Raw genomic sequence first — 115343 nt, 5'->3', positions numbered from 1 at the left:
TTTGGCAATCGCTTGATGGTTATCGGCATCCAGACGTTCCACCTCGTCGCCAAGGGATTTGACCGTCACAAAGTCACATTCCTTCAGCATCGAGTTGATCATGCCTTGCAGCCCGTGTTCGCGACCATCTTCCGGCGAAAAAATACGTGCGATCCCGTATGCATGCAGTTCTTTTATCTCACTAGGAATGATAACCCCGCCGCCACCTCCGTAAATTCGGATATGAGAGGCACCTTTCTCCTTCAATAAGTCATACATATATTTAAAATACTCGACATGTCCGCCCTGATAGGAGGAAATCGCGATCCCCTGCACATCCTCCTGGATGGCCGCGTTCACGATTTCCTCAACGGAGCGGTTGTGGCCAAGGTGAATGACCTCTGCACCGCTCGCCTGAATGATGCGGCGCATGATGTTGATCGAGGCGTCATGCCCGTCAAAAAGACTTGAAGCTGTTACAAAACGAATATGGTTAATTGGACGATAAACTTCCATGTTTCACATTCTCCCCCTTTGTAAGTCCATGCACTAATAGTTCAATCTGGCCCTCGATATAGGCATCCAGCTCAAAGTGCCTGTGCAGCACCCAGCGCCGAAATCCCCACATCTGACCCTGTACGAAAATATTATGGGCAACCAATTGAATCTGCTGTTCTCTCATTTCGATGTCCTCAGCGGTCATGCAGTTACGGATGACCTGTTCAAACATGGCCACCATCGCAAGCTCCTTGTTCAATACGTAAGGAAGCGCATCTTTTGATAAAGATTTCGCCTCCTGATACATAACAAGCACCTCATCCTGCATTTCATCCATCACCCGAAAATAGTAACGGATGGCGGATTTTAAGCTCTCCAGGTTCCCCCGCTTCATGTCGAGTTCCTCCTGCAGTCGCTCGCCTACCTGGTCATAAATACGGTCACACACGAGGTAGAGTACATCTTCCTTCGTTCTGATATATTCATAGAGCGTGCCAATGCTGAAACCGGCCTCTTTCGCAATTTCCCTTGTTGTCGTGCGGTGGAAGCCCTTTTCTTTAAAAAGGCTCACCGCCCCCTTGATCATCTGGTCACGGCGCTTTTCAATCAGCCGCTCGTCTTTTACGGATGCATGTACTTGACGTTTTTTCATCATCCTGTCTGCCACCTACTTACTTAGTAAGCATTCTGGAGATTACGAGACGTTGGATTTCTTGTGTTCCTTCATAGATTTGCGTAATTTTCGCATCCCTCATATAGCGCTCCACCGGATAGTCCTTTGTGTAGCCGTAGCCACCGAATACCTGTACAGCTTCGGTTGTCACCTTCATCGCCGTGTCGCCAGCGAATAGTTTGGACATTGCAGACTCTAAACCATAGCTCAAGCCCTCCGACTCTCTCCACGCCGCCTGATACGTTAATAGTCTGGAAGCTTCCACTGTTGTCGCCATGTCTGCCAGTTTAAAAGAAACACCCTGCTGTGCCGCGATTGGTTTCCCGAACTGAACCCGCTCTTTTGCATAAGCAACGGCCGCGTCTAGTGCACCTTGCGCAATCCCAACAGCCTGTGCAGCAATCCCGTTACGCCCGCCATCAAGCGTCGTCATCGCGACTTTGAAGCCTTCCCCTTCTGCTCCAAGCATATTTTCTACCGGCACGCGGCAATCTTCGAAAATGATTTCCGTCGTTGGTGAAGAACGAATGCCTAGCTTTTGTTCTTTTTTCCCAACGCTGAATCCTGGGAAGTCCGCTTCTACGATAAATGCGCTCGTGCCTTTATGCTTGCTGGACGGATCTCTCACGGCAAACACCACATAGATGTCCGCAATACCACCGTTTGTAATGAAAATTTTCGACCCGTTCAAGACATAATGGTCTCCATCCAATTTCGCAGTTGTTCTCATGCCGCCTGCATCAGATCCGGATCCTGGCTCAGTAAGGCCGTAGCCTCCAATGCTTGTTCCTTGCGCTAATGGCACCAAGTATTTCTGCTTCTGCTCTTCTGTTCCGTACTTGTAGATCGGCCAGCTCGCAAGCGATGTGTGTGCGGAAAGGGTTACCCCTGTTGAAGCACATACACGTGAAAGCTCCTCTACCGCGATGCAATATGCTAGATAATCACTACCGATCCCGCCGTACTCTTCAGGAAACGGGATTCCCGTTAATCCAAGGTCCGCCATCTTTTTGAAAATTTCCATATCAAAGCGCTCTTCCTCGTCACGCTCCGCTGCAGTCGGTTCCACTTCGTTCTTGGCAAAATCGCGTACCATTTTACGAATCATTTCATGTTCTTCAGATAGTAAAAAGTTCATATTTTTCATCCCCCGATGAGTAAATTTTTTAGGACTACTCCCCACACACCAGGCTTCGCTTGTCGCGGAGCTGGAAGTTGTGGTTTTGTCTTCCATTTCACGAATTTTTATCGTATTTTCGCTATTTTAGTGCCTTAGAAAACCATTCGGTCATATCAGAAGGGCTTTTGGACACTTTTATTGTTCTTTTAGGTATGGTTCGGTCAACTTATGGACGTGTTCAGACAACTTTGCTGGTAGGTTCGGCCATTTGAAAAATTGGTTCGGACACTTTCGGGAAATTTTTGGACAACTTTGCTAAATCTTCGGTCAACTTCCGAGAAACTTCGGCCAACTTTCGCAAATCTTCGGTCAATTGGCCGCGAGCACCTTGTGAAAAAGCAAAAATCCCTCACTTCTTGCAGGAGCAGCTTCTTCCTTCACTGCGTCTCACCGTTTTCCAGCCGTCCCCCATCAGTTCATCAAATGCTTCCCAATCACCAATCTCTGAATCTCGCTCGTTCCTTCGTAAATCTCACACACCTTCGCGTCACGGAAGTAGCGCTCAACTGGATAGTCCTTCGTATAGCCGTAGCCGCCGAATACCTGAACTGCCTCTATCGCAACGTTCATCGCAGTCTGTGAGGCAAAAAGCTTCGCCATCGATGCTTCTTTTCCGCATGGCTTGCCCAAAGCACGCAAGTTGGCCGCACGGTACGTCAACAACCTCGCACCTTCCACAGCCGTCGCCATGTCTGCCAGTTTAAAAGAAACACCCTGCTGTGCCGCAATCGGCTTTCCGAACTGGACGCGCTCTTTCGCATAGGCTGTTGCTGCCTGTACTGCCGCTTCTGCGATACCAAGGGACTGCGCCGCAATACCGATTCGGCCGACATCCAGATTTGCCATTGCTATTTTAAAGCCTTCCCCTTCTGCACCAAGCAGGTTTTCCACAGGAACTTTCGCGTCTTCAAACGTTAACTGGACCGTTTTTGAACCGTGCAAGCCCATCTTGTGCTCATCTTTTCCAATCACAAATCCTGGAGTATCCTTTTCCACGATGAATGCGGAAACCCCTTTGGATCCAAGCTCCGGATTAGTCGAAGCAAACACAATGTACGTGTCCGCTTCCCCGCCGTTTGTGATGAACACCTTCGCTCCGTTCAACACATAATGGTCCCCTTGCTTAACAGCACGCGTTTTCAAACTCCCTGCATCCGACCCTGCACTCGGCTCCGTTAAACAGAATGCTCCGAGAAACTCGCCGGACGCAAGTTTTGTCACATATTTTTGCTTCTGCTCTTCTGTGCCAAAATAAAGAATCGGATTCGTCCCAACGGAGGTGTGTACGGACAGGATAACTCCGACCGTTGCGCTCACACGGGAAAGTTCATTGATGGCGATGATGTAGGAAGGAAAGTCCATGCCCGCTCCGCCGTACTCTTCCGGAATGGTCATCCCCATCAGCCCAAGGTCCGCCATTTTCCTCAATATCTCACGAGGGAACTCGCCCTCTTCCATTTTTTCCACGAAAGGTGCAATTTCGGTTTCTGCGAAATCGCGCACCATTTTCCGAACCATTTCCTGCTCTTCTGTAAAACGTAAATTCATGCTATTCGTCCCCTCTCCTGCTGTCTTAAAAAATATCCATCATGTCACTCTTATGTTTCGTAAGTATAAAACCCTCTGCCAGTCTTGCGGCCCAGCCAACCAGCTTTCACATATTTTCTCAGCAACGGACACGGACGATATTTGTCATCGCCAAAGCCTTCATGCAACGTTTCCATAATGTACAGGCATGTATCAAGCCCAATAAAATCCGCAAGCGTCAACGGCCCCATCGGATGGTTCATGCCGAGCTTCATGACTTCATCAATTGCTTCCGGTGTTGCCACGCCTTCATACACCGTGAAAATTGCTTCATTGATCATTGGCATCAACACACGGTTAGAAACGAATCCTGGAAAATCGTTCACTTCCACCGGTACCTTGGATAGCTTTTTCGTCATATCTTCAATTGCGCCGTACACTTCGTCCGCTGTCTGCAAACCGCGAATAATTTCTACAAGTTTCATAACAGGTACAGGATTCATAAAGTGCATCCCGATTACCTTTTCCGGTCTGCCTGTCGCTGCAGCAATTTCCGTGATCGGAAGCGAAGATGTATTTGTCGCTAAAATGGTGTGAGCCGGAGCGTGCTCATCAAGTTCTGCGAAAATCTTCTTTTTGATGTCCATGTTTTCCACTGCCGCTTCAATGACGATGTCGACATGTTTGGCATCTTCAAGGGTGGTGGTTGTTTGCAGGCGACCAAGTACAGCTGCTTTCTCATCCTCTGTCATGCGGCCTTTGTCCACGGATCTGCTCAAATTCTTCGAAATGCCCGCAAGTCCGCGCTCCAAGAATTCCTGTTTTAAATCGTTCATATATACGTCATACCCGGCCATCGCACAAACCTGCGCGATGCCTGAGCCCATCTGTCCTGCCCCAATTACCATTACTTTTTGAATTGTCATGTTCTGATTCCTCCTAAAAAGTTTCTCTCGCTTATACCTGAATCAAAATTGCATCGCCCTGTCCACCGCCTGAGCAGATAGAGGCAATTCCAAGACCGCCGCCGCGGCGCTTCAGCTCATGGATCAATGAAACGATGATGCGTGCTCCACTTGCCCCGATTGGATGTCCAAGCGCTACCGCACCGCCGTTTACATTCACCTTTTCCAGATCCAGACCTGCTAGATTTGCAGATGCGAGGGCTACCGCTGCAAACGCCTCATTTATTTCAAAAAGATCAATCTCTTCCAGCTTTGTTCCTGTTTTCTTTAAAAGTTCGGTGATGACAAGTCCTGGAGTTTTCGGGAAATCCTTTGCTTCCACTGCAATGGAGACATGCCCAAGGATGGTTGCCAGTACTTCTTTCCCTTCTTTTGCCGCTCGGTCCTCACTCATTAACACAAGCGCACTAGCTCCGTCATTCACGCCTGGCGCGTTTCCTGCCGTAATCGTTCCGTCATGGTCAAACGCCGGTCTTAATGACGCAAGTTTCTCGATGGATGTATCTTTTCGAGGAGACTCATCTTTGCTAACAACAATCGGGTCCCCTTTTCGCTGCGGTACGGGAACTGGAACGATTTCAGCATCAAATATGCCTTTTTCCGTTGCTTCAATGGCGCGCTGGTGACTTCTGAATGCCCATGCATCTTGGTCTTCACGGCTGATCTCCATTTCCTTTGCGACACTGTTTCCGTAGGTACCCATGTGAACGCCTGTGAATGTGCAAGTAAGCCCGTCATGAACCATTAAGTCTTGGACAGTGCTGTCGCCCATACGAAGTCCCCATCTTGCTTTTGGAAGCATGTATGGTGCGTTGCTCATGGATTCCATTCCGCCTGCGACGATGACTTCTTCTTCACCGGAACGGATGAGGATGTCGCCTAGTGTGACGCTGCGCATGCCGGATGCGCATACTTTGTTGATGGTTTCGGTGCGTACTTCCCATGGCAGGCCTGCTTTTTGGGAGGCTTGGCGGGATGGAAGTTGGCCTTGGCCGCCTTGAAGGACGGTGCCCATGATGACTTCGCCTACTTGGTCGCCGGATAGGTTTGCTCTGTTTAGTGCTTCTTTGATGGCGACTGCTCCTAGGTCTGAGGCTGATAGGGCGCTTAATCCTCCTGCGAAACGGCCGATTGGTGTGCGGACTCCACTAACGATTACTGTTTTTCCCATGGTTGATTTCCTCCTTTTTATTTGAAAAAAATAATGTTTGCGTATACTCCCAATTGCTCTTCGTTCCAGGTGTTCGCTTTCCGCGGGACGGTGGTTGAGCCTCCTCGGCTTCGCCTGTGGGGTCTCAACCAACCGTTATCCCCCGCAGGAGTCTCACACCTTGCACTCCAATCAATTGGGGAAACTGCTCAGCACTTTTTGTTACCGCTTACAATTTGTATTCTTTATAAACTGAACGGGCGCTCAGTTTTGGTGAAAAGCATATGGTGCACGCAGTAGACTACGTACACCTTGAGACGTGAATCTATTATTCTATTAGGATACTAATTCTTGTTTTTCGCCGATGACGGAGCGCTCTAGTAGTTCTGCTACGTCGTATGTGCCGACGTTTTCTTCTACTTCTTTTGCTTTCGTTCCATCAGAAAGCATTGTTAAGCAGTAAGGACAGCCGGAGCTGATGACGCTTGGTGCAACTTCGAGTGCTTGTTCGGTACGGGCGACGTTGACGCGTGTGCCTGTGTCTTCTTCCATCCACATGAGTCCTCCGCCGGCTCCACAGCACATTCCCGTTTCGCGGCTGCGGTTCATTTCGACCACTTTGACGCCTGGGATGGCTTTCAAGATGTCACGAGGCGGCTCGTATACTTCGTTGTATCTTCCGAGGTAGCAGGAATCGTGATATGTGATGGTTTCTCTTACCTCGTGTACTGGTGTCAGCTTGCCTTCTTTTACAAGCTCTGCCAACACTTCAGTATGGTGGTAGACTTCCGCCTCCAGTCCGAAATCTGGGTACTCGTTTTTGAAAATGTTATAAGCATGCGGGTCGATCGTGACGATTTTTTTGACTTCGTTTTTCTCGAATTCCGCAATATTGCTTGTTGCAAGCTCTTGGAATAAGAATTCGTTTCCTAGACGGCGCGGTGTGTCTCCGGAGTTTTTCTCCTTGTTGCCGAGGATTGCGAATTTTACGCCAGCTTCGTTCATTAACTTTGCAAAAGAGATGGCGATTTTCTGGGAACGATTATCGAAGGAGCCCATGGATCCTACCCAGAACAGATATTCAAACTCTTCGCCTGCTTTTTTCATTTCTTTTACCGTCGGAATGCTTACTTCTGGTGCTGCATCGCGCCAGTTTTCACGTTCTTTACGGTTTAGACCCCAAGGATTTCCTTGGCGCTCGATGTTGGTCATCGCGCGCTGTGCATCGGCATCCATTTTTCCTTCTGTAAGCACCAGGTAACGGCGAAGGTCGATGATTTTATCGACATGTTCGTTCATTACCGGACATTGGTCCTCACAGTTACGACAGGTCGTACATGCCCAGATCTCTTCTTCGGTGATGACATCGCCGATCAGGCTCGGGCTGTATTCGATCGTTGCCGCGCTTTCTTGTGCACCTTTTCCGGCAGCGGACATCATGGCAAGCTGATTACCATGCGTGTTATTGAACGCATATGTTGGTACCCAAGGGGATTTAGACGTGATGGCCGCTCCCTTGTCTGTTAAGTGATCACGGATTTTGACGATCAAATCCATTGGTGACAACATTTTTCCTGTTCCTGTTGCCGGACACATGTTGGTACAGCGTCCACATTCCACACAGGCGTACATATCGATCAATTGGTATTGGGTGAAGTCTTCCACTTTTCCAACACCGAATGTTTCTTGTGTTTCGTCTTCAAAATTAATTTTCTCAAGCTTTCCTGGGTTCGTTGTACGGTGGAAAAATACATTAGCAGGTCCAGCAATTAAATGTGCGTGCTTGGATTGCGGTACGTACACCAAGAAGGTTAATAGGAATAACAGGTGAATCCACCAGCCGACATAGAATAATGCAATAGCTGCCGTTTCATTGATCCAGCTGAACATGAGTGCAAATAAGGATGCTACCGGCTCGCTCCATGTTAAGCCGTGATCATGCCAGATAAGCCCCATTCCGTTTGAAAATAAAACAGAAAGCATCAATCCGCCGATAAATAGTAACACTAGGCCAGATTTAAAGCCTCTTTTTAAACGAACTAACTTTTCCACATAGCGGCGGTGGAAAGCCCAAACAACCGCAACTAGAATCATTAGCGTTACTAGCTCTTGGAAAAACGTAAAGGCTGGATATAATCGTCCAAGCGGCAAATGCGCGTTTGGAGCAAGCCCTTTGATGATTAAGTCCAGCGCCCCAAGCTGAACCATCAGAAATCCATAGAAGAACATGACGTGGATAATCCCACTTTTCTTATCCTTCAATAATTTTTTCTGGCCAAAAACATTGACCCAAACTTTGTCTAATCGTTCTTTCATTTTGTTGTCGAATTCAACTTTTTTCCCAAGTTTGATGAATTGAATCCTTGTTCTGATTAAGTAAACAAATAGCGATACTGCGTAAGCGGTTACAATTATCGTTAAAATCCAATTGGCAATTAACAAACCGTTACTCACATCTCCCACTCCTTTCGTGTCCCCTTTTACTGTCGGCCGTTTACGTGTTTTTTTCTACGAAAGAGCCTCAATGTTTGGAAAGAATATAATTTTCAGAACTTTAGTAATTTACCTATATCTTATTACTGAATGAGCATTCAGTCAACACATTTAGCTTAAATATCGGCTTTATTTTTCGACGAATTAGGGTATGGGTAATTAGTTATAGGATAAGAACGCAGTAATACGTAAAAACTATATGGACGTGTTTTCGGGAGGGAAAAGGATGGAAATTGCATTTTACATTATCGGGGCGATTGCACTTGTGGTTGCATGGTTGGCGCTTGATTTACATCTGGGGAGAAAAAAGCATTTAAAAGAAATCAAAAGGTTGAAGTTTCCGAAAAGGCAGAGTGAAATTTTGCTCTATGCCGATGGCAACTTGCTGTATAAGGATTTATTTCACGATATGCGTCATGCCACCAATCACATTCATTCCCTCTTTTACATGGTACGCAACGATCATGCGAGCAAAGAATTTCTGTCTATTTTAAAAGATAAAGCAGATCAAGGCCTGGAGGTTCGTCTCCTTCTTGATTATTTTGGATCCTTTGATATAAAAAAAGAAACCATTAAAGACCTCGAAAAGCACGGTATCGAAGTAGAGGTTTATCACAAGCCCGCATTCCCATTCTTTTTTTTCAGTATTAATCAGCGAAATCACCGAAAAATTACGGTGATTGACGGAAAAATCGGATATGTTGGTGGGTTCAATATTGGAAAAGAATATTTGGGTCAAGATCCGGAGTTTGGCGTTTGGCGCGACTACCACCTTAAACTGGAGGGGGAAGGTGTTCAGGACCTTCAGTCACAGTTTATCCAGAACTGGGAGCAAGCCGGCGATTTTCCATCCAGCGAGTGGGGCAAAAGGTATTATCCAGAGCTTCCGAAAGGACCCATTACGCACAAACTGGTACCAACGAATGGCGGCCATTTGACGGAAACGTTTTATAAACTAATTCAAAAAGCGGAGACATCCATCATCATTTGTACCCCCTACTTTATTCCGAGTGAATCCTTGTTGGATGAGTTACTAGACGCTCTAGGCCGCGGCGTGAAGGTGACGATTCTTGTTCCTGCTAAAGCGGACCATGCGCTGGTGATGGATGCAGCGTTCCCATATTTCGCAACGCTGATAGAAGCAGGTGCTGATGTTTATCGCTTCTATCTTGGATTTTATCATGCCAAAGTTGTGGTGATCGACGACCATACTTGTGATATTGGGACTGCCAACTTTGATAAGCGGAGCCTGTTTTTGAACAATGAAATAAATTGTTTAATTTTTGATAAAGAATTTGTACACAAGACCGTTCAGGAGATTCATAAGGACATTCATAATTCGGAGAAATTGACGCTTGAGTTTATCCGAAACAGAACTTGGATGGATAAAGGAAAAGAAAAGCTTTCGAAGATTATTGCGCCATTGTTGTAGAAAAGGAATGGTAAGCTGTCAAAAAGGAGTCTGGTGTTATGCGTATTCGCTTTGGTTTTGTCTCACAATCTTGGACATTGTGGGAGGCATCCCCTGCCCGCGCTTTAACCTATACCCGGTATAAGCAGCTGGATGATGCTGAAAAGAAGGATAAATTATTGGCCGTCACACGTGAAAATTTACGGAACACTTTGCGAACGATCTATTTTTGTATTGCACATGAAATTCAAGTCTTTCGCTTCTCCTCTTCCATCGTTCCGCTTGCCACCCACCCTGATGTGAAGTGGGACTTTGTACGTGAGTTCGGGGATGAATTCAAGGAGATTGGCGACTTGGTAAAGCGGTATGGCATGCGTTCCAGTTTCCACCCCAACCAATTCACGTTGTTTACGAGTGATAAACCGCATATTACCGAGAATGCGGTGATTGATATGGTGTACCACTATGAGATGTTGAAAGCGATGGGGTTAGAAGATGAGGGTACAATCAATATTCATGTCGGTGGTGCTTATGGGAACAAGGAGCTTGCGGTGGAGAGATTTCGTGAGAATATTTTGTCGCTACCAGATGAAGTCAGGGCACGGATGACGTTGGAGAACGATGATAAGACTTACACAACGGAGGAAACGTTGGTGTTGTGCGAGGAACTTGGGATCCCGCTTGCATTTGATTACCATCATGAGTACGCTAACCCAAGTTCTGTGTCATGGGAGGAGTTGTTGCCACGTGTATATGGAACGTGGAAGGATATTGGCATCATTCCCAAGATACATATCTCCTCCCCTATTTCGGAAAAGAAATTGCGACACCATGCGGACTTTGTGGATTTGCAATTTATCATGGAATTCTTGAAAGCAGCAGTCGACTTGGGGCAGGATGTAGACTTTATGATAGAAGCAAAACGAAAAGATGAAGCGGCACTCCAACTATGCGAAGACATTTCAAAAATCCGTGGAGTGAAAAGACTGAGTGGCGGCGCGGTGGAGTGGTGAAGGGGTAAAGAGGTAAAGAGATAAAGAGGGGTCTGACCCTCACCGCTCTAAAGCGGTGAAGAGTCAGACCCCTCTCTCTTTTAGTTGCTTGATTGAAAAATTGGTGCTATCCAGGTGAATAGGCGGTAGCCGAGGTAGATACCGACGATTCCTACGATGCCTGAGAATACGGGTGGTGCTGGGATTGGCAGGCGGAATAGTGCGAAGAGAAATCCTACTACCATGCCTGTTGCAAGTGCTAATAAACTTTCTTTCATTGTTGAAAAACTCCCTTGTTGTTTTATCTTATGTTGTTATTTTGGCCAAAAGAAAGCTCTCTACTCTTATTTCTAGTAGAGAGCTTTTGGGTCTTACATTTTCTCTGGTGCTGAAACTCCGATCAACTTAAGTGCATCTTGCAGTGTGATTTGAACGGCTTTCATCAAACCAAGACGTGCTTTGGATTTTTCTTGGTTGTCAGGATCTAAAACTTTCTCCGCATTATAGAAACTGTGAAGCGCGGAAGCAAGTTCAAATGTATAGTTCGTAATACGGTGAGGGATGCGTTTTTCTGCCGCTTCCGCTACCGCAAGTGGGTATTCACCAAGCTTTTTCAAAAGGTCGATCTCTTTTTCAGAAGAGATGTGTTCTAGCGCAAAGTCCCCTTCTAAGCTTAGACCTTGCTCTTCCCCTTGACGTAGCATGCTGCAAATACGAGCGTGCGCGTATTGTGCGTAGAATACAGGGTTTTCGTTAGACTGGGAAACTGCTAAGTCCATATCGAAATCTAAATGAGTATCTCCTGAACGCATCGCAAAGAAATAACGTACCGCATCCAAGCCCACTTCTTCCATCAAGTCGCGCATCGTTACTGCTTTACCGGTACGCTTACTCATTTTCATCTTTTCACCGTTTTGGAAAAGGTGGACAAGCTGGATGATTTCCACTTCCAGTGCGTTTTTCCCGTAACCTAATGCTTCAATGGCTGCCTTCATACGAGGAATGTAACCATGGTGGTCTGCTCCCCAGATGTTGATAAGCTTGTCGTGGCCGCGTTTTAGTTTATCCTGATGGTACGCAATGTCAGGAGTTAAATACGTGTAAGATCCGTCATTTTTAATCAATACACGGTTTTTGTCATCTCCGAATTCTGTAGAACGGAACCAAGTCGCTCCTTCTTCTTCGTAGATGTGACCCTGTTCGCGAAGCGTTGCCATTGCATCGTCAATTTTCCCGTTGTTATAAAGGGAAGTCTCGGAGTACCAAACGTCAAAGCGGACACGGAACTCTTCTAAGTCCTGTTGCAATTTTTTCATTTCGTATTTTAAGCCGTATTCACGGAAAAAGCTGCGGCGGTCTTCTTCAGATTCATGAACGAAACGGTCGCCGAACTCCTCTGCGATTGCCCGGCCGATTCCAATGATGTCTTTTCCATGATAGCCGTCTTCCGGCATTTCTTTGTCTTGGCCCAGTGCTTGGAAATAGCGTGCCTCAACAGAAAGTGCCAAGTTGTTGATTTGGTTACCAGCGTCGTTGATGTAATACTCGCGTGTTACATCGTAGCCTGCTTTGTCGAGTACATTACATAGAGAATCCCCCACCGCTGCACCACGGGCATGTCCAAGGTGAAGGTCGCCTGTAGGGTTTGCTGAAACAAACTCGACATTTATTTTCTCGCCATTACCGACGTTTGACCGACCATACTCGGAGCCAGCTGTAAGGATAGTCGGAATTAAGTCCGTAAGATATGCATTGTCCATGTAAAAGTTGATGAATCCAGGACCTGCGATATCGATTTTCTCGATAGATGCCTTTGATTGATCAAAATTTTTCACGATATCTTCTGCAATCATGCGAGGTGCTTTTTTCGCGACGCGTGCAAGTTGCATGGCCATGTTCGTGGAGTAATCTCCGTTTGCTTTGTCCTTCGGTGTTTCGAGCACAACAGCTGGAATTTGCTCCTCTGTTGCCAAGCCTGCTTTAAGAACGGAAGCCTTAATTTCTTCTTTCAGGCGTTCTTGTACTTGTTCTACTATATTCATCTTGCCTGTTCCTCCTCGTAGTTGATTGTTATCAAGTATTGACCGGTTATTTGATCTTGAACCTTCAATTTATAGTCAAGCTGCAAACAGCCTCGTTTCTTATCTGGATCCTTCATCATGACCACTTTTTCGGTTTCGGTTTCAAACTGAAACCTTGCGCCAGCACCCTGGTAGCTTCCATCTGTCGTTTCACCGGCACGGAAGGATTGCAACATATTGATGTCCCCTGAGCGTTTCAGACGCACTTCGTTGTCTGTAATTTTATAAAAACAATCGACCTTCTCTTTGCCTTCAAGCTCTTCTGAAAAGACGATGTATTCTGATTCACCTTTTATGTAGTATTGACCATCTGCTCCAAACACAACAAACTCCCTGTCATTATCCGCATTAATTATTTCCGATTGGAACGTCACCTTTATCGGCATCTTTAAGTGATTTTGATTGTCTGCCATCTGGCCCCACATCCTTTTATCTTTAACGCTTACTGGTTCGCGTCGATTTTTCTATAACCTTCATAGTATAAAACAAGTAGGGTGTGGAGTTCAATAGAGGATGTTGGTGGCCGGTGGAAAATTGGTGGATTTTCGTGTTGGGTGGGGGTGGGATTGGGACTTCTATTGGACACTTGGGTGTTTTTTACGCACATCTCGGGTGAAAAGAAGCATTATATTGGACAGTTTGCTTGAGTTTCTTTGGCTTCGGGCGTATAGAAGCGTTCTATTGGACAGTTTCCCTGAATTTCCTTGGCCTTCGGGCGTATAGAAGCGTTCTATTGGACAGTTCCCTGAATTTCCTTGGCCTTCGGGCGTATAGAAGCGTTCTATTGGACAGCTTCCCTGGATTTCCTCATGCTTCGGGCATATAGAAGCGTTCTATTGGACAGTTTCCCTGGATTTCCTCAAGCTTCGGGCATATAGAAGCGTTCTATTGGACAGTTTCCCTGAATTTCCTTGGCCTTCGGGCGTATAGAAGCGTTCTATTGGACAGTTTCCCTGGATTTCCTTGGACTTCGGGCGTATAGAAGCGTTCTATTGGACAGCTTCCCTGGATTTCCTCATGCTTCGGGCATATAGAAGCGTTCTTTTGGACAGTTTCCCTCGTTTTCCTCATGCTTCGGGCGTATAGAAGCGTTCTATTAGACAGTTTGCCTCGATTTCCTCATGCTTCGGGCGTATAGAAGCGTTCTATTGGACAGTTTCCCTCGATTTCCTCATGCTTCGGGCGTATAGAAGCGTTCTATTGGACAGTTTCCCTCGATTTCCTCATGCTTCGGGCAAATAGAGCCTTCCTATTAGTCCGTTCATCTATAACCCCACCGCCCTCGGTCATATAGAACCTGCCATCACTTAAAAAGCCCTGTCGCCCAAGCACTCTTGCAAGTACTTAAAAAACAGAGCCAACTATAAAATGCTTATTTTACCCAACCTAAAATCATTTCACGGATGAGCTTACTTGCTGTGTTGGCAGTTTGCTCGGAAGCATCATAAATAGGTGCAACCTCAACCAAATCCGCTCCAACCACGTTCACATCGGAACCTGCAATCGCATGGATCGATGCAAGCAACTCGCGGGATGTGATGCCGCCGCAATCCACTGTTCCTGTGCCTGGTGCGTGCGCAGGGTCAAGCACGTCGATGTCGATCGTTACATAAACCGGACGGCCAGCAAGTGTTGGAAGAATTTCTTTTAATGGCTCAAGTACCTCGAACTTGGAGATGTGCATGCCCACTTCTTTGGCCCATTGGAATTCTTCTTTCATACCGGAACGGATTCCGAATGAGTACACATTCGTCGGGCCGATTAGGTTTGCTGCTTTCTTGATCGGTGTGGAGTGAGAAAGCGGCTCGCCTTCATAGTCGTCACGTAGGTCAGTGTGTGCGTCCATGTGGATGATAGCAAGGTCAGGATATTTTTTGTACATTGCCTTGATAACAGGCCATGATACAAGATGCTCTCCGCCCATACCAAGTGGGAACTTATCTTTCTCTAAAAGGCTGTCGATGTATTCTTCTATCATTTCGATGCTTTTTTGCGGGTTACCGAACGGCAATGGGATGTCGCCGGCATCAAAGTATTTTACTTCTTCTAGTTCGCGGTCTAGGTACGGGCTGTACTCTTCTAGTCCGATGGATACTTCGCGGATACGGGACGGGCCGAAGCGTGATCCTGGTCGATAGCTTACTGTCCAATCCATCGGCATGCCGTAGATTACTGCTTGGCTATCTTCAAAGCTTGGGTGGCTTTTAATAAATACGTTGCCTGAATATGCTTCATCAAAACGCATGGGTGGTTTCCTCCTTTAATGAAGGGGTCTGACCCTTAGCGCTTTAATGCGCTGAGGGTCAGACCCCTCTTTAGTTCTTTATAACTTCAACGCTGTAACGGAGCGCGGGTCAGACCCCTCTTCACCCCTTTATCACTCTACCTTATTACTTAACTAAATCCGCTACAAATTTTGGTAGGGCGAATGCTGCTTTGTGCAGGTCTTTTGTGTAGTATTTTGTGTCGATTTCGTGGAAGCGGTCTTCGCTTACTTCCAGTGGGTCGTGCTTTTTGGATCCGATGGTGAATGTCCACATGCCGCTTGGGTATGTTGGGATGTTTGCGATGTATAGGCGTGTAATCGGGAAGATTTCACGTACGTCGCGTTGAACGTTTGTGATTAGTTCTGGTGTGAACCAAGGGTTGTCTGTTTGGGCTACGAATACGCCGTCTTCTTTTAACGCTTTGGAGATTCCTGCATAGAAGCCTTTTGTAAATAGGTTAACAGCTGGTCCAACTGGCTCTGTGGAGTCAACCATAATTACGTCATACTCGTTTTCGCTTTCGGCGATATGCATGAAGCCGTCGCCAACTTTCACTTCCACACGCTCGTTTTCAAGCTCTCCTGCTATTTCAGGGAGATACTTTTTAGAGTACTCGATTACTTTTCCGTCGATTTCAACAAGTGTCGCTTTTTTCACGCTTGGGTGCTTCAGGACTTCGCGGATAACGCCGCCGTCTCCTCCGCCTACTACTAATACATTTTCAGGATTCGGATGCGTGAACAATGGCACGTGTGCCACCATTTCGTGATAAACGAACTCGTCCTTTTGTGTTGTCATAACCATGCCGTCCAAGATAAGCATGTTGCCGAACTCTTCTGTTTCTACCATATCAAGCTTTTGGAATTCCGTCTGCTCTGTATGTAAAGTGCGTTTGATTTTCGCTGTAATTCCGAAGTTTTTTGTTTGATATTCTGTGTACCATAATTCCATTTTGTACAACATTCCCTTCCAACATTAAATGTACTATCTATCTTGCGGCCATAAGCGTTAGTTTCTATCGTTAAATGCTCGTTTTTATCGTTCCCTATCGATAAAAAATGAAACATTGATTTGTCGGGATTTCTTGCTTCCTCAGCTAAAAAACAACCGCCTCCACTTTTCTAATCACCAAGAAAAAAGTATAGATGAATCTAGCAAAAATTCAAGTAAAAAATTTATTTTTCTGCAAATGTTTAAAAAGGTTCAAAGAATTTAATACTAGGAAATAAAATCTTTTTTTATTAATGAAGATATATGTTCGTTTAAACGGTTGATTTCCGTTCCAGGCGCTTCGCTTTTCTGCGGGTGGTCCGGGAGCCTCCTCGGCAAGCTTGCGGGGTCTCCCCTGTCCCTTCCTCCCGCGGAAGTCTACGCACCTTCCACTGAAATCGACTTGAAAAATTTCATTAGATAGAGGTCATAGATAAAGGGGGTTTGAGAAAAATGGAATTAATCACAAACGACCGGTTTCAGCAGGTTATTAAATATATTCGTGCGATGTTTTTTATTGGAATTATCCTATCAATCTCTTTCTTTCTTTTAGTTGGCGGAGTTTGGATTTATGCGAAATCCAAGGGTGCCCCTCCCCTTTCTGTTACGCAGTCGTCGATTTTCTACAGCAAGGACGGATCCATTATCGGAGAGGCTCATAGTGGCGAAAAGCGTTACTGGGTCGGGCTTGAAGACATTTCCCCTTACTTAGTTGATGCGACGGTGGCGGTGGAGGATAGGCGTTTTTTTACCCATCACGGGTTTGATCCTAAGCGAATTGGTGGTGCCATCCTTGCTGATATTAAGGCCGGTGCAAAGGTTCAAGGTGCTAGTACCATTTCGCAGCAATATGCCCGTAATCTTTTTCTAGTTCACGATAAGACGTGGAAGCGAAAATGGGATGAAGCCCTTTATACGATTAGGATTGAGGCGAATTACTCGAAAGAAGAGATTCTTGAAGGCTATTTGAATACGATCTACTATGGTCATGGCGCTTATGGAATTGAATCGGCGTCTTATTACTATTTTAACAAGCCTGCGAAAGAGCTGACAGTAGCGGAAGCCAGCATGCTTGCAGGTATTCCGAAAGGTCCAAGTGTCTTTTCACCTTATGCAGATAGCGAACGGGCACGACAAAGGCAGGAAATTGTCTTAAATTCCATGGTGGAAAACGGCTCTCTTACAAAAAAAGGAGCGGAAGACGCGCTCGCACAGCCGCTAACATACGGAAATCGTGAGCATCTGCCGAAAGAGTTTATGGCACCTTATTTTCAAGATGCTGTTCGAGCGGAGATTAGAAATGTGTTGGGTCTGCAGAAAGAATTAGAAATGGGCGGGCTTCACATTTACACTACTTTGGATCCTACTCTCCAGGCTATTGCCGAAGAGGAAGTGGAGAAAACGTTCGATCCGGAGTCTGATATGCAGGTCGGGTTCGTTTCCATGGATCCGAAAACAGGGAGAGTGCTTGCGCTTGTAGGCGGAAGAGATTACGAAGAAAGCCCCTACAACCGGGTGACACAGGCAGAAAGGCAGCCGGGTTCGACGTTCAAGCCACTTCTTTATTACCGAGCGCTTGAGCAAGGATTCACGCCATCTACCGGCTTTAGAAGTGAAGTGACAACCTTTGAAGTCGATAACGGCCGCTCGCAATACACACCGCATAATTTTAACAATTATTATGCAAATGATGTGTTGACGATGATGCAGGCGTTGCCATTATCCGATAACGTTTATGCGGTAAAAACACACTTGCTGCTTGGCGAAAAGGAATTGACCAAACAGGCAAAAGAACTTGGAATCCGTTCTAAAATAAAGGATGTCCCTTCTCTTGCATTAGGTACTTCCCCTGTCCGGGTACTCGACATGGCCAATGCCTACAGTGTTTTTGCGAATGGTGGAAAAGAAGTAAAGCCTGTTTTTATTGAGAAAGTAGTGAATTACAAGGGAGAAATCCTTTTTGAGCGCGAAAAAGAAACGAAGCAATTACTGGATCCTGATGTAACATTTGTCCTGAATCATATGATGACCGGAATGTTCGATCCGTCCTTGAACGGCTATATGGCCGTAACCGGAAATGCGATTCTCGACAAGCTGACAAGGCCTTATGCTGGAAAATCAGGGTCCACCGAAACGGACAGCTGGATGATTGGGTACACCCCGCAGCTGGTCAGTGCTGTCTGGACAGGCTATGACAGGGATCAATCGATTACGCTTTGGGCGGAAAAACACTATGCGAAAAATTTATGGGCAGGATTCATGGAGCGCGCGCTCGACAATAAATCTGTTGTGGCATTTGCACCAACAGAAGGAGTTGTCGGGGTGCAGGTCAATCCAGAGAGCGGCCTTCTTGCCACAAGCGACTGTCCGGTTTCAAGGCTAAGCTATTATATAAAAGGAACCGAACCAACAGAATACTGTATGGCTCATCTAGAAGATGTAAAAGAGGAAGAAGCAATCCCTGAAGAACAGCCAAAAGAAGAAAATGAAAAATGGTGGAAACGATTTGTTCCTTGGATGTGATTTTTAAGGAACACCGCTGTTGATTTCCGCAAATGGCTTCGCTTTCCTAGGGGCGGTGCTTGAGCCTCCTCGCTCCGCTGCGGGGTCTCAAGCTACCGCTATCTCCCTCAGGAGTCTTCGCCTTTTGCTCCAATTAACAGCTATGTGCCTCAAAGAACAAATAGTATCCTAAAAAAGTTAAAACCCCCGGGATGTCTCCCGGGGGTTTTAGGTGTCCTAGCTTTCCATGTGTTCTACACATGTGAGTTTAATTTTACTTTTTTTGTCGTAATAACTCAAGTGGGTAGAGTCGAACATTCAAAAAAATGTCACATCTTTATTTTTGATATCCTCTTGACAAACTAGTTTGTTGCTAATTGTTTTTTGAGGTCATCGGAAGCTCGTTCCCACATTCCGCTGTCATGAGACTCCAAATAGTTTTGCAAAATAGCTTTGGAACGGTCATCCATATGCTCCACCATGATATGGCGTTTCATGGACTTATCCATTTTATTCACGTGCTCCGGCAGCGATTTGTAGCCTCTGCGAATTTCACGATCCACCGTCATTTCACATGCTGTCACTCCTGCATAATATGGCCCTTCCTGCTTGCGGTCGATGGTTACCCACACAAGCCAGTAAGGTTTTCCGTTCGGCACATCCTCTTTGTTAGGAAGGAACTTAATCCCACGTTCTACCGTACTGCGGGCATGCATGGCGCCAATATCGACAAAAGCTTCCCCACCCTCCACATCTACAAACACAGGGGAAACATTATCAAGGCTGAGCGCCCCGATCCCAAATCCTCCGTGCCCGTCTGTCGGGTCATTTTTTATAATATTAAAGCCAATCGGTTTCTTCTTTTTTTCCTGGTCCATATTCTAGCCCCCTTGCCAATTCACTAGCTGCGGCGACAAAAACGATCCTGCCGCTTGCGCTTTTCTTTTCATTATACAATAATTTACGGGAGAGTTAAAAACATTCAAAGGAGCGATTTCAATATGCCATATGTAACCGTAAAAATGCTTGAAGGCCGCAATGAAGAACAGAAAAAAGCGTTGGTGGAAAAAGTGACCGCTGCTGTCAGCGAGACAACTGGTGCCCCAGAAGAGAAAATCGTCGTCTTTATTGAAGAGATGACAAAGGGCCACTATGCGGTTGGCGGCAAGCGATTAAGTGATCAATAATAATTGAGAGGGATTCGGACAGGCTTTCGAATCCCTTTTTTAGTTTAGTAATTCACTTAATTTTTTCTTCTTTTCCTCTACCATTTTTATATCAAGCGGCTCGAAATATTCCTCTTTAATGCTTTCCACTAAAAACTCCCACATGTTCTTAACTTTGTTCTTAATCTCCTGATTGCTTCCCTCTGCTATAAGAATCAGGCACTCCAAGATTGTAAGTACAACCGAAATATCCCGTTCTCCGTATATTCGAATCTGATAAAAACCAGTGTATAGAATTTCTTCAAAGGTCCGTTGCGGAATCGCCACTCGTTTCTCTTTCTCTTCATCCAGGTATGTAATAGCGTCTGAGTCAACCTCCCCAAAATCAATCAGCAGCCTGCTCATATACCGAATGCAGTTATTGGCTGTATTAGGGTCGTTTATACCTGGAGATATTGCTCGCAGGGCCACTTCCGCGAGTTTTTGCAAGGCAAATTCCCCGTCCTGAAGCGGTGTACGCTCTTCTCCCACCTCGATGAAAGAGGTCAAGTCCATGTCTTCTGGTCTATCTTTTGTAAAATAAACAATGGCGATCACGCTTCGTTCCGTTACAAAGTCACCGATGCGTTTATTAAAAACAACCTGAAAACCTTGCTCCTTCGCCTTGGCTGCCAACCCTTCTGCATCGATGACTTGAACGTAGCCTGTGGCTTTTGGGGTGAGTTCCATTTTTTCTTGGAAAGAGGACGCTGAAACTTCCATCTTTTCAAAAAGAATTTTTTCAGCCTTATAGAGAAGCTTTTTCTTTTTTACTGTAGCAAGCCCTTCTTTCATAAGTCTCTCAATAAGCTTGCTGACCTGGATGGAGCGTGCGACATGGTGGATGAAAAAGACAAAGTATCCAACGCAAATCACAGCGAGAATGACACTCACACCGGACGCTAACACCCGCTTCTCATCTAACCAATCTTTCATGAATAATAAAGAAAGCACCGTATAAATAAAGGAACCGACAAACACACCAAGTACTCGCAACGTTGTCTTCTCTGTCATGAAATCTTGCAGGGTCCTCGGCGAAAACTGACTCGAATAGGTGGTCAGCACCACCATGATAGTGGAAAATGATATGGTCGTCATTGTGAGAATAGCAGTCGCAATCGAGCTCAAAATGGTGGTGCTCAGGTCGACGTTCGTGAAAAATATTTTCGGAAGGTAGTTCTGTACCGAATCCGCAAAAACGGTGTCTACCGTTATCACAATCGCTGTTAGAATAAGGCTTGCCAATGCATAAAGGCTTGGCACAAACCATATTTCCTTTCTTGCTCTTAAGGTCCACTTTTCCATATATATGTTGCTCCCCTTTTTATCGGCTTTTTATGGTAGCATTCCCTTTTTGGGGCGGCGGTAAGCCTTTTGTCTAGCTATTGGTGCGTCTATCCGAAGAAATTTTGCCATTTTAGAGGACCATTTCTGGTTATTGTGACTTTTTCCGCCGTTATTGTGACTTTTTTGAGGGGGATTGTAACTTTTCTGATGATGATTGTAACTTTTTCAGAGGTTATTGTAACTTTTTCAATTTTCACGTATACAAAAAGCCCAAAAGGATCCAACCATCCACTTGGGCTTTTCTAATCTATTGTGTAATGCATGCACGAAGGCTTTCAATATAGTCATAGGCCTCGTTCACTTCATCCTCTGTATATCGCTGCTTGCTTTTTAACGTAAAGACTTTCTCCTTAACCTCTTCCCGCGGCAGGTTTTCAAAGAATAGAACCGTGGAAACAAGCTCTAAAAAGCGGGAGCTCTGTTCATTCATCTTGGTCATGCACTCGTTCAGGTGCGGCATTTCCAGGTCGTAGTGTGTAAGAAACTCCTCCCCGTTTTCCGTCAGCGAATAGCGATATTGCGAGTAGCCACCCTTGTTCTCTTTTAGCTCGCTTAAAAAGCCGAGATTACAGAGCTCCTCTACTCTTAATGTCACTTCTTCCGAGTATGGTCCGTAAAAATGGAAATTGTACTTTTCATAAAATGGGTAGTTTAGCTTTTTGGCTATATACACCATTTTCTGCAGCTTTTTTCTCCCAATGACTTCACCTGCAGATGCAAACACCTTCATTAATTTTGCGTGATCTGTCAACAAACCCTTTCATCTCCTAACCTTATCCGTTGCCTATATTCCTAGTATCTCTCTGATTTTTTTCTTTGCCGCTTTTTTAGTCGTTAGATCTTCTAGCATGTCTTGTGGAAAATAAAGCTTGTGATCGGTTCTTCTTTTGCCGGATATGGCATCCACAATCTCAGATTCCCTCGATAGCTCACGCACATCCCCGTTTGGCATAAGCAGGTGAATCGGAAGGCGCTCCTCTTCTTCTCCCGGACGGTAAAAGTCATACGGCAGGTCGGACGAGGAGTCCACCACTAGATAGTATGCAGGATCGATGCCCGCTTTCTTAAAGAGACTTGTCAGTTCCATCAAGTCCATCATTTGCTTATTAGGATTAAATTCGACGTATTTAAACAAATTCCTGTTCATAAATCGTCGACATAAGTCACTTAATATCGAATCTTCTTCTTCCTGCCAGGATTGGAAGTAATACATAATCACTGCTTCATCAAGCTTTATGTAGTCCTCAACTGAAATTTCTTCCTCAAAAAGTGAGTAAAAATGAACAGGATGATATTTAAATGTGTAATATTCTTGGTGTAATTGTTTGGCACGGTGCAAAATCTTCGTCAAAATCACTTCTGCACTTCTCGTTACAGGGTGAAAATAAACCTGCCAATACATTTGGTAACGGCTCATAATATAATCTTCCACCGCATGCATCCCGCTAGACTTGATGACAACCTGATCTTCTCTCGGGCGCATGACGCGCAGGATCCGCTCCATATCGAAATGCCCGTAACTGACTCCAGTAAAATAAGCGTCACGCTGCAGGTAGTCCATACGATCGGCATCAATCTGACTGGAAATCATGCTGACTACCAATTTATTTTTATACGTTTTCGCGATGACTTCGGCCACATCCTTTGGAAAATCCTTTTGGACTTTTTTCAGGACGGCGTTTACTTCCGTATCTCCGAGAATGATAGCTTGGGTAAAATCTTCATGATCTAAGTGGAACACCTTTTCAAAGGAATGGGAAAAAGGACCATGTCCCAAGTCGTGCAGCAAGGCAGCGCACAGACATAAAAGGCGATCATCCGGATTCCAGTCCTGTCTTCCCTCAAATCCGTCATCAATGATGCGGCGGACAATCTCGTATACACCCAATGAATGGTTCAGTCGGCTATGCTCTGCACCATGGAACGTTAAATAGGTGGTACCAAGCTGGCGAATCCTGCGCAATCGCTGAAATTCCCTTGTCCCAATCAAATCCCAAACGACCCTGTCACGCACATGGACGTAACGGTGCACAGGATCCTTAAATACCTTTTCTTCACTCAGTTTTTCGGTTGCATAACTCATTTCGTTGACCTCTTTATTTTCGGCATAATATTTATCTAACTCTATTATATCGTAAATATTTTACAAGAAAAGGATGGATTAATGGGTGATTGATATAACTCTTGGTAGTCTTCGTTCCGGGTGTTCGCTTATCCTTAGGGCGATGCTTGAGCCTCTTCGGCTTCGCCTGTGGAGTCTCAACCTACCGCTACCTCCCGCCGGAGTCGAACTCTCTGCACTCCGACAACCAGGGGAGACTCCCTTAAGGTTTACCCTACCTTAATGCCTCTTAGTCTTGTTTTTTCTAGAAAAGGCGAATAAAAAATCACCTATGCAGGATACAGAGGCGATTTTTTATTTCTTGAGCTTTTTTAATATTTTTTCAATTAGTTCATCTTCTGATGGGGCGGAGACAGGACGGTTGTTTACGAATGCAAACGACTTCTTCCTTCCCGGCCCGCAATAGGATTGACAGCCCACTTCCACACATGCTCCCTCGTCCACTTTTTTCAGTTTCGGAATGAGGGTTTTCACATTGGTTGCGTCGCAGTCATCACAAATGCGAAACTCATTTGCCATGGTTCTACACAGCCCTTTCTTATAAAAAAGTGATGGAAATCACTTTATCGTTCGTTAACTAAAAGGTATTTTACAGGGAATCCATGGACAATGCAAGTTCATTTCTAGGAGATTCTGGGCGAAATACTGACAGATAACAATCTAGTAATTTTTTCTATGAATATGTATAAATATTTTTTTCTCCGTCAAAAATATAGACAGAACGATGATTAAATAAGGGAGTTGGATTATATATGAAAGATCGTCAAGATGCTTGGTCCGAAGAGAATGATTTATTGCTAGCAGAAACCGTTCTGCGCCATGTCCGTGAAGGAAGCACACAGTTGAATGCATTTGAAGAAGTAGGCGACAAGCTGAACCGTACGTCCGCTGCATGTGGATTCCGCTGGAACGCGGTTGTGAGACATGATTATGAAAAGGCACTGCAGCTTGCGAAAAAACAACGAAAACAACGTCAGCGTGCGCTAGGGCAGCCTACGAAGAAGCTATTGTACACGCCGCCTGAGACTGTGGTGAATGAAGAACTGCCATTTGTGTTAGAGCAGATGGAGGAAAAAGCGTTTGAGGCAGCAGATACCCAGCAGTCTTTTACCACTCCACAGACAAGAGTGGAAAGAAGAGCCGCCGAACTGAAAGCACAACCATCTTTTGCAGGCTACGGAAGTGGCAGCATGGGAATGAGCATGGGATCCTCTTTATCGATGGAGCAAGTAATAAGTTTCTTACAAACCATGAAACACTCAAACGTTCATACTAGTGCTCTACAACAAGAAAATGAGAGATTAGTAAAAGAAAACGCAGAACTTGCTCGTGCCAACAACGAACTCGAAAAACGCGTCCAAAAACTGCAAGACGAGCAAGTCACCGTCCAAGAAGACTACGAAACACTCATGAAAATCATGAACCGTGCACGCAAACTAGTCCTCTTCGACGAAGAAGAACACGTCCCATCCAAATTCATGATGGACCGCAACGGCAATCTGGAGAAACTGGCGGAATAGAGATAAAAAGATAAAAGGGGTCTGACCCCACTTACGTTAATGCGTTAAAGTGGGGTCAGACCCCTTTTTATTTTTCTCCCAGAACTTTTTCGTTCCGTTCCACAATTCTTGCGTAGTATTGCTCGTACAAGTCAAGCTCATGGCCCTGTAAGGTGTTAGCAAAGATGGTGCCGCTAATTTCTTTCAGTGAGGTCAGAAGGCGCAGCATCACGTCTTGCACTGTTAGGTTCTTACCAGTAAGCTCTGTTAGGGATGCCATCACGTTTGGCACAATGGTCGGAAATGCGAACTTGGTCGTTTCACCTTGAAGGGAGCGTTTGTAGAACTCTCCGATCATCTTTGCCCGCTCCGATCCACTTCCGTCAATGCATAAATATATTTGAACAGCCACTCCTCCGCGAATACGACGCTGAGAGATGCCTGCAAACTTCTTATCTTCAATACTGAGGTCATAACTACCAGGGCAATAGGAACCGACAATTTCCTTCGCCTCCATGTTGTAAGGCATATCGCGAAACATATGCTTGGTGAGCTCCCACATTGCATCATACCCACGATTGATATCGATTGCCTTCTCGCCTTCCGGAAAAACAAGGGAAATGTTCAGGACGCCTTGGTCTAGGACGACTGCAAGTCCCCCCGAGTTCCTCACGATTACCTTATAGCCTTGACTGTTCAGATAATCAATTCCTGCTTGTAAGTGCGGAAGACGGGTATCCTGAATCCCTAACACGACCGTGTTATGGTGTACCCACGTCCGACATGTCGCTCCGCTATCTCCTTTGCCAACAGCGGTGCATAAGGTGTCATCCATCGCAAAAGATTGCAACGCATGAAAATTTGTCCCTAAAGATGACTGATCTATAATTCGCCAACTCGGCTGCTTCAACAACTGCAACGCAGGCGTGTAAGTTGATTCTGTTGGTTCTGTTGGTTCTACCATAATTATTAATGCTCCTCTTAAATTCCGTACTAAAAAGCTTCATTAGCATTATAATACATGCTTTGGGAGAAAAAAATACCCTTTGGGGGTCAGACCCCCAAAGGGTTTTGCTTCTTTCCGTCGAATACTTAAAAAAGGTATGTGCTTTTGCGGCACATACCTCTTTTTTTGCTATTTTTTACGAGCATGTATTGAGCATGCAATTTTGTTGTTAGTTTAAGGCTTGTCCTGCTGTAATTAGTGCTAGTTTGTAGACGTCTTCTACGCTGCAGCCGCGGGATAGGTCGTTTACTGGTTTGTTGAGGCCTTGTAGGATTGGGCCTACTGCTTCGAAGTTTCCTAGGCGTTGAGCAATTTTGTAGCCGATGTTTCCTGCTTCAAGGCTTGGGAATACGAATACGTTTGCGTCACCTTGGATTTTCGAACCTGGTGCTTTCTTTTCGGCAACAGATGGTACGAATGCTGCGTCAAATTGGAATTCACCGTCCACCACAAGTTCTGGTGCGCGCTCGGAAGCGATACGCGCCGCTTCTACTACACGTTCTGTTTCAGAAGATTTTGCAGATCCTTTTGTAGAAAAGCTCAACATTGCCACTTTCGGCTCGATTCCGAACATGTTTGCTGTTGCCGCACTTTCCACTGCGATTTCTGCAAGATCATTGCTGTCTGGAGAAATGTTGATTGCGCAGTCTGCGAATACATATTTCTCTTCGTTACGAACCATGATGAAGACACCAGAAGTCTTGCGTACGCCTTCTTTTGTTTTAATGATTTGAAGTGCCGGACGCACAGTATCAGCTGTTGAGTGTGCTGCTCCACTTACAAGTCCTTGCGCACGGTCCACGTGTACAAGCATTGTGCCGAAGTAGTTCGGGTTCAACAAAATTTTACGTGCATCCTCTTCTGTTGATTTTCCTTTACGACGCTCCACAAATGACGCTACAAGCTCGTCCATGTTTTCATATGTTTTAGGATCATAAATTTCCACGCCGTCCAATGTCAACTTCAACTCGGAAGCAAGTCCGTTAATTTCGTCTAAATCTCCAACCACAATCGGCTTGACCATGTTTTCCGCAGCCAACCTTGCAACCGCCGTTAAAACGCGCTCGTCATTGCCTTCCGGGAATACAATTTTGATATCTTTGCCTGCTACTTTGTCTTTTAATGTTTGAAATAAATCGCTCACAAAGGTCACTCCTTAATCCGCTTTATTTATGCTTCTATTGTTTAGGATACTCCTTCAACATGGAAAAGCAACCGGTACCCTCTATTGTTATCGCTTACAGAAAAAAGTCTTTATTTTCTAAAAAAACTGCTCCATCTATGCCCTACTATTGTATCTGTGCTGATCTTTCCTATTCATGAAGCTTTCACAATTTCGGAGTTTTACTTACAGGAAGTCATGGGGAAACTGTGATATAGTAAGGAAGGATACATACACAATCTTTTTAAGGAGTGATTGTAATGAGTGAAGCAGCTCAAACATTGGACGGCTGGTATTGCCTCCATGATTTTCGTACGGTAGATTGGGCCCTTTGGAAGACGCTTTCTAGCGAAGAACGCCAAACGGCTATTAATGAATTCCTTGGACTTGTGGAGAAATGGAACACTGTTCAATTAGAAAAGAACGGTAGTCACGCGTTGTACTCCATCGTGGGTCAAAAAGCAGACTTCATGATGATGCTTCTGCGTCCTACGTTAGAAGAATTGAATGCGATCGAAAACGAATTTAATAAAACAACCCTAGCTCAATATACAGTCCCTGTGCACTCTTATGTGTCGATTGTAGAGCTTAGCAACTACTTACCTGAAGGCGAGGATCCGTATCAGAACCCGCAAATCCTTGCTAGACTATACCCAGAATTGCCAAAAGCAAAGCATGTATGCTTCTACCCAATGGACAAGCGCCGTAACGGAGAAGACAACTGGTACATGCTGCCGATGGAAGATCGTCGCCGCATGATGCGCAGCCACGGCATGATTGGCCGTCAGTATGCAGGAAAAGTGAAGCAGGTCATCACTGGTTCTGTCGGTTTTGACGACTACGAGTGGGGCGTAACATTGTTTGCGGACGAAGCACTTCAGTTCAAGAAGCTTGTATATGAAATGCGCTTTGACGAAGTAAGTGCACGTTTCGGTGAGTTTGGTGCATTCTATGTAGGTAACCTGTTGGAAGAAGATCGCGTTTACTCTTTCTTACACGTGTAAAATAAAGATTGATTGGCTGACGTCAAGTCGCCCGGCTGGATTCCCAGTTTGGTGGCTTGGCGTTTTTTGTTAAGTATCGGATTTGTGGCGACTTGTCCGCTTTTCGATTATCGAATACTATTTTTTAGGGAGCTTCGGGAGTTGAGGCGCCCTCTCTGTTACCGAACGCCTTTGGTTGTCGGGGCTTCGGGCCTTGAGTGGTCCTCTCTGTTACCAAACGCCTTTGAGTTTTCGGGCTTCGGGCTTTGAGACGTCCTCTCTGTTACCAAACGCCTTTGAGTTTTCGGGCTTTGGGCTTTGAGACGTACTCTCTGTTCCCGAACGCCTTTAATTTTTGAAGCTTCAGACCTTGATACGCCTTCCTGGTTACATTTATTGCAACAATTTCGAACTTAAACATCTTATCCCTCCTCTCCTTCCCCATGTCATATTCCTTCTTCTATTTTCATACAATCAAGTAGTGCGACTTAATCTTTTGAACCATAGCACCCTTTTCAGCCCAAGCGCTGTGGGTTTGGGCATGGAGATGGGAGTTATTTCTCACAACGAAGCAGATAAAAGTTTTTGAGGAGGGAATGACAGATGAATCAACAGTTTTCTCAGGCAGCAGGTACCCCTTTTTCTGCGGGGTACGGAGCAGATCCTTACTCTTCCTATTACAGAAACTATGGGCAGCAGTGGTATGGCGGCGGTGGAGGTGGAGGTTTTCCGATGCAGCAAGTGCAACAGATGCAGCAGCAACAACCTCAACAGCAGCAAGTTGCAGGGCAGCAAACAGGAATACCATCTTATCCTGGTCAAGATGTTCCAGGTATGCTTCCGCTAGAGCAATCCTATATTGAAAATATTCTTCGCTTAAATCGCGGCAAGCTTGCAACGGTGTACATGACATTTGAGAACAACCGTGAATGGAATGCAAAAATCTTTAAAGGGATCATCGAAGCAGCAGGGCGGGATCACATCATCCTGAGTGACCCGCAAACCGGCAAACGCTACCTACTCCTGATGGTTTACCTAGACTACATCACATTTGATGAAGAACTTGATTACGAATACCCATTCAACAGCGGCGGCCAAGGTCTAACCCAATACCAACCAAGATAAAAAGCAAGTTAAAGAAAAGCCTTAGAACAAATGAAAAAGAGGGGCTGACGATGTTGTGTGTTAACGCATTAACGCACAGCGGGTCAGACCCCTCTTTATCTCTTTACAACTTCAATGCAATAAACAAAACTATCTAAAATCCGTTTACCTCTGTTACCCCTTCACCGCGGCTACGATGATTAGCACCCAGCCAATGAGGAAGGCTACGCCGCCTAGTGGGGTGATGGCTCCGAGTATTTTAATGCCGGAGAGGGTGAGGATATACAGGCTTCCGGAGAAGAGGACGATTCCGATGAGGAAGGACCAGCCTGCTCCGTTTAATAGGCCTGTGCTATTGAAGCGTTCCATTAGAAGTGCCACGACAAAAAGTCCGCCGGCATGGAACATTTGGTATGTGACACCTGTTTTCCAGATCTCAATCATTCTTTCGGATACTTTTCCTTCAAGTCCGTGGGCTCCAAATGCCCCGAGAGCCACTGCCAAAAATCCGTTTATTGCTGCAAGGTTGATAAATAAATTCATGTCCGTTTTCCACCTTTCAAAAGGTCTGTTATATTTCTTCAATATAATGAATTATATAGTATTAACTGCCCCTGACCAAGCGGGACACTAAAACCTAACCAGCAAAATGACATCTAAATACACATAATGTTCACTTCTTGCCACACCAAATAAAAAAACACCCCACCGCTCCAACAAGCAAAGCGATAAGGGCATTTATGAATTATCTAGAATGAAGATAAATCTGCAGAGCCTGTTTGAGCTCCCTTTCTTTCTTTTCCGTTTGTATATGATAATGATCACCATCTATGTTAGACAAAAAGTCATTATATCCATGTGAATGTAAGAATTCATTGACACTTGTGACGTCTTCTCTTGCGGAGAGCAAGTTCTTCTGCCCAACAAAGTCACCATTTACATAAACTTCGTAACGATCGTGAGCAAGCTTTGTCGATGAATCAAAATTGCTGTTCACATACGCCGCCAAACCCAACATCGTTCCCTCTGTACCACCAGGCATGTAAAACACCTCCATTACTTACGAGGCCACTGAAAAAGTCTTTAATTTTTAAGTTGTTTAGACTCCGCTGTTGATTTCCGCAAATGGCTTCGCTTTCCTAGGGGTGCTGCTGGATCCTCCTCGGCTGCGCCTGCGGGGTCTCCACCTAGCACTATCTCCCTCAGGAGTCTTCGCCTTTTGCTACAATCCACAGCTATGAATTATAAAAAAATTTACGTTATCAGTTTTTCAGTGGCCCTTTACTTACTGGGGTGTTTATAGTTTAAGTTACAACGCCGTTTTTAGTATGGTAAGTTGTGGGGAGAGAGTAACCCTAAAAGAACAACAAAACCCCTCTTTAACCCTTTAAATAGTTAAAGAGGGGTCTGACCCCTTTTCTTAAAAATCAAACAGTGAGTCGCCGTTTGCATCGTCTTCTTTGATTGGTTTGGACGGTGCGTTTGTGATGGTTGGTGGTTGGGTTGGCGGCGTGTAGATAGGTGCCGCTTGTTCGAAAGGTACGGGCGCCCTTTGGATGGAGCGGGTAGTGGCGGCTGGTTGTGTTGCAACCGTCGTTCGAGTAAGTTCATCCCCTTCCACTTCCTCCTCCAAAGCAAGCTCACAAAGAGACTTTATCGCAGCAAGGTGTTCCCTCTTTTTTTGCACATTTCCGGTGTCTATGGCCCGTTCCAGTTCCGATTCCAAGCGTGCCAGAACCTTATCCAGCGTAATGCTCATCCTTCTTCCCTCCTTTTCCTCCAATAATCCAATAATGTTTAATAATAAGGCGATATCATCAAGTACACAATAACACCTGTCAGGCTGACATATAACCATAATGGCATGGTCCAGCGCGCAATCTTCCGGTGCCGTTCTTTATGCATGCTTAGCCCTGTAGCCAAGGAGTACAGCGCCAATGGCACGATTACGACAGCCAACACGATGTGAGTCAGTAAAATAAAGAAGTAGATGGAACGGATGATTCCTTCCCCGCCAAATGGAGTGGACTCTGTTAAGGAATGATAGGTAACATAGGTAACTAAAAACAAGGTGGTAGATGAAAAAGCCGCCAAGATGAAGCGGCGATGAACCGTTATATTTTTCTTTTTGATAGCAATTAAGGCACATACCAAAAAGACAAAAGTAAAGCTGTTAAAAATTGCGTTCATCATCGGCAAAAATGTTAAATCGACGTGCGCTAACCCTTCGTATTGAGGAAGGAAAAACAGCACGACAACCAGTGCATTTACCGCGATGGAAATGCCGATAATCCATGGAAGATAATTTATTTTTTTCATTTTCGGACTCCTTTTACACATAATACCCGTTCTGTCTGGGTTTTATTGGTGAATCTTTTGCATCAAACTTCAAACAAGGACTGCCGGAAGAGCGAAACACGGCCACTGAAGGCAACTGGTTTGTCTTAAAACCGAATGCCCGACAGCCTTTTGGGAACTTGGCATCCCACGTGACATAGTAATGCTTGCATTTCAAGCAATTAATCCGTTTGGCCATGCTCCCCATCCTTTCCTCTCGAATCCTTCTTGTCCAATCTTCATTCTACCATCTTCCTTCTTCCCATAACATATAAAACCTGCGGAGAATTCCCTCCACAGGCTTCATGTTCACGATTTATTCATGTTTATGGATGCAATGTTGGCTGCCAAATCTTCGGCGGTTTCTTTCACCGTATCGACTGTGCGTCGCATATTGTTCGATAGGTCGACTTGATGATCTGCAGCTTTTACGACCTCTCCCATCTCCTCTGTCAATTCAGATGAGGATGCAACTAAGTCATTAACCGAATGAACAATCTCATTTACTCCCTGACTGATTTCTTCCATGGTCACGGTAATATGAGTTCCTTGCTCTAGCAATACCGCGCTATTTGACGCGATTTCCTGAAACAGCTTGGCGGATGCTTCATTCTTTTCGTTCGTTTGCTCGATCGTTTCTTTGAAAAGTTGAAATTCTTTCAGCATTTCATTGGTATCTTCCTGAATGCGACCTGTGATGCCGTTAATTTGTTTGGAAAAGAGGTCTGTCTGGCCAGATAGCTTTCTAATTTCATCTGCAACGACCGCAAACCCTTTGCCAGCCTCCCCTGCCCGTGCCGCTTCAATGGAAGCATTAAGGGCAAGCAAGTTTGTTTGTGTGGTAATTTCGGTAATTCCTTTGAGGAAACTATTCGCTTCATCAATATCTACTTTTATTTTTGTAAATCGATCTACAATCGTTTCCGTTTCCCTGGAAGATTGATGCATGTCAGCCACCATCTGCTGCAATGATTGCGCCCCTCTTTTAGAAAGGCTCTCCATGCCTTCCAGGTTGCGTTTCATTTCATCGACAATGCTGTAAATCTCCTGCGTACTGGCGGAAGCCTGCTCTGTTACGGCAGATATCGCCGTCGTCCCTTCATACTGCATGGACACTTTTTCGGTTACTTGTTCCGAACGTTGTTTAATCTCAGCTGATTCTTCTAAATTCTGTTCCGCTGCTACCAAGAGCTCTTTCATGACAAGCTGAAGGCGTTGATTTGCACCGAGACTCCCTTGCATGAGTTGCTCTATATTTTGACCCATGGTGGTGAGAGAAGTCTCAATCTGCCCAAACTCATCTTTTCTAAAAGAAGATTGCTCTGCCTCATATAAAAAGTCCCCCTCTTGATAGGCGTTCACACGACCAAGAACTTGGTTGACTCCCTTGTTGAATGCTCTCCTGAACAATAAAAGCGCAAAAATCGGAACCAATACAAGGACACCTAGCGTCACTAAGGTCCATAATTCGGTTGAATTTACTTTGTCCTGAATGACTTTTCTATTTTCATTATTAAAAGCCTGTAGAAACTGCATGCCACTTTCATTGGCACGCTCTATTTGATTTCTTGCTTTCGCAAGGTCCTCCGATGTCGTGATTCGAACGCGATCCATGTTGGCTGCATTTGAAACATCGCTAATGATGTCGAATTGTTTTGACAATGTTTCATGTGAAACAACAAAATACTGCTTCAGCTGACCAAATTCCTCAAATTCCGTAAAATAAGGATCGAAATCCTGCAGCTTCTTTTCAGTTTGCTCTAAGTTTTTCTCAATTTTTTCAACATGTGTTTTGGAGTATCCACTTGATACGACAAAGTACATATCAGCCAATGTGCTTTGATAAGATTGCACCAGTTCAAAATAACTCTCATTGATCTTGGTAATCTCATCTAACTCATTGACCCCCTTTTGCACCTGCATGCTATTCACCCAAATAACAATCGATGCTGCCAGGCCGATACTTCCGATTAATAAAGTTAAAACCAAAAGTCTTTTCCTCATACTCCCCATTTTTCTCCCCCCTACACCCTTTTAATGAAACCGTTTGCACAAATAACCACTTTCGTTTTCTCTCTTTTATATTATTTCGGCATGCAGAGTCTGGGTCTTTAGTATGATTTGAAACTTTTTATAAAGGGCTTTGATAAAGCATACTGTTGATTGGAGCAATAGACGCAGACTCCTGAGAAGATAGCGTTTTAGGGGAGACCCCGCAGGCGCTGTTCCGAGGAGGCTCCCCAAACGCCCCTAGGAAAGCGAAGCCTGGTGCGGAAATCAACAGCGGTGTTTAACAGTGCCTTATAAAAAAAAAGACACGAAGAGAATTTTTATCATCTCTTCGTGTCCATGCCATTACATTTTTTCTTTTTGTTGTAAAAGTTGCTTCAGCTCAGCAATCTCGTTCGTAATTTTCGCCAGTTCTTTTTTACTGACCTCTATTTTCTCTTCTTTTAATTCCTCTTCCTTTGCTTCCTGAATGTTGTTCAGGATCTCTCCGACAATCAGGTTCAAGACGATAAATGTTCCAACCAAGATGAAGGAGACGAAGTACACCCAAGAAAGTGGGCTCTCAGCAAATATGGGACGGAATACGCCGCTTGCCCATGATTCCAATGTAATGACCTGGAACAGTGTTACAAGTGCTAAATGCAGCGATCCGAAATATTCTGGTGAGATATCTCCATAAAGCAAGACTCCCAATACCGCGTAGATGTAAAAGACAAGAGATAAGAGCATCATGATCGTTCCAAGCGAGGGGATTGTTTTTAGAAAAGCTGTCACAAGGCGCTGTAAGGATGGGATGACCGTAATGGCCCGCAGAACCCTTAGTACACGTAAAATCCGGATGGCGGATATGAAATACGTTCCACTAAAAAAGAGGACCCCCGCGACAATGACAAAATCAAATACATTCCATCTGCTTCGAAAGAAATGATGAATTTTCTTCTCTGCCAGCATCCTTAATATGATTTCAATGGTAAAAAACCACAAAAAGAACACTTCAAAGCCATGAATCAGTCCTGCATATTCCGCTCTTAAGTCCGGATAAGTTTCTACCCCGATTAAGATTGCGTTTAAGAGGATAACAAACATGACGGCATTCATAAAACTACGGTGTTGGACTATATGTTGTATCGTTTTTTTCAAAGTTTGCATTCGTGCACTTCCTCAATTATTCTTTTTTAAGGCGTTAACCGCCAATCAATGACATCTTCCCCGATTTCTTGCAGGATGGCATTTACCTTTGAGAATGGCCTGCTGCCAAAAAATCCTTTTCGTGCGGAAAAAGGGCTTGGGTGCGGACTTTTTAAAATGTAATGATGACCATTTGTAATCAATGCTTCCTTTTGCTCCGCATGTTTCCCCCAGAGGATGAAAATGACTGGTTTGTCTCTTTCATTCAAAAACCTTATGACTTCATCGGTAAAAAGTTCCCAGCCCTTTCCTTTATGGGAGTTCGGACTGCTCTCTCTCACCGTCAAAACCGTATTTAATAATAACACACCTTGCTTTGCCCACTCCATCAAAAAGCCATGGTTCACAGGCTCTAAACCTTGATCATCATAGAGTTCCTGATAGATATTTTTTAGGGAAGGCGGGATTCGAAAGCCCTTCTGCACAGAAAAACTCATACCGTGTGCCTGGCCCTTTCCATGGTATGGGTCTTGACCTAAAATGACGACTTTTACGTCTTCATAATTTGTTGCCTCGAAGCTCGAGAAGATGGACTTTTTTTCAGGGTAGACGGTTTGTTTGGCATACTCGTCTTCCAGAAAGTTCATCAATTCTTTAAAATATTTTTGGGACGACTCCTTCTCCCACAAATTTTTCCATGCTCCACTAACATTCTCCACCAGTTTGTCCCTCCGTTCTTTCCTGTCTTTTTTACTTTATCATATAGAAGAATTTATGAGGCCTTGAAGTTTTCTAGATGAATGGTTTTGCCCTTATTTTTTCATACTAACGACGAGGCCTATCATTCTGAGTTCCACTGCAGATGTGATATAGTGGTTGGTAAGTAAATAAGGCTTAATAAAGATTGAAATCCTTCCCAGTAACAGATAAAATAAAATACTTGGGTAGGTTATTTTTTCAATGTTTCATACTTATTTTTGAAATTGTTACATTTTTACATAATTAATCAGCCTAATCAACGGTAATGTTATAACACATATTTTAAAGAATAGTACATAAAGCGAGGTTCTTATGGTGAGTAAAAAAGAAAATCCGACATCTTTAATTGTCATTTTTGGTGCAACAGGAGATTTAGCGAAACGCAAGCTATATCCTTCCATCTACCGTCTTTATAAAAATGGTAGCATCTCTAAAAACTTTGCTGTTGTCGGCGTTGCAAGACGTCCACTCACAAATGAGGAGTTCCGTTCCAACGTGTCTAATTCCGTCAGCAGTGTGGCGAATGGCGACGGAAATGTAGAAGAGTTCAGCTCCCACTTCTATTATCATCCTTTTGATGTAACAAGCAGCGAATCTTACCAGCAGCTAAAAGGATTGTGCGGTGAGCTGGATTCCGATTACGAAACGAATGGAAATAGAATTTTCTACCTTGCCATGGCACCTGAGTTCTTCGGCACAATAGCAACTAACTTAAAGTCAGAAGGCCTGACAGAAACAGATGGCTGGAAGCGCCTTGTCATTGAAAAACCGTTCGGACACAATCTTCCATCTGCAAAAGAATTGAACGCTGAGATCCGTCAGGCGTTTGATGAATCGGAAATTTACCGTATTGACCATTATCTTGGAAAAGAAATGGTTCAAAATATAGAAGTAATACGTTTTGCCAACGCACTTTTTGAGCCTCTTTGGAACAACCGTTACATCTCAAATATCCAAATTACTTCCAGTGAAGTGCTTGGAGTCGAGGATCGCGGACGTTACTATGAAAATTCTGGTGCCCTTAGAGACATGGTGCAAAATCATATGCTTCAAATGGTTGCGCTTCTTGCAATGGAGCCTCCAATCAAATTGAATCCAGAAGAAATCCGCAGTGAAAAAGTAAAAGTTTTGCGTGCAATGAGAAAGATTGAACAAGATGACGTGGAGGATTATTTCGTTCGCGGTCAGTATGGAGCAGGGATTGTCGACGGAAACCAAGTCCAAGGTTACCGTGAGGAAAATTCCGTAGACCCTAACTCCAATACGGAAACGTATGTAGCGGGTAAGCTGCTGATTGACAATTTCCGCTGGGCAGGTGTCCCAATCTATATCCGTACTGGAAAAAGAATGACGGAAAAGTCCACCAAGATAATCGTTCAATTCAAGGATATACCGATGAACTTATACTATAACCGCGGGGAAAAAGTAGATCCTAACCTTCTAGTCATCAACATTCAACCGGAAGAAGGAATCACCTTGCATTTAAATGCAAAAAAATCGGGTAAGGATGTAACAACAACACCTATCAAACTTGATTACACGAACAATTGCATCGACGGGATCAACACTCCAGAAGCCTATGAGCGTTTGATTTATGACGCAATGCGCGGTGATATGACAAACTTCACCCACTGGGATGAAGTGGCCCTGTCTTGGAGCTTTATCGATGAGATCTCCAAAGCGTGGGAAAACACGAAAGCATTCGACTTCCCGAACTACGAATCAGGTTCCATGGGTCCAAAACAGGCCGACGGATTATTGGAAAAAGACGGCTTCCACTGGTGGCCTTTGTAAGAAGGTGAACGCGGTATTTAACAATAGAAGGGAGACTTTAACACATGAAAGTTTATGACGTATCATCCCCTATTTATACGGGAATGCCAGTATATAAAAACAAACCGGAAAAGCAACCTAAGCAAACGACCAACACAAACGGATATGTAACGGAAACCCGCCTGGAGCTGGATGTCCACACAGGAACACATGTGGATGCCCCGCTTCATATGGTAGTGGACGGCGAAACAATCGAAACCTTGCCATTGGACAAGCTTGTCGGTCCTTGTAAAGTGTTTGACTTGACCGGAGTTGAGGACCGCATTACGGTGAAGGATATTGAAGGACTTGATATTGGCAAGGACGATTTCCTGTTATTTAAAACGAAAAACTCTTTTGATGAAGAGTTCAACTTTGACTTTGTGTTTGTAGCAGAAGACGCAGCGGCTTATTTGGCTGAAATCGGCGTAAGTGGCGTTGGCGTCGATGCACTTGGCATCGAGCGCAGCCAAGAAGGCCACCCGACACACAAAACGCTATTCGCAAGTGGCGTAATCATCATTGAAGGCCTGCGTTTGAAGGATATCGCAGAAGGCGAGTACATCATGTGTGCAGCGCCATTGAAGCTGAGCGGTGTGGACGCATCACCGGCACGTATTGTTTTGATGGATATGAAGTAAGAATCGAGTAAAATGACCACTCTACCTTGGGAATTTGGGGGAAGGGTGGTTTTTTTGTGCGGATTGGTAGAATTTTGGGGCTGGTGTACCACAATTATTGAGGGTTATTTCGTTTATCCATTGTAAAATGAATATATCCATTGTAATTGGACATTTATCCATTGTTAATTGCAGATATCCATTGTAAACGGGCATTTATCCATTGTTAATCAAATATATCCATTGTAACCAACTATCCTCCAATTAAAGCCAGAACTCCCCCCACCAAAAAAACCAACCCACGGCCCCCGCATCTTGCGGGAACCATGAATTGGTCCAAATTCACTGATTCATTTAAAGGATAACTTACTTCATCCACTCCGTATGGAAGATCCCTTCCTTGTCCACACGTTGATACGTGTGAGCACCAAAGTAGTCGCGTTGCGCTTGGATCAAGTTTGCAGGCAACGTCTCAGAACGGTAGCTGTCATAGTATGCTAACGCGCTTGAGAAGGATGGTACAGGTACGCCGTGCTGGATTGCAACGCCAAGGATTTCGCGAAGGCCGCCTTGGTAGCTTTCCACGATTTCTTTGAAGTATGGGTCAAGCAATAGGTTTGCAAGACCAGCTTCACGGTCGTATGCTTCTTTAATTTTTTGTAAGAATTGTGCACGGATAATGCAACCGCCGCGGAAGATCATGGCGATCTCGCCGTATTTCAGGTCCCAACCGTACTCTTCAGATGCCGCACGCAATTGTGCAAATCCTTGTGCGTAAGAGCAGATTTTGCTCATGTAAAGTGCTTTACGCACGCTCTCGATGAATGCTTCTTTGTCACCAGTAAAAGCTACTGCTTCTGGTCCGCGAAGGATGCCGCTTGCTTTCACGCGCTCTTCTTTCATGGCAGAAATGAAACGTGCGAATACGGATTCTGTGATGATTGGAAGTGGGACGCCAAGATCTAATGCGCTCTTACTTGTCCATTTTCCAGTACCTTTTTGTCCAGCAGTATCAAGAATAACATCTACAAGTGGCTTGCCTGTTTCGTCGTCCACTTTTGTGAAGATGTCTGCTGTGATTTCAATAAGGTAACTGTCCAGTTCACCTTTATTCCATTCTGCAAATACCTCGTGAAGCTCTTGTGCGGATAAACCAAGAACATTTTTCAATAAGTAGTATGCTTCACTGATTAATTGCATGTCGCCGTACTCAATTCCGTTATGCACCATTTTCACATAATGTCCGGCGCCGTCTGGACCGATGTATGTGCAACAAGCGTCGCCTTCCACTTTTGCGGAAATACTTTTCAAAATATCTTCTACTAGTTCGTACGCTTCTTTTTGTCCGCCAGGCATGATGGAAGGACCTTTCAAAGCTCCCTCTTCCCCACCGGATACGCCTGTACCGATGAAGTTCAAGCCAAGCTCACCGAGTTCCTTGTTACGACGAATGGTATCTGTGTAAAGTGTGTTTCCACCATCAATCAGGATATCACCTTTATCAAGATACGGCTTTAATGAGTCAATCGTTGCATCTGTCGGTCCGCCTGCTTTTACCATAAGTAAAATTTTGCGTGGGGACTCTAGAGATTGAACAAATTCTTCGATGCTGTATGTACCTTTGAAATTTCTTCCTTCTGTTTCTTGAAGAAATTCTTCTGTCTTTTCCGGGGAACGGTTGAATACGGATACGGAGTAACCTCTGCTTTCAATGTTCATTGCCAGATTTTTTCCCATAACCGCTAAACCGATTACGCCGATTTGCTGCTTTGCCATAATATAAAAACTTCCCTTCTTCAAGGTAATTTATTTCGCGATAGTCCGCATTGAAAATACCATACTAAGCCTAGTCAAATCAAGCTTTAAACCTATTATAACCTAACTTCTACAAGTGAAGCGTTTACATGCAATAAACTTATTCTTTTCCGTTTTCCCACATCACATACCGTTGTGCCCAAGCTTTCAAAAAGTTAGTTCGAACAGCAAGCGTTGCCACCATCATGGCATCAAAAATCTTCTCTTTATCTTCTACAGGGAACCCATCATCTGTTTCTAAGAATTGTTCAATTTCACGTTTGATGTTGCTCTCCGTCAGCAGATCTGTCTTTTGCATCAATTGTTCGTACAAACAAGCATATCCTTGATAAAACTTTAAAGGACTGATGATATCGTCTTCCCGCTCCACAGGATTATTGAATATAGAGCCAAGTACCTTTCTGATTGCTTCAAAATCAAGTAGCACTTTAAGGTCTTTGACAATAAAAAGCAATGCGGCCTGCTGGATGGAATATTTCCGACCGACTTGAGGAGGACCTATGTATTCTTTTATTTCACGTTTTACCCAATTTTTTAAAGCCGGCTCTGTATAATGGGCACTTTCCAACTGATTGCCAAGCCATACGATATTGGACATCGTCAAGCCGATTTCCTCTTTTCCCTTTTTAAAAGAAAGATTTTGAAAACTTTTCGGCATGTCCTTCCCTTTTTCAACAGAAAGCGTTCCTTGCTCCATTTTGACTAGAAACTCCGCTAACTCCAACCTGGTCCACTCTTTTCCCATACCCTAACACACCCTCTTCATCCGACATTCCTGCATTTATAGTAAAATGGCCAGCCGGTTTCGTCAAATAATGTCAGACACTTTCGTTGAAAAGTTAGGCAATTCGTTCTATAATATAAACAAGAGAGATAGAGGTTCATAAGACCTCAAAACATTCAGGAGGAGAAACATGGCAAAACGTATATTCTTTTTTATCCTTACGAACGTACTTGTCTTAACGACAATTTCCATCATCTTTATGGTGACTGGTGCTGGAAATTATATTAATGAATCCGGCGGTATTGATTTCGGTGCACTTCTAGTATTTAGTGCCATCGTTGGTTTCACAGGTTCCTTCATTTCCCTATTGATGTCCCGTTGGATGGCAAAGAAAATGATGAACGTGAAAGTCATCGATCCAGACGGTCCGATGAATTCACAAGAGCGTCAAATTGTTGAAATGGTTCACCGTATGTCCCGTGCAGCTGGTATTACGAAAATGCCGGAAGTTGGAATTTACTATTCTCCAGAGGTTAACGCATTTGCTACAGGTCCTTCCAAGAACCGTTCTTTAGTAGCTGTTTCTTCTGGTCTATTAGATGAAATGGACGATGCCGCTGTTGAAGGTGTTATCGCCCATGAGGTTGCCCATATTGCCAATGGTGATATGGTAACGATGACTTTATTGCAAGGTGTTGTGAATACATTCGTTGTATTCTTGGCTCGTATCGCAGCATTCATCGCGTCCCGTTTTGTAAAAGAAGAAATGGCACCAATTGTACATTTTATTGCCATTATCGTATTCCAAATCGTATTCTCCATCCTTGGAAGCATCGTCGTATTCGCCTTCTCCCGTTATCGTGAGTTCCACGCTGACCGCGGAGGCGCTGACCTTGCAGGTAAAGACAAAATGGTGCATGCATTGCGTTCCCTTCAGGCTTACACAAACCGTGTAACGGACGAGAAAGATACTGCGATTGCATCTCTTAAGATCAACGGGAAGAGAAAGAGTTCTTTATTCTCTACTCACCCTGATTTAAATGAGCGTATCCGTCGTTTAGAAGCGAAATAAACAGTAAAAAGAGGCAGCCAGATGGTTGCCTCTTTTTTTCGTTTCCGTATACCGTTGCTAACCGTTCCAGTCACATAGGATCTTGGGCCACTTCAGGCTACGCCAAGACCACTGAAAAAGTTTTTGAATTAGGGAATTGTTCAAACACCGCTGTGGATTTCCTCAAATGGCTTCGCTTTCCTAGGGGCGGTGCTTGAGCCTCCTCGCTCCGCTGTGGGGTCTCAAGCTACCGCTAAATCCCTCAGGAGTCTTCGCCTTTTGCTCCAATCCACAGCTCGAAATTACCAAATATAATATCACATTAGTTTTTCAGTGATTTCAACTACGCATTCCTACGCTTCCATTATGATTAACAAGGTTTTCTGGTATCACCTTTTATTATCCTACTATTATGTTGCACTTCTCAATCCTCTTGAAATCAATGTTAGCAAGAATACGAAGATTGCGGCACCGATGATGGCTGGGACGATAGCAAAGTCAGCGATGACAGGGCCCCAAGTGCCAAATAAGCTGTGGCCAATCCATGCTCCGACAAGACCTGCAAGCATAGCTCCCAAAATTCCTCCTGGCATACCACCCGGTGCGATGGCGCTTCCGATCATACCGATTACGATTGCTATAATAAGGGTGATTAATAATCCTAACATAATAAATTCCTCCTCTATTTTTAAATTGTTCAGCTTGTTACTGTGTATATTTCCGTCTGAAGAACTTTTTAAACTTCTTACTTCAATTTCTAGCTAGACTTTCCTTTTTCTGTGCTATTATTAAATCATTAAATATGGTTTATGAGAGGAGCAATTACCATGCCAGATATCCAAGACTCCGTCATTATTTCAAAGCCTTTAGAAGAGGTATTTTCTTTTGCGGCCAACATGGACAACTCTACAAAAATAATGGAAAACGTTGTAGCAATCGAAAAATTGACAGACGGACCACTACAGGTTGGTACAAAGTTTAAGGAAACTCGTGAAATTCGCGGACGTCAAGCTTCCTCCATAATTGAATTTATTGAATTCATACCGAATGAAAGATACGTGGTTCAGAGCGAAGCAAATGGACTCAAGGTTATCTATTACTATGACTTCAAGCCTACAGTAGATGGAGGTACAAAGGTTAACTTTGAAGGGGACATTCACACTTCCGGCTTCGTCATGAAGCTCACCAAGCCTATCATCCGAAAGATCTTGAAAAAAGAAGACGGTGACCATCTATCCCAATTGAAGAAATTGTTAGAAGGACATGCTGAAGAAGAAGAAACAACAATGAAAGACTAATCGGGCGGCGTAGCCCGATTTTTTCTTATAAGCGAGGTAGCACTTTCTTGAAAAAAATACTGATTCCTTTCCTAACCAGCACTGTAATTTTCATTCTTTTCATTCCTTTAACAAGGACACTGACTACCTATTTGCATCCTGTTGTGTTGGTTGTGCTCTTTTTTTGCTTGTTTGTCGTGATCTTGGCTATTTTTTTATTTTTAACAAGTCAGCAAGTAACCATCGGACGGGGATTTTCACTTGTAGCTTTCGGCCTCTATACCCTTTCCCTGCTGGTTCTTCTATTCATGAGGCCTAGCGAGCCGGCCTATGATAACACCAATCTTGTTCCTATGAAAACTATTTCGATTTATCTTTCCGGTAATGCAGATTGGTTTGTTTCATTCTACAACTTGGCTGCTAATGTAGGGTTGTTTGTGCCATTTGGCGTTTTGCTGGCATTTTGGACAAGACGCTTTCTAATTAGAACGTTCCTTCCTTTTGCCCTAATTTCATGCATCGAAATTACCCAACTACTAACCAATAGAGGCAGCCTAGATGTAGATGACCTGATTTTGAATGTGTTTGGGTTTTATATTGGTTATGCGTTGGTTCCTATAGTGAAGAAAATTGTAAAGGTAAAGTGAATGTAGTAACCTTGTTGATTGAAGTGGAATGCGCGTAGACGCCCGCGGGAGGAAGGTGAGGAGGCTCGCGGACCGCCCGCAGGCAAGCGAAGCGCCTGGAACGGAAATCGACGGTCACTGAGGTCTTCATCACCTTTATGAAGACCTCTCTTTTCCCTTTTTCTCATCATTAAGGTCTTCATCACCCCCATGAAGACCTCTCTTCTCCTTTTTTCTCGTCACTGATGTCTTCATCACCTACATGAGGACCTCTCTTCTCCTTTTTCCCCGTCACTGAGGTCTTCATCACGACGATCAAGAATTACCCTAACGATTATTCCACACTTAAATTACTTAATAAGTTCCAAAAAATAAAAAAGGCGGCCCCGTCACCGGTGACGAGGCTGCCTTCTTTATATGTAACCATTATTTTTTCGCAAATCCCTGTTTCTCCACAAACCCCTTCATATGCATGCGCTTCGGTTCTTTTAGCATACCTGCCATTTGACTGGTCCATGTGTCTGAACGTTTTCCTTGTGTACGCTCGTGATAATAGGCGGAAATCTCTCGGTTGTACTCTTCCAGTTGCTCCTTGAAGACGTTGTCATCCTGCTGATAAACCTCTTCGTGATACACATTCTCCAAAGGTAAACGCGGCTTCACTCCGGTATCCTGAGCGGGATAGCCTACTGCAAGGCCGAATAAGGGAATGGTGTTTGCCGGCAATTTCAAGAGCTCTGCCACTTCTGCAATATTCGTACGAAGTCCACCGATATAGCAGATGCCAAGACCCATGGACTCTGCAGCAACGGAAGCGTTTTGTGCGGCAAGCGATGCATCAATGACTGCCACCATAAATTTTTCCGTGCTCTCAATAGAAGAGGTGACATCTGTCCTTTCCATGTCACCAATTAATGCATGGCGGTGGAAATCCGCGCAGAAGACCAAGAAATGACCATTATCCTCTACATATGATTGATTTCCAGCAAGCTCAGCCAAGCGTTTTTTCTTATCCTTATCTTTTACTCCAATAATGGAATAGGCTTGAACAAAGCTCGACGTGGAAGCTGCCTGCGCACTTTTTACAATCGTGTTGATCTGTTCGTCTGTTAGGAGCTTATCTTCAAATTTCCGCACGGATCGGTGCGATAGTATGGTGTCAATTGTCTGATTCACGATGGTCCCTCCTGTGGTCTTTTTTTTCATTGTACACATGGAGGTTATTTCTTTTCCACTTTAACCTCTCGGACCAGGATTCAAGCCATCCATTAAAAAGGAAATGGCGGCTTCTAGTTCTTCATTAAAATCCTGTGACTGATCAAGGAAACGTTGAGTAAAGATCGTTCCAGCAATAGTTGATATAGTAAAGCGGATGATGGTATCAGGCGGGAGCTTTTTTAACTCCCCTTTCTCTTGGAAATGTACCACGACTTTTGTAAAGTTTGGAAGGATCACTTCCCTGAAAAGGTTAAAATATGGCTTTTGAAACTCTTCATGAAACGCGACTTCCTGAATGAAGATTTTTAGAATCGGGAAATTCTGTTTAATAAATTCATAACGATTGTATGCCAGTTTTCTAAGAAATTCCTCATAGCTGTTATACTCCCCCTCAAATACTTCCTTGGAGAAAGATTTAGCGAGATGCGGGGCGACAAATTTGGCAACCGTTGGAGAAACGATGGAAAGGAGTAATTCTTTTTTCGTTTTGTAATGTCTGAATATGGTCCCTTCTGCCACTCCTGCCTTTTTGGCTATCTCGTTGGTAGAAGTAGCCGCATAGCCCTTTTCTGCAAAAGTTTCAATGGCTGCCTCCAGTATTTTACGATGTTTTTCACTCAATTTCTTTTCTTCTTGATTGTCCATGCCTGCTCCTTTCCGTTATTATCCTTACGTCGGACGATATTTTTTCAAAGCTTTTATGTTTAATAAGATGAATAAAAGAGAGAATCCGAATAACAGTAGTATATTGCTGTAAATCTCTTCTATCCCTTTCCCTCTAATCATAATATCCTTCATCGCATCTCCTGCATAGGTTAAAGGCATCACCAAGCTCACTTTTTGGAGCCAGGAAGGCATCGCTTCTATAGAGAACAGCCCGGAAAAAAATACTTGCGGAACGACCACTAATGGAATGAACTGAATCATTTGTAACTCGTTTCGGGCAAATGCTGATAACAAGGTTCCAAGTGTCAACGCAGTGATGGCAACAGTAAAGGTAACAAAAAGAATGGATAGGATGTTTCCTGCCATTTGGATATCAAGAATGTAGATGGTAAACAAGACAATGATACTGGATTGAATAAGTGTAAATATTCCAAAACCCACCACATACCCTATTACAAGCTCCGATCTCTTAATAGGTGTAGCCATCAACCGCTCCAGCGTTCCACTCGTCCGTTCTCGAAGAAAAGATACGCCAGCTATCAAAAAGACGAAAAAGAATACAAAGAATACAATAAGAAATGGGCCGATATTATCAAACATCTCCATCGACTCCGATCCATATGCATACTCTATTTCGAAAGGGAGTTCTTTGTTTTCGTCAGGTTGGTTCATTTTTTGGAGTTTGAGCAGGATAGCTTTGTTGGTAGATGGGTCGCTTCCCTCTAACACTATTTTTTCCTTAGTAAGAAAAGCATCGATTTCCGACTCTCCTATTCTTTCCCATCCGTCCTCCTCACTATCTATTAATATAAATTCCATATTTTCATCTTCAAGATTAGCTTGTAGAGATTGAACCTCTCCCACCAATCCTACATCCATGGTTGGCTCCTGATCTGTGAAAACCACATTCATCAGAGCCAAGATGAGCATAGGTGCGAAAATCATTAACCCTAATGTTCTTTTATCACGAAGAAATTGGCGTAAAATACGAATCACAACAGCCGCTATTCTCATACTGTCGCACCTCCTAATGATAAAAACGCATCTTCCATGCTAGTTGTACCTGTCACTCTTTGCAGTTCTTCTGTACTTCCTACTGCCAGCAAATTCCCCTCTCTTATCATCGCGAGGCGATCACATCTTTGCGCTTCATCCATTACGTGTGTGGTAACAAGTACGGTGGTGCCTGCTTGGCTAAGTGCCTTTAATTCTTGCCAAATAGATTTCCTAAGCAAAGGATCAATACCTACTGTAGGTTCATCTAATATAAGAATTTCCGGGTTGTGAAGAAGGGAGATTGCAAGAGAGAGTCTACGTTTCATCCCGCCCGAGAATTGTTGCACAGGTTTATGGATATGCTCACTAAGATTCACCAGCTCCATCACTTCGCCAATTCGCTTTTTTCTATCGTTCTTGTTTAATTTATACAGGGATGAAAAAAATTGCAGATTCTCCTGTGCAGTCAAATCTTGATACAGCGCATCTAATTGCGCCATGTATCCGATTTTCTCTGAAAGTGACAAAGTGGGCATTTTACGTGCAAGCACCTCCACCTCCCCGTTGTTAATGGGCTGCAGCCCGGCGATTGCTTTTACAAGCGTTGTTTTCCCTGCTCCCGATGGACCAAGAAAACCGAAGATTTCCCCTTTATTAATGGTTAAGTCAATGCCTTTCAATACTTCTTGCCTGCCAAAAGAAATAGATAGATGCGATACTCTGCAGACTTGAGTTGTCATTGTTTTACCCCTCCTTAATAATGAGTGATTACTCACTTTTTATTACAACATAATAGAAATACAACCTACATGTCAAGAAGATTTGTAAAATGGGCTGCCTCTTAAAAAGAAGGAATATATTTATTGGTAGAGAAATGTAAAAGAAGGATGGGATTGATTTTTGACAAAAAACTTATTGGGGGGATATGCGTGAAAGGTATTATTTCTTTTTTTAATCGTTTAATGCAACGTTATTTACCGGATCCATTCTTGTTCGTTATTATCTTAACACTTGTGGTGTTCGGGCTAGGACTCCTTTTTACTGATAGCAGTCCTGCTGATATGGTACAGCATTGGGGAGGCGGTTTTTGGGCTCTTCTCACATTTTCCATGCAGATGGTCTTGGTTCTGGTTACAGGGTTTGTACTGGCAAGCAGCGCTATTTTTAAAAGATTTCTTGGTGCTTTGGCATCTACCGCCAAAACTCCAGGAAGCGCGATTATTATCGTTACCGTTGTTTCCATCATTGCTAGCTGGATCAACTGGGGCTTCGGGCTTGTTATTGGGGCATTATTTGCAAAGGAGCTGGCAAAGCGCGTTGAAAATGTAGATTACAGACTTTTAATCGCAAGCGCTTACAGTGGTTTCCTTGTATGGCATGGAGGATTCTCCGGCTCCATCCCGCTCACCATCGCAACAGAAGGACATTTTTCAGAAGATTTAATTGGGGTGATCTCAACAGATCAGACTATTTTCTCCCCATTCAACCTAATCATACTGGCTGTACTTTTTGTGACACTGCCATTATTAAACCGATTTATGATGCCAACAAAAGATGAAACAGTCACAGTCGACCCTTCCCTGTTAGATGATGCATCAAGCCTGCAGGCCGCAACAGTCGAGAGATCGAAAATAACACCTGCTGAACGTTTGGAAAACAGTTGGATTTTATCTCTATCTGTATCAGTTATGGGGCTTATATTTCTTTTCTTTTATTTTGCAGATAATGGGTTTAAACTCAATCTTGATATTGTAAACTTTCTATTCTTGTTCCTCGGAATTCTGTTCCACTGGCGTCCGAAGAACTTCCTTGAATCGGTGACAAATGCAGTAAAAGGAGCTAGCGGCATCATCATCCAATTCCCGTTCTATGCCGGGATAATGGGAATGATGACCTTATCAGGTCTTGCTGCTGTCATGTCTGAAGCGTTTGTCAACATTTCGAATGAGCACACCTTCCATTTCTTCACGTTCCTTAGCGCCGGAATTGTGAATTTCTTTGTTCCTTCAGGAGGGGGACAATGGTCCGTTCAGGCGCCAGTTATGTTAGAAGCCGCTCAAACAATGGGGGTTTCCGTTACAAGAACAGCACTTGCCGTTGCATGGGGAGATGCGTGGACAAACATGATCCAGCCTTTCTGGGCATTGCCCGCTCTTGCTATCGCAGGGTTGAAAGCAAAGGACATCATGGGCTTTTGTGTGATTGTTCTGTTTGTCAGCGGAGCCATTATATCCTTAGCTTTCCTTCTTCTATAAAGACCGGGTATATGCCGGGCATAAAAATACCCTCTACACTTCACTGGTGTGGAGGGTATTTTTGTGGGATTTTTGTACTTTTCATAATGTATAAATAAAGGGCTAATGTAATGGATTGAATGTAAAAGTAGAAGGGATATGAAAAGATGAACACATAGCCCTCTTTATAGTGAAATACCCCAAAATATGTAGCAATCGCCTCCATAACCATTGCAATAATCGACCACATGACAATATAGAGCATATTAAAATAGCCCTTTATTTTGAGGTAGCTGTGCAAGTAAAAGAACAGGTAGCCAAAAGGTCCATATTGGATATAAGAGAGAAAATCAAACAACTCAAAATACGAACTGTCATTTACATCGTAAAAGTCAAAGGGCGGGATGCTAATGGTATGATCAAACACAATGCCACTATTGATCCCAATAATGAGAAACAGTAAGCTTAACGGCAACGGAAATCTTTTTGGCAAAAAGAAAATGATCGCATAGCCGGCAAGCAAAGATACTATGATAAACCATTCATTAGAGTTGAAATAGAAGTCATAATTAATAGTTGGTGTTGGTTCCATATCAAGAGCTCACCATCCCTTCTCTTGCTAGTAATCGGCGATAAAATGCCGAAATTCCCAAAGCCAGCACGAGATAGCATGACGCCATCACAAATGAGATGAAAAATGACCACATGTGGTACTCAATGATGGAGAAATGGATAGCCATTGCCTCGGTTAACAAAGTGAAGATGACTGTGAATACCCCTGCTATTACTTTTATCCCCAACGATCTTGTGAACACCCCATTAACGAAAATGAGCAAAATCAACGGGAAAATAATATTTCGCTGTAGCCAAAAACAAATGAACAAATGCGGCTCCTTGCTATATGTGATAAGACTTAAATTCATACTGATCATCGTCAGTATGCACTTATTGATAAAAAGGAAAAACAGAAATAGCATAAGGTTCTCTATAAAGAGAAGACGCTTCTTTTGGAAAAAGAAATAAGTTGCGATAAACCAGGTGAAGATAAGGTAAATTACTAATTCCATTGATTGTTTGCGCCTCCTTTGGGATTTGTTTTACAGGACCTTTTTCCTAGTTGAAAAGCAAAAAAGAGAAGCCAGATTTTGATTTTAGGCTTCTCTTTAGCATTCCACATAGTTTTTATCTAATACATTTCAAGACGGGAAAACACTTTACAGAGAACAAAGGCGTCGGACTAAGAGACAAATTGCTAAAGGGGAGGATGAAGACAATTCCAAGACGTTTATTGGGTTGAGATTGTCATCATCTAACTCGTGAAGACAATCTCAAGCTGTTTTTCCTACCGAAAGTGTCTTCATCCCACTTATGAAGACACTCTCACGTTGTTTTTTCTACTGAAAGTGTCTTCATCCAGCCTTACCTCGTTTAAACCACATGCTTTTAAGCATCGATTCCCCAAACGTTCAACTCAGCAATCGTCCCTGCTCCTGACACCGTTATCCCCGCGGCGTCTGGTCCATCTGGAAAAATCCGCGCAGTAAATACCTCTTCCCCTCCGTTCAAAAACACCTCTAAAGAAGAAGTATCTACATACGCGCGCAATTCTGTTAATGCCTGCAGCCTACAGCTGCGTGTTTCCCATTCCCCCGTTACAAAACTCTTTCGGTACAGGGAAAAGACACTCACAGAAGCGTCAAAAGTAAACCGGACGGTATCACTCATATCCAGCTCAAATGATGCAACATCCCTTTTAAAAGAAAGAACCATCTCAAAAGCAGCACTTCTTTCTTCAAAAAATACTTCCTCTTTTTCGTCAGAAAGTTTGATATCGTTAACAGCAACCAACGCTGTTTTTCTTAAATTTACTAACTCTTCCACAGGAACCTGCAACAACTTCCCATCGACCAAATGTAATTCACGCGGCAAGGTTAAAGCATGAATCCATTTGTGTGCAATGGTAGGATGCTTATCCTCATCCTGCTCAGGCACCCCCATCCAGCCGACCATCAGACGACGGCCTTTTTGATCCAAAGTGGTTTGGGGGGCATAGAATTCAAAGCCCCGGTCGAGCTCCATAAAGTCACCATGTTCAAATGAAGCTCTCCCATAATCTAGCTTTCCAATAAAATAGCCTGCTTGGTAAACGTTTTGATACTTCATACCTTCCGCCTTCAAGCCCTGGGGCGACGCAACCAGTACATCCACACCATCAAGTTCAAAAAGATCCGGGCACTCCCACATATAACCGAAGTCTCCTAATCCGTTCATACCGGACCCAGCAATGGCACCTAAGTGTTGCCATTCTGTCAAATCAACAGACTTTAAAAGGGCCACCTTTCCTGTCAGTTCCTCACTTTGGGCACCGACGACCATATACCATTCCGAATCCTTTTTCCACACCTTTGGATCTCGGAAATGAGCAGTATATCCTTCCGGCAAATTCACCACTGGACCTTTTTTATTGAAAGTTAGGCCATCTTCTGAAACTGCCATACACTGGTAGGTTTCCCGGTTTCCATCGGTATCCTTTACATTCCCGGTGTAAAAAAGGACCAGCTTCCCATCATGCTCGATAGCACTTCCTGAGTAGCATCCGTTCTTTTCAAACCATTCACTTGGAGCCAACGCTATCGGCTTGTGCTTCCAATTTACGAGATCCTCAGAGGAATAATGCCCCCAAAACTTAGCTCCATGGCCTGTTTTAAATGGCATCCATTGATAAAACAGATGGTACGTACCGTTCCACTGTATAAAGCCATTCGGATCATTCAATAAGCCGACAGGTGGCATGAGGTGGTAGTGTAAACGGTAAGGATCGTGCTCGACGACCTCTTTATTTTTCTCCACTTCTTCCTCTGCAAGTTTAATAAGCTCTTGCTCTCTTTCTGTCATAAAAGAAAAACTCCTTTATTTTGCTAAGATTAATTGAACCTGCTCTAATGAAGGTAAGGCTGTCATGGCACCTTTTTCAGAGGCAGCAAGGGATCCGGAAACACTTGCAAAAGTCGCCATTTCCACGGCCTTCTCAAGTGTAATGGTGCCGATATCCCCTTCCCACTCATTTGCCGTATAAAGTATTCCGGAGACAAACGCATCCCCAGCGCCTGTCGTATCCACTGTTGTCACCTTGCGTGCCGGTACATGCTGATGTCCTTCCTGAGTGAAAACATAACTGCCTTCTGATCCAAGCGTCACAAGTAAAAGCGGAATTTCGTATGCTGCTAGTTTCTCCGCACCTTTTTCGATATCCTTTTCACCAGTAATGAACTCCAATTCTTCTTCGGAAATCTTTAAGATATCGGCATATGGAAGCATGGAAATAATCTGTTCTTTTGCCGCTTCCTCGCTGTCCCAAAGGCCAAGGCGTAAATTCGGGTCATAGGAAACGATGAGACCTTTTTCTTTAGCAAACTTCACCGCTTTAATGGTGGCACTTCTTGTCGGCTCGCTTATAAGGGAAATCGAGCCGAAATGCAGGATTTTATTTTCGTCAAAAAGCTTTTCCTCTATCTCTTCTTCTGTTAAAAACCGATCCGCACTTGGATTGATGTAGAAGTCAAAGCTGCGCTCTCCGTTTTCTAGTGTAACGAATACGACACCTGTGCGGGTGTCATCGGTCAACAACATCGAGCTTGTGTTGACTCCATAGTCTGCTAGTGTTTTTTTCAGAAATCTTCCCAGCACGTCGTTTCCGACTTTCCCTATAAAAGTGGATTTCGCTTCTAGTCGGGCGACGCCAACTGCTACGTTTGCCGGGGCTCCACCTGGGCTTTTCTGATAGGTGATATTGTCTGGGTCTAGCGGGATGAAATCTATGAGTGCTTCTCCTAGTGAGATGATTCCTTTTTTCATGGGGTGGCCCCTCCTTTTCCATTACGTTTGGATATACTTCCTGATTCCTTTCGTTCCGGGAGTTTCGCTTTCCGCGGGGCGTGTGCTTGAGCCTCCTCGCAACGCTTCAGGGGGTCACAAGCTACCGCTACATCTCGCCGGAGTCTCACTCCCTACACTTCAGTCATCAGGTGAAAACTTGCTACTTTACGTCTTCTTCCTTAATGCCCATAAACCATGTTGCGATGAAGGCACCTACTACCGCGATGGCGAAACCAATTAGGTAGTTCACGACATTGACAGTGCCAAACTCAACAAGGATGGCAATCATAGGGATTCCTGTCAGGCCGTATGCGTTTGCGACAACATTCGTAAATACCACATAGGCTCCACCTAACGCGCCTCCAATTGCCGCTCCAATAAATGGCTTACGATACCTCAAGTTTACCCCGAAAATAACTGGTTCTGTAATTCCCAGAAAGGCCGATAATGCTGCAGGTAACGCTAGCTCTTTCGTTTTTGTACGCTTTGCTAAGAAGTAAACAGCCAGCCCTGCTCCACCTTGTGCTACATTGGCCATGGACCAGATAGGCAAAAGATAGTTTAAGCCAAGTTCTGCCAAAAGGCCCGCTTCAATCGCATGGAAACTGTGGTGAACCCCTGTGATAACAATCAATGAGTACAATCCACCAAAAATAAGGCCGGCAAAGACACTGCCATAGTCGTAAACAAAATTCAACACAACTGTTATGCCGGAACCGACGGCATTTCCTAATGGTCCGATAGCAAGAAGCGTGATAAATCCAGTCAAAATAACTGTTACAAATGGTGTTACAAGTAAATCTACTGCACTTGGTACGATTTTTCGCAAATTCTTTTCAATTAAGCTCATGACAAAAACCGCAAGCAGAACCGGTACAACTGTCCCTTGGTAACCAATTAATGCGACATCAAGTCCCATGAAATCCATGTATTCCGGCTTTGCTTCGGCAAGTCCCCAAGGATTTAGCAAATCTGGGTGTGTCATGATTCCCCCAATTACTGCTCCAAGGAACGGATTTCCTCCAAATTCTCTTGCGGCACTATAGCCGAGCAAGATTGGGAGAATGATAAAGGCAGCGCTGGAGAACATATTCAGCATTTTCACAAAGGAACTGTCAGCAGCGACCCAGCCGAATGTTGTTACCATTCCAAGTAACCCCATTAATAGACCGCTTGCCACGATGGCAGGGATGATTGGTACGAAAATGTTAGACAGTGTTCTCGCGAAACGCGCGAACGGGTTCATCTTCTTTTTCGCCGCTTCAGCATGATCTTGAGTATCCTTTTCCTTAAGGCCCACTTCTTCTGCAAATTCTGCGTACACTTTGTTCACAATTCCTGTGCCAAAAATAACTTGGAACTGACCGGAACTTGCAAATGCCCCTTTTACTCCGTCCAGCTCTTCTATTTGGTCACGGTTTGCTGTTGCTTTTTCATCTTCTTTTAAAACTAGTCTTAGACGAGTTGCGCAGTGTGTGGCACTGATGACATTGTCTGCACCACCAAGCAGTGGAATCAAGTCTTTCGCTACCTTGTTATAATTCATGATGAGCACCTCTTTTTCCTATTATTTTTTTATATTCCTGTGAATTTTGGTTACTTCTGTTGCTGGAATAGAGAATACTCGTTTGAAATTAGGTCGATTTTTAAATATCCATTATAAATGAGATTTATCCATTGTAAATGGAATTTATCCACGCTACAGACCAACTTATCCATTGTAAAACTGTTTTATCCATCCTAAACGACCATTTATCCATTATTGGAGCTCCAGCCCCGTCAGTAACCTAGCTTCAGAGCAAAAAACAAAAGACCTAAAACCTGCAAGATGGTAGAGTGATCCCTACTTCCTTGCCTGTTTTAGGTCTTGCCTGCTTTACCAGTCACAATCCTGTATATACATGTTGTTAGCGAATACGTTTTCATTTTAATCCAGTTTGATAAAATTCGTCAAAAGCGTAGCACTTTTTATTTTTCTGTCAATCGCTGAATATGAAGGGTGATGTAACCAACCTCTGATAAAGGAAAATGAATGTCATATTCTGTATCCAAAAAGTCAGCAATCTTTTGCGCCGTTCTGAATGCTTTTCCAAATTTCAACTGAAGTAATTCTAGCATTTCAGGGTCCATGGAGTGAAATGGCTCTCCTTCTTCCACACTATTAATCGCGAACCTTAGATGGGTCAATAACCGTTGATAATTGATTGAAGTTTCCTCAATCTTCACTCCAAATTCATTCTCAATGATCTCAATAGCTTCACGGATGATGACTGCCAGCTGCATGGTGTTTGCCATGCTTTTGGATCCCATTTTCGCAGTATGAAGATGCAGGGCAATGTGACCCACTTCATCATCTGGAATGCTAACACCCAAACGTTCTTTGATCAGCCCTTGCGCCCATTGTCCGATTTCATATTCCGGCTTATAAAGGACCCTTATTTCATTGAGCAATTTATTTTGAATGGTATATCCTTTTTCCAACCGTTCAATCGCAAAAGATAGATGGTCAGTCAAAGAGATATGGATGTGGTTGCTTAACGGAACCATCAGCTTCCCTTCTGCATAACTGATAATTTCCTCGGCCACATCTATATGCTCCACAGGAAGGGTGGAAAGCAACTCCTGAAACTTGTCACTTTCCTCCTTCATCACAAAAATCTTTTCAATTTTACTACGGTCCACCAGATCATTTTTACGTTTTTGGAAGCCGACACCAAGGCCCATCACGATTTTCTCTTGATCATCTTCTTTGACGACAACCGAGTTATTGTTTAACACTTTACTTATTCTCAATCTTGTCTCTCCCCAATTTAACCGCCCTATTTTACCTTTATTATAACCAATCTAAGAGGCTATACAAAGCAGTTACTTACTTGTGGAAAAGAAAACAAGGATGCAAAGAGAAAATTACGCTTTAATATTCCAATCCAACAATGCTGTTTCACCTTTTGTTGCCGTTTTGGCAGCATGTTTTGTCACTGTATCAATGATATCTCCATTTGTCAGGATAACAGGTGTTACTATGCTTTTTGCTTTTTCGTTAATAAGGTCGATATCAAATGTTAACAGTGGCGTGCCGACTTTTACTTTGTCACCTACTTCTACAAGTCCTTCAAAGCCTTCCCCTTTCATGCCAACTGTTTCAAGACCTACGTGGATCAGTACTTCCACTCCTGTTTCTGACTTGATCCCAATAGCGTGCTTTGTCGGGAAAAATTGAACGATTTCTCCGTTTACTGGGGAAACAACTGTTCCTTCTGTTGGCTCGATTGCGATACCGTCACCCATCATTTTTTGCGCAAATACAGGGTCTGGAACTTCTTCTAAAGGTACTACTTTACCAGTAATCGGGGCTACTAACATTTCTTCTGTTTTTACTTCTTCTTTGCCACCAAATAGTTTTTTAAAAAATGACATGTGTGTTTCCTCCTATTGTCGGAATTGTGCGGAAATAGAAAAAGACCCAATACGCTACTCTTTATTGGAGTATGCGTATTAGGTCTTGCCTGCTTTACCAGTCACAATCCTGTGTGTATTTTATTATATTTGGCTCTGTTAAACACGCTGTTGTTTTCCGCATTGGGCTTCGCTTTCCGCGGGGCGGTGCTTGAGCCCTATGCTCAAACCAACAACTATATATTCCTCTTTAACGGAGCTATTATGTTATTAAGTTATGACAGATTTGCCTGTTTGTCAATTAATACGTGAGGGTGCCTTTGACTAGCTTTTCCCAGTCCGGGTACAGGTCGTTACGGCGATCTCTCCAGGTGGTGACAGAACCTGCTTCTCTTACTTTGTGTAAAAGAGTTAAGTCTAAGTCGCCTGTGATGATCATATCTGTGTTTAGCTCTCCCTCTGCCACAATACCGCGAGGAGGAAACGGGACATCGTTTGGTGAAATGATCGCTGCTTGTCCAAAGTTACCTCGCATGAAATCGACAGTAGGAAGCGAACCAATCGTTCCTGTTGTCACCACATAGATTTGATTTTCTATTGTGCGCGCGTGGCAAGAATATCTGACACGGTGGAACCCGTGACGGTCATCTGTACAAGAAGGACAGAATACTACATCCGCACCCATGGCCTTCACAAGCCTTACCGCTTCTGGAAATTCAATATCATAGCATGTCAGCATCGAAATGGTGCCAAAATCGGTATGGAAGATTTGCAAGTCTTCACCAGGTGTCAGTCCCCACTCATACACTTCTGTTGGTGTTAAATGCAATTTCGCTTGTGTCGCAATACGGCCGTCCGGGTAAAAGAGGTGGGCTGCATTGTAAAGTTTGCCTTCTTTTTCGATGATGTGTGTGCCGCCGATGATATGCATGCCAGTCTGGATGGCAATTCCGCTGAACAGCTGTTGGTAGTGTTCGGTGTATTTTGGCAGATCATGAATCGTTTGCTCTCTTCCATCCACCGGGAAAGAGATTAGCTGAGTCGTTAAGAACTCTGGAAAAAGAACAAAATCCGCGTCAAATTCAGCGGCGGTTTTCACATAATGAATAACTTGATTTGCAAACTCATCAAAGCTTGAGATTGTGTGCAATGGATATTGCACGGCAGAAGCACGAAACTTCATGACAGCAGCCCCCCTTATATCTATATAAACCATTTATTTTTGAAGTCAAAATTTTTGTTGCAACTAGTCTATTATAAGGGATTGGAAGCAGGAGTCTCAATGTTAGATTTGTGGGATATTATGGTATCTTAATCTGTGAGTTTAGTAGTAGGGGCTTGGGCCAACGGAGAGTCAATTTGTCGCTTTTCGTGTCGACTTCTTGATATAACCTGAAAATTCTTGATATATCCTTAAAAATTCTCGATATAATTTCAAATTTCTTGATATATCTCAAAAATTCTTGATATAACCCTAAATTTCTTGATATCTCCCATAAATAAGGCGGACCGGGCAGCCCACAAGCAGCTACCCGGTCCAATTCCACCGCGTTGTTATCAAACCTCACTCTTCGCCATTGCCTCAATTATCGCTTTAGCCACACCGCTATTTACATTCGTATCTGTCACCATATGCGCTTTTTCCTTCACACCATCCGGGGCATTTTCCATCGCAACTGCCCGACCGACACGCTCAAACATCGACACGTCATTGTAATTGTCCCCAATGGCCATCGTGTCTTCCATTGAAATTCCTCGTTCAGAGGTGAACGTAGTCAGCGCAATTCCTTTCTGAGCGTCTACACTAGTGATCTCCAAGTTGTCTTTACCAGAAGAACTAACGGCAACCGTGCCAAGCTCCAACAATTCAGAACGTGCCGCCTCAAGGTTCTCTTTATCCATGGAGAATGCAAGAAGCTTGTAAATAACTTTTGACTCATCTTGTAAAATGGGTTCAAAACTGTCGACCATTTTCACATTGCCGTCTTCCATTCTTTCTTGTGCCGCCTTTAAGACTTTATCGTAGTCGTTATCGTTACTCGCTGACATGAAAACGTCCATAATGGTGGCAATCGCCTTATCGTAATCTTTAGAGTATGTACCGTTCTGAGTATAGATCTCAAAGTAGATATCATGTTTGTCCAAAATTCGTGCTAGCTCTCTACCAAGGCTAACCGCAATCGGGTTTGTTGATACAACTTCTCCTTCAGGCGTGCGGGCCTCTGCTCCATTTACGCAGATAATCGGAGTGTGTATACCTGCCTCTGCCAAGACATCTTTGGCTTCGGAGTATGCTCTACCTGTGGCAATAACCACTTCCACTCCATTTATTCTAGCAAGCTTAATTGCATCTGCATTCTCTTCACTAACTACATGGTTATTATTTAATAATGTTCCGTCCATATCTATGGCAATACATTTTACCAAGTGAATTCACCCTCTTATATGTAAATGATATATTGTATATACCCTATCCTAGTTAATCTCTCTTCGTATTACAAACATTATACTGCAAAAATATTTTGCTAAAAATTTTGAAAAGTATAATTTATCCTGTCTTATATACGTAAAATCCCTTATAATAAAGGTATTAACGCAATCAGGTGAGGTTGAACTCTATGAAAATTTCCTCCAATCATATTGGTAAAATTCTAAAAAATGATATTTACTCTTTGTCGGGAAATCTTTTGTTAAGAAAAGGGACGGTCCTGAATGCAAATCATGTGGAAAGTCTTCAAAAGCATGCCTACTATTTCGACCAGGCCTTTATTTTGGATGAGCCCCATCATCTATCAAGAGAGTATTTTCAGCATGTCAAAAATATGTATGAAACGAGCATCCATACTTTTCAATCCATATTTGCCAATCTTGAAGGGGAACAACTCCCTCCAATAGATGAAATCCAAGGTATGTTGACTCCACTCATAGATAAACTCGTGGACGATCCGGTTTTCACCCGTTACATAGAGCAAGTAAAAAGCTATGACAATTACACCTATACCCATAGTTTGAATGTCGGAATCTATTCTTCTTTAATTGGAAAGCTGCAAGGGCTGGAAAAAAGCAGTATCAGCTTACTCGGTCAAATGGGGATGTTCCATGATGTCGGAAAGCTGCTTATCGACAAGAATATTTTGCAAAAGCCAGGTCGCCTTACCGAGAAAGAGTGGATGGAAATACAAAAACATACAACATACGGATATGATTTGCTTAAAAAGAACCGGACAATTGATCCACATATCTTGCAAGGTGCCCTGCTCCATCATGAACGTCTCGATGGAAGTGGTTACCCGACAGGAATCAAGCATTCTAAGATTCCTTATTTTGTTCAGATTCTATCTGTTGCAGATATGTATGATGCCCTGTCATCCGAAAGAAGCTATCGACCTAAGCAAAATATTTTCACCACAACTAAAATTCTTATTCAAGAGGCAAATTACAATAGATTGAATCCGGCCATCGTCTATCCGTTCGTCCGGTATATTCTTTCTAATCATCTGCGCGAAGAAGTGGTTCTTAATAATGGGAAGCTTGCGGAAATCATTTTCATTCATTCAGATGAACCTCATCTACCGATCATCAAGGTCGATGATCACTTTATTGATCTTAGGAAAAATAAAGATTTAGAAATACTGGATTTTGCTAATTGATTTGGCTGAAACATGTTTTTATGCAATTGATTTGGGGAAATAAAAAATGAAGGAACGTACATAATTCCAATAACTACCTTTGAAAAGTTCGAAAAATGTATTAAAATAACTAACGTTGCATATTTACGCATAAGGAGATTATTATATTGAAAAACCATTCATCTTTCAGAACAGCAGATAAATTAAAATTCATTATTCCTTCTATTATCGGAATATTATTATTCATGTTTCCTGTCATGTACAATGACGAATTAACGATTCCAATCGCCATTCTTGCTGGGTTATTAGGAGACCTTTTAGGGGATAGCATCCCTGCCATTATGACAGGGGTCATTACCATCACTGCCATCGCAACGGTAGTGACAAAACTTGCAAAACCCGCTTTTACAAAAGAGCAAGGATTTTTTAATACTTTATTAAATGTATCTGTATTTTGGACGGTCGTAAGGGTTCTTGCGATGGTATTGGCCATCATGACCTTATTTGAACTTGGACCTGAGGCTGTATGGAGTGACGTAACAGGTTCTGTTATTTTATATGACCTTTTACCAGTACTATTTACCGTCTTCCTTTTTGCCGGATTATTCTTGCCATTATTATTAAACTTTGGACTATTGGAGTTGTTTGGCGCACTCTTGACGAAAATCATGCGTCCTTTATTCAAACTTCCTGGACGTTCTTCCATCGATGCCTTAGCTTCATGGCTTGGTGATGGAACGATTGGAGTACTATTAACAAGTAAACAGTATGAAGACGGTTATTATACGAAAAGGGAAGCAGCTGTTATTGCCACTACCTTCTCTATCGTTTCCATTACATTTAGTCTTGTCGTTATTACACAGGTTGGACTTGGCAGCATGTTCATCCCATTTTATATAACCATCGCGGTGGCAGGATTTGTTGCTGCCATCATCATGCCACGCATCCCTCCTTTATCCAGAAAAGCGGATACCTATTATAACGGGGAGGAACAAGACGAAAAAGAATTAATACCTTCAGGCTATTCACCGTTAAAATGGGGATACACCCAAGCGGTAGAGCGCGCTTCTAAAAACAAGAGTGCTGGTAAGTTCTTCCGTGACGGCGGAAAAAATGTCCTTGATATGTGGATGGGAGTAGCACCAATTGTTATGGCATTCGGTACTATTGCCTTGATCCTTGCTGAAAACACAGATCTGTTCGTATACCTAGGCATGCCATTCATACCGTTGTTAGAATTGTTACAAATTCCAGATGCAGCGAAAGCGTCCGAATCACTTATTGTTGGTTTTGCGGACATGTTCCTGCCAGCACTTTTAGCCTCAGATATACAGAGTGAATTAACTCGTTTTGTAGTTGCAGCAGTCTCTGTCACACAGCTTATTTATCTATCTGAGGTGGGTGGCGTGATCTTAGGATCTAAAGTACCTGTGTCACTTTGGGAGATGTTTGTGATTTACCTTTTACGTACGTTGATTACGTTACCGGTTATTGCGCTAATGGCGCATGTGTTTTTCTTTTAATAGTGGAATATAAAAAGCTATCCGCAGGGTCCCTTTGTTAGGAGGACTTATGGATAGCTTTTTTCGATTCATGCATTTACTATTGCCGTTCCTTTTCGCTGCAGGCACTCGGCGATGCTTGAGCCTCCTCGGAAAGCCTGCGGGGTCTCAACCTACCGCTACCTCCCGCCGGAGTCGAGTGCCTTCCGCTCCAATCCACTTGTTCTTAAAAACTTAATCATTCCATTTACTTAACAAAAACAACCTAGTAAACTTTGAGTTCTTCTGTTTCACGCTCTAGCTCTTTTCCTAGTAGTTTTGCAAGCTCCAACATGCCGTATTTGCCGGCTGCTTTTTCTGCGTCTGGGTTATAATTGGTGTTGGTGTTGACGTCATAAGTGTAGATTTCACCTTGACTGTTGCGAATAAATTCAATGCCTGCTACCTGGATCTCATTTTCTTGCAGGAACTTTTCATATTTTTGAATGATTGGGTCGGTAAAGCCCTCTACGATACGGAATTTTGGCTTTTCCTCCACTTCTTCGCCTACCGGGCAAAATAGGTCCCCGATTTGGCAGGCATCGGCCGGGCACAACTCAAAGCCTTCTGATGTATCAACCTGAACCGCGTACATGAACTTTCTACCGATAAATTCACAACGTGTAATAAAAGGTTCAGGTGCCTGAATGTATTCTTGGATCAGCGTTATTCCATCTACAGGCTCTTCAAAATCAGGTCCATACAAGTATTCTTCAAGCGAGGCCGTCGAATGGAATAGCTGTACTCCAAGCCCTTTGCCTGCTCGATTATGTTTGGTGATGAAGGAGTCAGATCCTATTCGTTTAGCTGCTTGCAGTATATGTTCTTTCCCTACAGCCGCAATGGTTTTCGGTGTCTTTACTCCAGCTTTTTCAAGGGCAGTATACTGATTGACCTTGCTTAATTCCAGCTGAAGGGCACGACTTCCATTCAGCACTCTTCGACCATGGTATTCCAACCATGAGAGTACAGCCCCTGTTAACTCTGGTGCAAATCGATGATCCCTTGTGTGGGAAGAGGCGCTCATTCTGTTGTAAAATACGCCTTCAGGTGGTTCTTCGGTCAAAGGAACCACTCCTTCGTCTAAGTGCCATTCCTCATATGGCAAATCCAACTCTTCCAATCTGGTAGTCAAATGTGTCGTCCACTCTTTATTTTCATGAATAATATAGATTTTTCCCACGATGTTTGCCTCCATTTTATGCATATATGTTAGTGTATTCTCTGCTAGGTTTTATGATTGGGCAAGCTCTTTTGCCCTCGGATTAACAAGCGGCATCACCTTATTGGCGAAACGCTCCATTTCTTCGAGCTGCGGAGAGAACTGCAATAGCAATAAGTCCACCCCTGCATTCTCGAATTCTTTTATTCTAGTAGCAATCTGATCTGGCGTGCCGACTAGATTTGGCCGCAATCCTCTATTTGATACAGAGTAGTCCTGCAATTGTATTTGTTGCTCAAGCTGTGATTTGCTTGTGAAGTCTTTAAATCCAGCATACGCGTCGGATTCTTTTACAGCGGTAATCCGGGCAAGTTCCGCTTGGGCTTCCTCTTCTGTATCTCTACAAATGACATAGGCAGCCATCCCAAAGGATTGAAAAGGAGGATTGGATGTCTCGCCTCTCTTTTCTTTCATATCGTTGATTTTTGCCGCCACTTCCTCCACTGTACCGCCGTGCATCACATAGGCATCACAATGAGTGGAGATCACTTCCTTTCCCTTCGGACTCTCGCCGCCTGCATAAAGGATGGGATTTGGACGTTGCACCGGTTTTGGGTAGAGGTTTGTTTCTTTTAGCTGATAGTATTTTCCTTCATAGCTAAAAGAGTCTTCTGTCCATAAGCCTTTGAGGACATCAATGAACTCTTTAGTACGTTCATAGCGTTCATCATGCTCGGTGAAAATTCCGCCATACTGACGAGCCTCCTCTTCCCACCACGCCGAGACGACATTGAGCGTGAAGCGGCCGTTGCTGATATGATCGATGTTTGCCGTTGCTTTTGCTGCAATGGCAGGGTTGTGAAAACCAGGCCTGATTGCTGTCATAATTTCTATTTTTTCTGTTACTGCTGCAAGTGCTGCCGCAGTCGACCAGGCTTCTAGTGTGTCCTCTTTCGGTCCTTTAATATCATTTAAAAAAAGCTCCGCAATCAAAGTCGTATCAAAGCCAAGCTGTTCCGCCTGTTGGATTACCTTTTTTGCATATTCAAAAGTAGGAGGCATCTGTTCGTCCTCCACATTTCGCAACCAACCGCCGAAAATCGGCAACCAAAACCCAAACTTCATCTCACACTTCCCCCTTCGATGTTTGTTTATGTAGACAAACAAAAAACTCCTTCGATAAGAAGAAGTTTGAGTACAAGCCCGTCACATCCACTTATCTTCCAAGATCGTTTGTCTTGCTGGAATTGGCACCTGTACAGTTGTCTGTACTGTATGGTTGCCGGGCTTCACAGGGCCAGTCCCTCCACCTCTCTTGATAAGAAAACTAACTATTCAATTAACGTTATCTATACTAATCCTATCATGAAACTTGGGAATGGACAAGTCTTTCGGATGGCTAAATACTCTTGTTGTATTATTAGCTTATTAGATGGTTGGGGATTTAATGATTGGTTGGTTTTTGGGAGGTCTTGCATGGGACGGGCGGAGATGAAGACACTTTTGGGGATAAAGATCGGTCAGAAATGTCTTCATTCACCATATGAAGACATCTTGGAGCATGAAAAACACTCAAGATTGTCTTCATCCACTTTATGAAGACAATCTCGACTCAAAAATCACGTCAAAACTGTCTTCATCGTCTACACACCCACCCACTTCCCAATGGCTCCGCTTATACCAAAAAAACGCCCCCAAAAAACCTGGAAGGCGTCTCGCTCAAAAACTATTATTGTACATCCTTTTCAAAATTAGGAGCGTGCAAGCCTGCTGCTTCAAACGTTTCTCCTATTTTTTGATGGAAACTCTCCAATGCAGCTGTCACTTCTTCACCATCTGAACCTTCTGACATGGCTGCAGCACGTTCTTCGAAATATAAGGCTAATAATTCAATGGAATCCTTCATATCAACCTGAAGATCCTTATCAAGATTTTCTGGTATCTCAATTCCACGAAGTTCGTTCGCAATGAGGTTGCTAGACTCTACAGCCGCCTCAAGATCCCCTGCACCCTCTGACATTTCATAAGATGTTACAGGCTCAAGATGCTTGCGAATGGTCTGAATCATTTCCATTTGTATATTCATAAGGACAGTTACCGTTTCCCCACTTTGATCAGCAGGAACCTTTTCTGAATCGGCTGTGTCCATATTATTTGATTCTTCTGTGCACGCAGATAGCACAATCACTAAAACAAGTATCATAGAGAAAGTCCACTTTTTCATTTCAAATCTCCTTTTCATCTGGCATTACGGGAATAGTGTACCCGTTTTCACTCAAGCTGTATATACTTCCACCAAAAGTTGGATTCTTCTATGTATAATTAATTTTCTTACATTTTAATATACTTTGTTAAAAAACTATTAAAATAATATTTTCTACTTGCATTGTTCCTCATCATGCCATACAATAGGAAAATGCAAACGGTTGCACTACACGTGCACTAATTCGCACTAAAATGAATTCGTTTTCAACAAAAAATAGAAACAATAATGGAAAGAAGGCTGTAAAAATGAAGAACTTTTTGTCTTTTGATTTCTGGCAGAAATTCGGTAAAGCTTTGCTGGTAGTGGTTGCAGTTATGCCTGCTGCTGGTATTATGATTTCTCTTGGTAAGTTGGTTGGCATGACTGGCGGAGACATCGCTCTTGTGCAAACGATTGCAAGAGTGATGGAGGATATCGGTTGGGGAATCATCACCAACCTACATGTATTATTCGCAGTTGCCATTGGTGGATCATGGGCGAAAGAACGTGCAGGCGGTGCTTTTGCAGCATTGATTGCATTCGTTCTAATTAACCGTATCACTGGTGCAATCTTTGGGGTTAACAACGCTATGGTGGCAGACCCTGAAGCTACTTTCACCACTCTTTTTGGACAAGAACTTATTGTAGGTGACTATTTTACAACTGTATTGGGTGCTCCTGCATTAAACATGGGAGTATTCGTTGGTATCATTGCTGGTTTCCTTGGTGCTAACCTTTTCAATAAGTTTTATAACTATAGTAAATTACCTGATTCTTTATCCTTCTTTAACGGAAAGCGTTTCGTACCTTTCGTAGTAATCGGTGGTTCTGTTATCGCAGGTATTGCGCTAAGTGTTGTTTGGCCGTTCATTCAAGGATTGTTAAATGATTTTGGTGTATGGATCGCTTCATCTAGAGACAGCGCACCTATCATTGCTCCTTTCATTTTCGGTGCACTTGAGCGTCTATTGTTGCCGTTCGGCTTGCATCATATGTTAACGGTACCAATGAACTACACCTCACTTGGTGGAACTTATACGATTCTTACTGGCGGCAGCGCTGGTTCCGTTGTGGCAGGTCAAGATCCATTATGGTTGGCTTGGATTGCTGATTTGAACAATTTCCTGGCAGCTGGTGACACAGAATCTTATGAAGCGCTTCTACGTGAAGTGGTACCTGCTCGCTTCAAAGTAGGACAAATGATCCTTTCTTGTGCGGCATTGATCGGTATTGCGTATGCGATGTATCGCAATGTAGATAAAGATAAGCGTAAAAAATATAAGTCTATGTTCTTCTCTGCAGGTCTTGCGGTATTCTTGACTGGTGTTACAGAGCCAATCGAATTCATGTTTATGTTTGCCGCTCCTGTGTTATATGTAATTTATGCAATTATGACAGGACTTGCTTTCGCCATTGTTGATATCATTGATATTCGTGTTCATGCGTTCGGAGTTATTGAGTTGTTGACTCGTACACCAATGATTGTAAAAGCTGGCTTATGGTTGGATCTAGTAAACTTTGTGATTGCATGTCTAGTATTCTTCGGATTGAACTTTGCGGTAGCGAACTTTATGATCAAGAAATTTAACTTCCCTACTCCGGGTCGTAACGGTAACTATATTGAACAAGAAGAAGGCGCTGGTAACGGTGCAGCTGCAAGTGTACAAGCGGATTCCTTGGCACCTGCAATCATCGAATTGCTTGGTGGAGCACAGAATATTGAAGACGTGGATGCATGTATGACTCGTCTTCGTGTGACAGTAAAAGATAGAGAAAAAGTTGCAAATGAAGCTGCATGGAAAGAAAAAGGTGCGCTTGGACTGATTGTGAAAGACCGCGGCGTACAAGCAATCTACGGACCAAAAGCTGATGTAATCAAATCTGATATTCAAGACTTGTTGGGAGCGTAATAAACGATGAATTTACTAACCTTAAACTGCCACTCTTGGCAGGAAGAGAACCAAATGGAAAAGATACAGCATATCGCGAAAGCCATTAAGGAACAAGCATACGATGTCATCGCTCTTCAAGAGGTTAGTCAAAGCATCGATGCCGAAGTGGTAACAGGCAACATCAAACAAAACAACTTCGGCCTTGTTTTACAGCAAGAGCTTGAGAAAATTGGGGTTTCAGACTACGAGTTAGTCTGGGACTTCGCCCACATGGGGTATGACACCTACGAGGAAGGACTTGCCATCTTAACTCGACACCCTATCAAAAAGACACATTCCTTCTTTGTATCAAAAAGTACGGACGCTAACTTTTGGAAAACACGTAAAATTGTCGGTGTGACCGTTGAAGTGCATGGTGAGGAGATGTCCTTTTACACATGCCACCTAGGTTGGTGGGATGATAAAGAGGAGCCGGGTAAGTATCAGATGGAACAATTACTCGCGCAGGTCAAGGGAACAGTGCCTTATTTTCTAATGGGAGACTTTAATAATAGTGCCCATATTGAAGGAGAAGGCTATGATTATTTGACTTTGACTGTTGGTCTGCACGATACGTACCTTCTTGCATCTGAAAAAGATTCAGGTGTGACGGTGGAAGGTAGTATAGCTGGTTGGGATAAGAACAAGCAGGACTTGCGGATTGATTTAATTCTGGCAAGCTCCCCTGTTAAGGTCACATCTTCTAATGTTGTTTTCAACGGAAGAAACAGAGAAGTTGTCTCCGACCACTATGGGGTAGAAGTAACCGTGGAAATATAGTCGAGTTTTGACGTATTTCCTGGGAAAATGTAAAAAGGTGAACAGCATATAGGTGCTGTTCACCTTTTTTAGTACAGTTATTTTGTATCTGCTATGGCTTCTATTTCTGCTTGAATTCGTTTGGTCCACTCATCCACCACACCATAATCCATAGCTTTTACATAGATTTCTTCTAATTTTCCGTGCCAGCTTTTGGCTTCTGCCAATTTCCCAATGGCCTCCTGCATGGATTCTGTATAACGTTCTTTTACAAGAGCTATTTCCCTTTCATACCGTTCATCTGTGCCTGCACGAATGGTAATATCATACATATCCACAATAGAATCTCCTTCGCGTTCCGGAAAATATTCATGTGGAGCAGTGCTGTCAAAAATAGCGAAACCAAGTTCTCTGCAGATAATCATATCTAAACTGTATGGATCAAACCCACAATGATAGACCTCCACATCAAAGCCTTTCTCTTCGGAAGCTTTAGCGAGCTTCTTCAACATAGTGGATTTCCCTGAACCCGGACGTCCTTTTATAAAATAACGATGAGTCAGGCCTTCTGTAAGGTTTGGCACGAAGTCCTTTGCTCCCGCAGGCGTTGCCGCACCGAGGAAGCGATGCCTTACATCAGCTTTTTTATCTAATGTCTTACCTTGGAACAATTGCTCCACAAGATCCTGTGTCAGCTTATTTGCAGCCTCAAAGTTCATATTATGAATATAATATCTTTCCCAATCATCATGTATTTTCAGGGCTCTCGCAAAAGTTTGGTAAGCCGTCTGGAAGGCTTCTTTCTTTTTGGTTGCTAAGTGTTGTATTTCCGCTTTCTGTTCGGCAAGAAGTTTTGAATCCCACGCCTCGCCCAGGTTGACGTATTCCTCCACTGCCCCCGGCGCTTTCGGTTCAATGACATGTGGTGCCGTACCATCAACAATCCCAATGCCAAGCGCTCGGATGACCACCCCGTCCACCGACTTTGTATCGGATGAACAATGAAGCAGTTCAATATCATACCCTTTTTCGTTCCAGACTTTCCCTATCTTTTTGATCAGTGACGATTTCCCTGTCCCTGGTCCGCCTTTGAGGATAAAAATGCGGTCCAACCCTTCTATGTTTGATTCATAAAGACTATAAAATCCACGCGCTGTATTTCCACCAGCATAATAGTTTAAAATTTTCCCCGCCAAGATCTAACACCCTTTCCATGGTAGGTTATCTTACAATTGCGATTCCATTTAGCCTATGCGGCAGGGTTTGTATGGGTGAAAGCCTAGCTGTTGTAGGCTGAGAAGGAGGCTATTTCTTGATATAATTCCATTTTTCTCGATAAAACTTGAAAATTATTGATATATTTTTAGATTTCTTGATATCCTGAAATTTTTCATGATATATTGCAAAAATTCTCGATATCCTCCAAGTTTTCTTGATATATCGGGCAAGTGGAGTTTTAAACTCGTAAAAGAGCCGCACTCCCATGCAGAGAGTGCGGCCCCAACCATTATTTCAACTTCAACTTTGCCAATGCATCCGCAAGTGCGGTATTTACCGGCTCATCATTATTCTGCTTTTTCATGTACTGATTCACGTCACGCTTCGACGCTTTCTGGTTGGCATTGTTCTTACGTCGTTCCTGGAAGGTGCTTAACTTCTCACGGTGCCCGCAAACACATGCGAACATCTGACCTTCCCCTTCCCCACGCAACTCCAACTTCTTACGGCATTTTGGACAACGCGCATTTGTCACTTTAGAAACATTTTTACGATGACCGCATTCTCTGTCCTGACATACGAGCATTTTTCCTTTTTTGCCGTTCACTTCAAGCATTGGTTTGTCGCAGTCCGGGCAACGTTTGCCTGTCAGATTGTCATGCTTAAACTTTTGATCCGTATTTTTTATTTCATGAACAATCTGTTTTGCATAAGCCTTCATTTCATTAATGAATGCTGCCTTCTTCAACTGTCCTTTGGCAATCATGCCAAGCTTCTGCTCCCATTCTCCTGTTAAGGCTGGAGATTTTAAATCCTCCGGTGCAAGGTTCAACAGCTGTTTCCCCTTAGATGTAATGTGCAGGCCTTTGCCGCGTTTCTCCATCAGGAAACTATTAAATAGCTTCTCAATGATATCCGCTCTAGTAGCAACTGTTCCAATCCCACCGGTTTCCCCAAGTGTTTTTACAAGCTTCTGGTCGGTTTGTTCCATGTACTTTGCCGGATTCTCCATCGCGGAAAGCAATGTCCCCTCGTTAAATGGTTCAGGCGGCTTTGTTTTCCCGGAAGTCAGTTCGATCTTCCGGATCGGCAGAACGTCACCTTTATTTAAGCTTGGCAACAACTGATCTGAAAGTCCGTCACTTCCATCCTCCTGTTCCTCCATGGAGCTGAAGACTTCCTTCCAGCCTTGAGAGATGACCGTTTTTCCTTTCGCCACAAACTGTTCTGTTCCAATGGACGCAGTGATATTTGTCTGTTCATATAAGAAAGGCGGTAAAAGTACAGCAAGGAATCGCTTCACGATCAGGTCGTAAATCTTGTATTCCTTGTCTGATAGCTTGCTTAACAACACTGCTTCTTCTGTCGGAATAATCGCATGGTGATCCGTCACTTTTTCATTGTTCACAAACGACTTGTTCGCTTTGATCGGTTTCGTGAGCAACTTGGACGCAATCTGCTTGTAAGAGTGCGCACGAATTGCTTCCACACGCTCTTTTAACGTTTCTACCATGTCAGTGGAAATGTACCTGGAATCCGTTCTTGGATACGTAACGATTTTATGTTGCTCGTATAAACGCTGCAAGATTGATAATGTTTCTTTTGCGGAATAGCCGAAGATGCGGTTGGCATCACGCTGTAATTCGGTTAGATCATAAAGCGCAGGAGCGTAGCTTTTCTTCTCGGTTTTATTTATGTCAGTTACCTTCGCATCCTGGTTCTTCACTTTGGAGTGCAAGCTTTCCATGGACTGCTTGTTGAAGTTTCTTCGTTCTTTCGTCTTAGCGTCCTGCCACACGAGCTGGAAACCATTTTCTGTGATAGCTTTCATGCCATAAAATTCTTTTGGTGTAAAGCTTCTAATCTCTTCTTCCCTTTTTGCAATCATGGCGAGCGTAGGTGTCTGGACTCTCCCGCATGAAAGCTGGGCATTGTGCTTAGTGGTCAAGGCTCTTGTGGCGTTCATCCCCACTACCCAGTCCGCTTCTGCTCGGGCAACGGCAGAGTAATAGAGGTTTTCGTATTCTTTTCCATCACGAAGTTTCGCAAAGCCTTCCTTAATTGCTCGGTCTGTGACAGAGGAAATCCAAAGTCGTTTCACTGGCTTTTGAATGCGGGCTTTCTCCAAAATCCATCTAGCAACAAGCTCCCCTTCACGACCCGCATCTGTAGCAATGACAATCTCATTTACATCTTTACGTGTAAGTTGTGCTTTTACTGCACTGTATTGCTTACTTGTATTCTTGATAACGACGAGCTTCGTTTCGTTCGGCAACATCGGCAGGTCTTCTAGCTTCCACGCTTTGAATTTTGCATCGTAGGCTTCCGGGTCTGCCAGGGTGACGAGGTGACCAAGCGCCCATGTAACGATGTACTTGTCCCCTTCAAAAAATCCGTTTCCTTTTTTCGTGCATTTTAATACTCTTCCTATATCTCTACCTACAGAGGGTTTCTCTGCAAGGACGACAGTTTTTGGCATAATAACAATCCTTTCAAGCTTCTTGTCTTCTAATCTTTACATATTGTGTGAGGGTAGTCAAAAAGAGAAGACTCGGCTAGAGAAGAGAAAAGTTAAAAAGAAACTTTAATGCTAAAAATGTTGTGATTAAAAAGGTTATTGACCCTAGTAAAACTAATATTAACCCTCCTTTACTATCGGCTTTCCATATCTCAGCTCCTTCAATGATCCAACCTATACCCATTAACAAAAAGGCGATATATTTTAAAGCATTGATTGTAAGTACGAGTCCAATAAAAAAGAGAATATATCCGATATTAGGCAGTACGTGGAAGATCCAAATAGGATTCTTTAGTTCCTTTTTAAATTGCTCTTTTTCTTCCATTGTAGAGTTTTGATACTCTCTTCTGGCAGATATGAAGCCTAACAAAAATGTTAGTAAAATAACCCCAATTAGAACAATAAGCATGTAACTCACCTATTCTCTTCCCTTCTTCTCCGGAAGCCTTTCCAATGCATTCACAGCATCCTCTATTGTCCCTACTGGTATAAGTTCGATATCCAGACCCTCTTCGCTTATGGTCTTTCTCGCAATCGATTCATTTTTCTCCCACTCGTCATCCACTGGGACGATGAAGTAATCAAACCCTGCGTTGGCAGCTCCTATCACCTTTTGTTTCACGCCGCCGATCGGTCCCACTTCTCCATCAATCGTGATCGTCCCAGTACCTGCTACCGCGTTTCCTTTTAGCAAGGAGTCATCCATCATTTTGTCTAAAAGTGTGAGGGTAATCATCAGTCCGGCACTGGGCCCGCCCAGGTTCTCTATTTTTTTCCACTTAATATTTTCGTCCTTTGATGAATCAAATACTTCTTCAAAAAATACTCCGAGCACCGTGTTTCCGTAATAATCCTTGTGCGGGTATGTCGAAACTTCTACCTCTATTTCCTGACCTTCTCGTATTAGCGACAACGTGAGCGTCTCTCCCGACTCCTTTTCCACAATTAGTTGATCTAAATGGTCATAAGATTCGAGCTTTTCTCCGTCTATTCCTACTAGAAGGTCTGTTACTTTAACCGCTTCTTTGTCTTTCCAATCTGGCAAGTAAAATACAGGATAAAACCCAAGCAACTCAAGTTTAGGGTCCTCTCCTAATATGCCACGTGCTATGTATTCTGCCTTTATTTTTGATTGCTCCATCATTTGATTATTTTGGTAGTCCAGCTCTTCATAATCCATGTCCTGCTGCCCGAAAACGGATGGAACAATCTCTACCCCCTCTTCGAAAAGATGCGTAAGAACCATTAATGGCCATTTGCTATTTTGAAGGCTGGCCACGTAGGTCATCCCCAAATCACCATCGAGTTCGGAGCCTCCCTCATACTGAACAAACTCATCCAGATTAAATGGGTTCCCTGCAAATAGCACATCATACCCTGTTGGCACAACGCCACTCCCTATTATTACTAGCAAAGCTATTACTATAATCCACGGTGCCCGTCTCTTCATCAGGTTCCCCCACCATCCCTTTTTATCTACTTTTATTTTATAGTAGAATGGTAGATTTTAGTATAGATATTCTAGAGTAGAAGGAAGAAACTTCTTTCATTTCCCACATAGCCATTCCTAGAAAATTTTAGTATGATGAAAAGTAGATATTTTTTTAGATAGGATGGATACAAACATGAGTTTATTAAGCATAGATGGGTTAAGCCACAGCTTTGGCGACCGTACGTTATTTAAAGATGTTTCCCTTCGCCTGTTAGCTGGCGAACACGTTGGCCTTGTTGGGGCAAACGGGGTTGGTAAATCAACGTTGATGAATATCATCACAGGAGAGATTGTATACGACACAGGGCGCGTAGAATGGACGCCTGGTGTACATTACGGGTATTTGGACCAGCATACGGTGTTGACCCCTGGAAGAACGATCAGAGACGTCCTGCGCGACGCCTTCTTGCCTTTATATGAAAAAGAAAAAGAGCTGAATGCCATTACAGATAAAATGGGAACGGCTACTCCGGAAGAGTTGGAAGAGCTTTTGGAGCAAATGGGAGAAATTCAAGACCATTTGGATGCAGGTGGATTTTACAATCTGGATATCAAGGTGGAGGAAGCAGCGCGCGGTCTTGGTTTGGACGCAATCGGGCTTGAACGTGACGTTGCTGCGCTAAGTGGTGGACAGCGTACAAAGGTTCTTTTAGCGAAGCTGTTGCTTGAGCAGCCGCAAGTGTTGCTACTGGATGAGCCGACGAACTACCTGGATGTGGAGCATATCCGTTGGTTAAGCTCTTATCTAAAAGAATACCCGCATGCATTCCTCTTGATTTCGCATGATACCGAGTTCATGAATGGTGTGGTGGATGTCATTTTCCACTTAGAATTCTCCAAACTGACTCGCTATACAGCGTCTTATGAAAAGTTTTTAGAGCTTGCGGAAATTAACAAAAATCAGCATATTAACGCTTATGAGAAACAAAAAGAATTCATTAAAAAGCAAGAAGACTTTATCGCAAAAAATAAAGCACGTTATTCTACGACAGGCCGTGCAAAAAGCCGTCAGAAGCAGCTGGACCGCATGGAGCGAATCGACCGCCCAGAGACATCTGCAAAGCCAACATTCGAGTTTAAAGAATCTCGAGCAAGCAGCCGTTATGTGGTGGAAGCGAAGGATCTTGAGATTGGGTACTCTGATCCGTTATTACCAAAGCTTACAATGGAAATTGAGCGTGGGGATAAGATTGCAATCGTTGGATGCAACGGGGTGGGTAAGTCGACATTACTGAAGACGATTCTCGGTAAAATAGATCCTCTTGGCGGTTCCGTAATACGCGGTGACTTCCTTTTCCCTTCCTACTTTGAGCAGGAGGTAAAAGCGAAGGATATTACCCCGATTGATGACGTATGGAACGAGTTCCCTTCCCTTGATCAGCACCAGGTACGTGCTATCTTGGCTCGTTGCGGGTTGAAGAACGAGCATATCTCCCGTCCGTTGAGCCAACTAAGCGGCGGAGAGCAGGCCAAAGTTAGATTATGCAAGCTGATGATGCATGAAAGTAACTGGCTGCTGTTTGACGAGCCGACGAACCACTTGGATGTGGTAGCGAAAGAAGAATTAAAGCGTGCTATCAAAGCTTATAAGGGCACCATTCTCCTTGTATGCCACGAACCTAGCTTCTATGAGGACTGGGTGACGAAGGTGTGGAATGTGGAAGAGTGGGCAGAGCAGAAACAATAAGAGATGTAACTAAGAGCAGCATGGGGGATGAGTTCCGTGCTGCTTTTTTGTTTTTGTGGGTTAGAGATGTCGGGGGTGTTTCGGAGCTTGAGACGTCTTCTATTAGACGAATTCAACCTCCTCCCAGGCTCTTCGGGCGTATAGAGACCTCCTATTAGACAAATCCAACCTCCTCTCCTGCTCTTCGGGCGTTTAGAGGCCTCCTATTAGACAAACCCAACCTCTTCTCCAGCTCTTCGGGTGTTTAGAGGCCTCCTATTAGACAAATCTAACCTCTTCTCCAGCTCTTCGGGCGTTTAGAGGCCTCCTATTAGACAAATCCAACCTCCTCTCCTGCTCTTCGGGCGTTTAGAGGCCTCCTATTAGACAAATCTAACCTCTTCTCCAGCTCTTCGGGYGTTTAGAGGCCTCCTATTAGACAAATCCAACCATTTCTCCAGCTCTTCGGGCGTTTAGAGACCTCCTATTAGACAAATCTAACCATTTCCCCTGCTCTTCGGGCGTTTAGAGGCCTCCTATTAGACAWATCTAACCTCTTCTCCAGCTCTTCGGGCGTTTAGAGGCCTCCTATTAGACAWATCTAACCTCTTCTCCWGCTCTTCGGGTGTTTAGAGGCCTCCTATTAGACAAATCCAACCTCCTCCCAGGCTCTTCGGGCGTTTAGAGGCCTCCTATTAGACAAATCTAACCTCCTCTCCAGCTCTTCGGGCGTTTAGAGGCCTCCTATTAGACAAATCTAACCTCTTCCCCTGCTCTTCGGGCGTTTAGAGGCCTCCTATTAGACAAATCACACCCTCCCAAGGTACTTCAGTCTAATAGAGCTAGCCCTAATAAAAGATCCCCATATCGTTGCTACATGTCCAATACCACTCTTCCCTCCAAACAAAAAAGACCGCCCCAAAAGGCAGCAACAACATGCCCTTCAGAACAGCCTCCCCATATCACAACGGCTTCGGATCGTAACTTGAACCCGTCCAGTCCGTCAATTCACAAACTGCTTCCCACAGCTTAGGATAAAACTCAAACTTTGCTCCTCTTTCCAACGCCTGAGCAGGTATCCCCTTCAAGCTTTTCGTATTCAAACCAATCATCCTGCGCACAAGCTGGATGTGATGCTTACGGAATGTCTGGAAGTTCTCGTCAAAAGCAATCAATTCTTGCATCAGCAAGCACAGCTCATAATTGTCACCGGCAGCTTTATGAAGCATGAACGGTGTTAGTTGTTTGTCGTTCAACAGTTGTTCAAATGGCCCCCATAACGTCGGTCCAAGTCTCAGAATTTCATTGAATCCCGGTGAATCCTGTCCGCTTCCACGTCCGAGTGCGAGTCTGATAGTATGGTAGTCTCTTGGAGTGATCACTTTTACCATATCAAAAACTGGCGGCAGATGCTTTAGGTGCATGTTTACCCTTTGAAGTTGTTGTGTCGCCCCCAAGACTTCCCCATGCTTCATATTTGCATCTGCTAAGTGAATGTACTGAATGATCAGTTTGAAATGCAGTTCAGCAATTTGATGAATCATTTGAAACGTGAGTTCGTCATCACATGAGAGTTCCCCAGCTCCCTTTTGTAAGCTTAATAGCTCTTCGGTACGAATATACTTTTCATAATCTGTCACTTTCTTCTCTTCCATTTTTTCTCCTCCTACTATTGAATAAATGGAAAGGCGCTAGCAGCTAATGTCTTCTATCTTCCACTCAAACGTATATGTAAACCCTTACATTTCATGTTACGCACTCGGACAAATAACTGTCAAGCCACAAATAAACCCATCTCAACTTTCCAACAAGCTTTTATGAATCCAGATTGCCGCTTGTATGCCGTCCCCCATAGCAATGGCGGCTTGTTCGGAATGAACGGTTATATCACCGGCGGCCCATATATTCTCCACAGAGGTCATCTTTGTCCGAGGATCCACCGGAATGTGTTTATTTTTATCCAATTTAACGCCAAGTTGCAGGGCGAGCCCTGTGTTAGGCAGGTTGCCACCAAATGCTAAAAAAGCATAAGCAAATTCAAGACGGTCTCCGTTAGCAAGTGTCACTCCCATAAAATCAGAACAATCCGCATGTATTTCCGATATCTCGTCAGAAACAAGACGGATCCCTTTTCCAACTAACTTTTCCATAAAATCAGCACCAATTTCCCCTTTCCCGTGGTTAATAAAAGTAAGCGCATCTGTCCAATATGTCAGCGTTAACGCCATGGAAACTCCTGCATTTCCCGAGCCAATCACAAGCGCTTTCTTATTCAAAATTTCGTACCCATCACAATCTGGACAGACAAAAACACTTTTTCCAAGGCAAGGAAACAGGCCTTCAAGTGGAGGAATATTATCTTTAATTCCAGTTGCGAGCAGCACCCTTTTACCCAAGAACTGCTGAGATGTTGAGGTGGTTGCACAAAACAGCCCTCCCGTTTGCTCTACTGCCTCTACACGCTGTTTTTCAAACTGAACTCCTAACCTCAACGCTTGCATTTGCCCAATACTCCTAAGCTTCTCTCCGCTCACTCCATCTGGCCATCCTAGAAGATTATGATAGCAGTGACAAATACTTGAACGACCTTTTCCATCATCCAAAACAAGCACATTATGTTGGTACCTTCCCAGTTGGATAGCTGCCTGAAGTCCGGCAATACCTCCCCCGATAATAATACAGTCATATATCACAGTAAGCTCCCCATTCCCTCATCGTAGTCTTATTAGTATTTGAAGTTTTTCGCGTATTATCAGTAAAGGTTTTTCCTGCAAAAAAAATTTACAAGAGCATGTTTCACTTTCTGTCAGCCGGGTATCTTTATTACATAACCAAGGAGGCGATACAAAATGAAACCCACTTATAAAGAGTTTCAAAATGACGAACAAGTAGTAGGAGCAGTACAAGAGCTAAAAACAAGAGGTGTTCACGAGGATGATATTTATGTCATTACTCATGACGATGACCGTACGAAACGTGTAGCTGATAACGCTGATGCTAATACTGTTGGCGCCGGTGAAGTTGGTATGGATACTTACGTAAAAAATATTTTCCGCAAAAAAGGCGATGAGCTTCGTGCCCAATTCCAGGAGTTAGGATTTACAGCTCCAGAAGCGGAACAGTTAGAGGAAAAACTTGATCAAGGTAAAATAATCCTGGTAGTAAAAGATAAAACAGCAAGCACGACATTTTAAAACTTGAACGAAGTTGACTCCCCCCCCTTTAAAATATAGAGAAGCGGATGGCCACAGGTCGTCCGCTTCTTCGTTTTTTCTTTTTTCCGTTTTCATGTTACACTCTAATTAAGCAGTCTCTCAAAAAGGCGTACGACCAAATAGGAGGGAACTATATGACAAACAAAACGACCACTATTAACATCCAGCATGAAAAAAAACACTTACACCTCAACCCTACAAACCTCTTTATGTATCAAGGGTTTCAAGTCATTGAAGCTTACAATCAAAAGCACGCAGAATGTTATTACTTATTTTTCTATAAAACATCATACCTCACCGGAAAATCCACATCTAAAATTAAACGAAAATCTCAGCTAAGTACCATTTTACAAAAAGGCATTCGTTTCTCACCAGATCATCCACTATTAGCCTATCTACTCACTCATAACCGAACTCACACATTCCCTGCCCTGACTCCGCTGTGGGAAAAAATCCAGAAAAGATACTCACCGCTTGAAGCATCGAACATCCTTACCATTTTCGACAACTATATGAAAAAAGAGAAAATAACCAAAGTGATGAAAGAATTTGCGCTGCAATACCGAAGAGAAGGTCAACTCCTGCACACCTACCAACTTCTGCGACTAATAACGGACATTTACCCAGCCAACAAATGGGCACAAGAAATGTCTAAAAGCCTGCAATATCAGTCCTATCAAGCACCTTACACTACCCATCCATCCTCCTTGCTTTCCAAGGATCCACTTTATGTTGAAAAATACTGCTATAATCACATAAAACAAGACGATTCGAGAACCCTGCTGATGCAATTGCTACAAAAAGAAGACAGGAAAATGGAGCAACTCAGCCTGTACTCCCACTTACTAGGCAGGAGTACACCTTCCGATCACACTCTCTATGAACAAATGATAGACAGCTTACCGGTCGATTTCACAAACGATGATAAAGTGGACCTCCTCAGCTATATCCTAAGAAAGCGCGCCACTCATCATGAAAGGCTTTATCATGAATTGCTCGGTTTATTGAAAAAATCAAACCGGTATGAAGACCTTTTAATACTACTTACAAAAAACAAAGCCCTCATTACCGAAAAAGACCTGCCTTACATGCAGGAAGCTTTACTGCATGTAAAATGGATAGAGAATTCTGATTGGCTCAGCAACCTCACCTTCCATTTTGATGAAAAGATATCACCCAAACAAGTTCAGGCACTCTTTCAATCCTTTGTACCAAATCTGCTTCAACTAAAAGGGCTGGATTATACCGAGCAGTGGGTCGCTCCTTATTCTTCAAGGTATCCAGGCATCCCAATCCTCATGAAGATCAAGAAAATGGCGGCCCTGAAGGACGATCCGGATCAAATGTATGCGCTTGGTGAACTATATTATGAATTTAAACAGCTGTCAGAAGCGGTGGAGTGCTTTAACTGGGAGTTGGAGCTAGATCCGTCTAATATTCGTTCTATCAAATGGTTGTCGAAGCTATATCTCGAGATGGGAATGGTGGAGGAATCGAAGTCGTATCAGTATATGTTGAAGGACGGCAGTTGAATAGTAAAAGGATCTGCCAGCTGATAAAGGCGGACCCTTTACTATGAGGAAGCAAGGTTTTCCAGTCAGTTAGGTAATGTAATGGTAATGGTTGTCCCTTTCCCTTTTTCGCTTTCTACAAAGACATTTCCACCGTGTGCCAAGACCAGCTGGTGAGCGATGGCCATCCCAAGCCCGGTTCCGTTTGATTTATCGGTTGTGCTCCCGCCCCTGTAGTAACGGTCAAAAAGTTTATTTTTGGTTTCTTGATCCATTCCCACTCCGTTATCCTTTATGGTAAGGAAGGTATGTTCAGGAGTCCTAGAGACACCTAGCCTTATATCTGTTCCTTTTGGGTTATGCTTTTGTGCATTTGCCAGCAGGTTGGTGAGAATGCGAGTGAACCATTTTGGGTCAACTTCCAAACGAATTTCTGTTTCCACCTTTTCCATAATAATCGTTGAATCTGTGTTGGTAAGTGAATGAATGACGTCCTTCAAGAGTGGAACAATGTCCTGTACTCTCTTTTCTATAGGCAATGCGTTATTTTTCAAACGGTAAGTAAGGTTCAAATCCTCAATTAGGTCGCTCATATAGGAGGCTTTTTCTGTCATGGTGCTTCCCATTGCCTGTATCTCTTCTTCTGTCCATTTATATGAACCTGTTTCGAGTATTTTTGCGTAGCCATATATGGAGCTTAATGGCGTTTTGAGGTCATGGCTTAAACCTGTGATCCACTCTTCCCTTGTCAGATCGACTCGCTTTTGGTATTGCTCATTTTTTTCTAGCGTGTTGGCAAGTTTACGGATGGAAAAAAGGATATCGCGGAAGATCCGGAAACGTTTGTGCAGCTTGCCGTTCTTTTTCCGGAAAGGAATGTTCCCCTTTTTGTTCCTCGGTACCGATAAATCACCCTTAGACATTCTTTTGATCCAGTTCATCATATAAAGCAATGGTACCCCGAACGTCCTGCCATACCAGATGGAAAGCGCGATAATGATCACGAGAAGCGCGATAATGACAAGCAAAAAGCTTTTGACCAAAGAAGCCCCTACCAGACCGTCCAGTACGTCATCCGGGGCATAATAGGCATTTTCCATTCCCATATTCGTCTTCCATTGAGGTAAAAATAAAGCATTCTGCCCTAAAGAACCCAAATAGTATTGGCCAGATGTTAAAGCGCTTTGCTACACAGATTTCTCCAGCTGAACAATATACGTCGTTTACGGTAGATTCAGAAGATAAGATTGCGGCTATTGTTAGGGCATTTACGAAAGAAAATATCGATGTTTATAGAATACATGTGGAAGAACCTTCCCTTGAAGAGATTTTCTTGGAGGAGTCCAATAGGGAGATGAAAGGAGCCAGCTAAGATAGTGGCCACTGAAAAAAACTTTGATTTTGAAATTTTACTAAACACCGCTGTTGATTTCCACAAATGGCTTCGCTTTCCTAGGGGCACTGCAGGAGCCTCCTCGGCTACGCCTGCGGGGTCTCCACCTAGCGCTATCTCCCTCAGGAGTCTTCCCCTTTTGCTACAATCACCAGCTAGGAATCATAATAAACTTAACGTTATCAGTTTTCAGTGGCCTCCTAAGATGCTGACTCCTTTTCTTTATCCTATTCTTTTTATAAACAATACCTTCAAATAGTTCCCTTCCTTAAACTCCTTGATGGTCGCAAAATCGCTTGGCAGGGAGAATTCCTCAACGATTTTATATTTTACATTATTTTCTTTGAAAGCCTGCTCAATAAAGCTTTTGAACTTGTCCATGCCGAATGTAGCGGCATTGGTGGAAGCGACAATCAGGCCGTTCTTTTCGGTAATGGCAATGGCGTCTGAAACTAAGCTTGTGTAGTCTTTCTCGGCCCGGAATGTCACCTTTTTGGAGCGGGCAAAACTTGGTGGGTCCATGATGACGACATCGAATTTCAGATTCTTCTTTTTCGCATATTTGAAGTAATGAAATACCTCTTCTACAAGAATCGACTGCGTTTTCTCGTCGATATTATTTACGTTGAATTGCTCGGTTGTTTTTGGCAGGCTGCGTTTAGCCAAGTCAACGCTTGTCGTTTTGTCGGCTCCGCCTAAGGCTGCATATACAGAGAAAGCTCCTGTGTAAGAGAAGGTGTTTAAGACCGTTTTCCCTTTGGCGTATTTATCCCGGATGGTTTTTCTTACTTCCCGTTGATCAAGAAACACTCCCACCATCGCGCCATCATTTAAATGCACGGCGAAGTTTACGCCGTTTTCTTTGATGATAAGGGGTGACGGGGCCCGCTCTCCCTTCACAAAATCGTCGTCCTCTACATACTGGCCGTCCGTATTGAACCGTTTCTTTTCGTAAATTCCTTTATATTCGATGACTCCTTCGATGGCTTCTAAAATTTCCTCGTTGAAGGAGTAAATTCCTTTGCTGTACCAGTTAATCACAAGGTAGCCGTCAAAGTATTCGATGGTAAAGCCGCCGATTCCATCCCCTTCTCCGTTAAAAAGGCGGAATGCAGTGGTGTCTTCTGCTTTCATAAGGGAGGAACGTCTGTTTACAGCTTTTTGAAGGGCACGTTTGAAGAAAGGGATGTCCATTTCTTCTTTTGGATCTTTGCTGACAATCCAGCCGTACCCTTTGTTTTGGTTACCGTAGTATCCTTTGCCGAGAAAGTTGTTCTGTTCGTCTACCAGTTTTACGAGTGTACCCTCTTCTTTTAGGTCATTGCCGTTAAGGAGGGATTGCTTCGAGATAAGCGGATAACCACTTTTATAGGTTTTGGCGAATTTATTTTTCACTTTAAGTGTTAGTTGCTGTCGCATGCTTTCATCCAATCTTTTCTGGTTTTTAGTGTGGTTGTATTATAACGCAAATGTGCGAGGAAGACGAATTGATGCTTTTTTAGACTTGGAAAAAATACAAGGGCATACTTGATAACAATGCGGCAAAGCCCGGAGTTTTGTCATCCGAGCTTCGTCTGAACATTTTATTGTTGCTTTCTTTGTCGTATGCTGGTCTACTAGCTACACTTACCTTAGTTAGTGTTCTCGGAATTCGGCTTTTTCTCCCATGTAACTTGACCGTTGAGTTCTTTTCCATATATAGATGCATCCTTAGGTATTCGCACATTTATATGGATTCCATACTGTCCATCTGCCCAAATGGTGGTACTTCTCTCTTGAAATGAAGAAGAAGCATTCGCAATGGCTGTAAATTGATCAAAAAATGCCTGACCAGCTTTTTGTCCTTCCGCTGTAGTAGTTCCTTCCTTCATATCAATCGCAACGAATAATAAGTCTCCTTCTCCGGTAGAGTGTATCTCTTGTATTTGTGGGTGTTTCTTCATAACTGTTTCTCCGGCTTTATCGAACCAGCTTGACTCAACTATTACCCGTTTTTCCTGAGTTTTTGCCTGTTCTCTGGAAACATAGTCCGAAGGGATGCTTTTATCCATCTGCAATTGTGTTACTTCATCATTAATTTTCAATTCCTTGAGGAAAAAATAAGAATCAATTTCTTCTGCAATGTACGTTGTTCTTTCAAGAATGGTACCCGTATCATATTTAACTTTAATGATTCCTTTGTCATAGAAAAATATTTTCTGATCTGTTTTTATAAACTCGAACTTAACCCAATTCTCTTCCATATTTTGTTCTACTTCCGTCCATTTATAACCTTCAAACTCCTCTTTGCTAAGTTGATAAAGAGGATTACCGTTGAATAATGGCCGATTTTTGCGAAATTCTGCTGCAGAAATGGGTGAGAAAAATTCCTGATCATAGATTTTATTCAGATGATCAAGGAGGATATACTCATCTTTTGTTGAAATATTCGTTTGATTTGTTGTTATTTCTTCATTCATTTCGCTTACAATATTTTCAATTACCACAAAATCATCACCTTCAAAATTAGCGGTGATCTCCAATTCAGAGTTATCACTAGAACTATTATTAAATTGATACACTAACTTCAATTTTTGAATGCTTTCTTGAGTAGAGTTATAAATAGATTGAAAATATGCCTTCCATTCTTCCTCAGTCCTCTGAACCTTAAGGGGTTTATCATCCTTATTAGTGTCTTTCACACTATCTTCATTCCTTTGTTCGTCTTTTGGGTCCAAAGGAATTTCTTTATCTTCCATTATTTGGTTATGGTTTTGAGTATTTGAAATTTCTTCTTTTTGAACAGCTTGTGGAGTAGAATCAGGTTTAGACTGATTCGCCATCATGTACGAAACTGAAATTATAGAAAATAAAATAAGTGCTACGGTGGATAAAACATAATGATAATAGGTTCGTTTCTTAGAAACCCTCTTAATACTTGTGGCCTTTTCAATAATTTCAGCTTTCCTAGTTCTATATTGATATTTCGAAAAAACATCTTTTTCCAACGATTCTTTGATCCACCGATGCTCATTTGTATTTTTCATCATTTAAGACCTCCTTCACTCCATTTTTTAAGCTGTTTGCGTCCTCGTTCAAGTCTCGATCTTATTGTTGAAGAATTAATATGCAATAACTTAGCAATTTCTTCCGTGGATAAATCTTCATAATAATACAAGACCAAAACTTCACGATATTTGACGGGAAGACTAAGGAGGGCTTTACCAATGGACTTTTTTTCTTCATGTTCAAGAAGGATGTTTTCAGGATTTTCATCATTTTGTTTTTGAAGACCTTTAAAGAAATCATTTAACCACTTTGTCGTTTTTCCTGACTTCCGAAGATAATCTTTGCATTGATTAGCGGTTATACTGAACAACCAGGTTCTTAGCTTCGAGTCACGATTAAAAGTCGCAATGTTTTTATACACCTTTATAAATACTTCTTGAGAAATATCTTCAGCCACAGCCCAATCTTTTACATAAGTAAAGGCAAATTTTATTATTGCTTTCTCATTTTCCAAAATGATTTGCTCAAAATATTCTACACTTAAATTTCCGTAATGGTTTTTTATAAAATCTTTTTCCAATTCTCCCTCCATCTCAAAACCCCTTTTTCAATTTATTTCAATTCTTTGACGAATAAAGGACACTTACTGTCTCAGATTTCTATAATATTAGTTAAAAAATGTTATAAACACTTATACTTAGAGCTTTTTTTAATTAGTTAACGTAATAATTTAAGAAAGCAGGCCTAAATTCATTTGAGAATTAGCCTGCTTTCTAGTGTGGTATTTTGGTAAGAGCGGGTAGGGTCAGGCATCTGCATTAGTTTAGAAAATAGTTAGTATGATGCTCATCATTGATAGTTGCCTAAAGGGGAGTATTTTTATCCGAAATTTATAGTGCCTTTTGTTTATCTTTTTTGTTTTTAACAATAAATACAGCAAATACAAAACATACGAACCCTATAGTTTTCATAATGATATGTCCTGCATTTCCCATATCATTTATGGTCAGGGAAAGTAGAATTGACCCGAGTAATATAAATATAATAGCAAAAACCCATCTCATGAAAATCCCCCTTTGATAATATAGCATAGCGGTTCTTTTGATACCGTTACTAACTTAATAGACTTCCGAAAAAAATAATGATAGTTGCAACAATTGATATTGTCGATGTAATAATTACTGTTGTAATGCTCCTAAACAATCCTTTCCAGTTTAGAATTCCTGAGAACCCAAATACCCCAAATATTAATGTGATTAAAGCAGGAAATAAAACGAAGATTAAAGGATGTATACCTGCAATAAAGCTTTCACCTCTCCAAGAAAAAGAGGACATTAAAAATAACATTATACAAATCAATGAAAAGAAAAATGACCACAAATTAATTTTTTCTTTCACTTTAAGATACCCCTTTAAAGATATTCTTATTGAACTCCTTATTCTGTTAAACTGCTTAACTATGCCCAATACAGTAAATGCTACCATTAGTTGAAGAATTCCAACCATCCTGGATAGTCGTATTGCCCCTCAGATATTTGAAAAAAGTGCCCCATAAACCCTACATGGACAATGCCATAATGGTCAAATGCTAACTCTTTTACAGCATAAGTTGAAAATAAAAAGAAATTGATTCTTTCTATTTTAAAATCAAGTTGGTCATGTGATTCTTCCATCTTTTCTTCACTAAAATTTGTATGATTGATATAGTCTTGTTTAGTTGGATTTGTCATTATGGATAAAATAAAAAAGACGAGTAATGCACTGATAATATACCTTGTTCTTATCTTTTTCATAAATTTTCAAATCCCTTCTTCTACAACTACCTTTTCTTGAAATATCCATTATTTACAATACTATCACAAAGGTTATATTAGAAGATGCCTGTGAATGGATATTTAAAGTGTAAAATTGAATGAAAACACTGCCGTTGCCACAAAAATAGCAGGTCTAATTCATATTCGAATTAGCCTGCTATTTAGTGTGGGGTATTTATTATTTTTTTCCTATTTATTCTTTGTTGTTTTAGTGCGTTGGCAGCATTTCATTCTCTTCGCATGCTTTGACCATGAATTCGTATTGGAGTAGGCGTGCTTCGAATAGTTTCAGTGGGTCGTAGTAGCGTTCTGGGCTTGCTTTCATTTGTTCTAGTTTTTTGTTGGCATTGTGGATGGCGCGTTCTGTGTCTTCCACTGTTTTGTTCAGTTCTGTGAATGGTGCTTCGTAGAACATGTTGACATCGGCTTTTAGCGCTTTTTCGAATAGATCAAATTCAAGGAAGAATTTATCTACTACGGATTGTGCCACGTCTGTAAAACGTTCGTTTTCAATGTACTTTTTATATTGAGTGAAAAGCAGTTGATTGCTTTGCTGCAAGGAACCGAACAGGCGGCCTGCCCCTTTTAAAAGATACTGAGTAGTGTTTGGACGATTTAGGATGTTCTCCTTTTCTACTTCCACTCTGCTTAGGATTCTGTTGATATCACGACGCCAGTCTTCCATGACTTTAAAGTCGCAGTTTAGGTGCATTCTCTCTTCCTTGTAAAGAGCATTGAATGATCCACTCATTTCGTGCAAGTACTCCTGGCTGTCAATCAGTTCGCGGTTGGATGTATCTAGCCACAATTGAAGCTCTTGACGCAAACGAGGCAACAGATCGGATTGCATATAGGTTCTGATCGTCTCATTCATGCGCTCATTCAACTCTAGATGCAATGTTTTGAAATTGCTGCCTTCCTTTACATAGCTAGAGCATTCTCTCAACAAACGAGGGATGGTTTTCGTTGCTTCTCGTTTCATTTCAATCGTCACTGCACGATAATTTTCAGTGATACTGCGAATCTTTTCTGATTCCGCATCATGCAGGTGGTTTATAAAACCGCTTAGTCTGCTTAAAATATCTTCATTGAATTCCACTGTGTTGGTCAGGTTATCTTCCATGGCAATGCGGCTGTCCAGCAATTCTGTTAAAGTGGAGCGAATCAGTTGCAACAGCTTGGTTGCTCGGCGTTCTTCCACTGCTTTTGCACGCAGTTTAAAATTTGCTTCCATGAAGGTTGCTAACCCTTGGTGCTGCTTGCTTGCAGAACGAAGGGAAGAGTAAGGGAATACTCTCGCATCCGGGAAAAATTCGTTAATGCGGTGTTTTGCTTCTTCCACAATCTGTGCTGCTTCTGCTTCGTGGAAAGCAGTATCCATTTTGTTGATGACAAAGTGTACCGGAACTTCCGGCGCGCGCTCTTTAATTTTCACCAATACTTTCAGTTCATCTTCTGTAAAAGGTGTTTGCGCGTCTAGAATATATAATAGTCCGTCTGATAACGGGATATATTTCATCGTTTCGTTGTTTTCAATCTCATCCACACTGAATTCCGGTGTGCTGATCAAGGAGTACTCCTCGTCTTCTAGGAACTGTGATGGCCATTTTAGGTCGATCAAGGATCCTGTTTGGTGCTCGCTTATGTCACCTAAAGCAGAAGTGCCCGCCGTGGAAATCTCATTCATTTCGGCAATATCTCCGTTAGAAGAAACAAATACCGGAACCGTTTCATCTCCAAGAAGCTTCTCGCCAATAATGGAATTGATGAAGGAAGTTTTCCCATTTTGTACGGTACCTGTAACAACTAGGTTCTTTCTGTTTAGATTGCTTAGATGTGAGAATAACCATTTCTTTTGATGCGCCACTTCGAGGTGGTTATCTTTTGCCCAATTGATTAGTGTCTTAAACAGCTCGACCGTATAAGTCAGTTGTATGCTGTCATGCTCATAATGGAAGATTCTGTTTTCTGCATCCGCTAAAACATGCGCAGGTAACGCTGTTGGAAATACTTCATTCCAAGACATGACCGCTGCAGAAGCAAACAAGGATTTAGATCTGTTGGATACTTTTAGCCAGTTTCCAAGTAGATCCGGGACGATGCCTTGCAGTTCTTTAATTAAGTGTTCTCCCTCGATAAGAGATAAATAGGTTCTTTGGTGCAGCTCCTCCACTTTCGTCCAAGAAACCTCCGAATCTCTATCTAATGCCATGAACAGGCTGTTTGCAGTCTTCACCCACTCTAAATACATTGGATGATTTTCATAACTGTTCCATAACGCTGCAGTGATTTCTTCAAATTTTCGTTGATTAATCTCTAGTAATCTTAACAGAACCTCTTGAAAATAATCAGGAGTAAATTCTCTCGTATAGCCAACTTCTATATAATTCTTCAAGCAATCGTACCAAGCTTCCAAACCTGTTCTTAAAGCCTCATTTACAGCCAACTCTACCGCATGCTGACTGTCTTCTTGCTCTTCATAGAAAGTACGGGCCGTTTGTGTGACATGCGGATAATCTGGATCAATTGCAATGGCTTTTTTAATATTTTTATAGGCATTCTCCAGTTTTTCTCGCTGAATATATAACGTAAACAGCTGAAGTGCCACTTCTATTTTAAGAGTTTTATTATCTGTATTAATTTTAGAGTAAATATCTTCCGCTTCTACTAGCATTCCAATGTCGTAGTAAGCGTCCGCAATATTCTTCTTTGCCCAGGGCTCCAATTCGTTGTGAACATTCTCCCATTTATAGATGGCACTCTCGTAATCCCTGCTGTGAAAATATACTTCTCCTTGCGCATAGCGAATAAACGAGAGATCAGACACTTCATTGTTCTGCTCTGCCAGGAAGGCTTCTCCAAGCACTTGCACGGGATGCTTCGTTTCCACATCCAGCATAAAGGTTTCAAAATACGTCTTATTTATCAATTTGTTTTCCTGTGTCATTTTACCCTCCACCAATCATTTCACATTATTTTCGTAATTAAAATGATCTAGTAACATCGTCTCTTGTATCTATTATTGTTCTCCTGTTATATTGTTCGGTTACTATTTGGATTTTAGGACCATTCTATTCTATACCCTTTTTACCGCAGCTATAACTAATTTGCTAACAAATATTGACCTCATACTACCATATTTCCCGGGAATATAAAAAGAGCCTAAATGTATAGGGCCTTCCTACTTTTGACGGTCTTTTTTATCCAATTGGCCCAATCAATGAACCAGTACGCTTTTAAAAAACATAGATAAAAAGGCCGCTAAATTCATAGCGGCCTTAGGATAAATTATTTGTTCATATGTGAGAGAAAATCTCCCAAAAGCTTGTCGACATCTTCCACATCCAACTCTTCCTCTTCTTCCGTTGACGCCTGCTCTTGGAGAGCTGCATCCCAGTCGAACGTCTCTAAATCGTCATCGTTTAACAAGTCTGGATTTACCTTCTCATCGGTCTCATCAGCAGATTTGTACGGCTTTTCCTCCTGAAGGTACAAGGCTTGATCGATGTCTGAGGAATTGCTGTTCATTGCAGCCAGAATACTTGTTGCCCGAACAGGATCTGAAAGCAATTGATAGACGATATTGCCTAGCAATGCTTCTGAATGCTGATGCTTCAACCAATCTCTTTGTGTTTTAGATAAAGATTTAGGAAGAGGGATAGAGATTGTCTCTTTTTCCCTTGCATGTGAGCTTGTCACACCTTGTAGAACAAATTCTGCTATTTTACTAGAGAAATTCCTTCTTTCCGTCTCTTTAAGACGCTGCAAATGCTTAATTAGATGGTCCGGCGTATCAGAGGGGATACGGAAAGAAATTGCTTGTCCCCTCTGAATTCCCTGACTCGAACTGGAATTCTTCATCCAATCACCTTATTTACGCTTTCACAGGTTTTTGTTGATCTTTTGACTCTTTCTCTTTACCTGTTTTCTTTACATAGTCAGCAATCAATTTGTAGTAGGCATTTGCCATCATCCAGATGCTTTCCTTTTCATCTTCAAAGAAATCAATGTTATAGCCATCTAAATTGTTGTTTAGTGTTTTCAAGTATTCTTTCAACACTGTGGAACCACCGCCGACAAAATAGCAGATCTCTGTCTGGGAGTTTTTCTGCCAAATGTTTCTTAACAGACGGTATTGTTTTTTCGCCAAGTCTAAAAGAATGCGATCCGTGATATCATGCACACTTGTTCTGCTTCCGCGTACCATTATGTGGTTGCGGTCATTCTTTTTCGTAATAATTTCCACTACATCTCTTCTGCTATCAAGCTCGATGCCGTGCTTCGAACGAATTTCTTCACGGATTTGCTCAAGCGCTTCAGATACCCCAAGATTAAAGCCTTGTGCTTTATCGTCATCTACATTACGGTTCTTGATAACTGCGATATCCGTGGAAAGTCCTCCAATATCTTGGATAAGGATGCGCTTGTCGATCAAGTCTTTATTTATTATATTTCCATTGTTATCCAATACAAGGTTTATGTATGCAGCGAAGCCCTCAGGATAAACCTTGATTTCATCGAATTTAATATTAACTTTAATGCCTTGGTATTTAGGTGTAATTAAGAATTCAACCTGATGGACAGATCCTAGCAGTTTGGAACGGTAGCCCGCATCCTTGCCTTCTTTCACTTCTCTTAATGGAAGACCTGTTCCAAGTGTATAGTTTGCATCTACGACATTCTTATTGCGGGGGAACGTTTTTTCATTTTGTGCACTTACTGCATCCAACGCCAATGTAGCAAACAACATGACTAATGTTTGGTCTTCTTCTGATTTGCTACTACCTGGATCTAATTCTGTTGCATTATTGCTTTTTGTTGCCAAATTTCCAATTCGATAGATTGCGTTATTGTCCATCAGGGCAGGGGAGTGAACACGTACATGGATACCATCTAGTGGATCCTTGCTGTCTAACTCTTCAATCCCGATAACTGGGCGATCTTCAATATCTCTAGCAATAACATTTGGAATGTTTAATTCCGAATCCAATTTTCCAAAAATAGCTTTAATAGAATCATTACCTACGTCGACTGCTGCAATTCTTGAATAAGTCATTCTCCATCTTCCTTTCTTTTCCTCAATACAATATTTGTTTCCTGTTGAAGAAAATAAAACTAGTAAGTATATAGTAAGCGTACAGAAAGTTGCTCTACTATTCAATCATTCTCAAGAAAAGTAATGAAAGTGTAAAAATTGTTTACGTTTATGTATACAAATGTATACGTGTATACATTTATTGTTTACTTGTATTCTATTATTGTACACATCCCTTCATATCAACGTGTTTACACACTTGTATACAAGTCTACTTATTTGTCTACATTTGTTTACATTTTGTATACTTGTGTACGATATATGTAAACTTCTATAATATCCCATTTTTATTTCTTTTTTAACGGTATTCAACCTTTAAAGTATCCGTTTTACTTCGGGATACACATGGTAAAAAACAAGCTTGAGATTCTTTTTGCTTAGTTGATAAGAAGGAATCATAATGTTCCGCCTCCCCTTCCAAGATGGAAAGCTCACATGTTCCACAACGGCCAACTTTACAAGAATGCGGAATAGGATATCCTGCTTCCAATAAAACCTCCAAAGTGGATTTTTCTTCAGGAACAGACAAAAACCGTCCATTTGTGAGCTCTAAAATGAAAGGAAGAGGCTTATGTATGTTAGGTGGTGAAAAATATTCGTAATGAATGCTTGCAGAAGGATAGCCAATGGATGTAGCAGCACATGAAAAAGAGGAAGTAAATCCTTCTGGACCACATAAATAAATATGGGTGCCAATAAACTGCTTTACTAGAATGTTAGTGTCTATTCGATTTTCGTGTTTGGTGAAATAAAAATGTGCATGCTGTCGGTATTCCTTTGATAGATAAGAATAGAAAGCACAGTCTTCTTTTGTTTTTGAAGAATAATGAAGTTCAAAAGAAGCACCTTGATCCTTTAATTCTCGCATCATAGATAAAAAGGGAGTAATACCGATGCCAGCAGCAATCAAAAGATGGTGTCGGGCTCGAAAACTAAGAGGAAAATAGTTTTTTGGAAAACTAATTTGTAAATTATCCCCTATTTGAGCTTTGCTGTGTAAATAAATTGACCCTCCAGATGATTTTTCATGGAGTTTGACTGCAATTTGATAGTTATCCGTGCTATCAGGACTACCAATTAACGAATATCTTCGTTCCATCTCCCCTCCCCTTCCCTTTAAATATAAAATTATATGGGAACCTGGGCTAAATGCCGGTAATGCCTTATTGTCTAAACCCTCAAAAGTAAACCGCTTAATGGTAGCAGTTTCATTTGTTATATCTGTTATCTTTACCTCTAACCTATGATCTGGGATCACCACAAATCTACCCTTCCCTTTATAAATTTTGTGCCACATAGCCTAAATAAGCTTCTTTAACAGGCGAGTAATGATCGGATAATACCAACTGCAAGCTGCAAGCAGTACAGTTCACATGGTCACCAATATTCAGTGTATGGTTAACTGTTGAAACATAGTGGCATCTACAACAAAAAATCCCTTTTTTTCCCTCTCCTACAATAATGTATTGAGCCTCTTCAAAGGAATATCCGAGTTTTTCAGCTGTACAAATTACTCTTCTTAGCTTTTTACCTTCTGCTGCAACATAAAGAAAAGTCCCCATCTTCTTCATCTCAAGCTTTTTGTCCACCTCAGAAAAACATTCCAAATCCAGCTGTATTTCTTCAAAAGACAGCTGGTCGTTCGTTAGATTTTGCTTAATGGGGTTCAAGCTTTTTAAGCCTTCTTCATCTCCACAAAGAACATAGTGCCTTTTTCCTAGTCGGAAAGTTGGTTCGTTCTTTATATCGTTCACAGAACACCCTCCTCTTTCTTTTCAATATACGCCAAAACCTTATCCTTATATAATGAAATCCCTTTATACTCTGCGATATGAGACGGTAGATCAACTAAAATTTGGTAGAATTGTCTTCGCCACTCAGGGATTTCTGTCAGTTTGTCGATAGGTAACAGATGTGTATGTATGGTAAACAGGATGGCATTAGAACGAGGCAAACGAAAGAGCTTTTGCACCTCTACCCGTAAATGAACGAACTCGCCTGCATTTTCAACCGTTACATTTTTTCTATCCTTTCCCCATACATCAAAGGTTTCTAAGGAAGTGTCCATTCTGTTTCCGGCCATAAGGGACCAATTTTTCCTTCCCCATGGATTCCCAGCTTCAAGCCTTAGCAGAAATTGCAGAATTCTCTCGTCCATTCCTTCTTCTTTAAACCCCGGAATTGGAAAGTGAATATTTTTGAAGCTCATGCCGTGGTTAAAAGCTAATGACCAATTGGCAGGAAAACATAGTTGGCCGGCATCCAAGTAAAGATCACCATCTTTCTGCATCATAATGATAAGGTCTTCTTGCACATGTCTCCCAATAAAATCTAAGGGTTTATTAAGCAAAGTGGAGTCAGCCCCCATTATAAATTCACACTCTTCTTGAACAATGTGGTTAATAAAGACGTGTTTTCGTCCTTCTTTTTTTAGGGAAAAACTTTCTGGAAAATAGCTAGCCAGGTTTGTCATGACCAGTTCCAACACTTCCCACTGCGCCTTATTTGTATGAGGAAGAGATTGAAAACAACGAGAATGGTGTTCCGATAATAAGGACCTTTTTAGTTTTATATCCTTTAGATACCCCTCTGTAATTTCTATGCTACTAGGAGGAGTCAGAAGGGTCGAATTATTGGAGTAACGGTAGGTGTCACCTTTGAACGGATAGGGAAACCTCTTTAATTCTTCGGTCAGCTTCATATCTCTCGCCTCTTTTTTCAGAATATTTTATACTTTTATTCTAAGGAAAAAGACCTGGTTCTTCAAGATGAAAGGCCTGACCAGTTATTTCAACTGTGGCCAGGCCCTTTTTAGAGGGTATTAATAAAATTGGATACTTCTTTATTAAACAATTCCGTTTCTTCAAGGAAGGGACAATGACAGCTTTCCTCAAACAGAATCAGTTCACTATTAGCTATGGATTCCTTCAAGTGTTCCCCCGCTGCAACTGGTATCAGCTTCTCTGCTTTTCCAAAGCAAAGCAATGTTGGTTTGGTTAAGGATGGGAAAGTAGAGCGATAATCCACCACCGATTGGTCAAATAAAATGGCGCTCGCAACTCCTGACGTAGGTTTCATTGTCTCCTCAAGCATCCAGGCCATCTCTTCAGGTGCAACGTCCTCTTTGAACATGAGCGGTATAAAGCCCTTAAGAAATCCTTCTCTGTTATCCTGAACTTCTCTCATGAAGTGAGTCAAGGTTGGCAGGTCAAAGGCGCCGATGGGAAAATCAGGCCACTTAAAGTCAGAAGCAAGTTCATCTACTATGACCGTTCCTCTAACGTTCGCCTCCCCGAATTGCTGGAGGTATTCCCAAATTACAAACGCTCCCATCGACCAGCCGACCAGCACAACATCCTTCAGATCCAGCTTTGTAATGAATGCATGCAGATCTTTTGCATACGTGGAAATGGTGTGACCTTCCGTGACTTGTGCAGAGTCACCATGCCCCCTCAAATCAATGGTGATGGCACGTTGTGTTTGGCTGAAATAAGGTAGCTGATTATGGAAGAACTTTCTGCTCATCCACACTCCATGAATAAAAATTACCGGTGTCCCCTCTCCTTGGTCGTCATAATAGAGCTCAACACCTGATTCTAGTTCAATTTTAGGCAAAAAAATCCCCCCAATAAAATGTTATACAAAAGTATATTTTCATTGTGGGGGAATTATCTCCATTTGATATATCATGTTTTGTTTTCACTCATCCCAAAATAACTGATCTAACGTTTTAGATAAAGCTTTGCATATGGAAAGACAGAGACTGAGGCTTGGATTGTATTTGCCGAGTTCAATTAGGCCAATTGTTTGCCTGGAAACTCCTACAATCTTGGCCAGTTCGTCCTGAGACAAGTCTTTTTCCACTCTCGCCATCTTCATTTTTAAGTTCTTCATGTTGTTCACCGCTCTATTTCGTCTTCATCTAGTTCTTTTTCTGCCGCCTTTTTGCTTCGATTCATCGCAGCAAGGAACGTACTTCCTGATAACAATACTAAAAACGGTATATATATCATCAAAGAAACAAAGAACACCATGAAAAAGTAGGAGTATGCCTGTGCAGTCGTGTCCGCATAATTAAAAGCACTGTTTAAGCCGAAGAAGATTGCTATGATGACACCAGAAGCTCCACCCCAAAAAAGAGTCTTCCACTTCATTGGCACCTTACTTTTCCGATCATGTATCTCTACCTCATCTGATAAGACCCCCATGCTTGCACCCCTTACCGTATAATAGACGCCTTGAAGGAAGAGTATTGCTAGCTCTGTGTGTATGGAGTTGACACCAAATCCGTATTGGTAAAACTTAAATCCGATGGAGATTAGGCAAATCGCCATCACGAGAAAATATATTTCCCGGTAAATCTTGTTTTGAATATTCACAATGCGCTCATCTTCCACCTTTGTTGCTCCCCCGAAAATATTCATTCCCATCACCTCTTTGTAAAATATGGAATACACTTATTATTATACATTTTATATTACTTTATGCAATATATATATGTCATTTAGACAGACATATTTTATTGAAGAGGAAAAGAGAAGTTTGTCTCCATTGCATTTAGAGGAGCGTTTCAACCCTTAGAAAACTTTACGGGCGTTTTTCCGTGGTTTTCGGGCGATAATTTGATTTTACGGGCGAAAATATTAATTTACGGGCGATTATGCACTACAATCGGGCGATAATTTCAATTTACGGGCGATTTTTACGAGTAATCGGGCGATTCCCAATATGCGACAAATTCCGCAAAAAAAGCCGAGATAAGAGCATCTCGACTTTTTACTTTTAGCAACCTACATCTGCACAATAATCTTCCCTCTTACATGGCGTCCTTGCAGCTCCTTCAGCCCTTCCACCAACTCTTCTCTCGGAAGGACCTTCGTCACAAGAGATTCTAACCGTCCTTCTTTCACCATTCCCATTAACTCTTCTGCCATGAAAGCCAGATTGCTGACTGCACGATCTTCTCCACTAGCGTGAGCAGCCCCTAGAGCGACCTCATGGATGGATGGAGATAAAGAGAATGGTTTGACACCGGAAAGGTCTGGAGCGCCTGCAATGTACGCCAAATGGCCTGAGAATGCGAGACGTTCTAAATCTTCTGTTGCCACATCCCTGCTAACTGTATTTAAGATTAAGTCCGCTCCTCGTCCGTTCGTTTCTTCCATAATGCGTTCTGTCACATTTTCTTCTTTATAGTCTATAGCGACATCTGCTCCAAGATTCTTCACCCAATCGTGATTGGATTTGGAAGCAGTAGTGAACACTTTAAGGCCATGCATTTTCGCTAATTGGATCGCAATACCACCAACTCCACCGGCACCTGCATGAATAAGAATGTTTTTCTTGTGAGTAACATTCAATTTTTGGACTACAGCTTCATATGCAGTCATCCCCGCACACAAGATCGCTGCCGCATCTTCAAAAGAAACTTCATCAGGAATACGTCCTGCTGCGCGTGCATCTACTACAGAATATTCGGCAAACGCACCCTTTTTAGCAAGGTTTGTGTGGATTGCAACGTGGTCGCCAGTGTCAAAGCCGGTAACGCCTGATCCAACTGAAACCACCTCACCCGCAAGGTCCACCCCAACAATATGTGGATAGCTCCATGCCGGGTTGCCGTTCACAGCTACTTTGTAGTCGACAGGATTCAAGGCCACTGCTTTTACTCTTACCAGCAGTTCCCCGTTTCCTTCCTTCGGGTCTGCAATCTCTCCCCATTCCATCTGATCAAGACTGCCTGCTTTTTTTAATAACCATGCTTTCATTTTGTTTCCCCTCCTAGATTGAATAGATACTCTATAAACATCGCTGCTGATTTCCGCAAATGGTTTCGCTTTCCTAGGGGCTGACGTAAGCCTCCTTGGCTTCGCCTTTTGCTCCAATCACCAGCTAGAAACTTGAACGATTAATAAGCACCTTCTGAGTAAGTAAGCTCGTATGAATGCGAATAAATTTCTACTAAATTACCAAATGGATCTTCGCAGTAGACCATACGGTACGGCTTTTCTCCAGGATAATATTCCCGAATTGGCATGCGCTGTTTGCCGCCATGCTCGACAATCTTCTCTACAAGTCCTTCAACATCAGGATCTTGAACACAATAGTGAAAAATTCCTGTCTTCCAGTATTCGAAGTTGTTTTCCGGCTTCTCATTTTCCGGGAACTCAAATAGTTCAATTCCAATTTTGTCTCCAGTTGCAAGATGCGCGATGCGGAATTTGCCCCATCCTTTTCCAAAGACATCTGTGCACATGACACCAATTGCAGAGTCATCCTCCACCACTTCTGCTGGTTCCATAATGACGTACCAGCCCATCACTTCTGTATAAAACTTCACTGCCTGCTCCAAGTTGGGAACAGATAAACCTATATGTGAAAACGTTCTTGGATATCTCATTGTACTTCCTCCTCAAATAATATAATTTGCTAATAATGATAGGGTAAAATATAATGCATGAATAAAAAAGTACGCACTTTTAGGTAACTGACTTGATATAGAAAGGACTGTTTTATGTGGAACCGACAAATTTCCCAGTCAACCGCGCGCTAAATGTAATTGGTGGTAAATGGCGACCGCAGGTTTATTGTGCCCTTGAAAATGGTCCTAAACGCTTTTCCCAATTGGAAAGAGAGATTCCAGAAATTAATCGAAAGGTTTTAACCGATCAGCTTCGTGAATTAGAGCAACTAGGTATGGTAAAAAGAACGGAATATCCCGGCAAAGTCTTGCATGTAGAATATGAGCTAACAGAAGAAGCACTCACACTACAACCGACTATGAAATCGTTGTGTAAGTGGGGAACTGGGGAATGCGGGGAGAAAGAAATGTAGTCATAGATACAGTTAAAGCAGCCCAGTTAATCAAATCGGGCTGCTTTTACCTGTTGCGTACTATGTTAAATCTCTTCCCTATCCCAATGTCTATGCGCAGAAACAGCATTGACAAAGCCTGTTACAAACTGGTCTGGTTCATCAACGCTTACCACACCGGAAGCTCCGGAAATCTCTAGTTTCTCCAGCCATTGCTTACCATCATGGGTAGCGCCAATCGGTTTAAAGTGATCGTAGGCTTCCTCCACAAAATAGGTGGTTTCACGGTCAAACTTCTTGTCAACGTCTTTCCCACCAACCACGTAAAGCGCATCAAACAAGACGGAATCACATGTCAGAAATGTATGGTCCACCTCTAGCTCGACACCGCCATTACCTTTCACCTTTCCTAGCTTGGCACTGATTAGTTCTGGCTGCATTCCTTGCCCTTTCAGGGATTCAAGAACGGATGCTACTTCCTTACCTTGGAAGTCATTAGATATGATAACTCCTACTTTACGTGTGGCAGGCTTTTTCACCGTATTTTCCTGACTGAGTGCAGGTGATGATTTTGTCACAGTAGACCCTGATCCACTAGGCTTAGTAGCACTAGTTGCTTCCGCTACAGCTTCTGCAAGCTCCATGCTGACATTTGCAAACATGTCGACCACCTGTTGCCTTACGTCTTTGCTCTTTACTTTTCCAAGCTCAAAACTGAACGCTTGTTTGATATGATCTTTTTCAGGTTTTGTCATGCTATTCCAAAATAAAGTCGCTTGAGAAAAATGGTCCTTGAAGCTGTCACTTCTCGTTCTCACTTTTCTACCTTCGACCTTTTCTTGATAATGGACATACCCGCCTTCCGCTTCACTTGCAGGTCTTGGGGTATTGGAAGCTAATGAGTTTTTATGATAGCTTACCGGGCCCTTATTGATCGTTTGGCGGCCGTACCCATCACGTTGATTGTTATGGAACGGGCATACCGGTCTGTTGATCGGCAGTTCGTGAAAATTAGGGCCGCCTAGTCGAATAAGCTGCGTATCCGTGTAGGAGAATAAACGCCCTTGCAATAACGGATCATTGGAAAAGTCAATGCCGGGTACGACATGGCCCGGATGGAATGCCGCCTGTTCCGTTTCGGCAAACACATTGTCGACATTGCGATTCAATGTTAATTTTCCGATAATCTTTACAGGCACATCTTCTTCCGGCCAAAGTTTCGTCGGATCAAGAATATCAAAGTCAAACTTGAATTCGTCTTCTTCAGCAAGTAACTGTACACCAAACTCATACTCCGGATAATCTCCATTTTCTATAGACTCCCAAAGATCTCGGCGATGAAAGTCGGGATCTTTTCCGTTAATTTTCTGCGCTTCGTCCCACACAAGGGAATGGGTACCAAGCACCGGTTTCCAGTGGAATTTAACAAAATGAGCTTTCCCTTCTGCATTTACAAAACGGAATGTATGAACGCCAAAGCCCTCCATCATCCGGAGACTTCTCGGAATGGCGCGATCTGACATTGCCCACATGACCATATGTGCAGATTCTTGGTTATTTGCGATAAAATCCCAGAACGTATCATGAGCAGAAGCTGCTTGCGGCATCTCATTATGCGGTTCAGGTTTTAGGGCATGTACTAAATCAGGGAACTTTATCGCATCCTGTATGAAAAATACCGGAATATTATTTCCAACAAGATCGTAGTTACCCTCTTCCGTATAAAATTTCGTTGCAAAACCACGTGCATCTCGGACCGTTTCCGCAGAACCACGAGACCCGGCAACCGTTGAAAAGCGCACAAATACAGGCGTTTTGACGGATGTGTCTTGCAAGAATTTCGCTTTTGTATATTTCTCCATTGATTCATATAATTCAAACTCGCCGTGGGCTGCAAATCCCCTTGCATGGACAATTCTCTCCGGGATGCGCTCATGGTCAAAGTGGGTCATCTTTTCTCTGAAATGGAAATCCTCCATTAAGGTAGGTCCACGTTCGCCTGCTTTTAAGGAGAATTCATCCTCTGAGACCTTGACTCCTTGATTGGTCGTCATGGTCTTCCCTTCATCCTCTACACGATACTGCTCTAATTGGTCATGTTTGCTTTGCTCGTTCACTTTTTTACTCACTACGCCGCTCCACTCCTTAAATTAGATTATGTAAAAAAAGGACATACCTTTTTTACCTACCCTGTTAAATAGAGGTGCAAACGGTATGAAAGGAAAAGTCAGGAAAATGGATTAAGTTTACCAGGACTTTCTCCTCTTTAAGAAGAAAAGGCGGGTAGAGGATGGTATTTTGGTCGTCGTTTTTTGTTAGTTCGTGTCGAATGGCATTTATATGAGTAAAAGTGGATAATAAAATCAATATTTGGACAATAAATTGAAAAGTTGGATAATAAACTTAGAAATTTGGCTTATAAATCAGTAGTTAGTCCATACAATTAAAACCAGCTGTGCAAAACTAACCTAAAAAGGCATACACCCCTGCTAAGAATGCATGCCAAACAACTATTTAATACAATTAATATATCATTCCTCGTTATTTCACAGCTCCGGCTGTCAGGCCATCCATAAATTGTTTAAGAATATTTATGAAGTCTCCCCTCGTACAGAGGAGTATATCATCGAGTGTAATTTTTTTCGGATGGTTCTTATGTTCGTAGACCTGCCGTAATGAACGGCATTGGTCAGGAAAACCACGATTAGTTCTGAACGTGGGTCAATCCAGACACTGGTTCCCGTGAAACCTGTATGGCCAAATGAACCTATTGACCAGTTTGGCCCGCATGATAACTCATTCCCTTCTCCGTTCCAAACTTCAAACCCAAGTCCCCTGTTATTTTGCTTATGGCGAGTTGCCATCCGCATTAAGTCTGGTGGTATAACATCCTGTTCCTCTGGATATAAAAAGTGCTTAGCGAACCTGGCGATATCCTTCCCAGTGGAAAATAACCCCGCACTGCCGCTCACTCCTCCCATGTGCAAAGCTTTTTCATCATGAACTTCTCCTTGTATGTAGCGATTTCCAAAATTCTCTGTTGAAGCAGTAATCGCTTTCATGCTTGATGGAAGCTTGTAGCCTGTGTTATGTAATCCCCAAGGTGTAAAAATGTGTTCCTTCGTAAAGAAATCAAGTGGCTGATCAGCAATTTTCTCAATGATTTTTCCTAATAAAATCATTCCTAGATCACTATAAGCAACAGCTATTCCTGGCTCTTGCTGAAGCTTGGTCTGATAGATTAAATCCATCACATCTCTTTGTCCATCCCTTGCCACATAAGGAAGGTCTGGCGGCAACCCGGAACGGTGGGTCAGTAGGTCTTCCACCTTGACTTTTTCATGTTTGAAATCAGGCAGATAATGTTGCACCTGCTTTTCAAGGTGTAGGTCTCCTTGGCTATACAACAATAGACTTGCAGGTAGAGTTGCCACCACTTTAGTCAGGGAGGCAACATCAAATAAAGTATTTTCCGTTACGGGATAATTCTGTGCATCTCCCCCAATAAAGCTACCGACTGCTTTGTAACACAGAGTTTGCTTCTTTTTGATCGCATGCAGGACCGCTCCTGGAAGCTCCTTGTTTTCTATTAAACTATCGATATAATTTTTATACATGCCGCTTGGACGCCTCCACTGCTTTACGCGTTTTATCCAACGCTTTGATATTCGGGTCTTGATCCAGCTTCATTACGCCAAAAAACAGGATATCGATGACATTCAGCTGGGCAATTCTGGAGCTCGTTGCACCACTTCGTACATTTCTCTCCAAGCTTGTCGTGTTCAACTTCACATCTGCAATGGCCGAAGTTGGATTCTCCCCTGACCTTGTCAAAGTAATCACAGATGCCCCGTTCTCTTTCGCTACCTTCAGCGATTCGATGATATCCTCTGTATGACCGCTATAAGATACCCCAAATGCTACATCCGCTTCCGATAGGTTGGCAGCAATGGTCACCTGGGTATCTTTATCATAGGCCGCTTCACACCATCTGTTGATGCGGGTTAGCTTCTGTTTAAAGTCCATGGCAATGAGACCAGATGCTCCGATTCCATAAACGGCAACGATTCTTGCTCTTGAAATTAATTCAATGGCCCTTTCTAACTCTACTTCATCCAACACACCGACCGTGTTATGGATTGCCTGAATATTGTTTTGAGAAACGGAGTGTATCATAGAAGATACTGAGTCATCTCTTGGAATATCCTCATAACCCTCCAGCTTTTTCTCTGCTTTCGCCCTTGCCAAATCATAGGCAATTTTTAATTTAAGTTCTTTAAATCCCTTACATTGGAGCGAACGGGAAAGCCGGATAATGGTCGCTTCACTGACCTGGGTACTCTCAGCAAGCTTCTGAATGGATATATTTACAACGTCTGCAGGCTTTTCCAAAATGAATTCTGCTACTTTTCGTTCTGATGGTTTGAATGTATGCAAACTTTCTTGGATAAAAATCAGTTCTCTTTTCATATAGGCTTCCTCTATTTTCAGATATTTCTTACTTTTGATTTTATTAAATGAAGTTTCGTAAATCAATTACTATTTTGTAGTTTTATTTCACAGGACTTTTTGCAAGGGAAAGGTCGGCAACACACTAGAACAAAATCGCTAACGCGAACTAAAAACCACGTCCCAAGGATACTTATCTCTTGGGACGTTTTCTCGCTTTTCGCATAGCTTTGAAATATTGGCCTTGGCCGGATCTTTCCATTGCGCACATCTTTGACTTTTTTAATAGAATCCCTTGTCAACAAGAGATTCATATTGGAGATGAAGACCTTTCTCCTTCTGATTTCACGTCACCGAGGTCCTCATAACCCCATTGAAGACCTCTCTCCTCCAGATTTCTCGTCACCGAGGTCTTCATAACCCCATTGAAGACCTCTCTCCTCCAGATTTCTCGTCACCGAGGTCTTCATAACCTCAATGAGAACCTCTCTCCTCCTTTTTCCTCGTCACTCAGGTCCTCATAACCCCAATGAAGACCTCTCTCCTCCAGATTTCTCGTCACCGAGGTCTTCATAACCTCAATGAGAACCTCTCTCCTCCTTTTTCCTCGTCACTGAGGTCTTCATCTCAACGAACAAGAATGACTCAGAAGACTATTCCAGCTTTCCATTATTTTATAAGTTAATAAACAATAAAAAAGCACTAAACCGGAATAAAATCCGCCATAGTGCTTATTTACCCTACATGCCATTTATGACTCCATGAACCATACCTAGCAATGTGAATATGATGAGATGGTCTCCTACAGCAATATAGAATGCTTTTTTAGTTACCAGACCAAACAATGTATTTTTTAAATAGACTAGAGTAATTATTATCCCTATTAATAATCCTACGATCAGACCGCTCAGGATGCCTTCTGCTCCTGCCGCCTGCACGAAGGATGCTACTAAAAAGGAGCTGACAAATGCAATTATTATAGACACGATATATTTTAGCGGGCCTTCCGTCTGTTTGAATTGCGGGTCTTTCTTTTTTCCAAGCATGAACGTGTAATAGATTCCTCCATAAAATGCATACAGAAGAGCACCTATAAGTATTGCAACAACATTCCATTCAGACCAATCCATCATTTTATCAATTCTCCTTTTTTCGCTTTTACTTTTATTTCGGCTCAATGGCTAATGAAATGGCCTTCACTTTAACATCCACTTCCAAGCTGCCTTTTTTAGGTTGTATGGATATAAGTTCCACAGGGTTATCCAAGTATTTATATCCGCTTTTAGGAAGCCAAAAGCTGTATAGCTCCGAGTAGCACTCTATCAGCCTATTCCTTTCCATATAATCTACAGGATCATCGAACTCATAGACTACATGCTTTCCCCCTTTAAACTGATAGGTCACTAGGGTATCATCCATCAACCCATCTACAGCTAGATGACAATCATATCGGCTCATTTCCGCTGGAGTTATATATGGATTATTTTTAGGCACCCCAAACATGAACGTGTTTTCCGTAATAATATCTCGAGCCTTTCCCCAATGGTACACGCTCTCCCAAACATCGGGTATCCCTTGTGTGTATGGGCCGACATTTTGTCTTTTTACAGTTGTGCAGAAAGGAAACTCCATAATCTTCACTTTTTCAAGATCGAGCCATTGGAACTTATTATATCCCTTGATGATCTGCTGTTCTTGCTCCATGTTGCGAAGCTGTTTAGATTTCTTGCTATTATCTGCATATTCTCGTGGGAATCTCTCTAAATAGGCACCTTCCCTCCATTTAGTGGGACTGCATTGAAAAAATGTATGAAAGGAGGTTGTGAAGTAAGAAAGAGAAGTAAAGCCACTCATGAACGCAATTTGCGTAATAGGTATGCTATGTTCATATATTAAAAGATGCGCAGCCTTTTCCATTCTAAGTCGCTTTACATAGTTAGCTGGAGTTTCCCCAACATGAGCTTTAAAAAGTCGTTGAAAGTGAAAGGGAGAGTAAGTAGAGATGGATGCAAGCTCTTCAAGACTCAGGGAGCTTTCTAGATTATTTTCTATGTATTCTACTATTTGATTTATCAGTTTCTCTTGTTCTGAAGTATGCATTTTATTCTCCTTAGCAGGGTCTTCTTACATCTATTATAACCAAAGGAAAGGAACCGAATAAACATCCGGTTCCTTTCCTTTGGTTATATGGACATATCTCCTACAGCGAAAGAGCATCGTAACACTTCAGAGAGTTTATGTAAGGTTGATACCTGCACATCCAAAGTTCCAGCTTCTATTGCAGCGATGGTGTCTGCCGGCAGTCCTGTTAGCATCGCAAGTTGATCAATTTCTATCTCTTGTCTTGTTCTTGCATTCTTTAGTTGATTTCCAATATGTTTCACCCTAATCCCCCTCTGGAACTCTTAATAATTGAAAGCGTTTGCATATAATTATATTATAATAGTTTGAATTTTACAATATTAAAGTTGTCTTCATTTACACTGCTGGAGCCTCCTCGGCTTTGCCTGTGGGGTCTCCACCTAGCGCTATCTCCCTAAGGGGTCTTCGCCATGTGCTCCAATCACCAGCTAGGTTACCTCATAATTTCTAAAAACAACAGGATGCCAAGGAGACTATCCAAAAGCATCCTGTTATCTTATTTAAGCTTAGTATCCAGTTCCTTTGCCGCCTGTTACGATGGCGATTCCGGAGCTAGCACCTATTCTAGTTGCACCCGCCTGAACCAGCTTCCTTGCCGTATCCAAGTCACGTACGCATGCAGAGGCTTTAACGCCCATATCAGGTCCGACTGCTTCGCGCATAAGCTTGATGTCCTCAGCTGTTGCACAGCCTGGTCCGAATCCTGTGGAAGTTTTGACGAAATCTGCTCCAGCCATTTTTGCTAGAATACAAGCTTTCTTCTTTTCTTCTGTTTCCAAAAGACCAGTTTCGATGATGACCTTAACTGGTGCATAGCCCTTAGCAGCAAGCACTACTGCTTCGATGTCCTTTTTGACCGTTTCAAAGTCACCTGATTTAAGGGCACCTATGTTCATAACCATGTCAATTTCCGTTGCGCCACTTGCGATGGCATCACGTGTCTCGGAAACTTTCACAAAACTGTTGGTAGCACCCAGCGGAAAGCCGACTACCGTTGTAATACCTACATTAGAACCCTTCAATTCTTGAGCAGCTGTGGAAACCCAGTAAGGATTCACACATACTGTTGCAAAATTGTATTCTTTTGCTTCCTCACAAAGCTTGACCACCTGCTCTTTTGTGCTTTCCGGCTTTAGTAGCGTATGGTCAATCATTCTGGCGATAGAAGGTCCTGTGATGAGGTTGGATGATGTGTTTGTAAAAGAATTTCCATTTGATGAAGTTGTATTGGAAGCTGCAGGTTTACCTTCTGCCAGCTGTTGTTTATTCGTCAGTTGTTCCATGATTTGATTCGTAATTTGTTCCACCAATGCTTCCATTTGCATTGTGTTCACCTCGCATTATATTAATCGGTCGACAATCCCGGCAATGACGGCATCAAAAGAACCTTTTGGATCTCCTAATATATCTCTTGCCGCTCCACCTTCTTCTAGTATGAGCACATAGTCGCCAACTCCTGCGTGAAAGCGATCGAAGGCTATCATGGCATCGCCACACTCCTTGCCGCTCGCATCTACAGGAATAACGACCATAAGCTTTTTGTTTTGATGACTTGGTGTTTTAATCGTCGAAACGACATTTCCAACGACTTTTGCTAGCTTCATAGATTGGTAGGAAGGATTTTTTCGATATCGGAATGTGGTCTTGGAATAACATGAACGGATAAGAATTCGCCAACACGTTGCGCTGCATCTGCTCCTGCTTCTGTTGCCGCTTTAACAGCTCCTACATCTCCGCGTACCATGACAGTGATTAAACCGCCGCCAACTTGAACTTTTCCTACTAATGATACATTTGCTGCCTTCATCATAGCGTCTGCTGCTTCAATTGCCCCTACTAGACCTTTTGTTTCAATCATTCCTAATGCGTTGCTCATTTATATTTCCTCCATTCGTTTTACGTTGTAATAGTCAATGATTCCAAGTATTCCTGCGTCTGATGCAACGAGGTCTTTGTTCAATGGCAGAGAGGATTCCCTGCTTTTTGCAAGATAAACAAGGTCCCCTTCTCCTGATTGACCGATTGTGTCAATAGCAACAAGTGGTTTACCTTTATCCTGCAGCTGATCATCTACTGGTTGGACGATTAGCAGCTTCAACCCTCTTAAGTTCTCGTCTTTATGGGTACAGATCATATTGCCAATCACTTTTGCTACGAACATGTATTAACCCTGCTTTCAGCGTTTGATAAAACGACTTTCTATTTCCATTACTTTTGTGACGCGACGATCGTGGCGACCGCCTGCGAAATCAGTTTCCAGCCATTTTTTCACCAATTGCTTGGCAAGGCCTTCCCCGATGAACTGGCCACCGATGGATAAAACGTTGGCATTATTGTGTTCACGGCTGTTAATGACAGAGGACAAATCCCAGCAGACCGCTCCCCGGACACCCGGTATCTTGTTTAAAACCATGCCGCTCCCAATACCAACTCCGTCAATCATGATGCCGACATAATCTGGATTGGTCGCGACACACTCGCCAACTAAGAATGCGATGTCCGGATAATCCACCGATTCTTTCGCTTTGCATCCAAAATCAAGGTACTCATACCCCAGTTCCGTCAAATAGCCTTTTAACGCTTCTTTCAACTCGTATCCACCATGGTCGCTACCGATTGCAACTTTTTTCATTTTCTACGCTCCTTTGGCAAATACAGCGATTATTTTCTGAAAAGAATCTACCTGTAAGCTTGCACCGCCGACAAGGACTCCATCGATGTCGTCCATTGCCGCGAACTCTTGGGCATTATTCTCATTTACAGATCCACCATATAAAATGCTGACTTTCTCGGCATTCCGCTTATCGATATGAGCTAGCACGGCACGGATATATGCATGGATACGTTGCGCTTCCTCCGCTGTTGCGGATTCCCCTGTTCCAATTGCCCAAACCGGCTCATATGCGAATATCACCTGAGATACATCGATTCCATCCATGGCGCCGAGTATCTGTGTGGTCAAGACCTTTTCTGTTTGGTTCTGTTGTTTTTGTTCTAAAGTTTCCCCCATACAGATGATAGGGGTCAGACCCCTTTTTAAGGCTTGTTTTGCTTTTTGGTTCACAGTTGCATCATCTTCTTGTGCATATTGCCTTCTTTCAGAATGTCCGATGATGCAATAGGAGCAGCCTATATCTTTTAACAGGTTTGCTGCTGATTCGCCTGTGTAGGCTCCTTTATCTTCTTGGTGAACATTTTGGGCACCAATTTGTATCTCTTTATTCTGTCCTTGTACGTATAGCTTGGCCGGATACAGGAGTGGGGCAGGTGGGCAAACCACCACTTCCACTCCTGTTCCTTCTTTAAGCTGCTGTAAAAACTCCAGTGTTTCCTTAATGTTCTTGTTCATTTTCCAATTGGCGATGACGTATTGCTTCCTGCCGGTACTCGATGGCAAGTTGCTCAGGGAACTCGCGGATTGCTGTACTGCCTCTTGGACAAGTTGTCTAATATAGGCTTTTATGGATTGATCCATCCTACTCTACCTTATTTCGCTGCCGGTAAGATTCCGTTTACTTCGGAGTTTGGACGTGGGATTACGTGTACAGATACCAGGTTTCCAACTCTTCCTGCTGCATCTGCTCCCGCTTCTGTTGCTGCTTTAACCGCGCCTACATCCCCGCGAACCATTACAGTTACAAGACCGCCGCCTACGAATTCTTTTCCTACAAGTGTTACGTTTGCTGCTTTTACCATTGCGTCTGCTGCTTCGATTGCCCCGATAAGACCTTTTGTTTCGATCATTCCTAATGCTTCTTGACTCATTTGAATTCCTCCTATTGGTTGTTTAATAGTTTTAGATTTTGAATTGGATTGCTTTTTCACTTTTTTAGGTGGTTCCACAGGCTGTCCCTCTTGAGGTAGTTCATTCAGTTCTGCCATTTTTCATCCCCCTCCTAAATGATTCTTAAGCCGTCTACCAGCACGCAGCGTCTTTGGCGGGTGAAGGTTTTGGCTGACGTCAGCCCTTCTCCCGTAGGACCTGCGATGGTAAGAGTGGTAAACCCTTCACTCTGGTAGCCAAGACCTGCAACAGATGGACCGTTTTTCACAAAAATAGTCGCTTGAATTTCTTTTGCCATCTTTGTCAGGTTGGTGACATTCTGAGAATGCATGATTGCAGTGTGTCGGTTGCCTTTTTCAGCTTTCACCGCCAGGCTGATTGCTTTATCTACATCGGATACTCTCACGACAGGCAAGATTGGCATTAACATTTCCGTGTGTACCAATGGGTGATCTTCCTTTGTTTCGGCAATGATGAGCTTTACATTTGCGTCTGCCCTGATGCCTGCCGCTTCTAAGAGTACGGAAGCGTTCTTTCCGATAAAATCGCGGTTTGGATAGTATTTATCGCCTTTTTTGACCAGCACTTTTTCCAGAAGCTTGTCCAGCTGGTAGCCTTTCAGTTCGATGGCACCATTTTTAGTCATCTCGCTTTTTAAGGTGTTGGCTACGTTTTCGACAACAAACACTTCTTTTTCAGCGGTACAAAGGACATTGTTGTCAAAGCTTGCGCCCGTTACGATGTCTTTTGCAGCCTTGGAGATGATTGCTGTTTCATCTACGACCACCGGTGGGTTCCCAGGACCTGCAGCGATTACTTTTTTCCCGGCACTCATGGCCGCCTGTACTACAATTCCACCTCCTGTAACGACTAACGCCTTTACTTTCGGGTGCTTCATCACTTCGTTTGATGTCTCAATATTGGGATTAGTAACAGAAGTGAGTGTGTTGGCTGGCCCTCCTGCTGCCACAATTGCTTCGTTCAAAAGCTGCATCGTTTTAATGGATACTTGCTTGGCGCTTGGGTGTGGGTTGAAAACCACTGCGTTCCCTGCCGCTACTAGAGAAATAGAGTTGTTGATGATTGTTGCTGCTGGGTTGGTGGATGGCGTGATGGCACCATATACGCCAACTGGTGAATATTCGACAAGGGTCAGACCCCCGTCTCCTGAGTAGGTGGTTGCTACAATGTCTTCCACCCCTGGCGTCTTATTGGCAGCCAAAAGATTCTTCGCCACCTTATCATCCACACGCCCAAGCCCTGTTTCATTCACTGCAAGTTCTGCCAGCGCTTTCGCGTGCTCTCGGCTTACTTCCCGCATCTTTTCGATCATATTCTTTCTTGTTTCAAGTGAAGTTGCTCTCAGTTTGTCCCATGCTTCTGTTGCAGCTTCTGCCGCTTCATCGACGGTTTGGAACACGCCATTTCCAAGTGGAACTTCGCTGTTTCCCTGTTCCTTGAAAGATGAAGGCTGCTTGCTTTCATTACCAAGCTGAGCAAGCACTTGAGCAACCATTTCCTTTATGTCGCTTTCCTTTATCTGCATAGTTAATTACCTCCTTTTGAAAAGGTCAAGGAGCCGTTAAGCTCAATCTGATCCACGATTCCCACGATGGCCGCGTCGACCGGTACCCCGTTCGTTATTTCCGTCTGTCTCGCAGAACTTCCGCTTACGATCAGTACTACTTCACCCACGCCAGAGCCAACGGTGTCGATGGCAACAATGGGTTTGCCGTCTTCTTTGATGCTTTTCATGTCTAGTGGAGTGACGATTAGTAGTTTTTTGCCTTTTAGTTTTTCCGCTTTGGTGGTAGCAACGATGGAGCCTGTCACTTTTGCTATGATCATGAGTGCGTTGCCTCCTTTCTAGGAGTGTTCTTTCTCAATATGAATCTTGAGCTCCCTTGCCATGTCTTTGGCGACTGGTGTGATTTTGCTTTTCTTTGGAACGGTGATGGTCTTTATGTTTCCTCTTGCCGCATGTTCAATATGCTTGGCCAAGATAAGCGGTTGCTTTTCCTTGTACTGCTGATGCTGTTCTTTTGCTGTGCGTACAAGCTGATTCAACGGTACCCATTTCACATGATCTTTTTGAGTGGTGCGTAGGTACCCTTGCAATTTTTCCTGAACGGAATGCGGTGCAAGAATCTGTTGGTATACCCCAAGCTCGACTTCGTTGTTGGCGATGACAATCGGTTTTCCTAACAACTGAAACTGAATCGCTGTGTGGGACGTTGAATCGTCATCCACCATTAATGCAAGCTTTGATACTAGTTGGAAAGAGGCAACTGGGAGGATAAGCAGGTCTGTTGTATTCCAGAGATTCTCTAATTCTCGGTGATTTGCTTGATCCAAAGACAAAACATCTTGCTCTCCATCAAGTTGTTCCTCCCAATCCTTTGATGCTACTAATTTCACTGCAAAGGATTGTTTGATTTCCGTAACCGCTTTCAAAATTAGTTCTGGATTACTAGAGTGATAATTTAAAAGAACGGTTATGGTCGGCATTTTCTCCCCGTTACCCTGCCCGGACATGTACGCTTTGACCGCCTGCCTGACAAGCTCCTTAACTTTTTCCTGTACATCCACAGCCACAACCTCCCTCCGTATCTGGAGAACATTTAATGGCCGTGATTTCGCCTAGCTGACCATTTTTTATATTGGCAGCATTCGCCTCATCGAGATCGATGTGCATTTCCAGCCTGTATTTTGGAGAGATCCTAATTAGAACATTGGTGTATGTGACGCCCCGTGGACCATCCACTTTAATGTCCACCATATCCCCGTCTTTCACACCAAATCTCTCCCCATCATCTGGGTGCATATGAATATGTCGGGAGGCACAAATCAATCCTTCGTCTATCTTCAATTGTCCTCTTGGCCCCATGAGAGTGATTGGCCCTGATCCCTCTAACTCTCCAGACTGGCGAATTGGAGGTGTTACCCCTAATGTAAACCCGTCAAAAAGTGAAATTTCCACTTGGGTTTTGCCCCGCGCCGGGCCTAATACCCGTACGTTTGGGATTCTCCCTTTTGGACCAATGAGTGTTACTGTTTCTTTCGCAGCAAACTGGTTGGGTTGTGAGAGCTCCTTCAACTTTTTTAGTTCATAGCCCCGCCCGAATAGCCGTTCCACATGCTCAGGAGACAAGTGGACATGCCGGTTGGATACAGCAATCGGGACCTGTTTCTTAGCTGTTTGCATGGTGTTTTGAACCACCTCTTGCACCAGCGCCTTTATCGTTGCTCGATCCATGATTTTATCACTCCCCCATTTCCAACAAAGCTTTGGCTGTATACTGATCGGTTATGAGGACATTGGCATATTTACCGTTGAGTGCCCCCAATATGCCTTCCAACTTTTTATTTCCCCCTGCAACAAGAATGCTATATTCTTTTTCAGCAAGTTGGGAAAGCTCAATTCCAATAGTTCGTTCGTTCAATGATTGATTACTGATGTGTCCGTTTATATCGATGAACCGTGAGCAGATGTCTGCCACTGTTTCGTTGTTCTTTAACGTTTCCACATCACTGTCTAAAAAGTAACCTGCTCTCATCAAAGTGGATTGCTCCCCAGCTTCCCCTACTGTGTAAATAGCGATATTCGCCTTTTTCCCAAGCTCTAGAACCTTATTAATATGGCGGTCAGCGACTATTGCCTGCTTCACGACAGGATGGTCCACTACTGCCGGCACAGGCAAAAAGTGTGGTGTAGTATGGAAAGCCGTTGCCAGTCCATTAATAATGTCAGAGGCGTGTGTATTTAATTCCGAATAACTGACGCCGCCATTCAATTGCACAATTTCTACATCATGCACACTTTTAGGCTTAAGCTGCTGAGATAATTGGTAGAGTGTTGTGCCCCAAGTGATTCCGATCGTATCACCCGTTTTGACGATGCTGTATAAATACTCTGCTGCCGCCTCACAGATTTTCTGTTTAATATGACTATCTTCATAAGCAGGTACGGATGCAACCACGCAATCTTTCAGCTTATATCTTTCCATGAGTTGAGAAGCCAGCCCATTCACATCTTCTGTTGGATCGGAAATCTTGATATGTACAACCCCATCTTGTTTCGCCTGATCAAGAAGACGGGATACGGTAGGGCGAGATACACCAAGCTTCTTGGCAATCTCTTGCTGGCTATAATTAAAGAGATAATACATTTTAGCCACTTCTACCAAACGGGCTATCTTTTCATTTTGCATACTCACTTCACCCGATTTTCAAATTATGTTCATAGTAGGTGTACAAAATTGCTTAGAATCATGGTGATTCTTGTAGAATGATGTTCTTAATCTAAGCATATTTGCAATTTGATGAACTTTTGTAAATTTATGTTTGAACATATGTTAATTTAATTATAAACCCGGAGAAAATTCTGTCAACATATTTTATTTCAAATAGTCAGATATGTAAGCGTTTAACAATTGTTTTGTTTAACTTATGTTTTAGTGTAAGAGTTGTTAGAATAAACTCAATTTGACATATTTTAGAGCTAGAACATTTAAATTATTTCGAAAATCCCCCCCCATTAATCATAAAATATCCGAATCTGTATTCAAAAACTATATACTGTCCAAACTCGCCTATTTACTGTCCGTATTAAGGGAAATACAGTTCAAAATTTTTAAATACATGCCAAACTGTCCCATTTACTGTCCAAACAGACTACAATACATGCCAATCGACAAATGACATCATGATTCAACATATTTATAAAGCAAAAAAAACACGCTCCCCTTAAAAGAGAGCGTGTCTACATATAAAACAAAATCCGATTTATCGTTTTCCAGAATCAAATGGTTCTCCTACAGCTTTTGGAGCTTGAGAGGATTTTGAGAACACGATTAACGCAATTAACGTCACAACGTACGGGAATACCTTCAAAAATACTGGCGGAATGACAGCCAAAGAAGGAATTACCTGTGAAACGTTCGCAACCGTAGTGGCAAAACCGAAGAACAGAGTTGCCGCAAGGATCCCAAGTGGCTTCCACTGTCCGAAGATCAAGGAAGCAAGTGCCAAGAATCCAAGACCTGCAACCGTTCCGTTGAATTCTCCACCAGTTGTTACGATGAAAACTGCTCCTCCTAAACCAGAGAAAGCTCCTGAAATCATAACCCCTATATAACGCATTTTACTTACGCTGATTCCTGCTGCTTCTGCTGCATGTGGATGCTCACCGCAAGAACGAAGACGAAGTCCAAATGGTGTTTTGTACAGCATAAATGCACTAATTAGCAAAATGGCAAGAACAAGCCATGTCGTTGCATACGTTCTAGTGAATAGCAAACTACCAATGACAGGGATATCTGATAAAAATGGAACATTAAATGGTTTTAATGTGCTAATTTGAATGTTTCCGCTTCCTGTAATATTACGAGCCAAGAAGACGGTGATAGCAGCAGCAATCATATTAATGGCTGTACCACTGATAATCTGGTTGGCATGAAGATTAATACTTGCAAACGCATGAAGAAGGGAGAACAATAATCCCATCACGGTAGCAAGTGCTAGCCCGATCCAGATTGCCTTTTGTTGGCCAGGCATCATTTCCTGCATGTTCAAAATGACAAGTGCTCCTGTGAATGCCCCAATGACCATTAATCCTTCTAAACCAATGTTAACAACTCCACTTCGCTCACTGAATAAAGCTCCCAACGCTGTGATCAAAAGAGGGATAGTGAAGATGATTGCGTACGGTGCTATCTGTTGAATCACTGTCCACATACCTTATACCTCCTCCTTCTTCTCAACATTGTTTTGAGTTGCTACTGGTTGTCTATTTTTCTTTTTATTAATAAAGTAGCGAATCATGCGATCTATTAGAATGCTTGTTGCAGCAAAATAGATGATAATAGCAATAATGGAATCTGCAATCTCTGGTGGAATATCTGTCATGGCATTCATAAAGCCGCGACCGGAATATAAAAGGCCGAAGAAAACAGCCGCTAGTAATACCCCGATACCCGTGTTTGCTCCAAGAAGTGCCACGGCAATTCCATCGAAACCTTGTGATGGTAGGATACCAATTTGAATACTTGTCGCATTTCCAGCATAGAATGCCACTCCCCCAAGACCAGCCAAACCACCGGCAATGACCATGGAAGTCACAATACTTCTGTTTACCGCAATCCCAGCGTATTCCGCTGAATCACGGTTAAATCCTACTGCCTTCAACTCATAACCAAGTGTGGTTTTATTGATGATAAAGGAGAAGATAATTACTGCAATTGTAGCGATAAATAAACCAAGGTTAATATAAGACCCGTCAAACATTTCAGTTAAAATTGGTGTACGTAAAGATGCCGATTCTGGTAGCTTTTTGGATTCTGTTTCCAAAAACTCGCCTTTAAAGTAGGCAGGAACCGCATAGTATACTGTCCAGTAGGCAATCCAGTTCATCATAATAGTGGAAACTACTTCATGTACGTTGAATTTTGCCTTTAATAGTCCTGGAATAAAAGCCCAAAGTGCCCCTCCGATAAAACCGGCCGCGACCATCATTACTAATAAAAGTGGTCTGGACATATCAAAAGTCAGTCCGACAGCAACGGCACAAAAACCACCAAAGAGCATTTGCCCCGCCGCTCCGATATTAAACAAGCCGGTACGGAATGCAAAAGCAACCGATAAACCCGTGAAAATAAGTGGCGTTGCTGTTGCTAGCGTATTTCCCATTCTGGACAGGTTTTTCAATCCGCCTTCAAACAAATATTTATATCCTTCCACAGGATTGTTCCCTGTGACTGCCATCAATATCGCACCTGCAATCAAACCGAAAAGGACAGCAAGTAACGAGATTATGCCATTTCTCATTCTTCTTCCCCCTTCATCACGCCTGCCATCATTAGACCAAGTTCGTTCTCGTTTGTTTCCTTTGCATTCACGATTCCAACTAGTTGGCCATTGTTCACAACGGCAATGCGATCTGAAACATTTAATACTTCATCTAATTCCAAGGACACAAGTAAAACAGCCTTCCCTTTATCACGCTGTTCCACTAGTCTTTTGTGGATATATTCAATAGAACCAACATCCAGTCCACGAGTCGGCTGAACGGCAATTAGCAGTGTAGGGTCTAGTTCAATCTCGCGTCCGATTACAGCTTTTTGCTGGTTACCACCTGATAGGGATCTAGCAACGGACTTCCCGCCCTCACCTGAACGAACATCAAAGCTGTTAATAATGTTATCTGCATGTTTTTTAATCGCAGCAAAATTAAGCACGCCACGCTTGGAGTACGGCTCTTTATGGTACAGTTCTAAAACCATATTTTCTTCAATCGTATAATCCAAAACAAGTCCATGCTTATGACGGTCTTCCGGAATATGGGCGATCCCACTTGCGATTCTAGAACGAACCGGCATTTTCGTAATGTCTTTTCCTTCAAAAAGGATGGTACCGGAGTCTGCTGGCTTTAAGCCCGTAATACTCTCTACAATTTCTGCCTGACCATTACCGTCTACTCCTGCTATACCAAGGATTTCGCCTTTTTTCAGCTCTAAGGACATGTTCTTAAGGGCAACTACATCCTTGCCCTTCTTAACCGAAACATTATCCATTTTCAATACGACGTCGCTTGGAGTCGCTTCTGTCTTGTCGACCTTAAAGTTGACTTCACGTCCGACCATCATTTCCGCCATTTGTTCTTTGGACGTTTCCGCCACATTAACCGTGCCAATTGTCTTTCCTCTTCTGATAACCGTACACCTGTCTGCCATCGCTTTAATTTCTTTCAGTTTGTGCGTGATGATGATTATAGATTTACCTTCTGCGATAAGGTTCTTCATAATCTTACCCAGCTCCTCAATTTCCTGAGGAGTAAGTACCGCGGTAGGCTCGTCCAAAATAAGTACGTCCGCTTGACGATAAAGCATCTTTAGAATTTCAACACGTTGTTGCATGCCGACAGAAATGTCTTCGATTTTGGCATGTGGATCCACATTTAAGCCATATTTTTTAGACAGTTCTTCAATTCTTTTGCTGGCCGTTTTCTTATCAAGCACATACATTTTATGCAATTCAGAACCAAGCATGATGTTTTCTGTTACCGTAAAGTTACTGACCAGCTTGAAGTGTTGGTGGACCATCCCGATACCAAGTTTTGTCGCGACATTAGGATTGGCAATTTTCGTTTCCTTGCCATTAATTTTTATAGATCCTCTATCCGGTTGATACATACCGAACAAAATAGCCATCAGTGTTGATTTCCCGGCACCATTTTCTCCAAGAAGGGCGTGAATTTCCCCTTGCTTCAGACGAAGTGTAATATCATCATTGGCAACTAT

General features: G+C 42.8%; 112 protein-coding genes and 1 riboswitch (2 of these 113 running past the window's edge). Of the genes, 23 read left to right on the top strand and 89 right to left on the bottom strand.

The features are described from left to right. The 7 genes from icmF to FZC76_RS05060 all read right to left on the bottom strand — a co-directional run. Window positions 1-495 carry the start of a fused isobutyryl-CoA mutase/GTPase IcmF gene (icmF, locus tag FZC76_RS05090; RefSeq protein WP_148987190.1) on the bottom strand. 2769 nt of this gene lie to the left of the window's left edge, so 495 of the gene's 3264 nt are visible here — the first part of the coding sequence; the start codon lies at window positions 493-495; its stop codon lies beyond the left edge, outside the window. After that, entirely contained in the window at window positions 473-1129 is a 657-nt protein-coding gene (locus FZC76_RS05085; RefSeq protein ID WP_148987500.1) for a TetR/AcrR family transcriptional regulator, read from the bottom strand. The genes icmF and FZC76_RS05085 overlap by 23 nt, the downstream gene beginning before the upstream one ends. A gap of 19 nt (window positions 1130-1148) precedes the next feature. After that, window positions 1149-2288 carry an acyl-CoA dehydrogenase gene (locus tag FZC76_RS05080; RefSeq protein WP_148987189.1) on the bottom strand — a complete coding sequence of 380 codons (1140 nt, stop codon included), beginning with the start codon at window positions 2286-2288 and terminating at the stop codon, window positions 1149-1151. 453 nt (window positions 2289-2741) lie between these two features. Next, the gene (locus FZC76_RS05075) at window positions 2742-3878 is read right to left on the bottom strand and encodes an acyl-CoA dehydrogenase (RefSeq protein WP_148987188.1); all 1137 of its coding nucleotides are present in this window, start codon (window positions 3876-3878) and stop codon (window positions 2742-2744) included. A 50-nt stretch (window positions 3879-3928) separates the two neighbouring features. After that, window positions 3929-4783: a 3-hydroxybutyryl-CoA dehydrogenase gene (locus tag FZC76_RS05070; RefSeq protein WP_148987187.1), complete on the bottom strand. Its 855-nt coding sequence runs from the start codon at window positions 4781-4783 to the stop codon at window positions 3929-3931. A 31-nt stretch (window positions 4784-4814) separates the two neighbouring features. Continuing rightward, window positions 4815-5993, bottom strand: coding sequence for an acetyl-CoA C-acetyltransferase (locus tag FZC76_RS05065; protein ID WP_148987186.1), 1179 nt, complete (start codon window positions 5991-5993; stop codon window positions 4815-4817). Window positions 5994-6308: 315 nt separating this feature from the next. Beyond that, the gene (locus FZC76_RS05060; protein WP_148987185.1) at window positions 6309-8426 is read right to left on the bottom strand and encodes a heterodisulfide reductase-related iron-sulfur binding cluster; all 2118 of its coding nucleotides are present in this window, start codon (window positions 8424-8426) and stop codon (window positions 6309-6311) included. A gap of 265 nt (window positions 8427-8691) precedes the next feature. Between FZC76_RS05060 and cls the strand changes: the two genes are divergently transcribed. Then, the gene (gene cls / locus FZC76_RS05055) at window positions 8692-9897 is read left to right on the top strand and encodes a cardiolipin synthase (protein WP_148987184.1); all 1206 of its coding nucleotides are present in this window, start codon (window positions 8692-8694) and stop codon (window positions 9895-9897) included. A gap of 38 nt (window positions 9898-9935) precedes the next feature. After that, window positions 9936-10889, top strand: coding sequence for a UV DNA damage repair endonuclease UvsE (gene uvsE, locus FZC76_RS05050; protein ID WP_148987183.1), 954 nt, complete (start codon window positions 9936-9938; stop codon window positions 10887-10889). An 80-nt stretch (window positions 10890-10969) separates the two neighbouring features. Here uvsE and FZC76_RS05045 read toward each other — a convergent pair whose 3' ends face one another. The 5 genes from FZC76_RS05045 to speE form a co-directional block, all read right to left on the bottom strand. Beyond that, window positions 10970-11146, bottom strand: coding sequence for a XapX domain-containing protein (locus FZC76_RS05045; protein ID WP_148987182.1), 177 nt, complete (start codon window positions 11144-11146; stop codon window positions 10970-10972). A 93-nt stretch (window positions 11147-11239) separates the two neighbouring features. Beyond that, the gene (argS, locus tag FZC76_RS05040) at window positions 11240-12910 is read right to left on the bottom strand and encodes an arginine--tRNA ligase (protein WP_148987181.1); all 1671 of its coding nucleotides are present in this window, start codon (window positions 12908-12910) and stop codon (window positions 11240-11242) included. Beyond that, window positions 12907-13362, bottom strand: coding sequence for a DUF1934 domain-containing protein (locus FZC76_RS05035; protein WP_187441955.1), 456 nt, complete (start codon window positions 13360-13362; stop codon window positions 12907-12909). Before FZC76_RS05035 ends, argS begins: the two co-directional genes overlap by 4 nt. A 959-nt stretch (window positions 13363-14321) precedes the next feature. After that, complete coding sequence (gene speB / locus FZC76_RS05030; protein ID WP_148987179.1) at window positions 14322-15194, bottom strand: agmatinase; 873 nt, start codon at window positions 15192-15194, stop codon at window positions 14322-14324. Between the two features lie 145 nt (window positions 15195-15339). Continuing rightward, window positions 15340-16167: a spermidine synthase gene (speE, locus tag FZC76_RS05025; protein ID WP_148987178.1), complete on the bottom strand. Its 828-nt coding sequence runs from the start codon at window positions 16165-16167 to the stop codon at window positions 15340-15342. 492 nt (window positions 16168-16659) lie between these two features. On the opposite strand from speE, the gene FZC76_RS05015 reads away from it, so the two are divergent. Next, entirely contained in the window at window positions 16660-18729 is a 2070-nt protein-coding gene (locus FZC76_RS05015; protein WP_148987177.1) for a transglycosylase domain-containing protein, read from the top strand. Between the two features lie 341 nt (window positions 18730-19070). Here FZC76_RS05015 and FZC76_RS05010 read toward each other — a convergent pair whose 3' ends face one another. Beyond that, window positions 19071-19586, bottom strand: coding sequence for a YwhD family protein (locus tag FZC76_RS05010; protein ID WP_148987176.1), 516 nt, complete (start codon window positions 19584-19586; stop codon window positions 19071-19073). Between the two features lie 81 nt (window positions 19587-19667). Between FZC76_RS05010 and FZC76_RS05005 the strand changes: the two genes are divergently transcribed. Further along, window positions 19668-19895 carry a 2-hydroxymuconate tautomerase gene (locus FZC76_RS05005; RefSeq protein ID WP_262372464.1) on the top strand — a complete coding sequence of 76 codons (228 nt, stop codon included), beginning with the start codon at window positions 19668-19670 and terminating at the stop codon, window positions 19893-19895. 39 nt (window positions 19896-19934) lie between these two features. Here the strand turns inward: FZC76_RS05005 and FZC76_RS05000 are convergent, their stop codons facing one another. From FZC76_RS05000 to FZC76_RS04980, 4 genes are all read right to left on the bottom strand, one after another. Further along, complete coding sequence (locus FZC76_RS05000; RefSeq protein ID WP_148987175.1) at window positions 19935-21218, bottom strand: DUF2254 domain-containing protein; 1284 nt, start codon at window positions 21216-21218, stop codon at window positions 19935-19937. A 289-nt stretch (window positions 21219-21507) separates the two neighbouring features. Beyond that, entirely contained in the window at window positions 21508-22014 is a 507-nt protein-coding gene (locus FZC76_RS04990; RefSeq protein WP_148987174.1) for a YwgA family protein, read from the bottom strand. A 30-nt stretch (window positions 22015-22044) separates the two neighbouring features. After that, window positions 22045-23343 carry an HD domain-containing protein gene (locus FZC76_RS04985; RefSeq protein ID WP_148987173.1) on the bottom strand — a complete coding sequence of 433 codons (1299 nt, stop codon included), beginning with the start codon at window positions 23341-23343 and terminating at the stop codon, window positions 22045-22047. A gap of 333 nt (window positions 23344-23676) precedes the next feature. Beyond that, window positions 23677-23901 (bottom strand): DUF1450 domain-containing protein, encoded by a 225-nt coding sequence (locus tag FZC76_RS04980; RefSeq protein ID WP_148987172.1) that lies wholly within the window; start codon window positions 23899-23901, stop codon window positions 23677-23679. A gap of 233 nt (window positions 23902-24134) precedes the next feature. On the opposite strand from FZC76_RS04980, the gene FZC76_RS04975 reads away from it, so the two are divergent. Next, complete coding sequence (locus tag FZC76_RS04975; RefSeq protein ID WP_148987171.1) at window positions 24135-24902, top strand: RsfA family transcriptional regulator; 768 nt, start codon at window positions 24135-24137, stop codon at window positions 24900-24902. Between the two features lie 67 nt (window positions 24903-24969). Here FZC76_RS04975 and FZC76_RS04970 read toward each other — a convergent pair whose 3' ends face one another. Both FZC76_RS04970 and pta read right to left on the bottom strand, forming a co-directional pair. Further along, window positions 24970-25845: a lipoate--protein ligase family protein gene (locus FZC76_RS04970; RefSeq protein WP_148987170.1), complete on the bottom strand. Its 876-nt coding sequence runs from the start codon at window positions 25843-25845 to the stop codon at window positions 24970-24972. Between the two features lie 211 nt (window positions 25846-26056). Next, the gene (gene pta, locus FZC76_RS04965) at window positions 26057-27031 is read right to left on the bottom strand and encodes a phosphate acetyltransferase (RefSeq protein ID WP_148987169.1); all 975 of its coding nucleotides are present in this window, start codon (window positions 27029-27031) and stop codon (window positions 26057-26059) included. Between the two features lie 278 nt (window positions 27032-27309). On the opposite strand from pta, the gene hemQ reads away from it, so the two are divergent. After that, window positions 27310-28053, top strand: coding sequence for a hydrogen peroxide-dependent heme synthase (gene hemQ, locus FZC76_RS04960; RefSeq protein WP_148987168.1), 744 nt, complete (start codon window positions 27310-27312; stop codon window positions 28051-28053). A 262-nt stretch (window positions 28054-28315) separates the two neighbouring features. Here hemQ and FZC76_RS22885 read toward each other — a convergent pair whose 3' ends face one another. Continuing rightward, a complete protein-coding gene (locus tag FZC76_RS22885; protein ID WP_187441954.1) occupies window positions 28316-28477 on the bottom strand; it encodes a hypothetical protein in 162 nt (53 codons plus the stop codon). Window positions 28478-28635: 158 nt separating this feature from the next. On the opposite strand from FZC76_RS22885, the gene gerQ reads away from it, so the two are divergent. Continuing rightward, window positions 28636-29157 (top strand): spore coat protein GerQ, encoded by a 522-nt coding sequence (gene gerQ, locus FZC76_RS04955; protein ID WP_148987167.1) that lies wholly within the window; start codon window positions 28636-28638, stop codon window positions 29155-29157. A 153-nt stretch (window positions 29158-29310) separates the two neighbouring features. On the opposite strand, the gene FZC76_RS04950 is transcribed toward gerQ, so the two are convergent. The 7 genes from FZC76_RS04950 to FZC76_RS04915 all read right to left on the bottom strand — a co-directional run bounded on the left by FZC76_RS04950 (window position 29311) and on the right by FZC76_RS04915 (window position 35333). Further along, window positions 29311-29679, bottom strand: coding sequence for a DUF423 domain-containing protein (locus FZC76_RS04950; RefSeq protein WP_148987166.1), 369 nt, complete (start codon window positions 29677-29679; stop codon window positions 29311-29313). Window positions 29680-29881: 202 nt separating this feature from the next. After that, window positions 29882-30178, bottom strand: coding sequence for a hypothetical protein (locus tag FZC76_RS04945; RefSeq protein ID WP_148987165.1), 297 nt, complete (start codon window positions 30176-30178; stop codon window positions 29882-29884). Window positions 30179-30556: 378 nt separating this feature from the next. Then, window positions 30557-30895 (bottom strand): YwdI family protein, encoded by a 339-nt coding sequence (locus tag FZC76_RS04940; RefSeq protein WP_148987164.1) that lies wholly within the window; start codon window positions 30893-30895, stop codon window positions 30557-30559. A gap of 38 nt (window positions 30896-30933) precedes the next feature. Next, window positions 30934-31455, bottom strand: coding sequence for a DUF420 domain-containing protein (locus tag FZC76_RS04935; RefSeq protein ID WP_088019814.1), 522 nt, complete (start codon window positions 31453-31455; stop codon window positions 30934-30936). Window positions 31456-31782: 327 nt separating this feature from the next. Further along, entirely contained in the window at window positions 31783-33486 is a 1704-nt protein-coding gene (locus FZC76_RS04925) for a methyl-accepting chemotaxis protein (RefSeq protein WP_148987161.1), read from the bottom strand. A 342-nt stretch (window positions 33487-33828) separates the two neighbouring features. Then, window positions 33829-34632: an ion transporter gene (locus FZC76_RS04920; RefSeq protein ID WP_148987160.1), complete on the bottom strand. Its 804-nt coding sequence runs from the start codon at window positions 34630-34632 to the stop codon at window positions 33829-33831. A gap of 26 nt (window positions 34633-34658) precedes the next feature. Then, complete coding sequence (locus FZC76_RS04915; protein ID WP_392396815.1) at window positions 34659-35333, bottom strand: uracil-DNA glycosylase; 675 nt, start codon at window positions 35331-35333, stop codon at window positions 34659-34661. A gap of 349 nt (window positions 35334-35682) precedes the next feature. Here FZC76_RS04915 and zwf point away from each other — a divergent pair, with 349 nt between their 5' ends. Together zwf and FZC76_RS04905 are read left to right on the top strand one after the other, a co-directional pair. Continuing rightward, window positions 35683-37164 (top strand): glucose-6-phosphate dehydrogenase, encoded by a 1482-nt coding sequence (gene zwf, locus FZC76_RS04910; RefSeq protein ID WP_148987158.1) that lies wholly within the window; start codon window positions 35683-35685, stop codon window positions 37162-37164. Between the two features lie 44 nt (window positions 37165-37208). Beyond that, window positions 37209-37823, top strand: a complete 615-nt coding sequence (locus FZC76_RS04905) for a cyclase family protein (protein ID WP_148987157.1) — start codon at window positions 37209-37211, stop codon at window positions 37821-37823. 345 nt (window positions 37824-38168) lie between these two features. On the opposite strand, the gene gndA is transcribed toward FZC76_RS04905, so the two are convergent. Both gndA and FZC76_RS04895 read right to left on the bottom strand, forming a co-directional pair. Beyond that, window positions 38169-39578: an NADP-dependent phosphogluconate dehydrogenase gene (gndA, locus tag FZC76_RS04900; protein WP_148987156.1), complete on the bottom strand. Its 1410-nt coding sequence runs from the start codon at window positions 39576-39578 to the stop codon at window positions 38169-38171. A gap of 139 nt (window positions 39579-39717) precedes the next feature. Further along, complete coding sequence (locus tag FZC76_RS04895; protein ID WP_148987155.1) at window positions 39718-40362, bottom strand: DUF1836 domain-containing protein; 645 nt, start codon at window positions 40360-40362, stop codon at window positions 39718-39720. Window positions 40363-40531: 169 nt separating this feature from the next. Between FZC76_RS04895 and htpX the strand changes: the two genes are divergently transcribed. Continuing rightward, window positions 40532-41413, top strand: coding sequence for a protease HtpX (htpX, locus tag FZC76_RS04890; protein WP_148987154.1), 882 nt, complete (start codon window positions 40532-40534; stop codon window positions 41411-41413). A gap of 389 nt (window positions 41414-41802) precedes the next feature. Here the strand turns inward: htpX and FZC76_RS04885 are convergent, their stop codons facing one another. Continuing rightward, window positions 41803-42060: a GlsB/YeaQ/YmgE family stress response membrane protein gene (locus FZC76_RS04885; RefSeq protein WP_148987153.1), complete on the bottom strand. Its 258-nt coding sequence runs from the start codon at window positions 42058-42060 to the stop codon at window positions 41803-41805. Window positions 42061-42219: 159 nt separating this feature from the next. On the opposite strand from FZC76_RS04885, the gene FZC76_RS04880 reads away from it, so the two are divergent. Together FZC76_RS04880 and FZC76_RS04875 are read left to right on the top strand one after the other, a co-directional pair. Continuing rightward, the gene (locus tag FZC76_RS04880; protein WP_148987152.1) at window positions 42220-42690 is read left to right on the top strand and encodes an SRPBCC family protein; all 471 of its coding nucleotides are present in this window, start codon (window positions 42220-42222) and stop codon (window positions 42688-42690) included. 47 nt (window positions 42691-42737) lie between these two features. Continuing rightward, entirely contained in the window at window positions 42738-43316 is a 579-nt protein-coding gene (locus FZC76_RS04875; protein WP_148987151.1) for a VanZ family protein, read from the top strand. 405 nt (window positions 43317-43721) lie between these two features. On the opposite strand, the gene nfsA is transcribed toward FZC76_RS04875, so the two are convergent. Genes nfsA through ccmA form a run of 4 tightly spaced genes read right to left on the bottom strand, consistent with a single transcriptional unit; the run spans window position 43722 to window position 46915 of the window. Beyond that, window positions 43722-44471 (bottom strand): oxygen-insensitive NADPH nitroreductase, encoded by a 750-nt coding sequence (gene nfsA, locus FZC76_RS04870; protein WP_148987150.1) that lies wholly within the window; start codon window positions 44469-44471, stop codon window positions 43722-43724. 60 nt (window positions 44472-44531) lie between these two features. Beyond that, complete coding sequence (locus tag FZC76_RS04865) at window positions 44532-45158, bottom strand: TetR/AcrR family transcriptional regulator (RefSeq protein ID WP_148987149.1); 627 nt, start codon at window positions 45156-45158, stop codon at window positions 44532-44534. Between the two features lie 24 nt (window positions 45159-45182). Continuing rightward, window positions 45183-46193, bottom strand: coding sequence for an ABC transporter permease (locus tag FZC76_RS04860; protein ID WP_148987148.1), 1011 nt, complete (start codon window positions 46191-46193; stop codon window positions 45183-45185). Then, a complete protein-coding gene (gene ccmA / locus FZC76_RS04855) occupies window positions 46190-46915 on the bottom strand; it encodes a heme ABC exporter ATP-binding protein CcmA (RefSeq protein WP_148987147.1) in 726 nt (241 codons plus the stop codon). Before ccmA ends, FZC76_RS04860 begins: the two co-directional genes overlap by 4 nt. A 189-nt stretch (window positions 46916-47104) precedes the next feature. Here ccmA and FZC76_RS04850 point away from each other — a divergent pair, with 189 nt between their 5' ends. Further along, window positions 47105-48430, top strand: coding sequence for a short-chain fatty acid transporter (locus FZC76_RS04850; protein WP_148987146.1), 1326 nt, complete (start codon window positions 47105-47107; stop codon window positions 48428-48430). Window positions 48431-48470: 40 nt separating this feature from the next. Here FZC76_RS04850 and FZC76_RS04845 read toward each other — a convergent pair whose 3' ends face one another. The 9 genes from FZC76_RS04845 to FZC76_RS04805 form a co-directional block, all read right to left on the bottom strand. Continuing rightward, entirely contained in the window at window positions 48471-49001 is a 531-nt protein-coding gene (locus tag FZC76_RS04845) for a hypothetical protein (RefSeq protein ID WP_148987145.1), read from the bottom strand. Between the two features lies 1 nt (window position 49002). Further along, a complete protein-coding gene (locus FZC76_RS04840; RefSeq protein ID WP_148987144.1) occupies window positions 49003-49476 on the bottom strand; it encodes a hypothetical protein in 474 nt (157 codons plus the stop codon). Between the two features lie 376 nt (window positions 49477-49852). Next, window positions 49853-51304 carry a sucrose-6-phosphate hydrolase gene (locus FZC76_RS04835; RefSeq protein ID WP_148987143.1) on the bottom strand — a complete coding sequence of 484 codons (1452 nt, stop codon included), beginning with the start codon at window positions 51302-51304 and terminating at the stop codon, window positions 49853-49855. A 15-nt stretch (window positions 51305-51319) separates the two neighbouring features. Continuing rightward, window positions 51320-52264 (bottom strand): aminoimidazole riboside kinase, encoded by a 945-nt coding sequence (locus FZC76_RS04830; protein WP_148987142.1) that lies wholly within the window; start codon window positions 52262-52264, stop codon window positions 51320-51322. A gap of 181 nt (window positions 52265-52445) precedes the next feature. Then, entirely contained in the window at window positions 52446-53831 is a 1386-nt protein-coding gene (locus FZC76_RS04825; protein WP_148987141.1) for a sucrose-specific PTS transporter subunit IIBC, read from the bottom strand. A 422-nt stretch (window positions 53832-54253) separates the two neighbouring features. Then, complete coding sequence (locus FZC76_RS04820) at window positions 54254-55078, bottom strand: PRD domain-containing protein (protein ID WP_148987140.1); 825 nt, start codon at window positions 55076-55078, stop codon at window positions 54254-54256. A 114-nt stretch (window positions 55079-55192) separates the two neighbouring features. Further along, window positions 55193-55702 carry a PTS sugar transporter subunit IIA gene (locus tag FZC76_RS04815; RefSeq protein ID WP_148987139.1) on the bottom strand — a complete coding sequence of 170 codons (510 nt, stop codon included), beginning with the start codon at window positions 55700-55702 and terminating at the stop codon, window positions 55193-55195. 280 nt (window positions 55703-55982) lie between these two features. Then, the gene (locus tag FZC76_RS04810; protein ID WP_148987138.1) at window positions 55983-56864 is read right to left on the bottom strand and encodes a carbon-nitrogen hydrolase family protein; all 882 of its coding nucleotides are present in this window, start codon (window positions 56862-56864) and stop codon (window positions 55983-55985) included. A gap of 374 nt (window positions 56865-57238) precedes the next feature. Next, a complete protein-coding gene (locus FZC76_RS04805) occupies window positions 57239-58108 on the bottom strand; it encodes a Cof-type HAD-IIB family hydrolase (RefSeq protein WP_148987137.1) in 870 nt (289 codons plus the stop codon). A gap of 191 nt (window positions 58109-58299) precedes the next feature. On the opposite strand from FZC76_RS04805, the gene FZC76_RS04800 reads away from it, so the two are divergent. Both FZC76_RS04800 and FZC76_RS04795 read left to right on the top strand, forming a co-directional pair. Next, a complete protein-coding gene (locus tag FZC76_RS04800; protein ID WP_148987136.1) occupies window positions 58300-59331 on the top strand; it encodes an HD-GYP domain-containing protein in 1032 nt (343 codons plus the stop codon). 146 nt (window positions 59332-59477) lie between these two features. Continuing rightward, on the top strand, window positions 59478-60833 hold the full coding sequence (locus FZC76_RS04795; protein ID WP_148987135.1) for a YjiH family protein: 1356 nt from the start codon (window positions 59478-59480) through the stop codon (window positions 60831-60833). A gap of 244 nt (window positions 60834-61077) precedes the next feature. Here the strand turns inward: FZC76_RS04795 and FZC76_RS04790 are convergent, their stop codons facing one another. The 3 genes from FZC76_RS04790 to FZC76_RS04780 form a co-directional block, all read right to left on the bottom strand. Beyond that, window positions 61078-62034 carry an ATP-grasp domain-containing protein gene (locus FZC76_RS04790; protein ID WP_148987134.1) on the bottom strand — a complete coding sequence of 319 codons (957 nt, stop codon included), beginning with the start codon at window positions 62032-62034 and terminating at the stop codon, window positions 61078-61080. A gap of 51 nt (window positions 62035-62085) precedes the next feature. Next, window positions 62086-63138 carry an LLM class flavin-dependent oxidoreductase gene (locus tag FZC76_RS04785; protein ID WP_148987133.1) on the bottom strand — a complete coding sequence of 351 codons (1053 nt, stop codon included), beginning with the start codon at window positions 63136-63138 and terminating at the stop codon, window positions 62086-62088. Between the two features lie 88 nt (window positions 63139-63226). Beyond that, window positions 63227-63338, bottom strand: a riboswitch (SAM riboswitch). A gap of 404 nt (window positions 63339-63742) precedes the next feature. Beyond that, complete coding sequence (locus FZC76_RS04780) at window positions 63743-64237, bottom strand: hypothetical protein (protein ID WP_148987132.1); 495 nt, start codon at window positions 64235-64237, stop codon at window positions 63743-63745. A 287-nt stretch (window positions 64238-64524) separates the two neighbouring features. Between FZC76_RS04780 and FZC76_RS04775 the strand changes: the two genes are divergently transcribed. Together FZC76_RS04775 and FZC76_RS04770 are read left to right on the top strand one after the other, a co-directional pair. Next, complete coding sequence (locus FZC76_RS04775; RefSeq protein WP_148987131.1) at window positions 64525-66168, top strand: PTS transporter subunit IIBC; 1644 nt, start codon at window positions 64525-64527, stop codon at window positions 66166-66168. A 6-nt stretch (window positions 66169-66174) separates the two neighbouring features. Next, window positions 66175-66969, top strand: a complete 795-nt coding sequence (locus tag FZC76_RS04770) for an endonuclease/exonuclease/phosphatase family protein (protein ID WP_148987130.1) — start codon at window positions 66175-66177, stop codon at window positions 66967-66969. A 77-nt stretch (window positions 66970-67046) separates the two neighbouring features. Here the strand turns inward: FZC76_RS04770 and FZC76_RS04765 are convergent, their stop codons facing one another. The 4 genes from FZC76_RS04765 to FZC76_RS04750 all read right to left on the bottom strand — a co-directional run bounded on the left by FZC76_RS04765 (window position 67047) and on the right by FZC76_RS04750 (window position 72134). Next, window positions 67047-68144, bottom strand: coding sequence for a PRK06851 family protein (locus tag FZC76_RS04765; protein ID WP_148987129.1), 1098 nt, complete (start codon window positions 68142-68144; stop codon window positions 67047-67049). 311 nt (window positions 68145-68455) lie between these two features. Next, on the bottom strand, window positions 68456-70645 hold the full coding sequence (locus FZC76_RS04760; RefSeq protein ID WP_148987128.1) for a DNA topoisomerase III: 2190 nt from the start codon (window positions 70643-70645) through the stop codon (window positions 68456-68458). 76 nt (window positions 70646-70721) lie between these two features. Continuing rightward, window positions 70722-71102 carry a hypothetical protein gene (locus tag FZC76_RS04755; RefSeq protein ID WP_148987127.1) on the bottom strand — a complete coding sequence of 127 codons (381 nt, stop codon included), beginning with the start codon at window positions 71100-71102 and terminating at the stop codon, window positions 70722-70724. Next, window positions 71103-72134, bottom strand: coding sequence for a S16 family serine protease (locus FZC76_RS04750; RefSeq protein WP_148987126.1), 1032 nt, complete (start codon window positions 72132-72134; stop codon window positions 71103-71105). A 175-nt stretch (window positions 72135-72309) separates the two neighbouring features. Here FZC76_RS04750 and FZC76_RS04745 point away from each other — a divergent pair, with 175 nt between their 5' ends. After that, complete coding sequence (locus FZC76_RS04745) at window positions 72310-73863, top strand: ABC-F family ATP-binding cassette domain-containing protein (protein ID WP_148987125.1); 1554 nt, start codon at window positions 72310-72312, stop codon at window positions 73861-73863. Between the two features lie 941 nt (window positions 73864-74804). Here the strand turns inward: FZC76_RS04745 and FZC76_RS04740 are convergent. Then, complete coding sequence (locus FZC76_RS04740) at window positions 74805-75497, bottom strand: tryptophan 2,3-dioxygenase family protein (RefSeq protein ID WP_148987124.1); 693 nt, start codon at window positions 75495-75497, stop codon at window positions 74805-74807. Between the two features lie 141 nt (window positions 75498-75638). Next, window positions 75639-76535, bottom strand: coding sequence for an NAD(P)/FAD-dependent oxidoreductase (locus tag FZC76_RS04735; RefSeq protein ID WP_148987123.1), 897 nt, complete (start codon window positions 76533-76535; stop codon window positions 75639-75641). A 156-nt stretch (window positions 76536-76691) separates the two neighbouring features. Between FZC76_RS04735 and FZC76_RS04730 the strand changes: the two genes are divergently transcribed. Together FZC76_RS04730 and FZC76_RS04725 are read left to right on the top strand one after the other, a co-directional pair. Next, window positions 76692-77036, top strand: a complete 345-nt coding sequence (locus tag FZC76_RS04730) for a general stress protein (protein ID WP_148987122.1) — start codon at window positions 76692-76694, stop codon at window positions 77034-77036. A 155-nt stretch (window positions 77037-77191) separates the two neighbouring features. Next, window positions 77192-78589: a hypothetical protein gene (locus FZC76_RS04725; protein ID WP_148987121.1), complete on the top strand. Its 1398-nt coding sequence runs from the start codon at window positions 77192-77194 to the stop codon at window positions 78587-78589. Window positions 78590-78654: 65 nt separating this feature from the next. On the opposite strand, the gene FZC76_RS04720 is transcribed toward FZC76_RS04725, so the two are convergent. Next, window positions 78655-79674 (bottom strand): sensor histidine kinase, encoded by a 1020-nt coding sequence (locus FZC76_RS04720; protein ID WP_148987120.1) that lies wholly within the window; start codon window positions 79672-79674, stop codon window positions 78655-78657. Window positions 79675-79739: 65 nt separating this feature from the next. Here FZC76_RS04720 and FZC76_RS04715 point away from each other — a divergent pair, with 65 nt between their 5' ends. Beyond that, window positions 79740-79940 carry an ATP-binding protein DrrA1-3 family domain-containing protein gene (locus tag FZC76_RS04715; RefSeq protein WP_148987119.1) on the top strand — a complete coding sequence of 67 codons (201 nt, stop codon included), beginning with the start codon at window positions 79740-79742 and terminating at the stop codon, window positions 79938-79940. Window positions 79941-80183: 243 nt separating this feature from the next. On the opposite strand, the gene FZC76_RS04710 is transcribed toward FZC76_RS04715, so the two are convergent. The 3 genes from FZC76_RS04710 to FZC76_RS04700 form a co-directional block, all read right to left on the bottom strand. Then, window positions 80184-81380, bottom strand: coding sequence for a class I SAM-dependent rRNA methyltransferase (locus FZC76_RS04710; RefSeq protein ID WP_148987118.1), 1197 nt, complete (start codon window positions 81378-81380; stop codon window positions 80184-80186). Between the two features lie 212 nt (window positions 81381-81592). Next, complete coding sequence (locus FZC76_RS04705; RefSeq protein ID WP_148987117.1) at window positions 81593-82990, bottom strand: hypothetical protein; 1398 nt, start codon at window positions 82988-82990, stop codon at window positions 81593-81595. Then, window positions 82987-83541: an RNA polymerase sigma factor gene (locus FZC76_RS04700; protein ID WP_148987116.1), complete on the bottom strand. Its 555-nt coding sequence runs from the start codon at window positions 83539-83541 to the stop codon at window positions 82987-82989. Before FZC76_RS04700 ends, FZC76_RS04705 begins: the two co-directional genes overlap by 4 nt. A 549-nt stretch (window positions 83542-84090) precedes the next feature. On the opposite strand from FZC76_RS04700, the gene FZC76_RS04695 reads away from it, so the two are divergent. Beyond that, window positions 84091-84441 carry a hypothetical protein gene (locus FZC76_RS04695; RefSeq protein WP_148987115.1) on the top strand — a complete coding sequence of 117 codons (351 nt, stop codon included), beginning with the start codon at window positions 84091-84093 and terminating at the stop codon, window positions 84439-84441. Here the strand turns inward: FZC76_RS04695 and FZC76_RS04690 are convergent. The 12 genes from FZC76_RS04690 to FZC76_RS04635 form a co-directional block, all read right to left on the bottom strand. Further along, window positions 84434-84742: a hypothetical protein gene (locus FZC76_RS04690; RefSeq protein WP_148987114.1), complete on the bottom strand. Its 309-nt coding sequence runs from the start codon at window positions 84740-84742 to the stop codon at window positions 84434-84436. The two genes, FZC76_RS04695 and FZC76_RS04690, sit on opposite strands and share 8 nt — an antisense overlap. A gap of 229 nt (window positions 84743-84971) precedes the next feature. Further along, window positions 84972-87710, bottom strand: a complete 2739-nt coding sequence (locus FZC76_RS04685; RefSeq protein WP_148987113.1) for a GTP-binding protein — start codon at window positions 87708-87710, stop codon at window positions 84972-84974. Window positions 87711-88051: 341 nt separating this feature from the next. After that, window positions 88052-88624, bottom strand: a complete 573-nt coding sequence (locus tag FZC76_RS04680; protein ID WP_148987112.1) for a hypothetical protein — start codon at window positions 88622-88624, stop codon at window positions 88052-88054. A gap of 13 nt (window positions 88625-88637) precedes the next feature. Further along, window positions 88638-89819 carry a ParM/StbA family protein gene (locus tag FZC76_RS04675; RefSeq protein ID WP_148987111.1) on the bottom strand — a complete coding sequence of 394 codons (1182 nt, stop codon included), beginning with the start codon at window positions 89817-89819 and terminating at the stop codon, window positions 88638-88640. A gap of 337 nt (window positions 89820-90156) precedes the next feature. Next, complete coding sequence (locus tag FZC76_RS04670; protein WP_148987110.1) at window positions 90157-91155, bottom strand: PDR/VanB family oxidoreductase; 999 nt, start codon at window positions 91153-91155, stop codon at window positions 90157-90159. Further along, window positions 91136-91612 (bottom strand): hypothetical protein, encoded by a 477-nt coding sequence (locus tag FZC76_RS04665; RefSeq protein WP_148987109.1) that lies wholly within the window; start codon window positions 91610-91612, stop codon window positions 91136-91138. Before FZC76_RS04665 ends, FZC76_RS04670 begins: the two co-directional genes overlap by 20 nt. After that, window positions 91609-92559 carry a heme-dependent oxidative N-demethylase family protein gene (locus FZC76_RS04660; RefSeq protein WP_148987108.1) on the bottom strand — a complete coding sequence of 317 codons (951 nt, stop codon included), beginning with the start codon at window positions 92557-92559 and terminating at the stop codon, window positions 91609-91611. The genes FZC76_RS04665 and FZC76_RS04660 overlap by 4 nt, the downstream gene beginning before the upstream one ends. A 110-nt stretch (window positions 92560-92669) precedes the next feature. Then, entirely contained in the window at window positions 92670-93473 is an 804-nt protein-coding gene (locus tag FZC76_RS04655) for an alpha/beta fold hydrolase (protein ID WP_148987107.1), read from the bottom strand. A gap of 84 nt (window positions 93474-93557) precedes the next feature. Then, on the bottom strand, window positions 93558-93752 hold the full coding sequence (locus FZC76_RS04650) for a helix-turn-helix transcriptional regulator (protein WP_148987106.1): 195 nt from the start codon (window positions 93750-93752) through the stop codon (window positions 93558-93560). A 5-nt stretch (window positions 93753-93757) separates the two neighbouring features. Further along, window positions 93758-94282, bottom strand: coding sequence for a DUF6773 family protein (locus FZC76_RS04645; protein WP_148987105.1), 525 nt, complete (start codon window positions 94280-94282; stop codon window positions 93758-93760). Window positions 94283-94648: 366 nt separating this feature from the next. Beyond that, complete coding sequence (locus tag FZC76_RS04640; RefSeq protein WP_148987104.1) at window positions 94649-95626, bottom strand: zinc-binding dehydrogenase; 978 nt, start codon at window positions 95624-95626, stop codon at window positions 94649-94651. A 140-nt stretch (window positions 95627-95766) separates the two neighbouring features. Continuing rightward, window positions 95767-96258 (bottom strand): lactoylglutathione lyase family protein, encoded by a 492-nt coding sequence (locus FZC76_RS04635; RefSeq protein WP_063559163.1) that lies wholly within the window; start codon window positions 96256-96258, stop codon window positions 95767-95769. A 116-nt stretch (window positions 96259-96374) separates the two neighbouring features. On the opposite strand from FZC76_RS04635, the gene FZC76_RS04630 reads away from it, so the two are divergent. Further along, window positions 96375-96692, top strand: coding sequence for a winged helix-turn-helix transcriptional regulator (locus FZC76_RS04630; RefSeq protein WP_148987103.1), 318 nt, complete (start codon window positions 96375-96377; stop codon window positions 96690-96692). Window positions 96693-96757: 65 nt separating this feature from the next. Here the strand turns inward: FZC76_RS04630 and FZC76_RS04625 are convergent, their stop codons facing one another. From FZC76_RS04625 to FZC76_RS04525, 21 genes are all read right to left on the bottom strand, one after another. Beyond that, window positions 96758-98800, bottom strand: coding sequence for a catalase (locus tag FZC76_RS04625; protein WP_148987102.1), 2043 nt, complete (start codon window positions 98798-98800; stop codon window positions 96758-96760). Between the two features lie 462 nt (window positions 98801-99262). Further along, complete coding sequence (locus FZC76_RS04620; protein ID WP_148987101.1) at window positions 99263-100288, bottom strand: serine hydrolase domain-containing protein; 1026 nt, start codon at window positions 100286-100288, stop codon at window positions 99263-99265. Next, the gene (locus tag FZC76_RS04615) at window positions 100281-101141 is read right to left on the bottom strand and encodes a MurR/RpiR family transcriptional regulator (protein ID WP_148987100.1); all 861 of its coding nucleotides are present in this window, start codon (window positions 101139-101141) and stop codon (window positions 100281-100283) included. The genes FZC76_RS04620 and FZC76_RS04615 overlap by 8 nt, the downstream gene beginning before the upstream one ends. Window positions 101142-101860: 719 nt before the next feature. After that, window positions 101861-102253: a DUF1761 domain-containing protein gene (locus FZC76_RS04610; protein WP_148987099.1), complete on the bottom strand. Its 393-nt coding sequence runs from the start codon at window positions 102251-102253 to the stop codon at window positions 101861-101863. Window positions 102254-102284: 31 nt separating this feature from the next. Then, complete coding sequence (locus FZC76_RS04605) at window positions 102285-103220, bottom strand: AraC family transcriptional regulator (protein WP_148987098.1); 936 nt, start codon at window positions 103218-103220, stop codon at window positions 102285-102287. A gap of 83 nt (window positions 103221-103303) precedes the next feature. Beyond that, a complete protein-coding gene (locus FZC76_RS04600; RefSeq protein WP_034775002.1) occupies window positions 103304-103504 on the bottom strand; it encodes a helix-turn-helix domain-containing protein in 201 nt (66 codons plus the stop codon). 264 nt (window positions 103505-103768) lie between these two features. After that, the gene (gene deoC / locus FZC76_RS04595) at window positions 103769-104416 is read right to left on the bottom strand and encodes a deoxyribose-phosphate aldolase (RefSeq protein ID WP_148987498.1); all 648 of its coding nucleotides are present in this window, start codon (window positions 104414-104416) and stop codon (window positions 103769-103771) included. A 186-nt stretch (window positions 104417-104602) separates the two neighbouring features. After that, window positions 104603-104866, bottom strand: coding sequence for a EutN/CcmL family microcompartment protein (locus FZC76_RS04590; protein WP_148987096.1), 264 nt, complete (start codon window positions 104864-104866; stop codon window positions 104603-104605). Further along, on the bottom strand, window positions 104863-105138 hold the full coding sequence (eutM, locus tag FZC76_RS04585; protein WP_148987095.1) for an ethanolamine utilization microcompartment protein EutM: 276 nt from the start codon (window positions 105136-105138) through the stop codon (window positions 104863-104865). Before eutM ends, FZC76_RS04590 begins: the two co-directional genes overlap by 4 nt. Then, window positions 105139-105423 carry a EutN/CcmL family microcompartment protein gene (locus tag FZC76_RS04580; RefSeq protein WP_148987094.1) on the bottom strand — a complete coding sequence of 95 codons (285 nt, stop codon included), beginning with the start codon at window positions 105421-105423 and terminating at the stop codon, window positions 105139-105141. Window positions 105424-105438: 15 nt separating this feature from the next. Then, window positions 105439-105894 carry an RpiB/LacA/LacB family sugar-phosphate isomerase gene (locus tag FZC76_RS04575; protein WP_148987093.1) on the bottom strand — a complete coding sequence of 152 codons (456 nt, stop codon included), beginning with the start codon at window positions 105892-105894 and terminating at the stop codon, window positions 105439-105441. A 3-nt stretch (window positions 105895-105897) separates the two neighbouring features. Then, window positions 105898-106737 carry a triose-phosphate isomerase gene (gene tpiA, locus FZC76_RS04570; RefSeq protein ID WP_148987092.1) on the bottom strand — a complete coding sequence of 280 codons (840 nt, stop codon included), beginning with the start codon at window positions 106735-106737 and terminating at the stop codon, window positions 105898-105900. Window positions 106738-106748: 11 nt separating this feature from the next. Next, entirely contained in the window at window positions 106749-107027 is a 279-nt protein-coding gene (locus tag FZC76_RS04565) for a BMC domain-containing protein (RefSeq protein WP_064099827.1), read from the bottom strand. A gap of 131 nt (window positions 107028-107158) precedes the next feature. Beyond that, entirely contained in the window at window positions 107159-108592 is a 1434-nt protein-coding gene (locus FZC76_RS04560; RefSeq protein ID WP_148987091.1) for an aldehyde dehydrogenase family protein, read from the bottom strand. A 2-nt stretch (window positions 108593-108594) separates the two neighbouring features. Beyond that, window positions 108595-108894 (bottom strand): EutN/CcmL family microcompartment protein, encoded by a 300-nt coding sequence (locus tag FZC76_RS04555; protein WP_148987090.1) that lies wholly within the window; start codon window positions 108892-108894, stop codon window positions 108595-108597. Between the two features lie 18 nt (window positions 108895-108912). Then, window positions 108913-109635, bottom strand: a complete 723-nt coding sequence (locus FZC76_RS04550; protein ID WP_148987089.1) for a hypothetical protein — start codon at window positions 109633-109635, stop codon at window positions 108913-108915. Beyond that, window positions 109613-110302, bottom strand: coding sequence for a phosphate propanoyltransferase (locus FZC76_RS04545; RefSeq protein WP_187441952.1), 690 nt, complete (start codon window positions 110300-110302; stop codon window positions 109613-109615). Before FZC76_RS04545 ends, FZC76_RS04550 begins: the two co-directional genes overlap by 23 nt. Window positions 110303-110309: 7 nt before the next feature. Continuing rightward, window positions 110310-111257 carry a sugar-binding transcriptional regulator gene (locus FZC76_RS04540; RefSeq protein WP_148987088.1) on the bottom strand — a complete coding sequence of 316 codons (948 nt, stop codon included), beginning with the start codon at window positions 111255-111257 and terminating at the stop codon, window positions 110310-110312. Between the two features lie 574 nt (window positions 111258-111831). Next, window positions 111832-112782 carry an ABC transporter permease gene (locus tag FZC76_RS04535; RefSeq protein WP_060665728.1) on the bottom strand — a complete coding sequence of 317 codons (951 nt, stop codon included), beginning with the start codon at window positions 112780-112782 and terminating at the stop codon, window positions 111832-111834. Window positions 112783-112785: 3 nt separating this feature from the next. Beyond that, the gene (locus FZC76_RS04530) at window positions 112786-113871 is read right to left on the bottom strand and encodes an ABC transporter permease (protein ID WP_148987087.1); all 1086 of its coding nucleotides are present in this window, start codon (window positions 113869-113871) and stop codon (window positions 112786-112788) included. Continuing rightward, a protein-coding gene (locus tag FZC76_RS04525; protein ID WP_148987086.1) for an ABC transporter ATP-binding protein crosses the window boundary here: on the bottom strand, window positions 113868-115343 show its 3' portion. It continues 48 nt past the right edge of the window; the window shows 1476 of its 1524 coding nt (coding positions 49-1524); its start codon lies beyond the right edge, outside the window; the stop codon is at window positions 113868-113870. The genes FZC76_RS04530 and FZC76_RS04525 overlap by 4 nt, the downstream gene beginning before the upstream one ends.

The organism is Sutcliffiella horikoshii (assembly GCF_008180725.1).
In the GTDB taxonomy this organism is placed as follows: domain Bacteria; phylum Bacillota; class Bacilli; order Bacillales; family Bacillaceae_I; genus Sutcliffiella_A; species Sutcliffiella_A horikoshii_B.
Note: the sequence above shows the minus strand (reverse complement) of the source record. Positions and strands in the feature narration are given on the sequence as shown.

Bases quoted from the DNA above. Each gene is read 5' to 3' on its own strand.
- FZC76_RS05085 (WP_148987500.1), bottom strand. From the start codon at position 1,129: ATGAAAAAACGTCAAGTACATGCATCCGTAAAAGACGAGCGGCTGATT.
- FZC76_RS05080 (WP_148987189.1), bottom strand. From the start codon at position 2,288: ATGAACTTTTTACTATCTGAAGAACATGAAATGATTCGTAAAATGGTA.
- FZC76_RS05075 (WP_148987188.1), bottom strand. From the start codon at position 3,878: ATGAATTTACGTTTTACAGAAGAGCAGGAAATGGTTCGGAAAATGGTG.
- FZC76_RS05070 (WP_148987187.1), bottom strand. From the start codon at position 4,783: ATGACAATTCAAAAAGTAATGGTAATTGGGGCAGGACAGATGGGCTCA.
- FZC76_RS05065 (WP_148987186.1), bottom strand. From the start codon at position 5,993: ATGGGAAAAACAGTAATCGTTAGTGGAGTCCGCACACCAATCGGCCGT.
- cls (WP_148987184.1), top strand. From the start codon at position 8,692: ATGGAAATTGCATTTTACATTATCGGGGCGATTGCACTTGTGGTTGCA.
- uvsE (WP_148987183.1), top strand. From the start codon at position 9,936: ATGCGTATTCGCTTTGGTTTTGTCTCACAATCTTGGACATTGTGGGAG.
- FZC76_RS05045 (WP_148987182.1), bottom strand. From the start codon at position 11,146: ATGAAAGAAAGTTTATTAGCACTTGCAACAGGCATGGTAGTAGGATTT.
- argS (WP_148987181.1), bottom strand. From the start codon at position 12,910: ATGAATATAGTAGAACAAGTACAAGAACGCCTGAAAGAAGAAATTAAG.
- FZC76_RS05035 (WP_187441955.1), bottom strand. From the start codon at position 13,362: ATGGCAGACAATCAAAATCACTTAAAGATGCCGATAAAGGTGACGTTC.
- speB (WP_148987179.1), bottom strand. From the start codon at position 15,194: ATGCGTTTTGATGAAGCATATTCAGGCAACGTATTTATTAAAAGCCAC.
- speE (WP_148987178.1), bottom strand. From the start codon at position 16,167: ATGGAATTATGGTACACAGAATATCAAACAAAAAACTTCGGAATTACA.
- FZC76_RS05015 (WP_148987177.1), top strand. From the start codon at position 16,660: ATGGAATTAATCACAAACGACCGGTTTCAGCAGGTTATTAAATATATT.
- FZC76_RS05010 (WP_148987176.1), bottom strand. From the start codon at position 19,586: ATGGACCAGGAAAAAAAGAAGAAACCGATTGGCTTTAATATTATAAAA.
- FZC76_RS05000 (WP_148987175.1), bottom strand. From the start codon at position 21,218: ATGGAAAAGTGGACCTTAAGAGCAAGAAAGGAAATATGGTTTGTGCCA.
- FZC76_RS04985 (WP_148987173.1), bottom strand. From the start codon at position 23,343: ATGAGTTATGCAACCGAAAAACTGAGTGAAGAAAAGGTATTTAAGGAT.
- FZC76_RS04980 (WP_148987172.1), bottom strand. From the start codon at position 23,901: ATGGCAAATGAGTTTCGCATTTGTGATGACTGCGACGCAACCAATGTG.
- FZC76_RS04975 (WP_148987171.1), top strand. From the start codon at position 24,135: ATGAAAGATCGTCAAGATGCTTGGTCCGAAGAGAATGATTTATTGCTA.
- FZC76_RS04970 (WP_148987170.1), bottom strand. From the start codon at position 25,845: ATGGTAGAACCAACAGAACCAACAGAATCAACTTACACGCCTGCGTTG.
- hemQ (WP_148987168.1), top strand. From the start codon at position 27,310: ATGAGTGAAGCAGCTCAAACATTGGACGGCTGGTATTGCCTCCATGAT.
- FZC76_RS22885 (WP_187441954.1), bottom strand. From the start codon at position 28,477: ATGGGGAAGGAGAGGAGGGATAAGATGTTTAAGTTCGAAATTGTTGCA.
- gerQ (WP_148987167.1), top strand. From the start codon at position 28,636: ATGAATCAACAGTTTTCTCAGGCAGCAGGTACCCCTTTTTCTGCGGGG.
- FZC76_RS04950 (WP_148987166.1), bottom strand. From the start codon at position 29,679: ATGAATTTATTTATCAACCTTGCAGCAATAAACGGATTTTTGGCAGTG.
- FZC76_RS04945 (WP_148987165.1), bottom strand. From the start codon at position 30,178: ATGCCTGGTGGTACAGAGGGAACGATGTTGGGTTTGGCGGCGTATGTG.
- FZC76_RS04940 (WP_148987164.1), bottom strand. From the start codon at position 30,895: ATGAGCATTACGCTGGATAAGGTTCTGGCACGCTTGGAATCGGAACTG.
- FZC76_RS04935 (WP_088019814.1), bottom strand. From the start codon at position 31,455: ATGAAAAAAATAAATTATCTTCCATGGATTATCGGCATTTCCATCGCG.
- FZC76_RS04925 (WP_148987161.1), bottom strand. From the start codon at position 33,486: ATGGGGAGTATGAGGAAAAGACTTTTGGTTTTAACTTTATTAATCGGA.
- FZC76_RS04920 (WP_148987160.1), bottom strand. From the start codon at position 34,632: ATGCAAACTTTGAAAAAAACGATACAACATATAGTCCAACACCGTAGT.
- zwf (WP_148987158.1), top strand. From the start codon at position 35,683: ATGGTGAGTAAAAAAGAAAATCCGACATCTTTAATTGTCATTTTTGGT.
- FZC76_RS04905 (WP_148987157.1), top strand. From the start codon at position 37,209: ATGAAAGTTTATGACGTATCATCCCCTATTTATACGGGAATGCCAGTA.
- gndA (WP_148987156.1), bottom strand. From the start codon at position 39,578: ATGGCAAAGCAGCAAATCGGCGTAATCGGTTTAGCGGTTATGGGAAAA.
- FZC76_RS04895 (WP_148987155.1), bottom strand. From the start codon at position 40,362: ATGGGAAAAGAGTGGACCAGGTTGGAGTTAGCGGAGTTTCTAGTCAAA.
- htpX (WP_148987154.1), top strand. From the start codon at position 40,532: ATGGCAAAACGTATATTCTTTTTTATCCTTACGAACGTACTTGTCTTA.
- FZC76_RS04885 (WP_148987153.1), bottom strand. From the start codon at position 42,060: ATGTTAGGATTATTAATCACCCTTATTATAGCAATCGTAATCGGTATG.
- FZC76_RS04880 (WP_148987152.1), top strand. From the start codon at position 42,220: ATGCCAGATATCCAAGACTCCGTCATTATTTCAAAGCCTTTAGAAGAG.
- FZC76_RS04865 (WP_148987149.1), bottom strand. From the start codon at position 45,158: ATGGACAATCAAGAAGAAAAGAAATTGAGTGAAAAACATCGTAAAATA.
- FZC76_RS04860 (WP_148987148.1), bottom strand. From the start codon at position 46,193: ATGAGAATAGCGGCTGTTGTGATTCGTATTTTACGCCAATTTCTTCGT.
- ccmA (WP_148987147.1), bottom strand. From the start codon at position 46,915: ATGACAACTCAAGTCTGCAGAGTATCGCATCTATCTATTTCTTTTGGC.
- FZC76_RS04845 (WP_148987145.1), bottom strand. From the start codon at position 49,001: ATGGAACCAACACCAACTATTAATTATGACTTCTATTTCAACTCTAAT.
- FZC76_RS04840 (WP_148987144.1), bottom strand. From the start codon at position 49,476: ATGGAATTAGTAATTTACCTTATCTTCACCTGGTTTATCGCAACTTAT.
- FZC76_RS04835 (WP_148987143.1), bottom strand. From the start codon at position 51,304: ATGACAGAAAGAGAGCAAGAGCTTATTAAACTTGCAGAGGAAGAAGTG.
- FZC76_RS04830 (WP_148987142.1), bottom strand. From the start codon at position 52,264: ATGAAAAAAGGAATCATCTCACTAGGAGAAGCACTCATAGATTTCATC.
- FZC76_RS04825 (WP_148987141.1), bottom strand. From the start codon at position 53,831: ATGAATTATAACAAGGTAGCGAAAGACTTGATTCCACTGCTTGGTGGT.
- FZC76_RS04815 (WP_148987139.1), bottom strand. From the start codon at position 55,702: ATGTCATTTTTTAAAAAACTATTTGGTGGCAAAGAAGAAGTAAAAACA.
- FZC76_RS04810 (WP_148987138.1), bottom strand. From the start codon at position 56,864: ATGAAGTTTCGTGCTTCTGCCGTGCAATATCCATTGCACACAATCTCA.
- FZC76_RS04800 (WP_148987136.1), top strand. From the start codon at position 58,300: ATGAAAATTTCCTCCAATCATATTGGTAAAATTCTAAAAAATGATATT.
- FZC76_RS04785 (WP_148987133.1), bottom strand. From the start codon at position 63,138: ATGAAGTTTGGGTTTTGGTTGCCGATTTTCGGCGGTTGGTTGCGAAAT.
- FZC76_RS04780 (WP_148987132.1), bottom strand. From the start codon at position 64,237: ATGAAAAAGTGGACTTTCTCTATGATACTTGTTTTAGTGATTGTGCTA.
- FZC76_RS04775 (WP_148987131.1), top strand. From the start codon at position 64,525: ATGAAGAACTTTTTGTCTTTTGATTTCTGGCAGAAATTCGGTAAAGCT.
- FZC76_RS04770 (WP_148987130.1), top strand. From the start codon at position 66,175: ATGAATTTACTAACCTTAAACTGCCACTCTTGGCAGGAAGAGAACCAA.
- FZC76_RS04760 (WP_148987128.1), bottom strand. From the start codon at position 70,645: ATGCCAAAAACTGTCGTCCTTGCAGAGAAACCCTCTGTAGGTAGAGAT.
- FZC76_RS04750 (WP_148987126.1), bottom strand. From the start codon at position 72,134: ATGAAGAGACGGGCACCGTGGATTATAGTAATAGCTTTGCTAGTAATA.
- FZC76_RS04745 (WP_148987125.1), top strand. From the start codon at position 72,310: ATGAGTTTATTAAGCATAGATGGGTTAAGCCACAGCTTTGGCGACCGT.
- FZC76_RS04740 (WP_148987124.1), bottom strand. From the start codon at position 75,497: ATGGAAGAGAAGAAAGTGACAGATTATGAAAAGTATATTCGTACCGAA.
- FZC76_RS04730 (WP_148987122.1), top strand. From the start codon at position 76,692: ATGAAACCCACTTATAAAGAGTTTCAAAATGACGAACAAGTAGTAGGA.
- FZC76_RS04725 (WP_148987121.1), top strand. From the start codon at position 77,192: ATGACAAACAAAACGACCACTATTAACATCCAGCATGAAAAAAAACAC.
- FZC76_RS04720 (WP_148987120.1), bottom strand. From the start codon at position 79,674: ATGGGAATGGAAAATGCCTATTATGCCCCGGATGACGTACTGGACGGT.
- FZC76_RS04715 (WP_148987119.1), top strand. From the start codon at position 79,740: ATGTTAAAGCGCTTTGCTACACAGATTTCTCCAGCTGAACAATATACG.
- FZC76_RS04710 (WP_148987118.1), bottom strand. From the start codon at position 81,380: ATGCGACAGCAACTAACACTTAAAGTGAAAAATAAATTCGCCAAAACC.
- FZC76_RS04705 (WP_148987117.1), bottom strand. From the start codon at position 82,990: ATGATGAAAAATACAAATGAGCATCGGTGGATCAAAGAATCGTTGGAA.
- FZC76_RS04700 (WP_148987116.1), bottom strand. From the start codon at position 83,541: ATGGAGGGAGAATTGGAAAAAGATTTTATAAAAAACCATTACGGAAAT.
- FZC76_RS04695 (WP_148987115.1), top strand. From the start codon at position 84,091: ATGATAGTTGCAACAATTGATATTGTCGATGTAATAATTACTGTTGTA.
- FZC76_RS04690 (WP_148987114.1), bottom strand. From the start codon at position 84,742: ATGAAAAAGATAAGAACAAGGTATATTATCAGTGCATTACTCGTCTTT.
- FZC76_RS04685 (WP_148987113.1), bottom strand. From the start codon at position 87,710: ATGACACAGGAAAACAAATTGATAAATAAGACGTATTTTGAAACCTTT.
- FZC76_RS04680 (WP_148987112.1), bottom strand. From the start codon at position 88,624: ATGAAGAATTCCAGTTCGAGTCAGGGAATTCAGAGGGGACAAGCAATT.
- FZC76_RS04675 (WP_148987111.1), bottom strand. From the start codon at position 89,819: ATGACTTATTCAAGAATTGCAGCAGTCGACGTAGGTAATGATTCTATT.
- FZC76_RS04670 (WP_148987110.1), bottom strand. From the start codon at position 91,155: ATGTGGCACAAAATTTATAAAGGGAAGGGTAGATTTGTGGTGATCCCA.
- FZC76_RS04660 (WP_148987108.1), bottom strand. From the start codon at position 92,559: ATGAAGCTGACCGAAGAATTAAAGAGGTTTCCCTATCCGTTCAAAGGT.
- FZC76_RS04650 (WP_148987106.1), bottom strand. From the start codon at position 93,752: ATGAAGAACTTAAAAATGAAGATGGCGAGAGTGGAAAAAGACTTGTCT.
- FZC76_RS04645 (WP_148987105.1), bottom strand. From the start codon at position 94,282: ATGAATATTTTCGGGGGAGCAACAAAGGTGGAAGATGAGCGCATTGTG.
- FZC76_RS04640 (WP_148987104.1), bottom strand. From the start codon at position 95,626: ATGAAAGCATGGTTATTAAAAAAAGCAGGCAGTCTTGATCAGATGGAA.
- FZC76_RS04635 (WP_063559163.1), bottom strand. From the start codon at position 96,258: ATGAGATATCCAAGAACGTTTTCACATATAGGTTTATCTGTTCCCAAC.
- FZC76_RS04620 (WP_148987101.1), bottom strand. From the start codon at position 100,288: ATGTATAAAAATTATATCGATAGTTTAATAGAAAACAAGGAGCTTCCA.
- FZC76_RS04615 (WP_148987100.1), bottom strand. From the start codon at position 101,141: ATGAAAAGAGAACTGATTTTTATCCAAGAAAGTTTGCATACATTCAAA.
- FZC76_RS04610 (WP_148987099.1), bottom strand. From the start codon at position 102,253: ATGATGGATTGGTCTGAATGGAATGTTGTTGCAATACTTATAGGTGCT.
- FZC76_RS04605 (WP_148987098.1), bottom strand. From the start codon at position 103,220: ATGCATACTTCAGAACAAGAGAAACTGATAAATCAAATAGTAGAATAC.
- deoC (WP_148987498.1), bottom strand. From the start codon at position 104,416: ATGATTGACCATACGCTACTAAAGCCGGAAAGCACAAAAGAGCAGGTG.
- FZC76_RS04590 (WP_148987096.1), bottom strand. From the start codon at position 104,866: ATGAAGCTAGCAAAAGTCGTTGGAAATGTCGTTTCGACGATTAAAACA.
- eutM (WP_148987095.1), bottom strand. From the start codon at position 105,138: ATGAGCAACGCATTAGGAATGATTGAAACAAAAGGTCTAGTAGGGGCA.
- FZC76_RS04580 (WP_148987094.1), bottom strand. From the start codon at position 105,423: ATGTTCGTAGCAAAAGTGATTGGCAATATGATCTGTACCCATAAAGAC.
- FZC76_RS04575 (WP_148987093.1), bottom strand. From the start codon at position 105,894: ATGAAAAAAGTTGCAATCGGTAGCGACCATGGTGGATACGAGTTGAAA.
- tpiA (WP_148987092.1), bottom strand. From the start codon at position 106,737: ATGGATCAATCCATAAAAGCCTATATTAGACAACTTGTCCAAGAGGCA.
- FZC76_RS04565 (WP_064099827.1), bottom strand. From the start codon at position 107,027: ATGAGTCAAGAAGCATTAGGAATGATCGAAACAAAAGGTCTTATCGGG.
- FZC76_RS04560 (WP_148987091.1), bottom strand. From the start codon at position 108,592: ATGCAGATAAAGGAAAGCGACATAAAGGAAATGGTTGCTCAAGTGCTT.
- FZC76_RS04555 (WP_148987090.1), bottom strand. From the start codon at position 108,894: ATGATCATAGCAAAAGTGACAGGCTCCATCGTTGCTACCACCAAAGCG.
- FZC76_RS04545 (WP_187441952.1), bottom strand. From the start codon at position 110,302: ATGGATCGAGCAACGATAAAGGCGCTGGTGCAAGAGGTGGTTCAAAAC.
- FZC76_RS04540 (WP_148987088.1), bottom strand. From the start codon at position 111,257: ATGCAAAATGAAAAGATAGCCCGTTTGGTAGAAGTGGCTAAAATGTAT.
- FZC76_RS04535 (WP_060665728.1), bottom strand. From the start codon at position 112,782: ATGTGGACAGTGATTCAACAGATAGCACCGTACGCAATCATCTTCACT.
- FZC76_RS04530 (WP_148987087.1), bottom strand. From the start codon at position 113,871: ATGAGAAATGGCATAATCTCGTTACTTGCTGTCCTTTTCGGTTTGATT.